Origin of the sequence: Primorskyibacter flagellatus (genome assembly GCF_900176485.1) — a bacterium.
GTDB lineage: Bacteria > Pseudomonadota > Alphaproteobacteria > Rhodobacterales > Rhodobacteraceae > Primorskyibacter > Primorskyibacter flagellatus.
Genome location: NZ_FWYD01000001.1, coordinates 227,924 through 343,266, shown reverse-complemented (window position 1 = coordinate 343,266; position 115,343 = coordinate 227,924). Strand labels below are relative to the sequence as shown.

Sequence of the window (115,343 nt, the reverse complement as noted above, 5' to 3'; positions counted from 1 at the left end):
AAACCCTGCATGGATGTGGTCGTCATGGCCAACACCGTGCATGGCTATCTCAGCCAGTCCGACAAGGGCGAGATGGTCATCGGCGGCGGCACCGACGGGTTCAACAGTTACACCCAGCGCGGCAGCTTCCACCATATCGAGGAAACCGTCCGCGCCCTGATCGAGACCTTCCCGATGATCTCCCGCCTGAAAATGCTGCGCCAATGGGGCGGTATCGTGGATATCACCGGCGACCGCTCGCCGATCCTGTCGAAAACGCCCCTTGGCGGCTGCTTCATCAATTGCGGCTGGGGCACGGGCGGCTTCAAGGCGATCCCCGGATCCGGCTGGGCCATGGCAGAGCTGATGGCACGCGGCCGCTCGCCGCTGACGGACGCCTTCGGCCTCAACCGCTTCCGCGAAGGCCGCTTCGTGGATGAGAGTGTGGCGGCAGGGGTGGCGCACTGATGAACGATCTAGTCAACGTCACGTTTTCCAAAGGGAAAGAGCTCATCCTCAATCTCACGAATTTCCATCGCGTTGGCGCTCAGGTCCGAATGGATGTCGCGAAATTCTTCTTGGCGATCCATCGCAATACGACGGGCGGTAGAAGTCAATTCCTCGGCCCTTCGCAAATTTTCTTTGGCTCGGTGGTGCGAGAGCTTTTTAGCCGCCCACTCAGGGAGGATGGCATGGTGAGCCCTCTTCAGCGACTCGAGTTCGAATTCCAAATGTCGAAAGTAGTTGGTGTTAGTCATGGGAGTTTTGTCCCTCGTTGTTCATCGAAGGTTCAACCATCCATTCGTTTTTCTGGAAACACAAATTGTATAAACTGTAGATAAGCTATGGATATCGGTTTTACATCAATCTCAGACACTTGGAGATAGAAGCTTGACTAGAATCGATAGTTCGCAGCGCAACGCCGTCCTCGCCGGGGTATCCAGAATGCCTTTCGCCTTAGAGACTCATGCTGTGGATAAGAAAAAATGCTAACCCTAAAATGCCCCTATTGCGGCATCACCGCCGAGGAAACCGAACTCCACGCCGGTGGAGAGGCGCATCTGACGCGCTATGGTCCGGACTCCTCGGATGACAATTTCGAAACCTACCTCTTCACCCGCGAAAACCCCAAGGGGGTGCATTTTGAACGCTGGCGGCACAGCCATGGCTGCGGCAAGTGGTTCCACGCCGCGCGCTGCACCCTGACGATGGAGGTGTTCGGCACATACTCCGCCCAGACCACAAAGCCGCCGCAAACCATCCTCGATGCGATCACTGCCAAACGACCCGGCTGGTCATGGAGAGATCTCTCCTGATGCTTCTTCTTGGCAAAAATACTCCCGCGCGGAGCGCTCCGACATCGCCACCAAAGACAGGGCCAGAGACATGAGCACACGCCTTCCCACCGGCGGACGCCTGACCGACCGCACCTACCGCGTCAAGTTCACCTTCAACGGCAAGAGCCTGACGGGCTATGCCGGGGATACGCTGGCCTCGGCACTTCTGGCCAATGATCAGTTGCTGATGGGCCGGTCGTTCAAATACCACCGCCCGCGCGGTCCCGTGGCCTCTGGCGCGGAAGAACCCAACGCGCTGGTCAATCTGGGCAAGGGCGACCGGTTCGAGCCCAATCAGCGTGCCACCACGACAGAGCTTTTCGACGGGCTGACAGCGACCAGTCAGAACCACTGGCCCAGTCTTGAAATGGATATCGGCGCGATCAACACGCATCTGGCGCGGGTGCTGCCCGCCGGTTTCTACTACAAGATGTTCATGTATCCGCGTGCCTTCTGGAAACATGTCTACGAACCGTTCATCCGCCAATCCGCCGGTCTGGGCAAAGCACCGGATGCCGAGGCGCGCGATGCCGACAGCTACGAACATTTCTACCACTACACCGATGTGCTGGTGGTGGGCGGCGGCATAGCGGGCCTTATGGCGGCCAAGGCGGCGGGTCAGACCGGTGCCAAGGTCCTTGTGCTGGAACAAACAGCCCATTGGGGCGGTCGCGCCCCGGTCGATGGCGGCACGATTGACGGTCAAACACCCGATGCATGGGTCAATTCGGTGCTGCACGAGCTGCGCGCCATGCCGAATGTCACGCTGCGCAACCGGACCATGGGAGCGGGCGTCTACGATCATGGCTATGCGCTCGGCTATGAACGCCTGACCGACCATGCGCCCGAGTTGGACGGTCCGCGCCATCGCCTGTGGCGCATCCGTGCCGCGCGGATTGTCACCGCAACGGGTGCCATCGAACGCCCGATCTCGTTCGCGGGCAACGATATTCCGGGTGTGATGCTCGCATCGGCGGTGCGCGATTACCTTGTGAACTGGGGAGTCAGCATCGGCGACCGGACCGTGGTCGTCACGAATAACGATGACGCCTATCGCACTGCGATTGAATTGAAAAAGGCCGGGCTGGACGTGCCCGCGATCATCGACGCACGCAATTATGGCGGTGGCGCGCTGATGGCCGAGGCACAGACGCTTGGCATCCGCGTCGAGCAGGGGCGCGCCATCGCCAAGGTGCTGGGCGGCAAGCGCGTGACGGGTGTGGCAATCTGCAACCAGCAGGGCGAGGGTGCCATTCTGGACGAGATCGAGTGCGACGCGGTTGCCATGTCCGGCGGTTGGTCCCCGGTCGTTCACCTGTGGTCGCATTGCGGCGGCAAACTGGACTGGGACGAGGCGGGGGCTTTCTTCCGTCCGCGCGCAGATGCTGGTCCGACCGGGGCTGACGGCAAGTCCTTCGTCAGCGTCGCCGGTGCCGCAGATGGTCATATGGCGCTTGCCCCGCTGTTGAAAGACGCCGCACAAACCGGGGTTGTCGCTGCAAACAATGCCGGCTTTCCCGGGCAAACATCCGCGCCGGATGCCGAAGACGTGCCGGAAAAACCGCTGGAGCCGGTCTGGCTGATGCCGCAGGGCGCGCGCTATGATCTGCGGATGAAGGCGTGGCTGGATTACCAGAACGACGTCAAAGTCTCGGATGTGCAACTGGCGGCGCGCGAAGGCTATGAAAGTGTTGAGCATACCAAGCGTTACACCACGTTGGGCATGGCAACGGATCAGGGAAAACTCAGTAACATCAACGGCCTCTCGACGTTGTCCAATGCATTGGGTGAGGCCATTCCACAGGTTGGCACCACCACCTTCCGCCCGCCTTATACGCCGATCTCGATGGGCGTCATTGCAGGCGAGGCACGCGGCGCGCTGTTTCAACCTGTCCGCCAGACCCCGATCCACGCGTGGCACGAAAGGCATGACGTGCATTGGGAACCTGTCGGCCACTGGCGGCGCCCCTATTGCTACCCGCGCGGCGAGGAAGATCACGCGCAGGCCGTCATCCGGGAGGTGAACGCCGTCCGCCAAAGCCTTGGTTTGCTTGACGCATCCACGCTGGGCAAGATCATCGTGAAGGGGCCGGATGCGGGGCGTTTCCTCGACATGCTCTACACCAATATGATGTCGACACTGAAACCCGGCAAATGCCGCTACGGGCTGATGTGCAGCGAAAACGGCTTTCTGATCGAAGATGGTGTCGTGGCGCGGCTGGATGAGGACACGTTCCTGTGCCACACCACCACGGGCGGCGCGGATCATATCCATGCCCATATGGAAGAATGGCTGCAAACTGAATGGTGGGACTGGCAGGTCTACACCGCCAACGTGACCGAACAATACGCCCAAATCGCCGTGGTCGGCCCCAATGCCCGGAAACTGCTGGAGAAACTCGGCGGCATGACTGTCTCGAAAGAGGCGCTGCCCTTCATGGCCTGGGCTGATGGCACACTTGGTGGCTTCCCTGTGCGGATCTTCCGGATCAGCTTTTCGGGCGAGTTGTCCTATGAGATCGCCACGCCGGCCGGATATGGCCGCGCGCTTTGGGATCTGCTTTATGCCAAAGGCGCTGAATGGAACATCACACCTTATGGCACCGAAGCGCTGCATGTTCTGCGCGCCGAAAAAGGGTTCATCATGATCGGGGATGAGACTGACGGCACGGTAATCCCGCAGGATCTGGGGCTGAACTGGGCCATCTCTAAGAAGAAGGACGATTATCTGGGCAAGCGCGCGCAGGCCCGATCGCATATGACCGATCCCGCGCGCTGGAAGCTGGTGGGCTTGATGACGGAGGATGGATCGGTCCTGCCCGAGGGCGCTTATGCGGTGGCAGGGGGCACCAATGCCAATGACCAGCGCAATACGCAGGGCCGCGTCACCTCGACCTATTTCTCACCGACGCTGGGCCGCGGCATCGCCATGGGGCTGGTGCTGAACGGGCCTGAGCGGATGGATGAGGTGATCGATTTCACCCATGTCGAAGGCTTCACCGTGCCTGCCCGGATCGTCGATCCGGTGTTCTACGATCCTGAAGGGGAGAAGCAGAATGTCTGAACCGATCAGCGCATTGCGCCGCGCGCGCTATGAAGGATTTGTCACCGTCGAAGAGGCGGGCCTGCAAGGCATGGTCCAGATCCGGGGCGATTTCGATTCCGACATCTTCACGCGGGCCGTGTCCGACGCTGCCGGTGTCCCGATGCCTGGACAGCGCAAGGCGCTTTGGGAAGGTCGCCAGGGCCTGTTGTGGATGTCCCCGGACGAGGTAATGCTGCTGTGTCCATACCCCGAGGCTGACCGTGCGCTCGCCCGGTTGGACAGCGCTTTGGCTGGCACCCATCATCTTGCGCTGAACGTGTCGGACGCGCGCACCTTGTTCACGCTGGAAGGCACAGGCCTGCGCGAAGTGCTGGCAAAGCTTGCGCCTGTTGACATGTCGCCTGACGTGTTTCGGCCCGGTATGCTGCGCCGTACGCGGCTGGCACAGGTCGCGGCAGCCTTCTGGTTGCGATCCGACACGCGCGCAGAGGTGATCTGCTTCCGGTCCGTCGCCCCATATATGATGGATTTGCTGTCTACCGCCGCAGCAACCGGCAGTGAGGTTGGGCTTCACGGCGACTGACAGATATGACAATCGCTGTAAGTCAGCGCGCCCCGGTCCCTTTTTAAAGATTTGGCGTGAATCGGATGGAACCCGAAAGCGCCACCAAGGGTTGACCTTACTGAACGGAATGCGCAGTTATCATATAGCAGCCACAACACTTAGGGGGACCCCAAAATGGCTTTCGAACTTCCCGATCTTCCATATGCCCACGACGCCCTTGCCAGCAAAGGCATGTCGCAGGAGACTCTGGAATATCACCACGACATTCACCACAAGGCCTATGTCGACAACGGCAACAAGCTGATCGACGGGACCGAGTGGGCGGACAAATCTCTCGAAGAGATCATCAAGGGCACATATGATGCCAACGCCGTCGCCCAGTCCGGTATCTTCAACAACGCTTCGCAGCACTGGAACCACACCCAGTTCTGGGAAATGATGGGGCCAGGCTCGGGTGACATGCCCGGAGAGCTTGAATCGCGCCTCAAGGATGCTTTCGGCTCGGTCGAGAAGTTCAAAGAGGATTTCTCGGCTGCGGGTGCAGGTCAGTTCGGCTCTGGCTGGGCTTGGCTGGTCGTCGATGGTGACGGCAGCCTGAAAGTTACCAAGACAGAGAATGGCGTGAATCCGGTCTGCTTCGGCCAGACAGCACTTCTGGGCTGTGACGTGTGGGAGCATTCCTACTACATCGACTTCCGCAACAAGCGTCCGGCTTACCTGTCCAACTTCCTGGAGAACCTTGTGAACTGGGATAACGTGGCAGAGCGGCTGTCCAAAGCCTGAACTGCCCCGACCTAATCGATTTGAACGCCCCGTGGCCCTGCGCTGCGGGGCGTTTTGCATGGCGGCCAGCGTCAGCAAATCTGCGCAATGGTTGACGGATTTCAATATTGCAGACGTCGCGGTGCCGAAACCCCGACAACTGTCACGGTGACATGGAACAGGAGTGCCGCTGCGGGGGTTGGTTCAGTGATGCAGCCAAAGGAGGACGTCATGGCAGACAGAAAGCGATCAACCGACGGCACACGCGAGACAGAGCAGGTCTTGGGCGAGAAGCCTGAGAATCTGGAAGACCAACCCTCGGTGGCAGGGCGGTCGGGCGGCGAGATCGCCCGAAAGGTCGGCACCCGCGACGAAGAAAAACGGTATGATGAAACTTCGGCGGGTAAGACGCGCCCGTTGGGACAGGATCAGAATCGTAGTGGTGACAAGGAGAAAGTGTAATGGTCGCACTTTCAAAAGGCACTTGGATCCTTGTTGCGGATGGCGAGAAGGCCTTGTTTCTTCGTAACGATCTGGATGCGCAAGATCCCGACCTTAACGTGATGCAGCACGAAGAGCAGGACAATCCGTCCGACCGCGAGCAATCCGCCAATCGGCCGGGTCGCATGCACGACACGGGCGTGGGGCAACGCTCTGCGATGGATGACACGGATTGGCACGAGCTTGCGAAAGAGCGTTTTGCCGACGAACTTTCCGACATTCTGTATCAGAAAGCGTACAAGAATGAGTTCGAGAAGCTGGTCATCGCCGCGCCACCGAATATCCTTGGCGAATTGCGGGACAAGCTGCACATGGAAGTGTCGTCGCGCGTGATTGCCGAGATACCCAAGACATACACCAACCATCCGATCGACAAGATCGAGGCTTTGATCAAGGCCGAACTGGCAGAGCGCTAATATTCTGGATGGAACAGGTATCTGTTTCGCATCCGGTTTTGAGAACATCTACCGGCTGATTGGGCTTTGAATATTGACTGGCGCTGTCAGGATCGATTCCTGACAGCGCCTTTCTTTTGACCCGTCAGGGTCAGCCGATGATCCCGTTCAGCGTGGTGCTGGGGCGCATGACCGTGGACGTCTTGTCAGGATCGCCGTGATAGTAGCCACCCAGATCGACGGGTTTGCCTTCGGCTGCATTGATCTCGGTCGAGATGGCCTCTTCACCGTCAACCAGCGCCTTGGAGATGGGCGCGAAATGCGCGGCAAGGTCGGCATCTTTCGACTGCGCGGCAAGTGCTTCGGCCCAGTAGCGGGCGAACCAGTAGTGGCTGTCCCGGTTGTCGAGCAGACCGACCTTGCGCTCTGGCGATTTGTTGGTCTCCAGAAGCTTCTGGGTCGCGTCCTCTACGGCCTCGCCCATGATCTCGGCACGGGCGTTGCCCCGGCTTTCGGCTAGGAACTTCAGCGACTCGCCAAGCGCACAGAACTCGCCAAGGCTGTCCCAACGCAGGTGGTTCTCTTCCATCAACTGCTGGACGTGCTTGGGTGCAGAGCCGCCGGCCCCGGTTTCAAACAAGCCACCGCCATTCATCAGTTTGACGATCGACAGCATCTTGGCCGAGGTGCCCAGTTCGAGGATCGGGAACAGGTCTGTCAGGTAGTCGCGCAGCACGTTGCCGGTGATGGTGACGCAATCATCGCCCTTGGTCATCGTCTCCAGCGTGAAGCGGGTCGCGTCGCGCGGTGCCATGATCGGAATGTCCAAACCGGCACCCGCCAGCGCGGGCTTCACATATTTGATCAGTTCCGCATCATGGGCACGGTTCGCGTCCAGCCAGAAGGCCGCGGCACCCGTGGCTTTGGTGCGCGCGATACCAAGCTGGATCCAATCCTCGATCGGGGCTTTCTTTGCCGTAGCGGAACGCCAGATGTCGCCTTTGTTCACGGCGTGTTCGTGCAGCACGTCCCCATTGCCCAGAACGATGCGGACCGTGCCTTTGCCGTCCATTTCGAACGTGGTTGGGTGAGAGCCGTATTCCTCGGCCTTCTGGGCCATCAGCCCGACATTGGACACCGCACCGCAAGTGGTCGGGTCAAGCGCGCCGTTCTCTTTGAAATACTTGATCGTTTCGTCATAGACCGGCGCATAGGAACTGTCGGGAATGCAGCATTTGGTTTCCGCCGCCTTGCCGTCCGGCCCCCAACCAATACCACCCGCGCGGATCACGGCGGGCATGGATGCGTCGATGATCACATCGGACGATACATGCAGGTTGGTGATGCCTCGGTCGGAATTGACCATGTAAAGCGGCGGTTTGCCGTCAAGCGCCGCTTTCAGGTCGGCCTCCAGCTCTGCATTGCCGGCGATCTTTGCATCCAGATCGCCGATCCCGGCATTCGGAGTCCAACCCAGCGCCGCGACGGTGTCGCCGTGCTTGGAAAGGAAATCTTCCAGGTAGACGCTGACGAAATGGCCAAAAATGATTGGATCTGAGACCTTCATCATCGTGGCTTTCAAGTGAACCGAGAATAGCACGCCCGGCTCCATGCTGGCCACTTCGGCGCGGATGAACTCGCGCAGCGCGGCAGCGGACATGAAGGTGGCATCGACGACGGTGCCTTCGTCATAGCTCAGCCCGTCTTTCAGCACTGTTTCGGTGCCGTCTTCGGCGGTGAAGGTGATCTTGGCAGGCCCGGCCTGAGCGGCACTGATCGTGGCGGATTTCTCGTTCGAGAAGAAGTCATTGCCCTCCATCTGCGCGACATGGGTCCGGCTGTCGGCGGACCATTTGCCCATCGAATGCGGGTTTTGCATCGCATAGGCCTTGACCGCCTTGGCCGCGCGCCGGTCAGAGTTGCCTTCGCGCAGCACAGGGTTCACGGCAGAGCCCTTGATCGCGTCATAGCGGCGCTGAATGTCCTTTTCGGCATCGCTTTGCGGATCGGACGGATAGTCGGGCAGGGCGTATCCCTGACCCTGAAGTTCCTTGATCGCGGCGTTCAATTGCGGCTGCGAGGCCGAGATATTGGGCAGCTTGATGACATTTGCGGTCGGTTGCTTGACCAGTTTGCCCAGCTCGGCAAGGTCATCGGTAATGCGCTGCTCTTCGGTCAGGAAATCGGGGAATGCCGAAAGGATGCGCCCGGCAACGGAAATGTTGCGCGTCTCGATCCCGATGTCTGCTGCCTTGGCAAAAGACCGGATGATCGGCAGCAGCGACGCGCTGGCCAGTTCCGGGGCCTCGTCGACGATGGTATAGATGATATCGGGTGTTTCTGAATTCGCCATGATGTCAGCCGTCTCCGCATTCAGGACGGGCGGCCAGGCAGGATGCGTGGCGGCGCCCGAGGCACGCGGCGGGAAGGCACGCAGGGCATCCACGACCCCCGGTTCCGCGCAGTTGCCTGTCGCCTAGATCAGCGGGTGCAGCGTGTCAATGCGCTCTGCATACAATGGCGTACAATGGGCGCAAACAGTGGCGATCTGCCGCGTTATCGGACAGACTCCGCTGGCATTTTCAGCCGGAGTTCGGCAGGCACGCGCGCCGGGGTAAGCGGGTCACGCGCCGCCCGTCATCATTCCGCTCAGGCCGTCATAGATCAGCTTGCAGGCCACTATGGCGACCATCCCATACATCAGCGGATAGAAAACCTCGGCCCGCATGCGTTTGACAATCGCCGCCCCCACGAAGGTTGACACCAAGGCGACGGGCAGCAGCACAAGCGCGGACCAGAGCGACTGCGCGGTGAATTCCCCCAGCGCGGCGTAGGGGATGACCTTGATCGCGTTGACGACCGCGAAAAAGATCACCGATGTGCCTGTGAAGATCTTCGGGTCCAGCCGCAACGGCATGGCGTAGACCTGAAAGGGCGGGCCGCCTGCATGGGCCACAAAGCTGGTGAAGCCCGCCAGCGTGCCGAATATCGTGGCGAGCAGCCCGTTCCGGCGCGCCGGAACGCCGCCCGTCTTGCCGCGCGCGCCGATGGCGACACGCAGAACGAACAGCAGCGCCACAAGCCCGACCAGCAGCCGCACGAAATCATCCGAGGTGATCGACACCGCCGACGCCCCGATCACGATACCCAGCACAGCGGCGGGCAGCATTTGCAGCAACAGTTGCTTGTCGTAATAGCCGCGCCATGCCCAAAGGCTCATGGCGTCCATGGCCAGAAGGACCGGCAGCAGCAGGGCCGCCGCCTGCATCGGCGGCATTACAAAGGCCAAGAGCGGCACAGCAATCAGCGCCATCGCGCCGCCCAGACCGCCCTTGGACAGGCCCACCAGAAACACCGCCAGAACGCCGAGCATCAATGTCGGAAGGTCATTGAAATAGGTCAGCGCAGCGAGGTCCATGGATCATCCTGTCAGCCCCGCCGCAAAACGGGCAGGCGGGCACAGCGCCTGAATTTCTTGTGGTCAGTGCAAGGACGGACGGGTCTTCTGGACCTCTGTCCCTGTCTTGCGCCGCAACTTGACCGCGAAATCGGGGCATTGCAAGGGGTTAGAGGGCGATAAGATGGTTATCCCAGCTAAGCCCTTCAAAGCGTGCTATCGGTTCGGGCCGGGTACCAAGACGCATCATACCGCCCAGCCCATCCGTTGCCACCATCCCGTCAGGCCCGGCAGCGATGCCACAAACATCTGCGCGGGCAAGGCTTTGCACGGCACCCGTGGCGACATCGAACCGGTGGATGCGCCCGCCACGCGGTGACGTGATCGCGACATCGGTGCCGTCGCGGCTGAACGCGACACTGCCGGCATAGCCCTGCATCACCAACTGTTCGCCAAGATCGGCAGAAAGCAGACGCGGTTCTTTGCCGCGTTCATGCAATCCAAGCAGCGGCACGGGGTCCGAGGACTCTCCCTGCCATTGCATCGCAAAACCGACGGTGCGATCAGGCGCTTGCGCCAGATGACGGATCGAGTTCATGTGGAGCCCTGGATCAAGCACGACCTCTTCGAGCAGCGCGCCGTCCGGGGCGATATAGGCAAGGCTTGGCCGCATCTGGGGGATGTTCAGCTTGTCGCGGCCCCGGTCGGGATGCGTGCGGATGCCGCCATTGGCGACCACCAGAACATCATCCACTGTGCTGAGGATCTCATGCGGGCCAATCCCGTGGCTGACGATCTCTCCAATCCGCGCATAGCCCCGTTTGCGGGACCAGAGCCCGATCCGGCCAGCACCCGTGTCGATCTGATTTTCGGTGGTGCACAGGATGTCACCGCCCGCAATAAACGCGCCGTGCCCGTAGAAATGCCGCCCCGCGGGGCTTTGCAGCCGGTGCTCAACCTCACCGGTCAGGCAGTTGATGACCAGCGCGAACGTGCCCGGACGCCGCGCAAAGGCCACCGCCTCGGGCGCTGTGGGGTGGGCTGCGGCGGCATGACCACGCGTGGGTAGGGCAATGCGAAACCGCTCCGTCCCGTCCCGCGCCAGCCCCAGCAGCACATAGGCCCCGTCCGCATCCCGCGCCGCGCCAAGCCATGCCGGGCTGCCAACATCCGCCCAGCTAAGCCGTGGCGCGCTTGCCGCCGCGAGAAGGCTTCCGAGAAAAGCGCGCCGTGCGATCATCCTCAATCTCCATCCGTCGCGTTGAACCCCGCCGACACGCCAAGTGGTACGCCGACCTCATTGGCGATCGCGGGCAGGAGCGCCTTGATTTTCTGTTGCAGGATCTCAACTTGCAGGCGGCCTTGCGGATCTGCCACACCCGCGAAGATTGGATCATCCAGATCGCGCGCGGTTTGCAGTGCAATGTCGAAACCGGCATCAATCTGCGGGGTCGGACCGTCGGCAAGCGCTTGTGCGAAACCATGCAAAGATTCGAGTGATAGTATAACATTGCGCAGCGATCGTCCCGAACGATACGCCTCGGCCCGTGTGGGGCGCGGGCGGTCGAACGTGCCCAAAGGCCGACCAAGGCGTTGATCCGCGTTGAGTTCGATCCCCGTCGTCAGCGTGGTGTAAAGCGCCTGTGCTGCCTCGGATTTTGTCAAGAAAGTGGTGTTCCCGGCATCCCCGGCGGTCGTGACTGTCTGGGCATATTCGTCGCGCCATTCTTTAGCTATGGCATCCGCCATCTGCGCCAGATCGGCACTCATCGCCTGCGCGAGCGTACAGGTGTAACTGTCTGGTGCGTAACCGGAAAATTTCGGCTCGAACAGCACCCGTTCCAGCGCGGCGAAGCCTCTGCCTGCGATGGAAACGTCGGCAAACTGCTTCGCGGTCTGGGCGGCAGCATCCTTATCCGCGATCAACCTTGCGACGGTGCGCGGCACCAAACCCCGCGTATCTGGCCAGAACTGGATCGCCAAGGCGCGCCCGTCTTGTTCGACAGGCCCGATCCGAAGGTAGGAGATCCCCATCCATGCATCGAAAGCAGCTTGAAAGTCGTCCTGCAAGGCATTGGCTGTACAGTCATTCTTTGCAGAGGTAGACAGATTTTCAGCGGCATTTGAAAAACGTGCCGTCATCGGCAGGATATGGTCGTTCACGGCCTCCGGGACGCCTGCAAAGGCAGGACCGGCGGCGAAGGCAAGGGCAAGGATCAGGCGCATGTCACAGGCTTTCCAAATAGCGGATCAGGGCTTCGCGGTCGGGTTTGTCCAACCCGATCACGGACTCGCGGGCAGTTTCGGCCTCGCCGCCATGCCAGAGGATTGCCTCCAGCAGGGTGCGGGCGCGACCATCATGCAGATACGCTTCGTGGCCGCTGACCTGCCGTGTCAAACCGATACCCCAAAGCGGTGCGGTGCGCCACTCCCGGCCCGTCGCGCGCAGCTCTGGCCGGTTGTCGGCAAGACCTTCGCCCATGTCATGCAGAAGCATGTCGGTATGCGGCCAGATCAGTTGAAAGCTCTGTTCCGGTTGATCCTTCAGCCGCGCGGTGACGAATTTCGGCTGGTGGCAGCTTGCGCATCCGGAGGTGTGAAAGACCTCCTTGCCGCGCAACACTTGGTGATCGTCGATGTCACGTCGGGCAGGGACGCCAAGGTTGCGGCTGTAGAAGGTAACAAGGTCCAAGCCTTCGGCGTCGATCTCTGTTCCGCGCGCATCGTCATCGCCATGCGGACCCGCCACGCAGGCGTCCTGCCGGGCGGTGCAGTCGCCTGCCGCGTTTGGAAACAATGGGTTGGAGATACCAATATCGCCCGCAAAGGCGCTGGCTGCCTGTTCCAGAACGGAAGGATTGCCGGCTTTCCACCCGAAACGCCCCAGCATCGGGCGATCGAACTCGACAGACCAGACCACCTGCGCCTTGCCGGAAATGCCGTCACCGTCGCTATCCTCGGGGTCGGCAAGCGCCAGAATATCCTCTGCCGGAATCGCCTCCAGCAGGCCAAGCCCGATCATCTGCGGGGACAGTCGGGCAGAGAGCTGGATGTCCGGCGAAGGCGCGCCATAGGCTGCGTCGGCGATGCTGTAGCTTGGCGACCGCAGCATCACGACTTCGCCATCGTTTAACGTCACCGGGTATTCCGTGTAGGTCACGCGCATTTGCCCTTCGGCCGCGTGGCCAGGAACTGCGAAATCCTGCAATTGTCCGCCATAGACGGGATCCGGACGGGTGCGCGGCGTGGTGTCACCGATGCTGGTCAGGTAGGTTTCGATCTTCGAGGGATTTGCATCGCTGGGCACCGACAGGCGCAGAAACATCGACACATTGCTGTCGTCCGGCCCTTCGGGCGTGTGTCCGCGCCCGTCCTTCAGGTGGCATCGCTGACACGAACGCGCGTTATAGACCGGCCCCAGACCGTCCGACGCGCGGGTCGAGGAGGGCGACGAGACCCACAACTTGCGGAACAACCCGTTGCCCAGCTTGAAGTCCAACTCGTCCTCAAAGCTGACATTGCCAGATGGTAGCGAAAACGCGTCTGCTGTGTCGCGCGCCCGCACGGTGGCCGCCCCGCCGGGATTGGCCTCAAACGGTTCCGGCACCGAGAAATCGGTGGGCGGCGCGACGGCGCGGGCGATCCGGGCGATCTCGGCATCGGTGCGGGGCAGGGTGGCCAGCGGGTGATCCGTCGGCAGTTCTGCCAGCCCCGCGAAAGGCACCAAGGCAAAAGCCAGTGATGTAAGAGCCAGACGAGACGTCATGTGGTGATCCTGTCGGGGCGGCCCAGTCGCCGCCCCGTTTGAGCCGTTTACTGAAAGACTGCGTCCGGATCGTCAAGGCTGTCGGAGCCTTCGATGCCGACGCCGTCCAGACCGAGCGCGGTCACTGCGCGCTCAATCCCGCGGGTCTGGTTCACCAGTGCGTCAACCGCGCTCATGATCAGGGCTTCGCCGGCGTCATTGCCGCGCGCCAACATCTGATCATAGCTGGTGCCAGCCTCGGCCGTGGATTTGATCGCCGCCAGACGCGCCATGGTTGCATCAAGCTGCGTGCGCAAGCCTGCGTCAACATCCGCATCGGCCTCGGCGACCAGATCGGACAGGCTTTCGCCGCTCACGATGCTGCCATCGACGCGCGTGTAATGCCCGGTATAGACGTTGCGAATGCCCAGACCGTCATAGAAATGGCTGTTATGGGTATTGTCGGAAAAGCAGTCATGCTCTTCTTCGGGATCGTTCAGCATGACGCCCAGCTTCATCCGCTCGCCCGCCTGTTCGCCGTAGGACAGACTGCCCATCCCGGTCAGCATCGCCACCAGCCCGGCATCTTCATCCGCGGTCAACGTGCTGCGCGCTTCGCCCTCTGCGCCCCATTGCGCCGCCATCCATTCCAGATCGGAGAGCAACAGATCGGTCGCTGCGCGCAGATATTCGCCGCGCCGGTCACAATTGCCATTGGTGCACTCATCGCCCGTGGCGTAATCCGTCCACGGCCGGTCACCCGCGCCATGATCCGTGCCGTTCAGATCCTGACCCCAAAGCAGAAATTCCACGGCATGATAACCGGTTGCGACATTTGCTTCGACCTGATCGGCCTCGTGCAGCGTGGTTTCCAGAAGCTCTGGCGTGATCGCGGTCGCGTCAATTTCCTGACCTGACAGGGTAAAGGTCGGCTGCGCAATTACGTTCAGTACGGCATAGGGGTTTTCATCGGTCGGGCCGGCATCATCGGCGACATAGTCGATCAGGCCTTCATCCAGCGGCCAAGCGTTGACCTTGCCTTCCCAGTCATCAACGATGGCATTCCCGAAACGGAACACCTCTGTCTGCTGGTAGGGCACACGCGCGGCAATCCAGGCTTCGCGGGCACGGGTTAATGTTTGGGCAGACGGCTTTTCCAAAAGCGCATCGATGGCATCCGACAGACGCTGTGCGGTGGTCACGCTGTCCTCGTACCCGGCCTGTGCGATGTCGGCATATGTGTTCAGAACGTCAGCCTTGCCGGCCATCAGCGGCGTGGAAAACGCGGCCAGGGCGCAGGCGGCGGTCATCGTGCGTATCATCATAGTCTTTCCTGTCGGTTCGCGGTGGGCTTGATTGGATTTCTGGCCAAGTTACTGACAAAAAGACTAGGATAAGTCAATCCGACAAGAACAATCAGGATTGTGGCTGTTCAGGTCAGCCCCTTGTCAGCCGGTATTACCGCGGCTAACCATTTACCTCGAAACGCGGGGGCGACATGAAAATATGCGCACTGACAATGGTTTACAAAGATTATTGGGCTTTGGATGTCTGGTATCGGCACTACGCGCAGCTACTGGGGGCCGACGCGCTGTACATCGTGGCGCATGGTGCCGATCCAGAGGTACAGCGGATCTGTCCGGGCGCCAGTATCTGGACGATTCCGCGAGATGACCTCAGCTATTTCGACCGGAAGCGTTCGGAATTGCTGAACGCGTTTCAGGCAGGACTACTTTCCAGCTATGACTGGGTGATCCGCACGGATGCGGACGAATTGATCTGCGCCGATCCCGCTATCGGCTCGCTTCAGCAGATCTTTGCCGCAGCGGGCAGGGTGCCCGTCCTTACCGCGCTTGGCCTTGATCTGGTCGAACAGCCCGAAGACGGACCTTTGCGGGACGGGCTTTGGAGAACGCGGAAAAATGTTTCCTTTACAGGTCATTACAGCAAGGCTTTCGCGCAGTCCAAGCCGGTCAATCTGACATTGCACGGCACCAAAGTGCCGCCACGCAGACTGGCGGATTTTCCCTTTGTGATGCCGGAGGGGCTGTATCTGGTGCATCTGAAATATGCCAATCTGGACGCGTTGGAAACGGTCAATGCCGACCGCGTTGCAATGTCAAACGCAGGACAAAAAGGATTGCCCGGCGCGGGTTGGCGGGAAGCCTATGCAGATGCGGCGCAGTTTCTGGCCAGTTTCCGGGCAAAGCCCGTGCTGCCGTGGCACAAGGCGCGCGCAAAGGCCTTTCGTGCGCTTTCCAACGATCCCGCACGCAGCGAGCGTCTGGGCCTCGTCAAGGCGCGCGCGTTGAAATTTCCGTTTCGCACTGTGCTGCCCGATTGGTTCGAAACCTTTGAGCAATAGCGGATGAAGGTGTAAAACCGGCCAGCACAAACACTGGACAATATCGGCATTCCGGGGCATTCAGACGCGCCAAGTCAAGGAACGGAGAACAGCATGGCCGACGGAACTTTTGCAGTATTGACCCTTGCGCTCGGGCTTTGGGACATGTCGCAAAACCACTGTCCGAATGAGGGCTGTCTCGCTTACAATCAGGTGCCGTCATATACTGCCATCTCTGGCGGCGGCGTGTATTTCCAGGACGAGCATGTGGACGAAGAAATCTACATTCGCCGCGATACGCGCAAGGCGCATGGTCCGTTTCAGATGATCTATGGTCTATCGGTCACCGGGCGCGGCGATGCCTGGGCCGGTTTGGGACATGCCTATACGATGAGCAACCGCAGCCAGAGCGCCTATATGCAGCTTCACGCGATGACCGGTCTGTATCTGCAAGGTGGCGGCCCGGATCTTGGTGGCCCGATCGAATTCCGGTCCGGTATCGAGTTTGGCCTTCAAGGACGCAGCGGCGCGCGGTTCGGTCTGGCCTACGATCACCGCTCGAATGCCGGGTTGTACGGCGACAACCTTGGGCTTGAGACGATCCAGTTGCGTGTCAGCATTCCAACGAACTGAACGATACAGAGCGAGGCATGGCTCTTACGGCGGCTTATGGACGAAATGTCCATTCAGGCTGCAATTCTATGCCATGCGCATCACCAATATTTACATAATACTGATTATGCGAATGATATATGAGCGAAAGGCCCATTCCATTCTGGATCATCTGCCATACCAAATGAATGTCGAACGAGATCTCTAACCCAGCGCGTAGCCCGCACCCCGAACCGTACGCAGAGGATCTTTGCCGCCATATTGACACAACGCCTTGCGCAGACGTCCGATATGAACGTCAACGGTGCGCGTATCGACATAGATGTCCCGGCCCCAGACCCGATCGAGAAGTTGTTCACGCGACCAGACCCGGCCCGGCTTTTCCAGAAAGGTCGCCAGCAGCCGAAACTCTGTCGGACCCAGTTTCAGCGGTGCTTCCGCGCGTGTGACCTTGTGGGTTTCGGCATCCAGAAGGATATCGAGATATTCCAGACGCGCGCCCATTGTCGCGGGCCGTGTCCGGCGCAGCTGCGCGCGCACCCGCGCCATAAGTTCTACGACCGAAAACGGCTTTACGACATAGTCGTCAGCGCCGGTTTCCAACCCGCGGACCCGGTCCACCTCTTCGGTGCGGGCCGACAGCATGATGACCGGAATACTACGGGTATCAGAGCGGCTTTTTATGCGGCGGCAAACCTCGATCCCCGAGACGTTCGGCAACATCCAGTCCAGCACCACGAGGTCCGGCGCCTCTTCCGCAACAAGCAGCATCGCCTCTTCGCCGTTCTCGGCGACGGCGACGCGAAACCCTTCAGCCTCCAGATTGTAGGACAGGATTTCACGTTGTGAGGCTTCGTCCTCGACCACGAGTACTGTTGGTTGTGACGCGCTCATCCTAGTCTGGCTCCGCTTCGGGGTTATATTTCATATCCGAGGATGTGACATCCGCTTTTGGTCGCGATCCTTCCGGCGTTTCCCCGGTGACGTAGAACAGCACCTGCTCGGCGATCGCGGTGACATGGTCGCCCATGCGCTCGACGTTCTTGGCGATGAAATGCAAATGCATGCAGGCGGTGATATTACGCGGATCCTCCAGCATGAAGGTCAGGAATTCACGGAACAGCGTGTTGTACATCTCGTCAACCTCGCGGTCGCGCTCGATCACGTCGCGTGCAAAATCGGGATCGCGCTGGATGAACGCATCCAAAGCATCCTTCAGCATCGCCTCGACCTCGCGCGTCATGCGCCGGATCGACCCGGTTGCGCCGGAAATCTGCGTTAGCTGTCCCAGCACGTCAGAGCGTTTGGCAAGGTTCTTCGATAGATCACCTATCCGTTCCAGGTTCGAGGTCATCCGCATGATCGCCAGCACTGTCCGCAAATCGACGGCTGTTGGCGCGCGAAGTGCTATGAGGTTGGCAACCTCGTCGTTGATCTGCTCGTCCAGCGCATCAATGGCAGCATCGCCGCGACGCACCTTTTCGGCCAGTTCCTGATCGCGGCTTTCCAGCGCTTTGGAAGAGTCGACGATGGACGCCTCGACCAGCCCCCCCATCTTCAGGATTTTCGCATGGATCGAGTCTAGATCCCGGTCAAAAGCCGATGCGATATGTCTGCTGTCGTTCATGGTTCTATCCGATCCGGCCAGTGATATAGCTTTCGGTGCGGCTGTCTTCGGGGTTTGTGAAGATCTTGACCGTGTCACCGAACTCGACAAGATTGCCGAGATGAAAGAATGCGGTCCGCTGGCTGACCCTTGCGGCCTGCTGCATGGAATGTGTGACGATCACCACCGAATACTGCTGGCGCAATTCGTCGATCAGCTCTTCGACCTGAGCCGTGGCGATGGGATCCAGCGCCGAACAAGGCTCGTCCATCAGCAAAACCTCGGGCTCCGTGGCAATGGCGCGTGCAATGCACAGGCGCTGCTGTTGCCCGCCTGACAGCCCGGTGCCAGAGGCATGCAACCGGTCCTTGACCTCTTCCCAGATGGCGCCGCGACGCAGGGATTTCTCAACGATTTCGTCAAGATCAGCCTTGTTCTTTGCCAGCCCGTGAATGCGCGGACCGTATGCGATATTGTCGTAAATCGACTTCGGGAACGGGTTGGGTTTCTGGAAGACCATGCCGACCTTGGCGCGCAGTTGCACCGGGTCGACACGCTTGTCGTTTATATCCTCACCGTCGAGCAGGATTTTCCCCTGCACACGGCAGATGTCGATCGTGTCATTCATCCGGTTGATACAGCGCAAAAACGTCGATTTTCCGCAGCCCGAAGGTCCGATGAATGCGGTGACGGTATTGGCTTCGATGTTCACGTTCACGTCCTTGATGGCGTGATTGTCGCCGTAATGAACTTGAACGTCACGGGCTGTAATCTTGGCGGTTTTCTGGTCCAAGGTCGTCTCCAGAGATTTAGGCGCATCGTACATGTTTGGTCTCCGTTTACCAGCGACGCTCAAAGCGGCGGCGCAGGATAATCGCGATAAGGTTCATCGAAAGCAGGACAACCAGCAGGATGATGATGCCCCCCCAGGCGCGTTCGTAATAGGCCGGGTCGGCGCGTTTTGCCCATTCGTAAATCTGTGCGGGCATGGCAGAGTTCGGATCCAGAAAGCCCGACGCGATCCCGTCGGGATAGTTCGACGCAATGTAGCCTACCATCCCGATCAGCAAGAGCGGCGCGGTTTCCCCGAGCGCCTGCGCCAGCCCGATGATTGTCCCGGTCAGAATGCCGGGCGCGGCCAGCGGCAAGACATGGTGAACCACGGACTGCATCTTCGAGGCCCCAATGCCAAGCGCTGCATCCCGGATCGAAGGCGGCACGGCCTTCAGCGACGCTCGGGTCGAAATGATGATCGTCGGCAACGTCATCAGCGTCAGCACCAGCCCGCCGACCAGCGGCGCGGATTGCGGCAGATGCGCAAACTGGATGAACACGGCAAGGCCCAGGATACCAAACACGATGGACGGCACCGCCGCGAGGTTCGAGATATTCACCTCGATCAGATCCGTCCAACGGTTCTGTTTTGCAAACTCCTCCAGATAGATAGAGGCCGCGACACCGATGGGCAGCGACAGAACAAGCACCACCATCATCATAAACAGCGAGCCCAGGATCGAAACCCCCATACCGGCTTGTTCCGCTCTGCTTTCGGATGCATCCGCGCCAGTGATGAAGCTGAGGTTGAAACGTTTCTCGATGACACCTGCGTCTACCAGAGCATCAGTAAGGTCCAGATGTTCGGCATCTATGCTTTTGTCACGGATAACGCTTTCGCGGGATACACGCCCTTTGAGATAGCCATCGACACGCGACGACGCGAGGATGCGAAACTCGACCGTATCGCCGATCATGTCTGGGTTCTCGATCACCACATCACGCACCTGCGCCGCAGCAGACGCCGATGTCAGCGCCTTCATCTCGCTGGCTTTGCTCAGAGGTGTCTCGATACCGCGATCTGTTACTTCGGCAAAAATCGCGTTTTGCAGAAGCGGTGTGTAACCAAAGGTCGAGACCTTCTTGATGTCGTCAATGTCCCGGTTGCCGTTCTTGTCCAGCTTGGCCGGATCCAGAAAGACCTGCGTGGTGATGAACGTCTGTTGAAAAGCCCCTTTACCGTTGGAGATAATAGCGGTCAGCAACACCATCAGGAAGATAAGCCCAGTGGCAATGGCAGCGATGCCATACATGCGAAACCGCTTTTCGGCGGCGTTACGCTTTTTTGTACGGGCATCAAGTGTGATGAGCGAGCCGTGGCGTGGCGGAGGTACACGTCCGGGCGGGGTAAAGCTTGCGTCGGTCATTCGTACTGCTCCCGGTATTTGCGCACGATGTAAAGTGCCAGCACGTTCAGCGCCAAGGTCAGGATGAAAAGGTTCATGCCAAGGGCGAAGGCCACCAGCGCCTCGGGCGAGGCGAAGTCACTGTCGCCGGTCAATTGGCTGACAATCTTGGCGGTTACGGTCGTCATCGCCTCAAACGGATTGAGCGACAGCCGGGCCGCGGCCCCTGCCCCAAGCACCACGATCATCGTCTCGCCGATCGCGCGCGAGGCGGCCAGAAGAACAGCACCGATAATGCCCGGCAAAGCGGCGGGCAGAACAACCTGCTTGATGGTTTCGGATTTGGTCGCACCCAGCCCGTAAGACCCGTCGCGCATCGACTGAGGGACAGAGTTGATGATGTCATCCGACAAGGAACTGACAAAAGGTATCAGCATGATGCCCATCGTGATGCCTGCTGTCATTACCGCGCGTCCGCCTTGCATCCAGCCAAGACCGTCATCGCCGAACACAGTCAGCAACATCGGGCCAACGGTCAGCAAGGCAAACAGGCCGTAGACAATTGTTGGAATGCCCGCCAACAGCTCAAGCATTGGCTTGGCAAAGCCCCGTACGGTCGGGCTGGCATATTCGGACAGGTAGATGGCGGCAAACAGACCAACCGGGACCGCGACGATCAAGGCCACAAGCGAGATATAGAACGTACCCCAGAGCAGCGGCAGAATGCCAAGGCTGGACGCGCCACCACGGCCCGAAAAGCTGGGTGCCCATTCGAACAGCGTGTAGAAATCCGCCGCCGGGTACAGTCGGAAGAATTCCCAGGTGTTGAAGATCAGCGAAAAGACGATGCCTACGGTGGTCAGGACAGCGATCGACGCGGCTGCAATCAGCAGCGCCTTAACGACCTGTTCCACCACGTTGCGTGCGCGGAAATCGAAATGGCTTTCTCTGACACCCCACAGCAATCCGGCCAAGGCAAACGCCACAACGGCAATCGACATGATAAGATCGCCGGACGCTTTCATGATCCGGTAATGCTGAGCCGCGGCAAGCACCGGCTGGGTGATGCCCGATGTCACCACCTGACCCGCATCCTTGAGAAGCTTGGTGACGTCGGTGGTGTCTACCCGCAAATTGCGCGTCGCATCATCGTCGATCAGGCCGGCGGCAGCGATGCTGTCAAGGCCGTTGGCCGTACGACGAACCTCGGCCATCACCAGACCGCGGCTTGACCCTTCGGAAATCTCGGCTTGCGGGATCATCTTTGACACAACGCTGTTGACGTAGAATGGCTGTGCCAGCAGCCAGACCACCAGCAAAAGCAACGCCGGTATGATTACCTTCAGCGCCGCGTTCCAACCGTAGTAGGACGGCAGTGAATGCAACCGGCGAATGTCCCCTCCGGCGCTGTTCAGCGCCCGGGACCGGCCCAGGATATACCCGACCGCCGCAAGTGCGAGCACCACAATCACGAGCCAGAAAACAGGCATAAGCCCCCCAGTGTGTTTGTCAGTTCAATAGGTCAAACGAAGAAATGGGGGCGGCCACGTGTTCCGCCCCCCGGCAGTCAGGCAGACGCCTGATTACATCTCTGCGCTCATGGTCTGTTCGTCGGCGACCGCGTTCTGGGTGTCGGCCAGTTCCGGATCGGAAACCAGACCATATTCGGCCAGCGGGCCATCCGGGCCTGCGATCTCGTCAGCGACGAAGAATTCGGCAAACTCTTTCAGGCCAGGGATCACACCGATATGAGCTTTCTTCACATAGAAGAACAGCGGACGCGAGACCGGATATTCGCCGCTTGCGATGCTTTCGGTGGTCGGTTCGACACCGCCCATTGTCGCGACTTTCAGCACGTCGGTATTGTTCTCGTAGAACGCCAGGCCGAACACGCCGATGGCGTTTGAGTTGGCGTCGATCGAGGCCAGCGTTTCGGTGTAGTCGCCGTCAATATCAACGGAGCGGCCGTCGCTGCGCACTTGAAGGCAGGCATCTTCGGCCGCATCTTCATCCATGCCGCCCGCGATCATCGCTTCCATTGCGCCGGTTTCTTCACAGCCAACCGCGATCACCTTTTCCTCGAACACTTCACGCGTCCCGTGCTTGGTGCCGGGGATGAAAGCAAGGATTTCCTCGGCCGGCAGATCAGCGTTGAAATCGGACCACTTTGTATAGGGGTTGTCGACCAGCGCGCCGTCAACCATGACCTTCGGTGCCAAGGCGTTGAAGATGTCGGACTGGGTGAACTCGGTATACGCCGGGCCGTCCAACTGGCTGGCAAAGACGATCCCATCATAGCCGATGCGGACTTCGACGATGTCGGTCACACCGTTTTCGGCACAGGCCTGAATTTCCTTTTCGCGGATCTTGCGCGAAGAGTTGGCAATATCTGTGTGCTCTTCGCCAACACCCTGGCAGAAACGCTTGAGCCCGGCCGACGATCCGCCCGATTCCACGACAGGTGTCGGGAAGTCGAAGTTTTCGCCAAAGGCTTCGGCCACGATCGAGGCATATGGCAGCACGGTCGAGGAACCTGCAACTTGTACCTGGTCACGCGCCGCAGCGGCTGTGGCGGAAACGGCAGCAATCGCCAGTGCAGAGGCGGTTAGTTTTACGGAAGACATAGGTGGCTCCTGTTTGACAAAATTCGCAGTCATCCTCGTGATGACCCTGAGCGAGGACATAAGACGGGCACGCTATGGTTTTGTGACAAGTACGTAACGGTTTTATGACATTGACGCCGCTGGGGGTGATGCGTGGAAGATTCAAAACTAAGCGATTGATAATACGTAGTTAAAAATGACTTCATTCACATTTCGAAAACCGAAAATATGATCTTCTCAAGGGAATACACCGCAAGAATCTCGGCAATTCCGTCTGATATGTCTATCCAATGGGCAACAAAACGGTGACGGTCGTCCCCTGCCCTTTTTCACTGGTAATGCGCATCCGGCCACGATGGCGATTGATGATGTGCTTGACGATTGCCAATCCCAGTCCGGTGCCGCCCATCTCTCGCGACCGGTGGCTGTCGGCGCGGTAGAACCGTTCCGTCAGGCGGGGAATATGGATCGCGTCGATGCCCAGTCCGGTGTCCCGCACCGTCAGCTGGGTGCCATCGCTCCGCAAACGCGGTTGGTAGACTGGGCTCGTGACCGACATCATAACCGTCGATCCGCGCCCGCTATATTTGATCGCATTTTCTGTGAGGTTAATCAGAACCTGACGCAGTTGATCGGAATCGCCCGCAATATCAAACCCGTTCTCGGGCAGATCCAACATCAGGGTCACCCCGGCATCCTCGGCCAAAGGCGCAAGCGAATGCGATGTGGAGCGGACCAATCCGCACAGATCGACCCGCGCGGTCGGACGGACCCGCTCTTCCGATTCGACATGGCTGAGTGACAACAGGTCTCCGACAAGCCGATTCATCCGGTTGGCCTCACGCTGCATGATCCCAAGAAAGCGCTCGCGTGCCGCGGCATCCTCGCGCGCGGGGCCACGCAGCGTTTCCACGAAGCCCATCAGCGCAGTCAGCGGCGTGCGCAACTCGTGGCTGACATTTGCCACGAAGTCACGGCGCATCTGTACGGCTTGCTCCATATGCGTGACATCCTCGAAACAGATCAACGCGCCTGCATCCGGAACGTGCCGCGCGCTGACCTTGTAGGTGACGTCCTGCGCCCCGACCGATGTCAGATAGCGCGCTGTCGCCGCCGATCCGTCACGCAGGCATCCTTCGATGACATCAAGAACGGCAGGCTGGCGCAGCACGGCTATAAAATGCCGCCCCCTGGTGCCCGGACCAAGCAGCTTGTCGGCCTCGGCATTGGCAGCTTGCACGCGTTCATCTGCGCCGACCAGGATCGTCGCCAGCGGGATCGCGTCGATCAGCGCTTTTGCCAGATCAGAACTCATGCCTGCCTTGCCGCCTCCAGCCCTTTGTCGAACACGGCAAGCAGGGCCGCAGGATCTTCGAGACCAACCGAGACGCGGAAGAACCCTTCGGTCAAGCCGAGCGAGGCGCGCAGTGCGGGGGTCAGGCTGCGATGCGAGGAACTGGCGGGGTGTGACAGCGTGGTACCCACATCGCCCAGCGTCGGCGCAAAGGCCACGCCATCGGCACCTTTGACAAAGGCATTGGCCGCGTCGCGCCCGCGGTCCAGCTCAAAGCTGACCATGTTGCAGCCGTGCCCTTGCAACAGCCCCTGCGCGCGGGCGTGATCGGGGTGATCGACGCGCGTGGGATAGAGCACCCGTTTCACGCCCGCCTGCCCGGCCAGATGATCGGCCAGGCGCTGCGCTGTCGCCTCTGCCCGGTCGAAACGCAGGTCAAAGGACATCAAACCGCGCTCGGCCAGCCAGCAATCAAAGGGACTGGCGGTCAGCCCTGTGGTCACGGCAAAATCGTACAGCTTGCGGCGCAGGGCTTCGTCCTTTGCAGCCACATATCCCAGCGTCACGTCGGAATGCCCCGCCATCAGCTTGGTGACCGAATGGATCAGAATATCGGCGCCCATCTCCAGCGGCCGGATGGCACGAGGGGTCGTGAAGGTATTGTCCACGGCCAGCAGGATGTTCTTTTCACGGGCAAGCTCGATCAGCCCGTTCATGTCGGCCACGCGCAGCGTCGGGTTCGAGACAACCTCGATCAGGATCAGCGTGGTCTCTGGACGCAGAGCGGCGCGCATCGCGTCAATATCTGTGGGATCGGCTTGCGACGTGGCGATGCCCAGGCGCGGCAGGTCCTCTTTCAGCATCCGCAGCGACCGCCCATAAAGCTGATCACCCCCCAGCACATGATCGCCCGATTCCAGCAAACCCAACAGAACCGCGGTCACCGCCGCCATGCCGGACCCGACGACCAGCCCGCCGGTCGCCCCTTCCATCGCATCAATGCGGCGCGCCAGCACGTCCGCGTTGGGATGCCCCTCACGCGCATAGGTATACCCCTCGACAACGCCGCCATATTGAGCGTCCAGCGCATCCGGGCTGTCGGCGGCATAAACCACCGATGGCATCAGCGGCGTGACAACCGCGTGTTGTGCGCCCGGTGGCAGCCCACCGGGGCGGATGAGCGTAGGCTTCATGGAGTGTCCTTTCGGATGTATGACTGTCTTTTGGAGTCCAGATCTGTTGTGAATAACTTGTCCAATTTGGCACGATCACGGTTAACGGCGGCGCTTTTACGCAGTGGCCGCGCCTGCATGTGAACGGATGACGGCCACATCTTCGACATAATCAGGGTTAATGCAAAACATGCCGCAGGACGTGGTGTGCCGTTTCAGACCGGCTTCAGCCCGGCGCGGAACCGCCGCATGTTGTCCTGATAATGGCGCGCACTTTGGCGCAACCCTTCGATGGCGGCATCGTCCAACTGACGCACAACTTTGCCGGGCGCACCCATGACCAGCGCGCCGTCGGGAATTTCCTTGTCTTCGGTGATCAGCGCACCGGCACCAATCAGGCAATTGTCACCGATCTTCGCGCCATTCAACACGGTTGCCCCCATGCCGATCAGCGAGTTTTGCCCGATGGTACACCCGTGCAGCATGACCTTATGGCCAATGGTACACCCAGCGCCGATTGTCAGCGGATAGCCGATATCGGTATGAAACACGCAGTTCTCCTGCACGTTCGAGCCTTCGCCGATCAGAATTTCCTCATTATCGCCGCGCAAAGTACTGCCGAACCAGACCGATGCGCCCGTTTGCAGAACAATACGCCCGATCAGGTTCGCATCTGGCGCAACCCAGCTATCTTCAGCAATATCAGGCGCTTGTTCGTCGATGCTATACAGTGTCATGCGGAGATCTCCTCGAATTCCTTTTGCAGATTGCGAACATGATCCAGCAGGCCGGGTTGCTGCGCGCGGCGCAGCCGTTCTGCTGTCACGATGGTGCGCAGCTTTTCAAAGCTCTGATCCAGATCGTCATTGACCAGCACATAGTCGTAACCGTCCCAGTGGCTAATCTCGTCCCAGCTTTTCTGCATTCGCTTGGCGATCACCTCGGCGCTGTCTTGCCCACGGCTTTCCAGACGGCGGCGCAATTCGGCAATCGAGGGCGGCAGAACGAAAACTGACAGCACGAAATCACGCAGGACAGAGTTGGAAATCTGCTGTGCGCCCTGCCAGTCAATGTCGAACAAAACGTCGCGCCCGGCTTCGATTGCCGCTTGAACCGGTGCCATGGGAGAGCCGTAGAAGTTGCCGAAAACATGGGCATGTTCCAGCATCTGGCCTTCGATGACGTCATGCTTGAACTGCTCTTCGGCCATGAAATGATAGTCCTTGCCGTCAACTTCGCCGGGACGGGGCGCGCGTGTCGTTGCGGAAACGGAAAAGCGCAGGCTGGGATCCCATTCCAGCAACCGCTTGGACAGGGTTGATTTGCCCGCACCCGAAGGCGAGGACAGGATAATCAAAAGGCCGCGCCGGTCGGTCATTGCCTACTCCACGTTCTGAACTTGTTCGCGCATCTGGTCGATCACCGTCTTCAGGTCCAGCCCGACGCGCGTCAAGGGCTGGAATTGTGCCTTCGAACTCAATGTGTTGGCTTCGCGATTGAATTCCTGAGTCAGAAAATCCAACCTGCGTCCCACGGGACCATCGCTGGCCAGAAGATCACGGGCGGCGGCGACATGCGCGTGCAGGCGGTCCAGCTCTTCTGTCACATCCGCCTTGACCGCGATCAGTGCCAATTCCTGCGCCACCCGGTCCGGATCGGCACCGTCGGTATTATCCAGCGCGCGCGAAAGCGCGGTTTTCATCCGCGCAGCCATGTCTTTGCGACGCACCTCGCCAAGCGTTTCGGCTTCGCCCGTCAGCAGCTTGATCTGGTCGATCTGGGCGGTCAGAATGGATTGCAATGCCTCACCCTCTGCTTCCCGCATGGCGCAGAAGCTTTTGAGAACAGGGATAAAATCCGCTTCCAATGTATCGCGCAACCCAGCGGTGTCCGTATCGGTTGTGCTGTTGTCGAGGATGCCGCGCAACGCCAAAATTCCGGTCGCGGTGGCGGGTGCCAGCGTGATGCCACGATCCATCGCGCGGGTCTCTACCTCTGCCAACGCCGTCAGGGTTGCGTCCAGTTGGTCCGCGTTCAGCTGTTGAGGTGCCGCGCCTTCATCAGCCTGTAAGCGCAAGTTCAGCGTTATATTTCCGCGCTTTACGGCCTTGCCTAAACAGGCGCGCAACGCAGTCTCCAACCCCTCGATCCAATCGGGAACACGCAGACGCAGATCCAGCCCGCGTGCATTGACGCTGCGGATCTCCCATGTCCAACGGTAGCGCCCCGCACTGCCCTGCCCCGAGGCAAAACCGGTCATCGACTGCCGCATGAATGTTCCTTTCAGGTCGGTTGCCTATCGGTTACGCAATCCGGGCCGCGCTGGCAAGCGAACCCGGTCAGAGGATGCGTTAACCTTTTGGAAAGAAATGTGGCGAAACGGTGATCGCCATGCGCTATTAAGGTATTCGTAACCTTTGTGAAGCCAAATTAACCTCAACTTCGGTCGGCGAACAAAGAAGGATATTAGTGAGTGGAGTTTTCGCCGTGTTTTCCCGGAAAAAGACCGCCAAGAACGTGATTTCAATTCAGCCATATCAAGAAAAAAACCACACATCGGCACTGCGCCTTGTCGATGCCTATTGGCATGGGCTGCGGCATGATCATCCGATCCCGGCGCGCAGCGAGGTTGATCCGCGCGGATTGCAGGGCGCGCTGGACGTGTCTTTCATCGTCGAGCGTATCGGAAAAGGACTTGCGCGTCTGCGGGTTGCCGGAGCGCATCTGTCCGACCTGATGGGCATGGAGGTTGCGGGCATGCCGTTAAGCGCGCTCTTCGTCCCTGAAAGCCGCGAGTCGCTTGCCAGCGCGTTGGAAAAGGCGTTTGCCGAACCCGCGATCCTGCGTCTTGAACTGCGCGCTGAAGCGGGTATCGGTCGGCCTGCATTGACCGGCAAGCTGGTGCTTTATCCACTGCGATCCCACACCGGTGAGGTCGACCGGGCAATGGGCGCTCTCGTGACAGAGGGTAAAATCGGTCGCCTGCCCTGCCGGATGGAGATCGTCGGCGTTCGGGTCGAAACACTGAACCTGGTCGGCGTGTGCCGCGTGGACCTGCGCCCCGATCGCCAGGCGGATACGCCGTCGCTTGTGCCGCGCAAACGGTATATGGCCCCTGTGCAGCCACAGCCGATCCGGAACAATGTGAATGCCACCGGTCCCGGCTTTGCTGAAAGAGCCGCGCCTTTCGGGGACAAACCAGCATTACGGTTGGTGCCTACCGACGAATACTGAAGGCCTTTTGTAGCATTCGACTATTGAAACGGTGCGCAATCTGCGCCGGGTGTTTTATTGATGAGTGGGAGGGCAAGGCTATTCGCTTTGCTCTCCTTTTTTCGTAATGCGCCCTGCTTTGTCGCCAAGAAAAAGGCGCCCGGTTGTTGAGCGCCTTTCTTACGGTATTTTGGAACCGGTTTAGCTCGCTGCGGCAGCCAGCGCATCGCGCCGCCCGGTCAGTTCTTCTGCAACCAGGAAGGCCAATTCCAGCGATTGCGACGCATTGAGGCGCGGGTCGCAGGCGGTGTGGTAACGGTCCGACAGATCCTCGTCGCTGACATCGCGGACGCCGCCTGTGCATTCGGTCACGTCCTGGCCGGTCATCTCGAAATGCACGCCGCCCGGGATTGTGCCCTCGGCCTTGTGAACGCCAAAGAACTCGCGCACTTCACGCAGCACCGACTCAAATGGCCGGGTCTTGTAGCCGGTCGAGGATTTGATCGTGTTGCCATGCATCGGGTCGCAAACCCAGGTGACATTGGCCCCTTCTTCCTGAACGGCCTTAACAAGGCGCGGCAGGTGTTCCGCGACCTTGCCGGCACCGAAGCGGGCGATCAGTGTCAGCTTGCCCTCGTCATTGTCGGGATTCAGGCGCGACATCAGAACCTTGAGATCCTCTGCCGTGGTGGTCGGGCCGCATTTCATGCCAACCGGGTTCAGCACGCCGCGCGCGAATTCGACATGCGCGCCGTCGGGCTGGCGCGTGCGATCGCCGATCCAGATCATGTGCCCGGACCCGGCCAGCCATTTGCCGGAGGTCGAATCCTGACGGCACAGCGCCTCTTCATATTCCAGAAGCAGCGATTCATGGCTGGTGTAGAAATCCACAGTCTGCAACGTGTGCGAGGCTTTGGAATCCACGCCTGCGGCCTTCATGAAATCCAGCGTGTCACTGATACGGTTGGCCATGTCGCGATATTTTGCGGCCTTCTCGCCTTCGGTAAAGCCAAGCGTCCACTGATGCACCTGATGCACGTCGGCATAGCCGCCGGTCGAAAAGGCGCGCAGCAGGTTCAGCGTGGCCGCAGCCTGGGTATAGGCCTGCAACATCTTCTGCGGGTCGGGCGTGCGCGCCTTTTCCGAGAAGTCCAGCTCGTTGATGATGTCGCCACGGTAGCTGGGCAGTTCCATCCCGTCCTTGACTTCGGTCGGCGCGGAACGCGGCTTGGCGAACTGCCCGGCCATGCGCCCGACCTTTACCACCGGAACCTTGGCACCGTAAGTCAGCACCATCGCCATCTGCAACATCACCTTGAAGGTGTCGCGGATGGAATTTGCGCTGAACTGGTCGAAGGACTCGGCACAATCACCGCCCTGCAACAGGAACGCCTCGCCGCGTGCAGCGGCACCCAGTTGCGATTTCAGCGTGCGCGCCTCGCCGGCAAAGACCAGCGGCGGATATTTGGCAAGCTGTGCTTCAACGGCATTCAGCGCGGCCTCATCCGTATAATCAGGCATCTGAACCCGCGGCATGTTGCGCCAGCTCGATTTCTGCCACTCGGTCATTTGTTCTCTCCGGTCGTTAGCGATAGCGGGGCCTCTATACAAAACCGCGCGGCAAGTGACCACAAGCAAATGCAGCCCTGCCCCTTGACGGGTTATCGTGCTTCTGGCCAATTGAAACAAGACATCCACGGGGCTTGCGCAACGCGACACCCGGCAGACGCAGGGAGACCGGAAGGATGGCGTCACAACGTCAGGTCATCGAGATCGTTGAAACGCCGACCAAACCCCGGCATTTCGTGTTCGTCTTGCTGGAACAATTCACGCTGCTGTCTTTCGCTGCGGCGATGGATTGCCTGCGCCTTGCCAATCGCATGTCCGGCAAAGAGCTTTACAGCTGGCGGGTGATCGCTGAAGGCGGCGGCCATGCCGTCAGCTCTACCGGTACCACGTTTGCGCTGGATGGCGATCTGGACGAGCTGCATCGCGACGATACCATCATGCTGTGCGGCGGCACAGATGTGCAGGAAGCCACCTCCAAACGGCTGTTGAACTGGCTGCGGCGCGAATCCCGGCGTGGGCTGACAGTTGGAGGATTGTGTACGGCATCCTTCACTTTGGCGCGGGCCGGGCTGTTGAACGGAAAGCGGGCGACGATCCATTGGGAAAACCACGACAGCTTTGCCGAAGAGTTCGAGGACGTGAAGCTGACAAAATCCGTTTTCGTGGTAGACGGCACCCGGCTCACTACCGCAGGCGGGACGTCTTCGATTGATCTGTTTCTACAGCTAATCGCCGACGATCACGGCGAGGAGCTGGCAAATGCGGTCGCCGACCAGCAGATCTATTCGGCCATCCGCACGGATCAGGACACACAACGCCTGTCCGTCCCGACACGGATCGGTGTGCGCCATCCCAAGTTGAGCCAGGTCATTCACAAGATGGAAGCCAATATCGAGGAACCGATCAGCCCATCGGTCCTGGCGCAAGAGGTCAGTATGTCCACACGGCAGCTGGAGCGTCTGTTTCGCCGCTATCTTAATCGTTCGCCCAAGCGATATTACATGGAATTGCGGCTGCAAAAGGCGCGGAACCTGCTGATGCAGACGGATATGAGCGTCATCAACGTCGCACTCGCCTGCGGTTTTGCATCGCCCTCACATTTTTCGAAATGCTACCGCGCCCATTATCAAACCACCCCCTACCGCGAGCGCGGCAGCCATGCGGCGCGCCTGCCGGTATGAGGTTCAATGACTGCGTGATCTGGCGCCACCCGCCCCGGACTTGATCCGGGGCCTCAACGTCATGAGCAGAAAGGCCCCGGATCAAGTCCGGGGCGGGTGCACTTGGACGCGCATGCGGCACCATACAAACCAGGGTGCGCTGCCAGATCCGGTGCCGAAGCTCACCTTTCAGGCATCCGGTTCAGTCAATGTTCAAACCGCGCAAAACAAACCCGTCCGACCATCGCGCAACGGCAACATCACACGGCTCTTTTCATTTAGCATGACGCCGCTTAGGCTTTGGTCAGGACAAATGTTCCAACTCGGGAGAAGACAATGAAAAGACTTTTGATGGCCACCGCTGCGAGCGCCCTCACTGCGAGTGGCGTTTATGCTGAAAGCCACGCAAGTACCGTGAATATCGGCGTCATACTGGGCTTCACAGGCCCGATCGAATCGCTGACGCCGATGATGGCTGGCTCTGCCGAACTGGCGCTGAGCGAAGTCAATGACAGCGGCAAGTTCCTGGACGGCGTGACGCTTGCACCGGTGCGCGCGGATTCGACCTGCGTTGACAGCGCTGCCGCCACGGCCGCTGCGGAACGTCTGGTCACGACCGATGGTGCCGTGGCGATCATGGGCGCTGACTGCTCTGGCGTGACCGGGGCGGTCCTGTCGAACGTGGCCGTCCCCAATGGCGTGCCGATGATCTCGCCCTCGGCAACGTCGCCGGGCCTGTCGAATGCCGAAGATAACGGGCTGTTTTTCCGCACCGCACCGTCTGACGCGCGTCAGGGTGAAGTGCTGGCCAATCTGCTGGCCGACAAGGACATCACCTCTGTCGCGGTGACCTATACCAACAATGACTACGGCAAGGGCCTATCCGACAGCTTCATCTCGTCTTTCGAGGCGAATGGCGGCACCGTCACGCTGAACGCCCCGCATGAGGACGGCAAAGCCGACTATTCCGCAGAAATCGGCGCTTTGGCCTCGGCGGGTGGCGATCTTCTGGTCGTTCTGGGCTATTCCGATCAGGGTGGAAAGGGCATCATTCAGGCCTCGCTCGACACCGGCGCGTTTGACACGTTCATGATGGGCGACGGCATGTATAGCGACGCCCTGCTGGCTGATCTTGGCGGCGATATGGAAGGGTCCTTCGGTGCCGTGCCATGGTCCGAAGGCGAAGGCACCGAGAAATTCGCGGCCCTTGCCGAAACGGCAGGCGTAAACAGCGAATCGTCCTTCACCCGTGAAAGCTATGATGCGGCGGCGCTGATCGCGCTGGCGATGATGGCGGGTGGCGAGGCGACCTCGAAGGCCGTCGCGGACAACGTCATGGATGTGGCAAATGCCCCCGGTGAACAGATTCTGCCGGGCGAATTGGCCAAAGCGCTGGAAATCCTCGCCAATGGCGGTGAGGTCGATTACGTCGGTGCCACCAATGTGGAGCTGATCGGACCGGGCGAAGCCGCAGGCACCTACCGCGAATACACCATCACCGATGGTGGTTATGAAACGGTGTCGTTCCGCTGAACGTCAATGCGCAAATGCAAGCAGCCCGGTTTTCCGGGCTGTTTCAATAAGATGAGAGGCGTCATCAAGGCGCGGAAAGGGGTGCTGTGATACGGGTTGAGAACCTGCACAAGCATTTTGGCGGATTTCATGCCGTTGATGGGGCGTCGCTTGAGATCGCCACCGGATCAATCACCGGACTTGTTGGGCCAAACGGCGCTGGAAAAACAACGCTTTTCAATGTGATAGCAGGCGTTCTTGAGCCAACCTCCGGGCGCGTCAGTATGGATGGCGAAGATATTTCCGGCCTGCCGCCACATGTCCTGTTTCATAAGGGCATGTTACGCACCTTCCAGATCGCGCATGAATTCGGCTCGATGACCTGCCGTGAAAACCTGATGATGGTTCCGGGCGGCCAGTCGGGTGAAACGCTGTGGAACGCGTGGTTCAGCCGCGGACGGATTGCGCAGGAAGAGTCTGCTTTGCTGAAGAAGGCAGATGAAGTCCTTGATTTTCTGACAATTTCGCATCTCAAGGATGAACGCGCGGGCAACCTGTCCGGTGGGCAGAAAAAATTGCTGGAGCTGGGCCGCACGATGATGGTGGATGCCAAGGTCGTCTTTCTTGACGAGGTCGGCGCGGGCGTGAACCGCACCTTGCTCAACACCATCGGGGACGCGATCTTGCGGCTGAATCAAGAGCGCGGCTATACGTTCTGCATGATCGAACACGACATGGATTTCATCGGCCGTCTTTGCGATCCGGTGATTGTCATGGCCGAAGGCAAAGTTCTCGCACAAGGCACGATTGACGAGATCAAGGACAATGATGCGGTGATCGAGGCTTATCTCGGTACGGGCCTGAAGAACAAGGAGATGGTGTGATGGAGGGGTCGTCAGAACAACATACCACCAAAACCCGTTGTCAACGGTGCCTCACACCCGGATTCATGACTGAAAAGACCGGTTTCGCACCACGTCGGGCGGACTGCGCATGAGCGGCAACCCATGGCAGGATGATCTCGGCAATCGCGACCGGTCAATCACCAACCCGCACGGAATGGGATCGGTCATGCGTGCGGCGGGCGGTGGCAAGGCCACTGATGCGCAAGGCAATCCTTTCCTGATCGGCAAGGAAATGTCCGGTGGGTACGGGCGGGGCGCGGACATTCTGCACGGCTGTACAATCGCAGTGGAGCGCGGAGAAATCGCGGTGATCGTCGGCCCTAACGGTGCGGGCAAATCCACCGCGATGAAGGCCGTTTTCGGCATGCTGGATCTGCGCGAGGGCCATGTGGTGCTGGACGGCGAGGACATCACCAAACTCAGCCCGCAGGACCGTGTGGTCAAGGGCATGGGCTTTGTGCCGCAGACGCATAACATCTTCACGACGATGACGGTCGAAGAGAACCTGGAGATGGGGGCTTTCGTGCGGCGCGACGATTTTCGCGACACGATGGAGCAGGTCTATGACCTGTTTCCGATCCTGCGCGACAAGCGGCGTCAGGCGGCGGGAGAACTGTCCGGCGGCCAACGCCAGCAGGTTGCTGTCGGCCGCGCGCTGATGACCAAGCCCAAGGTGCTTATGCTGGACGAACCCACCGCAGGCGTCAGCCCCATCGTCATGGACGAGCTGTTCGACCGCATCATCGAGGTCGCCCGTACCGGTATCCCGATCCTGATGGTCGAGCAGAATGCCCGACAGGCGCTGGCGATCGCCGACAAGGGCTATGTGCTGGTGCAAGGCGCAAATGCCTTCACCGGAACCGGCAAGGAATTGCTGAACGACCCCGAAGTACGCAAATCGTTTCTGGGGGGATGAGAATGCGAAAAGCTATTCTTGCGGCGATCGCGGTCGGGTTGCCAGTTCCCGTGATAGCGGAACTGGTCAGCTTTGATTGCATTTATTTCACCGCATGTACAAAAGGTGTTGAGTGCGGTTCCGCCAACTTCGATCTCATTTTTCGCCTGGATACGACGGCAAATAAGGCCTTTGTGGTTGGAAATAATGGACTGTCTGAGGTGGGAGCATATCGGGGCGCATCTGGGATTACTTTTCTTGAAATGCTTGGAAGTGGCGCAGTTCAAAGCACGACGGTAGCGTCTGATGGAAGTTCTTCTCACAGTCGAAACACCATTATTGCCGGCACCCTAACCGCAAGTCAGTATGTAGGAAATTGCGATGTGGGAGAGACTCGCTGATGGATTTTCTTAACGCCATTGTCGCGCTTTCCAACTTTGTTGTGATCCCGGCACTAGCCTATGGCAGCCAGTTGGCGCTTGGTGCGTTGGGTGTCACGCTGATCTACGGCATCCTGCGGTTTTCGAACTTTGCGCATGGCGACACGATGGCATTCGGCACGATGGTCGTCGTGCTGGTGACATGGGCCATGCAGGCGGCGGGGATCAGCTTTGGTCCGCTGCCGACGGCGCTCTTGGCGCTGCCCTTCGGCATTGCTGGCGCTGCCGCGATGGTCTTGCTGACCGACCGTGCGGTCTATCGTTTTTACCGCGCGCAAAAGGCCAAGCCGGTGATCCTTGTCATCGTCTCCATGGGGGTGATGTTCATCTATAACGGCGTCACGCGCTTCATCATCGGGCCGGAAGATCAGCGCTTTGCCGATGGTGAACGGTTCATCATCAGCGCGCGCGACTTCAAGGCAATGACCGGCCTTGACGAAGGGCTGGCGATCAAGAGCACACAGGCCATCACGCTGGTAACGGCCGTGGTTGTGGTCGCATTGCTGTTCTGGTTTCTCAACCGCACCCGCACCGGCAAATCCATGCGGGCCTATTCGGATAACGAGGATCTGGCGCTGCTGTCGGGTATCAACCCCGAACGGGTGGTGCTGGTCACATGGCTGCTTGTCGCGGCATTGGCGACGGTGGCGGGCACGCTGTATGGGCTGGACAAAAGCTTCAAGCCGTTCACCTATTTCCAACTGCTGCTGCCGATCTTTGCCAGCGCCATTGTCGGGGGTTTGGGCAGCCCGGTGGGCGCAATCGCAGGCGGTTTTGTCATTGCGTTTTCCGAGGTGGGCATCACCTATGCCTGGAAAAAAGTGCTGGTCTATATGATGCCCGGACCGCTGGAGCCGGACGGTTTGGTACAGCTTCTGAGTACGGAATATAAATTCGCCGTCAGCTTCATGATCTTGCTGATCGTCCTGTTGTTCCGGCCGACCGGCCTGTTCCGGGGAAAATCAGTTTGATTTACCGGCCACGCGCTGAAACAACGCCTCAGATAGAAAAACAAACGCCAGCCCTAGAGTATAGCTTGTGAAACCGAAGCTCCTGATCCACACCGGACTGCCCAAGACCGGAACAACCACAATCCAATTGCATTGTTCGCTGAATCGCCAGGTGCTGGCGCAGAATGGCTGGCTTTATCCCGAAACCGGGCGGCAATGGAATGCGCATCACACATTCGGCAATTTTTTTCGCACCGATGACAAGCAACTGGCGTGGATCCGGCAGGCCGATGCTGCCAAGGTGCACCGAGTATTGGCCCGCGAACGCGAAAAAAGCGGCGCAGAAAATATCGTCATCAGTTCAGAGTCGTTGTTCCATATCAATGATCTGAAACGGCTGACGCAATATTTTTCAGACTATGACATCAACATGCTGGTCTATCTGCGCAGACAGGATGAATGGCTGGAATCAGTTTACCGACAGCAATTGCGCGGCGGTGCCGTCTTCAATGATCGCCACAGCTATTTGCGGCAGATCAAAGCGAGCCTGAACTACGATCATGTCCTGCGCGACTGGGAGAATGCCATCGGCATCGACCGGATCTGCGTGCGGAGTTTTGAGCCGAAATTCTTTGAAACCTCGCTGGTCGAACAGTTCATGGACGTGCTCGGGCTGACGCTGACCTCTGACTACAGGCAAGCACCGCGCCGCAATGACAAGCTGAACCGCGCGGCGATGGATTTCCTGATGAAATTTCCCAAGGAGCGACGGATCAGCCACGAGTATCGATTGCTTCAGAAAGCGCTTGAGGCATGGTCCCAGGATCGTCCTGACAAGCCAGAGCATCAGGCGCTTTATCCGCCAGCTGAACGACTGGAAATTGCTCGGGAATTTGCCAAAAGCAATGCGCTGATCGCAGCTCGTTATCTGGCGGCCGGGGACGATCTGTTCCGTTCGCCCCTGCCCGATTTGAATGACCCCTGGCAGGAGTATCCAGGCCTGACGGTGGATGAGGCCGTGAGTATTGCCCACACGGTCTGGAAGGCACAGGGCGCGCAGGAAACGAGGTTGCGTGAAGCCTTGAAACAGAACAAGCACAACGCTGCCGATAAGGTCAAAAAACCGTAAAGGCTATTGACAATAACCTGGGTGTACCCCAAATGTTCTGCAAGCGCTGGAACACCGGCACCATCATCAGATAATTCCGGGAGCATATTGTCATGAGCAAGAGCACAACCACAGATTTCGCCCGCATCATCGTGAATGCATTTTCGCTGCAATCCGCGATTACCAGTAACAAGATGCTGGCCGACAAAGGCCTGACCACCGCCGGCTGGCTGGTTCTGCGTCGTCTGGCCAACAAGGAGGACCTGTCAGTCGCAGCCCTCGGTCGCGCCTTCTCGTTGACCCGTCAGCGGATGTTCCAGATCGTCAACCGTCTGGCCGAAAAAGGTTATGTCGAACTGAAGATAAACGAAGACGAAAAGCGCGCCCGAAAGGTTCTGCTGACAGCTGCAGGCCGCACCGTGCTGCAAGGTGTCGAAAAGGAGCTGACCGTCCTGCTTGGCGACACGCTTTCCGAACTGCCTGAAAAGTCGATGGAGAAATCCGCGCGCGTGTTGCGCAAGCTGACCGACACTGTGGCCGGAAACAAGACTGAAAAGGCCGAAAGCTGAGCTTCACGCCCCCTTTCAGGGCCAACAGACAACCGGTACCGTATCTGCGGTGCCGGTTTTTCTTTGTCTATGGGCAAAGTTGACGCCAATTCCTGCTTTGCCTCCCTGCCCCTGACGTGCAAACTGCGCCACAGTCCGGCACCCGGACCAGCGCGCAAGTTTGTTCAGCAAGACGGAGACCATCCCGATGACCTCACGCGAGATTATCCTGTTTGCAGTCGTGGGGCTGTTGATCCTTGGATCCGGGTTTCTGCAAAGCTGGAACACCGCCCTGCTGATCCTGAATATGGGGCTGATTTCGGCAATAATGAGCCTGGGCGTGAACCTGCAATGGGGTTTTGCGGGGCTATTCAACGTCGGCATCATGGGCTTCGTGGCCTTGGGCGGGCTGGCGACTGTTCTTGTTTCCGCGCCGCCGGTGGCAGAGGCTTGGGCAGCAGGCGGCTTGCGGGTGCTTGGCGGGCTGTTGGTCGGCGCAGGGGTCATCGCTGCTGCGGTTATCGCTTGGGGACGGCTTGCCGGACGGTTGCGCGGACTGGTGGTCTTTGTCCTGATCGTGGCGGGTTTTTTCATCTTCCGCGCGGTGTTTGATGCAGGCGTTGACGCGGTCGAGGCGATCAGCCCCGCCACCACCGGGTATCTTGGCGGGCTGGGGCTGCCGGTATTGATCGCCTGGCCGGTGGGCGGCCTTCTGGCGGCTGGTGCGGCGTGGCTGATCGGCAAGACCGCACTGGGGTTGCGGTCAGATTACCTTGCCATTGCCACGCTTGGCATTGCCGAGATCGTCATCGCTATAATGAAGAACGAGGATTGGCTGACGCGCGGCGTCAAGAATGTCATCGGCCTGCCGCGTCCCCTGCCCTACGAGATTGATTTGCAGAACGATCCCGGTTTTGTCGAACGCGCTGCGGACTTCGGGCTTGATCCAACCACCGCATCCACGCTGTTTGTCAAACTGGGCTACGGAGCGCTTTTTGCGGCCGTTCTGGTGGTGCTTCTGACCCTGTCGCAACTGGCGCTGAGAAGTCCTTGGGGTCGGATGATGCGCGCGATCCGGGACAACGAAACCGCTGCTCGGGCGATGGGCAAGGATGTCACCGGTCGGCATCTTCAGATATTCATCCTCGGCTCTGCGATTTGCGGTATTGCCGGGGCCATGATGACCACGCTGGACGGCCAGTTGACGCCGAGCAGCTACCAACCGCTGCGCTACACGTTCCTTGTCTGGGTGATGGTGATTGTCGGCGGCTCCGGCAACAATCTGGGCGCGGTCCTTGGCGGGTTCCTGATCTGGTTCCTATGGGTCGAGGTGGAGCCGATCGGAAGTGCCCTGATGGGGCTGATCACCGCCGGGATGAGCGACGGATCCTGGCTGAAAAGCCACCTGCTGGACAGCGTGGCGCATATGCGGCTGCTCACCATGGGTTTGATCCTGCTTTTGGTGCTGCGTTTCAGTCCGCGGGGACTGTTGCCGGAGCGATGACATTTCTGCGTCAACGATCCTGCGGCGGTGCAGCTTGAGAAGGTCGACGCCTCCGGCGGGAGTATTTGTGCCAAGAAGAAAGGGTGGTGCCCTTGTTAAGGGCGTCGCGGCGTTATCGAGCCTTGAAGAGACCGCCCAGAATGCCGCGAACAATGCGGCGACCGGTGGTGCCTTTGAGTTCTTTGACAAGGACATTGGCGATGGCACCGCCGAGGCTGCTATCGTCGAAATCGAGCGTGCCTTTCCGCGACTTTGAGGAAGAGCGCGACACCCGTGTGCCGGAATAGCGCCGTCCGGCGCTGAACTCACGTTCTGCTGCGGATTGCTCTTCCTCGCGATGCTCTGCGTCCTCTGCGGCGCGGGCGGCGGCCTCGGCACGCCGTTGCAGCATTTCGCTGGCGGAGTCGCGATCCACGGCATCAGCGTATTTTGTGCCCAGATCGGATGCGGCGATGATCTGTGACCGGGCGGTATCCGTGATCGGCCCCAGCTTTGACGATGGCGGGCGGATCAACGTGCGTTGCACAATCCCCGGCACGCCTTTTTTCATCAGCATGGAGGTCACCGCCTCGCCCACGCCCACCTCGCGGATCGTCGCTTCGGTGTCAAAATCCGGGTTGGGACGATAGGTTTCAGCCGCCATCCGCAAGGCTTTCTTGTCCCGCGCAGTGAAGGCGCGTAAGGCATGCTGGACGCGGTTGCCAAGCTGGCCGAGGATATCCTCGGGAATGTCATCGGGGTTCTGGCTGATGAAATAGACACCGACGCCCTTTGACCGGATCAGCCGCGCGACCTGTTCGACCTTGTCGACCAGCGCCTTCGGAGCGTCCTCGAACAGCAAATGCGCCTCGTCGAAAAAGAAGACGAGTTTGGGCTTGTCGGGGTCACCGATTTCGGGAAGTTCCTCGAACAGCTCTGACAGCAGCCACAGCAGGAAGGTCGCATAAAGCCGTGGCGCGCCCATCAGCGTGTCGGCAGCAAGGATATTGATCTGGCCACGCCCGTTTGCACCCACGCGCATCATATCTGCCAGATCCAGCGCCGGTTCACCGAATATCTGCGCCCCACCCTGATTTTCCAGCACCAACAGGCGGCGTTGAATTGCCCCGATCGACGCCACCGAGATATTGCCATAGCGGAGGCTGAGCTCTGCACGGTTTTCGCCCGTCCAGACCAGAAGCGCCTGCAAATCCTTGAGGTCGAGAATGGGCAGACCCTGTTCATCGGCCAGACGAAAGGCGATGTTGAGGATGCCTTCCTGCGCCTCGGTCAGATCCAGCAGCCGCGAAATCAGCAATGGACCCATCTCGGCCACGGTGGTGCGCACGGGATGTCCCTGCTTGCCGAACAGATCCCAGAAAACCGCCGGGAATGCATCATAGCTGAAGTCAGTAAATCCGATCCGGGCCGCGCGTTCGGTGAAGGCATCATGCAAATTGACATCCACACTGCCGGGTTCCGCCAGCCCGGACAAATCGCCTTTTACATCCGACAGGAAAACCGGAACGCCAGCGGCAGAAAAACCCTCGGCCAGGATCTGCAGTGTGACGGTTTTCCCGGTGCCGGTCGCCCCTGCGATCAGACCGTGCCGATTGGCGTATTTGAGATCAAGAAACTGCTTCTCGACATAGTCCGCTCCGCCACCTCCGATGAAGATTCCGTTATCCATTGATCGCTGCCCCTGCTGCTGGCCCGTAACGCCCTGAACATCTAACCTTAACCATTTCCGTTGAAAGTCAAATACGTCCGGTGCCACATGTCCTCTTTGGTCTCGGACAGACTTCCTCCCTGTTAGACTGGCCGCACCTTCGGGTGCGGCATTTTTTTGGCCGAACGGCTTTGAGCACGACGTTCAAACCGATTCGGGTTGAGAATTCCGTCAAGAAAAATTTCATGCAACCCATCTTAGATGCCGATATTTTTTCTGTTGACCGTGACATTCAAGTCTCGTACCGTTTCAGCAATGATGAAGTCGGCCAGTCCGACGGGGAGTGAAGAATACAGAAAGGAGCCTTAGGGCTCCTTTCGAACTTTCAGACAACCCCTTGTTTCCATGTTGCTATTTTACACTCATTCCGGGCAGGTTCTTGCTGGATTTGCCGGAACACGGCCAATTTTGGCCTGACATCCGCCGGTGTGCATGGTAAGCGCCTGCCAGAGACCACTAGCTCTGGGAGAGCAATTTATGAATACCTACCTCAGTGCTCTGACACTTGCCGCCCTGATGGCTTCGTCATCGGCGGTCTTCGCGCAAGACGCGACGGACGCGGCACCTGCCGAGTCCACAACAGAGCAAGCCGAAACCGCAGCGCCCGCAGCAGATGCGCCCGCAGCAGATGCTCCCGCGACAGAGGCTCCGGCCACAGGCGCGTTGGCCGATCAGCTTGACACTGGCGAAGAAGCCGATGCCGCGCAGTCGCAGACATATGTGCGCGAAAAGATCGGTGACTGGGATATGCAGTGCCTGCGTGTCGAGGAAGGCGAAGAGCCGTGCCAGATGTATCAGTTGCTGACAGACGGACAGGGCAACAGCGTTGCCGAAGTCAGCCTTTTCCGCGTCAAGGACGGGGGACAGGTCGAGGCTGGCGGCACCTTCGTGGTGCCTCTTGAAACGCTTCTGACGCAAAAGATGTCGATCTCGGTAGATGGTGGACAGCCCAAGCGTTACGACTTTACGCTGTGCAATCCGATTGGATGCTATGCCCGCGTCGGCTTTACCGCCGATGACGTGAACCGCTTCAAGCGCGGCAAAGTGGCAAAGATCACCATCGTTCCGGCGCTGGCACCAGATCAGAAAGTGACGGTCGATATGTCCTTGACCGGGTTCACCGACGGATATTCCAAGACCAGCGAACTGGCGAACTGATCCATCCCTTTTGGGGATGATGCGCCGCGTCCGGAAACACCGGGCGCGGCGTTTTTCGTTGGCGATGAGAGAGGGGTCTGCCGTTTCGGACGCTATTGCCCGGAGTTTGCGGATTCTGCGATCCCGTCCAGAACGGCTTGGGCGGCGCGAAGGCCCGGCGCGCCCCCCCCCTTGCCCAGCTTTTGCATCGTTTCAGACATTGCCGCCTGCTGCGCCTCGGGATGGGCGAGCACTTCCAGCACGGCCTCTGCAACCATGGCGGGCTGACAGGCTTTGCCGATAAATTCCGGCACGTTGCGCGAATTTGTCACCAGGTTGACCAGGGTCACTGAATCAACGCGCAACATCCGCGAGATGACCTGCCGCGACAACCAGTTCATGTCATAGGCGACCACCATCGGTGTGCCCGCTGCGGCCAGTTCAAGGCTGACCGTGCCGGATGCCGCAAGCGCCGCCCGTGCCCCGGCGAATGCACCGCGCTTCAACGCCGGGTCAGGATGGCTGCGCGGATCAAGCACGACCGGATTTCCCGGCCATGAGACGGCTGCTTGCATGACCGCATCGGCAACCGGGGCGGCCGCCGGAATCACCGGGCGCAAACCGGGCCGTTCATCCAGAACGCGGGCGAGGACCTGGCCAAAGATCGGCGCGAGACGACCGACCTCGGACCGTCGTGATCCGGGCAGGATCAGCAGGTAATCACCCTGAATGTCAAAGCTGTCGCGGAAAGCGATGATCTCGTCCGGGGTTGCGACAGGATCGGTCACGACGGGATGGCCGACAAAATCGCAGCGCATGCCCGCGGCTTCCATATAGGGCGGCTCGAACGGGAACAGCGCCAGTACCTGATCAATATGGCGCGCCATCTTGGCGGCCCTGCCGGGACGCCATGCCCAGACGGTGGGTGCCACATAATGCACGGTGCGGATGTCGCTGGCCGCCTTGACCAGTCGCGCGACGCGTAGCGAAAATTCCGGCAGGTCGATGCTGATCAACACATCCGGGCGCGCCGCAATCACTGCGTCGGCGGTTTCACGGATGCGCGCCTTGAGATGGGAGTATTGCGACAGGATCTCGGTGATCCCCATGATCGAGATCTCGTCCATCGGGAACAGGCTGTCCAGCCCTTGCGCTTCCATCCGGGGGCCGCCGACGCCCTGAAAGTGGACCTGTCCGGAGGTCAGTTCGGTCAGCCCCTGCATCATGGCTGCGCCCAGTTTGTCGCCTGACAGCTCGCCTGCAATGACGAAGACACGCAGCGGCTCAGACATCGCGGGCCTGTAGGAATATTCCTGCCTCTTTGGCTGCGCTCAGCGTGGCGTCACGCTCTAGGATCAATACGCCGCCTGCCGCGATGACGATGCCGCCAAGACCTGCGCATTTTGCACCTTCAATCGTGCGCGGTCCGATGCTGGGCATGTCCACGCGTAAATCCTGACCGTGCTTTGGCAGTTTGACCAACACGCCGGGTGCCTTGGGACGCCGTTCTGCTTGGGTCGCCGCAGCCATGTCAAGCAATGCATCCGTGCCTTGAAGTGTCTCGATGCCGAGGCAAAGCCCGCCGGCAACAATCGCCGCCTGCCCCAGATCGAACGGGGACAGGGCGGACAGAACTGCGGCGGCCCTCTCCGTATCGGCTTTCGCGATGTCGTCTGGTTCCGGCCCGCAAAGCATGCCGGCCGAGGCGGTCAAGCCAGCGACAAGCTCATGTGCGCCGATAACGTCAAAACCGCGCTCTTCGAACAGGGCTACGATATGGCGCAAGAGACCGTCATCGCCGTGATGCAGAGCCGTCTCGAAGGCGGTCGCAAGGGCGGCCGTTTCAGCGTCAAAAATTGCCGGGTCAAGCGCTGGCCGCGCCATCGCGCCTGCCATGACGACGCGAGTCACACCTTGGGCACGCAGATCATCGAACAGAGCACCAAGTTGCTCTATCCGGTGTTCACGCGCGGCACCGTTGGGAAGATCATGGGCCATGCCGTTCAGGGTGACGCAATAGGCGTCTGGATGCGCCTGAAGGATGCGCGGCGGCAATTGGCCACTACCCGCCAAAAGGCCAAGCCGTCCCGCCATGATCAGCCCGGCGTCAGGAAGGAACGGTCGGTCGCGCCGAGGATGAAATCGACGATATGGCGTACATAGTCGCTTTCAGTTTCTGCCCCCAGACGTTTGGCACGGTCCTGAAAGGCGCCCTCGCCCTGCGCCAGCATCTGGAACGCGGCCCGCAGCGCCGTGATATCCGAGCGTGCGACGCCTTTGCGCTTCAGTCCCACAAGGTTCAGCCCATCCAGTTTGCCGCGCGGTGCCTGGACAAGACCGTAAGGTATGACGTCATTTGTTACCATGGTCACGGCACCGATGATGGCACCACGCCCGATACGGACCCATTGATGCACGCCAGACAGTCCGCCGACGATGACATCGTCCTCCAGCACGCAATGGCCGGCAAGGGCCGAGTTGTTCACCAGAATGACCCGATCGCCGACCTGAGCGTCATGGGCGACGTGACAGCCGGCCATGAACAGCCCGTCATTGCCCACACGCGTGACGCCGCCGCCGCCCGCAGTGCCGGCGTTCATGGTGACATGTTCGCGGATACGATTGCGGGTGCCGATCTCCAGCCGCGTTTCCTCGCCCTTGAATTTCAGATCCTGTGGCACTTCGCCGATCACCGCGAAGGGGAATATCTCGGTCGCTTCGCCGATGGACGTGACGCCCGTAACAACCACATGGCTTTTCAGAACCACGCCTGGGCCAAGCGTTACCTTCGGCCCGACATGACAGAACGGCCCGATCTGGCAGCCATCGCCGATCGTGGCCCCGTCTTCGATTACTGCGGAAGAATGGATGTCTGACGTCACGCGGGCAAATCCATCATCGCGGTGAATTCCGCCTCGGCGGCCATCTCGCCCTCTACCTCGGCAACACCCTGAAATTTCCAGACCTTGCCGCCCGGCTTGCCACGAAGTGTTTTCAGCGACATGCGCAGCACGTCGCCGGGAATGACCTTGCGGCGAAATTTGCATTTATCGATCGCCATGAAATAGATCAGCATGTCCTTATCGGCCAGATCCAGCGCCACGCCGACCATCACCGCAGAGGTCTGCGCCATCGCTTCGACAATCGTGACGCCGGGCATGATCGGGGTGCCGGGGAAATGACCCTGGAAATGCGGTTCGTTCATGGAGACGTTCTTGATGCCGACGGCAGAGGATGTGCCGTCGATATCAATGACGCGGTCGACCAGAAGGAACGGATAGCGATGCGGCAGGATGCGCTGGATCAGCTGGATATCCGCAGTTTTCAAAGCCTCGGTCATATGGGATCCTTGACAAGTGGCATGGGTCATTGTGACCTAGCAACTGACGCGCCTCGGGGCAAGCTCTAGGGATCTGAAGGAACCGTCTCACCTTCGGCAGGAGGCACCGGATCGGGCACGGGCCCGTCCGGTGCAGGCTGTACTTTGTCGGTGCCGTTTCCTAGAAGCTGATCGATTTGGGTGATCGCCTCGTCAGTGATGTCTATCGCGTCTGCACTGAGAAAGACACTGCGGCGTTCAACAAGGACGGCAGCACCGGCCTCTCGCATCAGTTCACCCAAAACGGGCTGTGCGGCCGCGAGAAACACCCGTCGCACTTCGTCGGTGCGGCCCGCAAAAGCCCGCCCCTTCGCATCCTGTTCTTCCCGGATTCTTTGCACCTTTTCATCGAATGCATCTGCAAGCGCCCGAAATTCAGCCGGAGTCAATTTGGAACGCCGTTCCGTCAGCCTTTTTTCTTCGGCAGTCAGTTCTGCCTCGATCTGCCGATTTTGGCTGGACAGTTCGAGGCCTTCCGCCTCGACCTTGTCGGCGAGCCTCTGGCCATACAGGCTCTCGTTGAACAACCTGTCGGCCTCGACCGTCAGGATCGGGCTTTTGACCATATCCTGGGCGGATGCTGAGTAGCCAAAGAAAAGGGCGGCAGCCAATGCCGCCGCCCCGAATATCTTGCGAAGCATCATGTCAGAACTGCGTCGAGATGGTCAGGTCGAAGTTCTGTTCATTGTCGTACTTCTCTTTCTGCAAAGCTTCGGTGAAGTTGAAACGCAGCGGGCCAATCGGCGTATCCCAGAAGATTGACACACCGACAACGTGACGCGCGCTGAAATCTTCGTAGATCGTGTTGGCATTTGTATTTTCCAACGACCAGAGCGAGCCGACATCATAGAACACACCGCCGGAAATGCCATATTCCTCTGGCAGACCAAGCGGGAACTCCGCCTCGAACCGGGCGACGGCATAAAGGTTGCCGCCAAGCGCGTCATCGACCGAGTTGCCCTGTCTGTTCTCGCCGCGTTCACGCGGACCGATACCGCCATATTCAAAGCCGCGCATCACTGACGGCCCCATGAAGAAACGGTCTGTAACGCGGCCGGACCCCCCCGAATAGTTAAGCGCGCCCCCTTGGAGCGTTGCCCGCAGGGTCACGTCTTCGTTCAGAACTTTGGTTTGGGCAATGGCGCGAACATTGGTTTTGATAAAGCTGGCACCACCGGTTGCCTTGCCGAAATCCTGACCGAATTCCAGCAACACTCCCGCATTGGGGTTCAGTCCGGTGCGACGCGTATCATAGGAATACGTGTACCCGATGGAGTTATTCCAGATTTGGCCACGTTCGGCTTCGGCTTGAATAAGATCGCCCACTTTAGTGTCGTCAGCATCGCTGATATCCGACACCTCGGCCGTATAGCGCAGCGTCAGACGCCCATTTTCGGAGATCGGGAAGCTGAACGATGGCGAAATACGGCCGGAATCCGTGTCATATTCGGCATTGTCATTGTCGGTCTCGCGGTAAGACGCATCAAAGTTGAACGCCAGATCGCGGCCAAGAAAAGCCGGTTCGCCAAAGTTGAAGTTGTATTGACGGTTGTCGACACCGGTCGTGGCACCCAGCGACAAGGATTGTCCCCGGCCCAGAAAGTTACGCTCGCGGAATTGAATGGCGACACCGAAACCGTTGCTTGTGGAATAGCTGCCGCCAAAGCTGAGCGAGCCTGTGGGCTGCTCCTCGACATTGACATCCACAACCACCTGATTGGGGCTGGATCCTTCACGCGCATCGACATCGGCCTTGGTAAAGAACCCAAGCGCGCGGATGCGTTCGGCACTTTCACGCACTTCCCGAGGATTGAACGGGTCGCCTTCGACGACGCGGAACTGGCGACGCACGACGCGGTCCAGCGTGGTGGTGTTGCCTTCAATATCAATCCGCTCGACAAAAATGCGCGGTCCGCGGCTGAGAACAAATTCCACATCCAGAGTCAGGTCACGATCATTGCGGCTGATCCGCGGTTCGACCCGAACGAAGTTCAACCCTTCACGGATTGCCAGACGTTCCAACCGCGCGATGGAGTTTTCCACCAGCATCGGTGAATAGACAACACCGGGGCGCACTTTCAACGCGGCCTGGAACAGGTCCACGTCAACTTCGGCGAGATCGGATGTTGTTGTCACTTCGCCAAAGCGGAACTGCTGCCCTTCTTGCACATTGAACGTCAGGAAGTACCCATCGCGCTTGCGGGTCAGTTCGGCGTTCACACCTGTGGTGCGGAAGTCAACATAGCCGCGCGACATGTAGAAATCGTTCAGCACCTGCTTGTCGAATTCGATCCGGTCTTCGATCAGCGTGTCACGCTTGACCAGAAGGCGGAAAATGCCTGCCTGCTTGGTTTCCAGAACGCGGCGCAGACGATAATCGGAATAAACCTTGTTGCCGACAAAACCGATACGCTCAATTTCGACAACGCCGCCTTCGAAGACCTCGAAAACAAGATCGACACGGTTGTCGCTACGGCGAATGACTTTCGGTGTCACCCGTGCGGCAATCCGGCCCTGTTGGGCATAGGCGGTCACGATATTCGCGGCGTCGCGTTCGGCCTGGGACGGGCTGAAGACGCGGCGGGATTGCGACTGCACGATGGTCGTCAGCACATCATCCTTGATCCGCGAGTTGCCCTCGAAGTTGATGACGTTGATCGTGGGGTATTCAGCGACCCGGATCACCAGGGTGCCACCCTGCGGCACCAGTTCCACGGTCTCGAACAGACCTGACCCTGCAATCCGCTGATAAGCCTCATTGAGGTCCCCACCGCTGACGCTTTGACCCCGCGCGATCCCTGCATAGCTGAGGATCGTGCCCGCCTCGACCCGTTGGTTGCCCTCGATCGAGACCGAGTTGAACCTGTAGTCCTGCGCCATTGTGGCCTGCGGCAACACCGCAAACGCAATCGCTATCATCGCTAAAAACGTTGTGATCAGCGTGCGGGGCTTACCCGACTTAGTGGCTGGTCCGAACGCCCTGCCCTCAGCATTGTTGATCATGCTTCCATTCCGTACAGACATCGTTTGAAACGTGAGTATCGGCTAAACACCGGGTTGTCAAAAGCGGTGAGTCCGGTTTTTCTAAGATGTTGCCCTGAGGGCAGTTAAATCGCCCCTGTCCACGCTTTCCGCACGAAATTATGGCTATAAAGCTACGGGCAGAAAAGATCGTTCGTCAGGCCGAAAACCATGATTGACAGGATAAAGGCCAACCCCATTGTCATCAGGATCCGCAGCGCCTTGTCGTTGGGCTGGCGTCCCGTGATCGCCTCATAGGCATAAAACACCAGATGTCCGCCATCCAGCACGGGGATCGGAAACAGGTTCATCAGGCCGACAGCCGTGCTGAGAACGGCAATGAACCAGATGAAGCTGGTTGTCCCCTGACTGGCCATCGCACCAGAAGCCTGCGCGATTCCCAGCGGCCCGCTGAGGTTGCAACTGCTGATCGCGCCGGTAACCATATGATACAGGCCGGACAAAGATCCGGTGATGATGCCCCAGGTTTGCGCGACACTGGCATTCAACGCGTCAATCGGACCGGGTGTCGAAACGGCTGGCTCGAAGAACAAGCCGCCGGCGATTCCGATGCGCCAGTTGGTCTTGAAGCTGTTGTCCGGTTGCGGTTCGTCCACGCGGCGCGGCACCAGCACAAAGTCCAGATCTTCGCCGTCGCGCCACACATCAAGCTGCAAAGGCCGCCCGTTGGAGCCTTCGACAATCTGCTTGAGCTGTTCAAATGCGTAGATCGGCGCGTCATCGACGCGGCGAATGACATCGCCCGCTTTCATCTCGATATCGTAGGCAGCCGATCGCGGAACGACCTGCGTGGCAATCGCCGGATAGGGATATGGCCCCTGTGCCTGCACGACCTCGCCCTCGCGGCGCACAGTATAGTCGATCTGCGGCTGCGCGGGCAGCGATTTCATGAAGGTCTCGAATGCCGCAGGATCATCGAAAGACGGGGCTGTTTCGCTCCCGACCTCAAGGATCACGTCACCGGGCAGCAGTTGCTGTTCGACGGGCAGGTTGCGCAACTCTCCCACCGTCAGGGGTTCGGTCACCACGCCGCGCGCCATGAACACGCCCATGAATACCACAATCGACAGGATGAAATTGAATATCGGACCGGCCGCAACGGTTGCGGTGCGCGCCCATAGCGGTGCGCCGTTCATCGTCTGACGCCGATCCTCGGCGCTCAGCACCTCCATCGCGTCCGTATCAATGCCACCCGAAGGATTCGCATCACCGCGAAACTTCACATATCCGCCAAGCGGCAATGCCGCGATTTGCCAAAGCGTGCCGCGCTTGTCCACACGGCTCCAGATCACCGGGCCAAAACCGAGCGAGAACACATCCGCAGAGATGCCCGACCAGCGGCCGACGATGTAATGGCCGTATTCGTGGATCGCCACGATGATCGACAGAGCCACGACAAACGCCGCCAAGGTCAGGAAAACGCTTCCGAATTGCGGGATCAGCCCTGCCATGTCTTGTCCATTCGCCCTAGTGTTTCCGAGCCTTAAGGCGCTTTATCGCGCCGCGTGCCGTGTCCCGTGCCAGATGATCCAGTCTGTTCACATTATCAAGGGTGAACTCTGCGTGAATATGTCCGGGTCTTGCCGAAATCTCGGTCAGGACATCCTCGACGACCCCGGCCATGTCCATAAACCCGATCTGACGCGCAAGAAAACCGTCAAGCGCCTGTTCCTTGGCCGCATTGAATACGGCCCCCGAAAGGCCCCCTTCCTGCATGACCTCTCGTGCCAGTCGCAGGGCCGGGTAGCGTTGATCGCAGGCGGCGCGAAAACTAAGCGCGCCGATTGCCGTCAGGTCAAGCCGCTCTACCGGCAAGGCGCGGCGTTCAGGCCAATGCAGCGCAAATCCGATGGCATGGCGCATATCCGGCGGGCCGACATGGGCCATCAACGCCCCGTCGCTGAAACCGACCAGCGCGTGTATCAGCGATTCCGGATGCACGACGGTCTCGATCTTCTCGGGAGAAATTCCGAAAAACTCCCGTGTTTCAATCAGTTCCAGAGCTTTGTTGAACATGGATGCGGAATCGATCGTGATCCGCTGACCCATGTCCCAATTGGGATGGGTGGCGGCCTGTTCCGGTGTCGCGTCGGCCAGCTGTTCCAGCGGCCAGTCACGGAATGCCCCACCTGAAGCAGTGATGATAACCCGTTCTACCGACGCGATATTTTCGCCGATCAGCGCCTGAAAAACTGCGGAATGTTCGCTATCCACCGGCAGGATACGCCCGCCATGCATCTCGGCGGTTTGCAGCATGAGCCTGCCAGCAGCGACCATGCTTTCCTTATTGGCCAGCGCCAGCGTCGCGCCCTGTTCCAGCGCGCGCAGACCGGGCGCAAGGCCGGCCGCACCGACGATTGCGGACATCACCCAATCGGCGGGACGGGTGGCCGCCTCGACCAGCGCGCCCTCTCCGGCGGCGGCCTTTATGCCGCTTCCAGCAAGCGCATCACGCAGATCGGTCAGCCGGTCAGGATCAGCAGTGACGGCGATCTCCGGCCTGTGCTGCCGCGCCTGTTCGGCCAGCAGCGCGATATTGCGTCCGCCGGTCAGCGCCACGAGGTGATACTCCTCCGGCGCGCGCCCGATCAGGTCCAATGTGCTTTGTCCGATGGATCCGGTCGCCCCGAAAACCGAAATGCGCCTCATTGCACCCCCGGCGGGAAGTTGACGATCTGGCCAACCACAAGCAGGAACAAGGCGGCACCCAGCATCCCGTCAAATCGATCCAGCAAGCCGCCGTGACCGGGGATCAACCAGGAGCTGTCCTTGACACCGCAGCGCCGTTTGATGGCGCTTTCCGCAATATCCCCCATTTGCGAGGCCATGGCGGCGGCGATGCTGATGCCGATCAGCTCCGACCCTGCTTCGGTAAAGCCTGCGAAGATCGCACCGATGAAACCTGCGCAAATCCAGCCCGCCACAGTGCCGGACCATGTTTTCTTGGGGCTGACACGCGGCCAGAATTTAGGCCCGCCAATCATCCGCCCCGCGAAATAGCCTCCGACATCGGTGACAATCACGACCAGAACCAGCCAGAGCATCCAGACCAATCCAAAATCGTCGCGCAAGGCCATCATGCCGTAACCGGCCAGCAGAATGACGGCTGTATAAATCATGTAAGTTGGCGCGCGACGTCCGAGCAATGTGACGCCGACAAGAGCGGGTGCAAGCAGTAGCGGCAACGCAAACCCAGCAGGCAGTTCAATCGAGAGCATCGCCGCTGCGGCCGCAATCCCCCCAAGCATCAGCATCCGGTCAGAGTTTGCGCCGTGCAGCATCACGGCCAGTTCCCAGACCATGACACCGGTGATGGCGGCAATCAGCAAATGCCACCAGATACCACCCAGCCAAACGCCCAGAAGTCCGATCACGACCATCACCGCACCCGACGCAACGCGCGGTGCCAAGTCGTCCCATTTAGGCGAGGCACTCATACGTTAACGGCACCGAAACGGCGGTCGCGGGTCGAATAGGACTGGGTCAACCGGGCAAATTCGGCAGCCGAGAAATCCGGCCACAGCGTGTCGATGAATTCATATTCGGCATAGGCCGATTGCCACAGCAGAAAGTTGGAAATACGCGCCTCGCCGCTGGTGCGGATCACCAGATCTGGGTCAGGCAGAACATAGGTGTCCAGATAGCGCGGTAATGTCTCTTCATTGACTTCCTTGGGCGCAAGCCTGCCCGCGGCCACGTCATGCGCCAGACGTTGAGCAGCACGCGCGACCTCGTCACGGCCACCGTAATTGATGGCGATGGTCAGATTTACGCCCGTGCAATGCGACGTCAAAAGCTCCAGCTCATCCATCAGGGTGACCAGTTTGTCATCAAGCTTCATCCGGTCGCCGATGAACCGGACCTGCACGTTTTCCTTCAGCAAAGCCTGCGCTTCGCGGCTGATATAGCGCCGGAACAGGCTCATCAGACCGGCAACTTCGTTTTGCGTACGCTTCCAGTTTTCGGTGGAGAAAGCAAAGATCGTCAGATATTTGACACCGGCATCCGGGCAGGCCTCAACAATTTCGCGGACACGTTTTGCGCCTGCGTGATGTCCAAACAAGCGCGGTTTGCCCTTTTGAGTGGCCCATCGGCCATTGCCATCCATAATGATAGCAACATGGCGCGGGCCTTTGCCCTCGCGGATCGGTTTCACCATTGTGATCTCCTTACCGGCGGGTCCGCTCAGACCTGCATGATCTCTTCCTGCTTATGTTCCAGCGCTTTGTCGATCAATGCGATGTATTTGTCGGTCAGCTCTTGAATCTCGGTCTCCCAGAATTTCTGGTCATCCTCGGAAAGATTGCTGTCATTCTTGGCCCGTTTGGTCTGATCCATACCGTCCCGGCGCACGTTGCGCACGGCGACACGGCAATGTTCAGCATATTGACCGGCGACCTTGGTCAAATCCCGGCGACGTTCTTCGTTCAGTTCCGGGATCGGCAACATGATGATCGTACCATTCAGCTGCGGGTTGATGCCAAGACCGCTTTCGCGGATCGCCTTTTCCACCTTGCCGACAAGGCCTTTGTCCCAGACGTTTATCGTGACCATGCGGCTTTCAGGAACGTTGACCGTGCCCACCTGGTTGATCGGGGTCATTTGCCCGTAGGCGTCGACCTGCACAGGTTCCAGCATCGACGCCGAAGCCCGCCCGGTCCGCAGCGAAGCAAACTCGGTGCGCAAATTCGCCATAGCGCCATCCATCCGGCGTTTCAGGTCGTCAGTATCAAGTTCGAAAGTATCATCAGCCATCTTTGGTCTCTTTGGTCTTGGAGCCTGTATTCTTCCGCCATCTATAACGCCAACAGCATTACAATGTATAGGTGGTGTTGCACTCAAGCGCGGGGAACTGCCGCGCAACAGGTCCAGTCCCCCCGTTTGCACACTGTCGGACGGTCAGATTCGCCGCGCAACATCGGTATCGCGGCGGAAAGTTAATATTTACACAGCCCTCAGAAAGACGCGGCTCCGGGCTTAGGAATGTACCGTTGTGTAGGTACCTTGCCCCGCAAGAATGCCACGGAAACCGCCGGGTTCATCCAGGCTGAAAACAATGATCGGCAGGCTGTTGTCGCGCGCCAGGGCAATCGCAGAGGCGTCCATCACGCCAAGATGCTGCGCCAGAACCTCGTCATAGGTCACACGGTCATAACGCTTGGCATCCGCGTGCTTGACCGGGTCCTTGTCATAGACGCCATCCACTTTCGTGCCCTTGAAGATCGCCTCGCAAGCCATTTCATTTGCACGCAAAGTTGCGGCCGTGTCCGTGGTGAAATAAGGGTTTCCGGTGCCCGCCGCAAAAATGCAGACGCGCTTTTTCTCAAGGTGGCGGACAGCGCGGCGGCGAATATACGGCTCGCACACCTGATCCATCGGGATCGCGCTGATGACGCGGGTAAAGACGCCCAGCTCTTCCAGCGCCGCCTGCATGGCCAGCGCGTTCATCACCGTGGCAAGCATGCCCATATAATCGGCAGTTGTCCGCTCCATCCCCTGCGCGGCCCCTGACAGACCGCGAAAGATGTTGCCGCCGCCGATCACCATGCAGATCTCGACGCCCATGTCGTGAACCGATTTCACCTCTTCAGCGATGCGCTGTACGGTGGGTGGGTGCAGGCCGTAGCCTTGGTCGCCCATCAGCGCCTCTCCTGAGATTTTCAACAAAACGCGTCTGAAAGCGGTCTGCGGGGCGGAGGCGGTATCGGGCATGTTGCGTCTCTTCCGGGCAAGGGTCTAGATTGCGCGCAAAATGTCGGAAAACACGAGCAGACACAATGCATGGCACAGCCGATAAGCGGATAAACCTGGAATTTCTTTCACCGCAGGAGGCTCGGTTTGGGTAAGCCGTCATGGCTGGCAGCGCTGGCGGCAGACATGCCGGTCCTGATTGCAGGGCCGACAGCGTCGGGAAAATCTGCGCTGGCGTTGAGGATAGCGGAAACACAAGGCGGCGTGATCGTCAATGCCGATGCCATTCAGGTCTATCGGAACTGGCGGGTTCTGACCGCGCGGCCTTCGCCTGCGGAGGAAGCACGCGCACCACATTTTCTCTACGGTCATGTGCCGGGCGATCAGGCCTATTCGGTCGGTCACTGGCTACGCGATCTCGAACCGCTCCTCGCAGGGCCGGAACGACCGATCATCGTGGGCGGCACGGGCCTGTATTTCTCGGCCCTCACCGAAGGGCTGGCAGAAATCCCGCCAACCCCTGCCCCGATCCGTGCCGAGGCCGATGCGCGTCTGGCAGCCGAGGGGCACGCGGCGCTGCTGACAGAGCTTGATAGCGTCACGGCAGCGAGGATCGACAGGCAGAACCCGATGCGGGTGCAACGTGCCTGGGAAGTGCAGCGCACCACGGGGCGCGGGCTCGCCTCGTGGCAGGATGCGACGCCACCGCCGCGTTTGGCATTGGAGAAGGTTCAGCCCATTCTGTTCGATGCGCCGAAGGATTGGCTGAATGCCCGTATTGCCCGCCGCTTTGATGCGATGCTGACCCAAGGTGCGCTGAAAGAGGCCCGCGACAACCTCGATGGATTTTCCACCAACCTGCCCTCGGCCAAGGCAATCGGTGCGGCAGAACTGATCGCCCATCTGCGCGGCGAGATGACGCTGGACGCTGCACGCGAGGCGGCCACCATCGCGACCCGGCAATTCGCCAAACGGCAGCGGACCTGGTTCCGCGCCCGGATGAAATCATGGACGCGGCACCACCCTGAAACCACCGATTGAGCACGTCTGTCGGCCTGCCGGGATCATCGCGTCATGCTCTGCTGGTCGAAACATCGAAAGACGGTGATTTGCGACCGGGATAACAAGCGCGCGCTCTGGCTTTCGGCGCGGCTTGTCCATGACGGTGAAGCAGCGATCGCTCTGTCGGACCATTCCACAATCCTCAAAATGTCGTTTTTGGCTGGAACTGATGTCGCTTTCGGGCCATCAATGACCGAAGCCACGCGAAAAGAGGCATGGTGGAAAACCTGCCGAAATCATGCCGCGGGAAGTCTATAAGAAGTTGATGATGAGGGAAAACGCCCTAGTTGAGACCATTCAGCAAGACCGTACGGATCAGAAAAATCGTCACAATAAGACTGTTCACTGGGAGATCACGATGACAAGCATGAAAAAGACGCGGAAAAGGCTACACCCTGCGGCGCGGATGTATGCGGAAGAGTTCAAACAGGGCAAGCTGAGCCGACGTGAATTCCTGACCCGCACCACCGCGCTGGGGCTGACCGCGACCGCCGCCTACACGCTAGGCGGCCTGACACAGCCCGTGCAGGCGCAAGAGACACCAAAACAGGGCGGCACGCTGCGGATCGAAAGCTTCGTCAAGGCGATGAAAGACCCCCGCGCCTATGACTGGTCCGAGATCGGCAACCAGTCCCGCGGCATCTACGAATACCTCGTGCAATACGAAAAAGACGGCAGCTTTACGCCCATGCTTCTGGAAAGCTGGGAGGTCAATGACGACGCAACGCAATATACGCTCAACGTGCGTCAGGGTGTGACGTGGAATAACGGCGACGCTTTCACAGCCGAAGATGTCGCGCGCAATATTCGCGGCTGGTGCGACAGTTCCGTCGATGAAAATTCCATGGCGTCGCGCATGGGCGGGCTGATGGACGAGGCCGCAGGACAGGCGCGTGACGGCGCAATCGAGATTATAGACGATCACACCGTCCGGCTGAACCTGTCGGCGCCCGACATCGCTGTGATCGCCAATATGTCGGATTATCCGGCGGCCATCATGCATGCCGATTACGACGGCGGAAATCCGTTTGATTTCGGCATCGGCACCGGACCGTACAAGCCGGTCACACTGGAAGTCGGCGTGCGCTGCGTGATGGAGCGCAATACCGATCATACATGGTGGGGAACCGAAGTGTTCGGCGGGCCTTACCTCGACCGGATCGAGTTGATTGATTATGGCACCGACCCTGCATCCTGGGTGGCGGCGGCAGAATCCGAAGAGGTCGACCTGCTTTACGAATCCGTTGGGGATTTCATCGACATTTTGACGGCGATCGGCTGGACCCAGACGGAGACTGTCACCGCCTCCACCGCCGTGTTCCGCACCAACCATGCGGCCGATGTGGACGGGCGCAAACCCTATGCCAACCGGGATGTGCGCAAGGCGCTGGCGCTGGCGGTCGACAACAGTCTGTGTCTGCAACTGGGCTATTCGGATCGCGGCGAAGTCGCACGCAACGATCATGTCTGCCCGATTCACCCGGCCTATGCTGATCTCGGCCCGTCAGAGCATGACCCTGTCAAAGCCAAAGAGATGATGGACGCCACCGAATTTGCTGCTTTCGAGCATGAACTGATTACCATCGATGACGACTGGCAGCGTAACACCGGCGACGTGATTGCGGCACAACTGCGCGATGCTGGAATCGCTGTCCGACGCTCTATCCTTCCGGGGGCAACTTTCTGGAACGACTGGACGAAATATCCCTTCAGCTCAACAAGTTGGAACCACCGTCCTTTGGAAGTGCAAGTTATGTCTCTGGCATATCGCAGTGGTCAGGCCTGGAACGAGACGGCCTATGCCAACCCGGAATTCGACGCTCTGATGACAGAGGCACTGTCGATCGCCGATGCCGATAAACGTCGTGAGGTGATGGCCAAGATCCAGCAGTTGATGCGTGACGACGCGATCATCATCCAGCCTTACTGGCGCAACCTCTACAATCACCACAACGGCACACTGGTGAATGTCGACAAGCATCCGGCGCACGAATTCCACTATCACAAATACGGCTTCAAGGCCTGATTTTTGCACCGGGGCCATTTGTAGCCCCGGTGCGTTCTGCCCCCGTCAGAAGGCAATCCATGGGAATTTTTTTGTTGCGCCGTCTCGGTGTGATGCTGCTCACCACACTCTGCCTGACCTTCGTCGTGTTCTGGCTGACCAATCTTCAGCCCAACCTTGAAAAGCTGGCAAAGACCCAAGGCAACATGCGCATGACCGACACGCAGGTTGCCTCTTGGCTGGAGGAGCGAGGTTACGCCCGACCGATTTTAATCAAATATGGCGAATGGCTGGGCGTCCTGCCGGGCTATGTGAACGTCTCCACAGATGGATCGGTTCAGGCACGCTGTCTGGATGATGGCATGACGATAGAGACAGCCCCCCGATACTGCGGCGTCTTACAGGGCGAGTGGGGCTATTCCACCGTGTTTCGCGAGGATGTCAGCGACATTATCAGCATTCGGCTGGGGCTTACGGCCAAGTTGATGTTGTGGGTGATGATCCTGATGGTGCCCTCGGCGCTGCTGCTGGGCGTGCTTGCGGGAATGCGCGAAGGCTCGCGCACCGACCGGGCGCTCTCGACGATCTCGATTACCACCACGGCAACGCCGGAATATGTATCCGGCGTAATCCTGATCGCGGTGTTCGCGTCCTCTGCCGTGGGCCTGAAATGGTTCAAGGGCACGGCGACCTCTGCGATGGAGGATGCAAATTTCGAGAATTTCTTTCTGCCGATCCTGACCATCGCACTCTTCGGGATGGGCTATATCGCGCGGATGACCCGCGCCTCGATGGCCGAGGTGATGACCGCGCAATATATCCGCACCGCGCGCCTGAAGGGTGTGAGCTTTCCCAATATCGTGATGAAACACGCGCTGCGGAACGCACTGATTGCGCCCTTCACGGTCATCATGCTGCAATTTCCGTGGCTGTTGAACGGCGTGGTGATCGTAGAGACCCTGTTCAACTACAAAGGCTTCGGCTGGACCTTGGTGCAGGCCGCCGGGAATAACGATATCGAGCTTTTGCTGGGGGTTTCGGTCGTCTCCGTCATCGTCGTGCTGGTGACACAGCTGATTTCCGATATCGGCTATGTCTATCTTAATCCCCGCATCAGCGTGTCCTGAGGAGTGCTGTCTAATGGAACCGCTGACCTCGGCAGAGATCATCCCGCGCATTCTTTGGCAATTCCTGCCGGTCTGGATTGCGCTTTTGGGGCTGTTCGCGCTGTCGATCACCTTCAAGAGGCGGTCGGGGCTTTACGGAAAATTGTTCGATTCAACCATCGGCATGATCGGTTTTGCTCTGGTGATGTTCTGGGTTTTCACCGGCATCTTCGGGGCGATGGACCTGATCGTGACGCATGACGCGCTGGCGCAAGCCTCTGGCATGAAGAACAAGGTTCCGGGCACGCCTCTGCGCGGTGCAGAGGCCGGTGATTATCCATATTACCTGCTGGGCGGTGACAATCTGGCCCGTGATGTGTTCAGCCGCACCATAAAGGGGGCGTGGATCGTTGTGCAGATTGCGCCGTTCGCGACACTGTTTGCCTTCATGGTGGGCATCACACTGGGTCTGCCTGCGGGATACTACGGCGGCAAGCTTGATACGCTGCTGACCTTCGTGGCCAACCTTGTGCTCGCCTTCCCGGTGATCCTGCTGTTTTACCTGCTGGTGACTCCAGAGATCGTGGCAACGGGCATTCCAAGCTACATGGCGGCGGTGCTGTTCGTGTTCCCGCTGATCTTTGCGGGCGTGCTGCTGAATTCAAGGTATCACACACGCCCCTCCGTGCGGACGCCCTTGCTGATCGGGGTGCTGGCGTTAATGGGCTGGCTTTACCTGTCGCTAGTGTCAGATGCGGGCACGCCGCTAAAGGTGCTGCCGGGCTGGCTGGACCTGTTCGATGTGCCCGGCGGGATCCTGGTGGTGTTTGTCGCGGTGGTTTTTGTGAACGCGCCCACCGTTTTCCGGATCGTGCGCGGGCTGACACTGGACATCAAGACCCGAGACTATGTCGCCGCCGCCCAGACGCGCGGCGAGGGCGGCTGGTATATCATGTTGTGGGAGATCCTGCCCAATGCGCGCGGGCCGCTGATCGTCGATTTTTGTCTGCGAATTGGCTATACGACGATCCTGCTGGGAACGCTGGGTTTTTTCGGACTGGGCATGCCGCCGGAAAGCCCCGACTGGGGATCGACGATCAACGAAGGGCGCAAGTTGCTGACGATCTACCTGCACCCTGCCCTGCCCCCGGCCCTTGCGCTTTTGTCGCTGGTTCTCGGGTTGAACCTGCTGGCGGACGGGTTGCGGGAGGAATCCTTGCGCGATTGATCTGGGCCAAGGCCGGGGGCCAGCCCCCGGACCCCCGGAGTATTTTCGCCAAGAAGAAGATGAAACTCAGGTTTCGGCGCCAAGTGAAGGAGTTGAGTGATGAAAGAGCCATATGACGGGCCCATCCTGGAAATTGACGATCTGTCGATTTCCTTCTTTACGCGGTTGCGCGAGATCCCGGCGGTGATGGACTTTTCGGTCAAGGTGCAGCCGGGAGAGGCCGTCGGGCTGGTTGGCGAGTCCGGTTGCGGAAAATCCACGGTGGCGCTGGGCGTGATGCGGGATCTGGGGCGCAATGGCAGGATTGTGGGGGGGGCTATCCGGTTCAAGGGCCGCGACATGGCGGACCTGAGCAACAGCGAGCTGCGGCAGATCCGCGGCAACGAGATCGCGATGATCTATCAGGAGCCGATGGCCAGCCTGAACCCGGCGATGAAAATCGGCCGGCAGTTGATGGAAGTGCCGATGCTGCATGAGGGCCTTTCAGAGGCGCAGGCACGAAGCCGTGCGCTGGAGGTTGTCGCGGATGTGAAGCTGCCGGATCCGGAGCGCATTCTGAAAGCCTACCCCCATCAGCTGTCAGGTGGGCAGCAGCAACGCATCGTGATTGCCATGGCGCTGATGTCAAAGCCTGCCTTGCTGATCCTCGACGAGCCGACAACCGCGCTGGACGTGACGGTTGAGGCTTCGATTGTCGAACTGGTCAAGAATCTGGGGCGCAAATACGGCACGTCCATGCTGTTCATCAGCCACAATCTGGGTCTGGTTCTGGAAACCTGCGACCGGATCTGCGTGATGTATTCCGGCGAGGCGGTCGAGCGCGGCTCTATCGAGGATGTGTTCGACGAGATGCAGCACCCTTATACGCAGGCGCTGTTCCGCTCGATCCCGCTGCCCGGCGCGGATAAGAATGCGCATCCTCTGGTGGCCATTCCGGGCAACTTTCCACTACCCCATGAGCGCCCCCTAGGCTGCAATTTCGGTCCGCGCTGCGACTACTTCGAGGCCGGGCGTTGTGACGCCGGGCATATTCCGATGTTCGACGTTCCTGATAGCGAGCGCCATGCCACGCGTTGCCTGAGGTTCCGCGAGATCGACTGGAACGCCCCGCCAATTGTCGGCGCGACTCATGACAAAGGCGAGACCGGCAAAGTCGTGCTGCGCATGGATGCGCTGAAGAAATATTACGAGGTCGCGGCAAATGCACTGTTTGGCGGTGAGAAAAAGGTGGTGAAGGCCAACGAGACGCTGAGCTTTGAGGCGCGCGAAAGCGAGACGCTGGCAATTGTTGGCGAAAGCGGTTGCGGGAAGTCTACCTTCGCCAAGGTGCTGATGGGATTGGAGACGGCGACCGAAGGGCAGATCTTGCTGGACGGAAAAAACATCGAAAAGATTCCGATCGAGAAGCGCGACACAAAGGCAATCGCCGACGTGCAGATGGTGTTTCAGAACCCGTTCGACACGCTCAACCCGTCGATGACCGTGGGCCGTCAGATCATCCGGGCGCTGGAAATTTTCGGCATCGGCAACTCTGAGGGCGAGCGGCGCAACCGGATGCTGGACCTGCTTGATCTGGTGAAATTGCCGCGAGAATTTGCCAACCGGATGCCGCGGCAATTGTCGGGCGGACAAAAGCAGCGCGTCGGAATTGCGCGCGCCTTTGCAGGCGATGCGCGGATCGTGGTCGCGGATGAGCCTGTCTCTGCCCTTGATGTCAGTGTGCAGGCCGCGGTTACCGATCTTCTGATGGAAATCCAGCGCGAGCATAAAACCACCCTGCTGTTCATCAGCCATGACCTGTCCATCGTGCGCTATCTTAGCGACCGCGTGATGGTCATGTATCTTGGCCATGTCGTCGAATTGGGCGACACTGCGCAGGTCTTCTCGCCGCCCTTTCATCCTTATACCGAGGCGCTGCTGTCCGCCGTGCCGATTGCCGATACGTCGGTGAAGAAGAAACATATCGTGCTTGAAGGCGACGTGCCCTCGGCGATGAACCCGCCGCCCGGCTGTCCGTTCCAGACCCGGTGCCGCTGGAAGGTGCGCGTACCCGGCGATCTGTGCGAGACCGAAGTGCCCCCGATGCGCCGCATGGCAGAGGGACATCAGGTCAAATGCCACCTTTCTGAAGCCGAGTTTGCGACGATGGAACCGGTGATCGAGGTCCGGACAGAGGATGTCTGAACGACCCCGCGCCGGTCCTTGAACCGGTGCCTCGCGGCAGATGGCCGAAACCGGACGGGTGTGCGCCCTTCCTGACAGTAGATGTCAGGAGGCCATGACATGACTGGACCGTCAAATAAAGGAGACTGACATGCTGACATTGTACCACGCGCCGAATTCCCGCTCGACGCGGATCGTCCAGTTGATCCACGAGATGGGCGTGTCCGATCAGGTGAGCATCCAGGAGGTGACGATCCCGCGACAGGATGGATCCGGCGCGGTGGATACCGCAAATCCACATCCCGAAGGCAAGGTACCATGCCTGGTGCATGACGGTGCGATGATCCGCGAAAGCGACGCGATCATGCTGTACCTGACGGATCATTTTGGCGACAACCCGTTGGGGCGAAGCATCGGCGCGCCGGGCCGAGGGGCTTATCTGTCGTGGCTGTCCTGGTATGGCAATGTACTTGAACCGCTGATCGTGATGCAGTTTTGCGAGTTGTCGCATCCGGGGTTGCAGGCGACCTATCGCGACCTTGCGACGGCGAACACCCGGCTGGAAGAGGCACTGACCACCCATGCCTACCTAGTGGACGATCAAATCAGCGCAGCCGACATATTGATCTCATCCACCTATGGCTGGGCACCGCAGCTAATGCCTGACATCCCGGCCATCCGTGACTGGGCGACACGCTGCCTTGACAGGCCGGCGACCAAAGCCATTGCCGAGCAGGAAAAATCCGTAGCCTAACCGCCCCAGATCACCTTCACGTAGTTGCGTGTCTCCTTGTAAGGAGGCACGCCGCCATATTTCTGCACCGCGCCCGGACCGGCATTATAGGCGGCAAGCGCCAGCCGCCACGATCCGAATGTGGCATATTGCTGTTTGAGATAGCGCGCACCGCCTTCGAGGTTTTGCGCCGGATCATGCGGATCAACGCGCAGTTTGCGCGCCGTGAACGGCATCAACTGCGCCAGACCGATCGCCCCTTTGTGTGACAAGGCTTTGGCATTCCAGCCGCTTTCCTGCTGAACCAGCCTCAGGAACAGATCTTCCGGCACGCCATGTCGGCGGGCCGCATCACGCGCCATGGTCGAATAGATGCCCTTGTATTTGCCTCTGTAGGATTTGACAGCGCCATCCGCCGTGCCCCATTTGGTCGGCGTTACCACACGCGCGGGCTGCAATCTGACGGAGTTCTTGTATTGCTGCGAGGCGCGCGTATCCAGAATGCGGGTCTGAGAACTGAACAGCTTCGCCCGGTTCTTCGTTGATAGCGTTTCCGCACTTACCGAAACCGCGCCGGTTCCCAGCGTCATCGCGCCAAGCGCTACCACACAAACAAGTTTGCGCATCGTCAAAACACCCTACTGTCCCTCATTTTGACCTGACTATAGCCGAATTTGAAAAATACGCCACCCCGTTGACCTTCCCCCTCGCGGCCTGTCGTGTAATGTCGGCAACAATCCGACGGGCAGATTCGGGTCCGAAAAAACAGTTCGAACATACAGAGACAAGCGGGAGCGCAAATGGCGGGATCAGTCAACAAGGTCATTCTGATAGGCAATCTGGGACGCGACCCCGAGGTGCGCACCTTCCAGAATGGCGGCAAAGTGTGCAACCTGCGCATCGCCACGTCCGAAACCTGGAAGGACCGCAATACCGGCGAGCGCAAAGAGCGCACGGAATGGCATTCCGTGGCGATCTTCTCCGAGCCGTTGGCCCGCATAGCAGAACAGTATCTGCGCAAGGGGTCAAAGGTCTATCTTGAAGGGCAATTGGAGACGCGCAAATGGCAGGATCAATCCGGTCAGGATCGCTACTCCACCGAAGTCGTGCTGCGTCCCTATACATCGACACTGACAATGCTCGACGGCCGGAACGACGGCAGTGGCGGTGGCCAGAGCGGCGGCGGATATGGTGGCGGCGGCTATGACAGCGGCCCGCAGGATGACCGAGGATATGGCGGCGACAGTGGCGGCAGTTCCGGAGGCGGGCGCGGCGGACAACCCAGCCCCTCTCGTGATCTGGACGACGAAATCCCGTTCTGAAGCCAATTTGGCGTCGTCGGCTTCTGCCGACCGCGCCATTGCTACCATAAAATCCGCAAGTTCCGAGATGCCCGCTTTTGTTTAACCACGGCGGGCTTCTCTTTGTTTTTAAACGTATTTCTGATTATATCACGATGTTTATCTCATCTGCTTATGCCGGTCCGCCTTCAAGGCGTCGCCGGTCATTAAGTATGGAATTACTCATATATTTTCAAACGCTTACGCAACGTTGTTGCGCGCAAGAGTGCCAAGGTCGGTGATCAAAGCATGGGCCTTCCCCACATTTGCGCCGCTTTAATTTTATTTTTGTTGCAAACTCCAATCACGAATGATCCTCTCGATGTGAACTTACAAAAATTCAGGACGGGTTCCCGAGTGGTTATGCGATCCTGAACCCCTGAAAATACGAAGCCGGGTCAACCGGTGCCTGACAATCACTTGGGAGGAAAAACATGAAAAAGCTCACGGCCACATTTGCGGGGTCACTGATCGCGCTCAGCGCCTCTGTCTCGGCGTCCTATGCGGACAAGCTGACATTCTATTGCTCTGCGCAGGAAGAATGGTGCCAGTTGATGGCCCGCAGTTTCGAGGAAGCAACCGGCATCGACGTCAACATGACGCGCAAATCCTCGGGCGAGACTTTTGCACAACTTCGCGCCGAAGAAGCAAACCCCAAGGGCGATGTCTGGTGGGGCGGCACGGGTGATCCGCATCTTCAGGCTGCCGAGGAAGGCCTGACAGAGGAATATCTGTCACCAATGCGCGAGCAACTTCACGATTGGGCCATTTCGCAGGCCGAAAGTGCCGGGAACCGCACCATCGGCATCTATTCGGGCGCTTTGGGCTACGGTTACAACACCGATTTGCTGGCGGCAAACGATCTGCCGGAACCGGCTTGCTGGAAGGATCTGCTGAAGCCGGAATACAAGGGCCATGTCCAGATGGCGAACCCCAACTCCTCTGGCACGGCCTACACAACGCTTGCGTCCATGGTGCAGATCTTCGGCGAGGATGAAGGCTTTGAGTACATGAAGGGCCTGCACAAGAATATCAACCAGTACACCAAATCCGGCTCAGCCCCGATCAAGGCGGCGGGCCGAGGCGAGACCACCATCGGCATCGTCTTCATGCATGACGCGGTGGCACAGGCGGTCGCGGGCTTCCCGGTCAAGGTCGTGGCACCTTGCGAGGGCACCGGTTATGAGATCGGCTCGATGTCGATCGTCAAAGGCGCGCGCAACATGGAAGAGGCCAAGAAATTCTACGACTGGGCGTTGAGCGCCGAGGCGCAGAACCTCGCACTTGAGGTCAACGCCTTTCAGGTTCCCTCCAACACGGGTGCCAAAACGTCGGACAAGGCACCAGACATGTCCACGATCAAGCTGATCGACTATGATTTCAAGACATACGGATCGTCAGACGAGCGGAAACGGCTGTTGCAGAAGTGGGACGAAGAAGTATCGACCCTGCCCCAGTAAGTGCGTACCGACGCTGCTAAAAAGACCACTCACCCGGTTCTGATCTTCTGGATCATTGCCGGGTGGGTAGGGTTCTGCCTGCTGCCATGGTATATGGTCGAGGATGGGCTATGGTCGTTTGAATGGCTGCTGGACGGCTATCCGTTCGACACGGATTACGCGCCGGCCGCGTTCCTGATCGCGCAGGGCGAAAAGCTGTGGCTTGCTCCTCTGGTCATTGCCCTTGCGCTGCCCTTTCTGGCCTTGGGACGCAGGAAATCCGATCCGGTCTATGCCCACGTGCTTATCCTTGCCGGCGCGCTTGGGTTCGGCTGGCTGATCGCGCAGGGCTTTGGCATCGGGTTGCGCGGTTTCGCCTATGACTGGCTGACTGCGCTGTTCGGAGAGTTGGGGGATCGCCAGTTCGGCATGGGTTACGGTGCCATGATCTGCGCCTCGGCCTTTCTGTTTCTTCTGACGCAAGGCATTGCCGCGCGTGGCGCGATCAACGGCGATGTTTTCGTCGTCGGCGCTATCGGCGGCATCATCGCCATTGTCACCGCCTTTGTCTTCTTCCCGATTGCCAAGATGCTGTTTGCTGCCTTCGTGACCGAAGACGGTGCCTATTCCATTGCAGTCTTCTTCGCGAAATTCTTCGACAATCGGCTTTGGGGCCTTGGGTGCCTGTGGGGTGCGCGCTGTGGTGCGGCGTGGAATTCGCTGTTCCTCGCCATCGCCGTGGCGTTCCTGACCACCGTTCTCGGACTTGCCTTCGCGCTGGTCGTGACCCGCTCGGGGTTTCGCTACAAGCGCGTGTTGCGGGCGCTGACGGTTCTGCCGATCATCACGCCGCCATTCGTGATTGGTCTTGCCCTGATCCTGCTGTTCGGTCTGTCCGGATCGGTCACGCAATTCGTCTCCGAACTGTTCGGCATTCAGCCGACGCGCTGGCTGTATGGGATGCCCGGCGTGCTGATCGCGCAGACGCTTGCCTTCACCCCCATCGCTTTTCTCGTCTTGATCGGTGTGGTCGAAGGCGTCTCACCCTCGATGGAGGAAGCCGCGCAGACGCTGCGCGCCAACAAGTGGCAGGTGTTTCGCACAGTCTCGCTTCCCTTGATGCGGCCCGGTCTGGCCAATGCGTTCCTGCTGGGGTTCATCGAATCCATGGCCGATTTCGGCAATCCGCTGGTTCTGGGCGGCAATTTCGACGTGCTGTCGACCGAGATTTTCTTTGCCATCGTCGGCGCGCAATACGATCAGGGCCGCGCCGCCGTGCTGGCCATGGTGCTGCTGTTCTTCACGCTGTCGGCGTTTTATGCGCAGCGCGCCTGGCTGGGCAAGAAAAGCTACACCACCGTCACCGGCAAGGGCGATGCGGGTGTCCACCCGTTGATGCCGAACGGCCTTGCGTTCCCGGTGATGGGCGTCGCGTTCGGCTGGGCGCTGTTCACGATCATCGTCTACGCCATGATCCTGTATGGCAGCGTGGTAGAGCTTTGGGGCGTCGACAATTCGCTGACGCTGAAACACTACGTCACCGCCTTCGCAATCGGCATGAACGAGCACGGGATACACTGGGCCGGATCGGCATGGGACAGTTTCTGGACAACGATCATGATCGCGGCGATTGCGGCACCGCTGACGGCGGCGGTCGGCCTGATTGCCGCCTATCTGCTGACCCGACAAAACTTCGCTGGAAAGGACGCCTTCGAGTTCGGCACCATGCTCAGCTTCGCCATCCCCGGCACCGTGATCGGCGTCAGCTATATCCTGGCCTTCAACGTGCCCCCGATAGAGATCACCGGCACCGGCGTCATTCTTGTCATCAGCTTTGTCTTTCGCAACATGCCCGTCGGTGTCCGCGCGGGCATCGCCAGCATGTCGCAACTTGACCGGAGCCTTGACGAATCCTCGCTCACCCTTGGGGCCAACAGTTGGCAGACCTTCCGCCGCGTGATCCTGCCGCTATTGCGCCCGGCCATTCTGGCCGCGCTGGTCTACAGTTTCGTGCGCGCGATGACGGCGATTTCGGCGGTGATCTTCCTTGTATCCGCCGAATATGACATGGCCACCAGCTACATCATCGGCCGGGTGGAGAACAACGACTACGGCCTTGCGATCGCCTATTCCACGACACTGATCTTCGTGATGCTGGCAGCGGTGGGGCTGCTGCAACTTCTTGTGGGCCGGGTGAAAATCGGCCGACGCACGCAGCATGGAACGGAGAAAGCCCTATGACGAACGAGATCCTCAGCTCCAAGGCCGCGCCGGTGCAATTCCACGGCGTGTCCAAATTGTTCGGCAAGGATGTGGTGGCCGTCGACAATATCGACCTGCATGTGGAGGCGGGCAAACTCGTCACGCTGCTTGGCCCCTCGGGCTGCGGCAAGACCACCACGCTGCGGATGATCGCGGGACTGGAAATGGCCAGTTCGGGCAGGATCACCATCGGCGATCAGGACGTGACCAAACTGCCCGCCACCGACCGCGATGTGTCGATGGTGTTTCAATCCTACGCCCTTTTTCCGCATATGACTGTGCTGGAGAACGTGATGTACGGGCTGACCTTTTCGGGCTTCGGCAAAGAGGAATCCCGCAGCCGCGCGTTGCACGGCCTCGATCTTGTCGGGCTCAAGGGTTTTGACGGTCGCCTTCCGTCAGAGCTTTCGGGCGGTCAGCAGCAACGCGTGGCCGTCGCACGCGCGCTTGTGCTAGAACCGCAGGTTCTGCTGTTCGACGAACCGCTGTCCAACCTGGATGCAAAGCTACGCCGACAGGTCCGCGAGGACATCCGTGCGATCCAGAAGGATCTCGGTCTCACCGTTGTCTATGTCACCCACGATCAGGAAGAGGCGCTGGCCGTCTCGGACGAGATCGTGGTGATGCGCAACGCCGCCATCGCGCAGATCGGCACGCCGCGGCAGCTTTACGATGCGCCCAATGACCGCTTCGTTGCGGATTTCATTGGCGAGGCGAACCTGCTGCCCTGCCAAATCATCTCTGTGACAGGCGACATGGCCACCATCGACATTGAAGGCTACCGGCACACGCTCGCGGCGCGCGGGTTGCCGCCCGGTCCTGCCACCCTCGCCGTGCGGCCTTCCCGGCTTGTGATCGGCGCGCCGGACGGGATACCAGCCACTGTGGCAAAGGCGACCTATGTTGGCGTGCGCATGGAATACACGCTGACCGGCGCTTTCGGCCAGGTCTTCGCCGTGCAAGACGACGTCGACGCCCCACTTGAGATTGGCACCCAAACCACGATGGCCTGCGCCGACAAGGGCCCGGTACTTCTCGCTCAATAAACCCAAAGCGCCGATCCGCCTTATCGCAAACAACGGGTGCAAGATGCTCAACCCACCCCGGGCGCTCTTGCGACCCGGGGTCTTGCATCTCGCGCTGGCCTCGCCGAGGCTGTGCGCATGTCGCAAATCCTATGCCGCCGCTGTGCATAATCGCAGAGGCGTTGCGCGGGTATATGCGTATCCAAACTGATGGTGTCGGACTAGGTCACGCTCAGACAAACACATCGACATTTACGGAGACCCAGATGATCCAGACCTTGTCCAACCACGCACCCAAGATGTTTGCGATCCTGCGCATCATGACCGCCCTGCTGTTCATCCAGCACGGCACCCAGAAACTCTTTGGCATCCCGGCAGCAGAGTTTTCGCCCGAATTGTTCACATTGATGTGGTGGGCGGGTGCGATTGAACTGGTGGGCGGCGCGCTGATCCTTGTGGGGCTGTTCACCCGCGCGGCCGCCTTCGTGACGTCAGGCATGATGGCGGTGGCCTACTTCATGGTCCATGCCGGCAACAGCTTTTTTCCCGCCAACAATAGTGGCGATGCGGCCGTCCTGTTCTGCTTCGTGTTCCTGCTTTTCGTCTTTACCGGCCCCGGCGCATGGAGCCTCGACCGCGCCCAATCCCGCGAGACCGGGATGGTCAGCGTCTGACTTTTCAGAAATTCATGAAAACCAAAGGCGTCGGGTTCCTGCCCGGTGCCTTTTGCATGGATCAGCCCGCGCTGTCGCGCAGGACGGATAAAACGGCATCCGGCGGCACATCCGACGTCACGAAAGACTGCCCGATTCCGCGCGCCAGAACGAAGCGCAGTTTCCCGTCCAGCACTTTCTTGTCCTGCCCCATCAGCTCCAACAAAACCTCCGGCCCAGGCAACTCGCCGGGAATGTCGGTCAGGTCGACCTTCATGCCCATCTCCTTGAGATGCGCCCGCACCCGGCTGGGAACTTCCTGCGCACACAGTCCCAGACGCGCCGAAAGCTCGAATGCCAGCGCACAACCGATCGCCACACCCTCGCCGTGCAGCAATCGGTCGGAATAGCCAGTCGTGGCCTCCAGCGCATGACAGAACGTGTGGCCAAGGTTCAACAATGCGCGGTCGCCCTGCTCTGTCTCGTCGCGCACGACAATCTCGGCCTTCATTTCGCAAGACCGCCGAACAGCATTGGCGCGGGCCTCCATGTCGCCGGTCGATAGAAGCGGACCGTTCACTTCAAGCCAGGCAAAGAAATTCGCGTCCCCAAGAAGTCCGTATTTGACCACCTCGCCGTAACCCGCCAGCAGGTCGCGGCGTGGCAGCGTGGCCAGCACGCCGATATCCGCCAGAACCAGCGCCGGCTGATGGAACGCGCCCACCAGATTCTTGCCCGCGACCGAGTTGATCCCGGTCTTGCCACCCACGGAACTATCGACCTGCGCCAGAAGCGAGGTCGGGATTTGCACGAAACGCACACCGCGCCGCAGAATGGCTGCGGCAAAGCCCGCAAGATCGCCGATCACGCCACCGCCCAGGGCAATCACCACATCACGCCGCTCGATCTTCTGGGCCAGCAGCCATTCGACCACATTCTGCAATTCGGTCCAGCATTTCGTCGCCTCGCCGGGCGGCAGTTCCAGCGCAACGCTTTCGATTCCTTCCGCCGTCAGCGCATCGCGCAGCGTGCTCAAATGCAGGGCGGCGACATTGCGGTCTGTGACAATCGCCACACGCGGGCGGTGCAGGAATGGCGCAATCTCAACGCCGGCACGGGCAAGCAGCCCGTCACCGATGCGGATGTCATAGGCCCGTTCCCCCAGATCGACATGCACAGTCTCGCTCATTGCTCATCCTCCAGGACATCGGGACGCGCGCGCAGCGCGCACCGGACCTTCGCGGCCATGGTTTCAATCGAATAGGCAGGGTCCGCCTTCACGGAAAGGTCGGCCTGTGCATAGATCGGCACACGCGCCTCGTAAATCGCGGCCAGAGTGCCGCGCGGATCGGGGGATCGCAGCAACGGACGACTGTCCTTGTGCCGCACGCGCTGCCACAGCAGCGAAAGCTCGGCATCCAGCCAGACCGACACACCCCGGTCAGAGATCATCTTGCGATTGGCCTGGTCCAGAAAAGCCCCGCCCCCCGTTGACAGAATGCCGGTCTGGTTTCCCAGAAGACGTTCGATAACCTGGCTTTCCTTGCGCCTGAAAAAAGGCTCGCCGTCACGCGCGAAAATCTCGGCAATAGTCATATTGGCCGCTTTTTCGATTTCCTCGTCCGAATCGATGAACGGCACACCCAACGATGCGGCAAGCGCCTTGCCCACCGCGGATTTGCCCGCGCCCATCATGCCCACCAGGACAACTGTTTTCTTCAACTTGGCTGTCATTCGTTGCCGTTTTCGGCCATCCGCCGCCATTTTTCAATTTGCAGGTCTGAATGACGTGATCTTGGGCAAAAGGCCAGTTATAAGTTCCGCAAAACAAGCAGGCAGGCAGGCTAAAGGGATATTTCATGGGGCGCATTCTGAAATGGGTATTTTATTTATTGGTTCTGGGTGCCATCGCATTGGTGGCATACGCCTATGTCGGGCCGTTTTTCGGCGCTGATTTCTCAGCTCCGGCAAGCGAGATCAGGGAACCGGTGACGTTGAATGCGAAATAGCACGGCGGCGGCCATCCTTTCGGCGCTAACCGCCACCACGGCCACGGCACAAGAACCCTTGTCGGCGATCGACTGGCTGGAACTGAACGTGCCGTCACCGGTGGCGCAGCAGGCACCGCGTGCGCAACGGCGACCGCAACCGCAGATCGAGCCCCCAACCAGCCAGTCTGCCCGGTCGCCCGAAGTGTCGGTGATGCCCTTGGACCAGACCAGCCTCGCCGCGGTCGGCCTGTTGCCGCCCAGCGTGACAGGACTTCCGGCCGATATGTGGGTCGCGTCAAGCAGCGACACGCTGGAGCAGTTGATTGCAGCGCAGCCGGAAGATGGGTTGCCGGCGATAAACGCGCTGCTGTTCACGCTTTTGCTGGCCGAGGCCGATCCACCAGCCGATGCCGGAAGCGGGGAGCAGCTTTTGGCGGCGCGTACAGCGAAGTTGATGGATATGGGGGCGGTGGAACCTGCAATGTCGCTGATCGAGCGGGCGGGAAGCGATACGCCGGTGTTGTTCAGACTGTGGTTTGATCTGTCATTGCTGACCGGCCAAACCGGCCCGGCCTGTGCCCAACTGGCAGCAAAGCCGCATCTGGCACCCGGCTACGGCGCACGCATCTTTTGTTCGGCGCGTGACAGCGACTGGAGCACGGCGATGACGACGCTGGGCACCGCCCGCGCGATTGACGCCCTGACACAGCGCGAGGCGTCGCTGCTTGAACGGTTCCTTGATCCCGAACTGGCCGAGGAACTGGCCCCCCTGACCCCACCAGTACGCCCGACGCCGTTGGAGTTTCGTCTGTTCGAGGCCTTGGGCGAACCTCTGCCCACGGCCACGCTGCCCCGGCCATTCGCGACGGTGAACCTGAATGGCGATGCGGGCTGGAAGGCCCAGCTTGCTGCCGCCGAGAGATTGGCGCGCGTCGGCGCAATTTCGGAAAACCGGATGCTGGGCATCTATACTGACCGGCTTCGCGCCGCGTCGGGTGGCATCTGGGACCGCGTCGAAGGCTTGCAACGCTTTGACACGGCGCTGGCGTCACGCGATCCGCAAGCCATTTCCGCCGCGCTGGAACGGGTCTGGCCGCTGATGCTCGCCGCTGATCTGGTTGTGCCCTTTTCCCGGCTCTATGGTGCATCCCTGATGAAATATCCGCTCAGTGGCCGTGCCGCGGATCTTGCGACGCAAGCCGCATTGCTTTCGCCCGACTACGAAATGATGGCGGCGAAGCTGACCGCGGACAGCCCCTTTGCCTTTGCTGCCGCGATTGCGCGCGGCGACTCCGCAGAGCCACCCGAGCAGGACGCCACGGCCCATGCCATTGCAGCGGCGTTCGCGCCGGACGCCGCATTGCCCGATGCACTGGCAGAGCAGCTTGCCGATGACCGTCTGGGCGAAGTCCTGCTGCGCACCACCGCGTTGATGCGTCAGGGAATGCGCGGCGACCCCGGAGATTTGACGGATGCGCTGATCGTGCTGCGCAGCGTCGGGTTGGAAGACGCCGCCCGACGCGCCGCGTTGCAACTTTTGCTCGCGGGACCGGGCCAGTTATGAACGATCGCAACTGGATATCCGCTTTTCTTGAGGCACAGGCCGCCGAACGCGGGGCCGCGCATAACACCCTTCTGGCCTACGCGCGCGATCTAGGCGATTTTCACGATTGGCTGACCGATGCGGGCGGCTCACTTGCCACGGCCATGCGCGCAGAAGTCGAGGCCTACCTGACCCATTGCGACGCGCAGGGATTGGCGAAATCCACCCGTGCCCGGCGGCTTTCAGCGATCAAGCAGCTTTACCGGTTCACCTACGAGGAAAGCTGGCGAACGGACAATCCAACGCTTCAGATCACCGGACCGGGACGCGATGCGCGCTTGCCCAAAACGCTCAGCCATGAAGAGGTCGACCGCCTGCTGGAGGCCGCACAAACGCATGGCCGCACCCCCGGTGATCAGTTGCGGAATACATGTCTGATGCAGTTGCTCTATGCGACCGGAATGCGTGTGACAGAACTGGTATCGCTGCCGGTTGCCGCCGCGCGCGGACGCCCGCAGATGTTGTTGATTCGTGGCAAGGGCGGCAAGGAACGCATGGTGCCCCTGTCACCCCCTGCCCGCGTGGCGCTGACCGACTGGCTGAACGCGCTTGATGTGCTGCAAGACGCCGCCAGAGCCGAGCGCAAACCGGTATCGCCCTTTCTTTTCCCGTCGCATAGCAAGGCGGGCCACCTGACCCGCCATGCGTTTTACGTCATGCTCAAGGAAATTGCGGTTGCGGGCGGCGTTTCCCCCGCGAAAGTCACGCCGCACACGCTGCGCCACGCCTTTGCCACGCATCTGCTCGCCGGAGGTGCCGATCTGCGTGTGATCCAGACCTTGTTGGGTCATGCCGATGTCTCCACCACCGAGATCTACACACATGTGCTGGAAGACCGGCTGCGCGAACTGGTTCTTGAGCACCATCCGCTGACGCAGTCAGCCGGGCCGCACGCCGACGCCGATGATACCGTCACCGAGGATCCGTAGCTGACCATGACCACCGCACTGACTGCTCTGCGACCGGGCCGCTTGCTCTTGAATGACGGCCAACGCAGCCTCATAAGCGGAATGACACCAACCAAGGGCCCCTGAATGGACTCCGCGACATTATCGACCTTCGACTCGGCATTCTGGATGACCTCCGGGGCCATTATATTTCTGCTGATCCTGTCAGCCTTCTTTTCAGGCAGCGAAACCGCCCTGACCGCAGCGTCGCGCGGCAAACTGCGCGCGCAGGCTGACAAAGGGTCAAGCGGGGCCGTCAGCGCGCTGACCATCACCGAAGACAATGAGCGGCTGATCGGCTCTGTCCTGCTGGGCAACAACCTTGTGAACATCCTCGCCACGTCTTTGGCGACGGCCTTGTTCACGCGGGCGTTTGGTGAATCCGGTGTGGCCCTCGCGACCCTGGTGATGACCCTGCTGGTTCTGATCTTTGCTGAAGTTCTGCCAAAAACCTACGCCATCACCAATGCCGAAACCGCGGCCGCAAAGGTGGCCCCCATTATCCGGCTGGTGATCCTCGTCTTTTCGCCCGTAGTAGCCGCTGTACGCTGGCTGGTGCGTGGCGTGTTGCGTGTTTTTGGCGTGAAGACCGATCCCGACAGCCACATTCTGGCCGTGCGGGAAGAGATCGCAGGTGCCCTGAACCTTGGTCATTCCGAGGGCGTGGTCGAAAAAGAAGATCGTGACCGCATTCTTGGCGCGTTGGATCTGGGCGACCGTACCGTTGAGGAGATCATGTTGCACCGCTCGGGAATCGAGATGATTGACGCCGACGCCGAACCGCACCTGATCCTTGAGCAATGTCTTGAAAGCAGCCACACGCGCCTGCCGGTCTACCGCAACGAGCCGGAAAACATCATCGGTGTGGTCCATGCCAAGGACCTGCTGCGCGTCATGTATATGCTGATCGCGGGCCGAGAAACGGATGCCGCCATGAAACTGGAGGCGTTCAAGATCACCGATGTGGCGATGAAGCCCTATTTCGTGCCCGACACCACAAGCCTTGACGAACAGATGCGCCAGTTCCTGCGGCGGCGCACACATTTTGCGCTGGTGGTTGACGAATACGGCTCGCTTAAAGGGCTTATCACGCTGGAGGACATCCTAGAAGAAATCGTGGGCGAGATCACAGACGAATTTGATCCCGATGCCGACCACCCTGTCCGTCACGCCGATGACGGGCATTTCTGGGTGGATGGGGCGATGACGATCCGTGACCTGAACCGCGCCACCGATTGGGCCCTGCCCGATGACGAGGCCAACACCGTTGCCGGGCTCGTCATTCACGAGGCGCAGATGATCCCCAGCACCGGCCAGGTCTTCAGCTTTCACGGCTTCCGCTTTGAAGTCACCGGGCGCGAGGGCAACCGGGTGACACGGCTTAAGATCCGGCCCCTGTAACGGATCGTCCGATCGGGGGGAAGCACAGTCGATCCGACAGCCGCAAGCCGTGCAGCGGCCTAATCGGTGTCCGCCTGCCGCGTCACGGCGACCTCGCGCAGCCGCGCAATATCCGCAGGAAAGCTGATCATCGTTTCGGCGCGCGCGCGACAGATATCCGCCATCTTCCAGGCCTCTTTTGACAATTCAGGGGCCGCGTGGGTTATCACACCGCTTAGCGCGTTCTGAAGGGCCAGGTGCACCTCGACCGCGTCCCCGGCGCATCGACAGATCGGATCGAAACTGGTGTTAAACAACTCTGCCAAATCCAGAGGCGGCACCCACAACCGATCATACTTCACCTCCGGCACGTCGACACCTTGTGGCGCTGCAAGCGACACCAGATGGCCAAGACGGTAGACCACGTCAATGGCGGTGCCCGGATCGTTTATCCCTGGCGACAAAGCTCTGGTCGCGATTTCCGCCATGACCGCGACGCCGAATACGGGGTCCTGCTCGAAACTGCGCAGGTCTGAAATCTGGACACATTCGGTGATGTCGTCTTTCAGGCCGTCGTCCAATGCGCCGCTCGGCGTGGAAACGAACGCCAGCGGATCACCCTTGTGAAGGTATCGCCCGACGGATGTCACCAGATATATACGAAGGTCGTTATCGCTGGCGAGTTTCTGCAACGCTTCCTCGAACAGTTGCGGAATATAGCCATGTTGCGGGGCGGTGATCATCAACGCGTCCTGCGGGATTTGCGTGTTGGGGTCGGTCAGGGGATTGGCCCCCTTGCAAGGATGGCTGGCAATCCTTTGCAGGGAATCGGTTGCCTTGTCTTCGATCTGTTCCGCGGTCTCCGGCAGGCTGCCAAGCCCCTCGAGATGCAAAATCCAGCGGATGAAAGATACGACAATCAGCGCCACCACAACCAGCGTCATTCCAAACAGCACCACGATGTCACGATGGTCGAACACGTCCGCGGCGCGCAGGATGATTGCGACCAGCGCAAACAGATACGCCCCCAGAAAATTCGACAATACCGATTGCGTGACCGTATCTTCGCGCAGGATCAGATGGCTGCGCGGGGTCCATTGGCTTGAAGCCCGATGCAATCCCGCCATCATGATCGTCAGCGAAAACGTCGTGACGGCCAGCATGGACGAGGCAATAATGCTGAGGATCGGGTCCACGGCCTCGGCACCGATGCGGTCGCCCAACCAGTCCGGCACGATCGGCGAGATGAGTTTGGCCAATGCCAGCGCCACAAGGTTGAGCACCGCAAACAGGATGACCCGCACATGCAGGCGCCGTGAAATCTGTCGCGCGCGCCGCAAGATCGTACTCAGCATTAATCTACCTTCCCGACGCGCCCGCCGTACCGATTGTCGTGTTTCGATCTGCCACCCCGAGCATATGCCGCCGACACGCATTCCGGAATACCTAGTGGGGATCAAAATGAAAACCACAGCTCGTGCGACCGGTGCGTCAATGCGGGAACCACCGATGTCAGAACTATAACTTGACCGGATCGCGGAGAACGTCCTTGGTTTTTACGCTTCAGGCAGCTACTGAACCCATATGCGCTGGTTGGTCGCATTCGTGCTATCCCACTGTAGTCCTTGCGCGGATAGGCCGACAGTAGCGATCCAAACCGGCGGTCAGCGCTCGTTTGATGCAGCAGTTCCCTTTAACCCTGAAGGTAGGCGAACGCATATGAAAGTAGCTGTAATTATTCCCGCAGCCGGTGCCAGTCGTCGCATGCGCGGGGCCGACAAGCTGTTGCAGGATGTTGATGGCAAACCGTTGCTGCGTATCATGGCAGAACGCGCCTGTGCTGTGTCGGATACGGTATTTGTAACGCTGCCCAATCTAGATCATCCGCGTGCGAATGCGCTGGACGATCTGTCGTTACGGGTCATCCCGGTGCCGGATGCCGCAGAGGGAATGGCCGCGTCCTTGCGCGCAGCGGCCAGGGCTTTGCCCGACGGAATTGACGGCGCGCTGATCTTGCCCGCCGATATGCCGGACATAAAGAGTTCTAATTTAGATAGTATTATCAAATACTACGGTAACAATCCTCACGCGATCATTCAGGGCTCCTCTCTGAACGAACCCGGCCATCCTGTTCTGTTTCCTGCCGATTGCCTGTCGCTGTTCAAAACCCTCAGCGGTGACCGTGGCGCGCGTCCGATCTTGCAGCAAATGCGTGATCGGATAATGCTTGTGCCATTGCCGGGCCGCGCAGCGCTGACAGATCTGGATACACCGGAAGCATGGACGAAATGGCGCGCATCAAGATAATGTAAAACATCATCTATTCATGATAAAGCACTGACAATAAATGACCTTTATTGCAGACAAACTTCGGACACGTCAGTCATGACGCAAAGCCGATAGTTGCCTCCACCGCGCGCTTCCACGCGGCATATTTTTCCTCACGCTTGTCATCGGGCATGCTGGGGTCAAACCGTGCTTCGGCTGCCCAGCTTTCGGCAAAGGCCTGCATATCCGGCAAAAGCCCCGCCTGATGGCCAGCCAGCCACGCCGCCCCCATCGCGGTGGTTTCCAGCACATGCGGGCGTTCTACCGGGGCGTCGATGATGTCCGACAGGAATTGCATGGCGAAATCCGACGCGCTCATCCCGCCATCGACGCGCAGGGCGGGTGTTGATGCGTCGGTCTTCGCGCCGGCGTCGGACCAGTCGGCCTTCATCGCATCCAGCAGGTCGCGGGTCTGAAACCCGACGCTTTCAAGGGCGGCCCGTGCCAGTTCCTCGGGTCCGGAATTGCGGGTCAGGCCAAAGATCGCGCCGCGACATTCGGCGTTCCAGTAAGGCGCGCCCAGACCGGTGAAGGCGGGAACCAGCACAACCTGTTGCGAAGCATCGGATTTTTCGGCCATGGGCTGCGTTTCACCCGCGTCGCGGATCATTTTCAGCCCGTCGCGCAGCCATTGCACCACGGCACCCGCAATAAAGATCGACCCTTCAAGCGCATAGGTCGGCTTGCCATCCAGCTGATAGGCGATCGTCGTCAGCAGCCGGTTCTGCGACCGCACCGGCGTGTCACCCGTGTTCAGCAGCGCGAAACACCCCGTGCCATAGGTGGATTTCAGCATGCCCGGCTCAAAACACGCCTGCCCGACCGTCGCGGCCTGTTGATCGCCGGCAATGCCCCGGATCGGGATCGCGCGACCGAAAAGATCGGGCCGGGTTTCGCCAAATTCGGCGGCGCAATCGCGCACCTCTGGCAGCATGGACATCGGTATCCCCAACCGTTCGCAGATCGAGCTGGACCAACGCCCTTTGCGGATGTCGTACAGCATCGTCCGGGCCGCGTTGGTGGCATCGGTCAGATGCTCTTTGCCCCCCGTCAGGTTCCAGACCAGCCAGCTGTCAACCGTGCCGAAAGCCAGGTCGCCAGCCTCGGCGCGCGCCCGCGCACCGTCGACATTCTCAAGGATCCAGGCCAGTTTCGTGCCCGAAAAATAGGGATCGAGCAGCAACCCGGTGCGGTCCGTCACCGTCTCTTCAAACCCGTCGGCCTTCAGCGCCTTGCACATATCCGAGGTGCGGCGGTCCTGCCAGACGATGGCGTTGTAAAGCGGCTTGCCGGTCTTGCGATCCCAGACCAGCGTGGTTTCGCGCTGGTTGGTGATGCCGATGGCGGCAATCCGGTCGGTGCCCTGCCCGGCCTTTTCGATCACGGAACGGCAGGTCGCGGCCGTGGTCGACCAAAGGTCCGAGGCGTCATGTTCGACCCAGCCGCTATGCGGAAAATGTTGTTCAAATTCTTCCTGCGCCGAGGCGACAACCGAAAGCGATGTGTCGAACAGGATCGCGCGTGTCGAAGTCGTGCCCTGATCAATTGCAAGAATATGGGTCATGGCCAGCCTCACCTTCCGCCGGGACGTATCAGACAGGCGCCCGCCATGCGGTTCTTGAAATGTTTCGGTTCTTGTCCGGATGTGGCCGAGGCCCCGCAAAAGGGCCCCGGCCGATATGCAAGACTTACTGCCAGGACTTGATCAGCTCGTCATAAGCGATGGTCTTTGGCTCTTCGTCCTCGTTTTCCAGCTTCGCCTTGGGCGAGCCTTCCATCGCAAGCCATTCCTGAGGATCCTTTTCCTCGTTCAGCTTGGGACCGATGTCGCCCTGAACGCCTGCGCGCTCCAGACGTTCCATGACACGCTCCTGATCGGCGCAGAGTGCATCAAGCGCTTCCTGAGCCGTCTTGGCACCCGACATCGCGTCACCGATATTCTGCCACCACAGCTGTGCCAGCTTGGGGTAGTCAGGCACGTTGGTGCCGGTGGGCGACCACTGAACCCGTGCAGGCGAGCGGTAGAATTCCACCAGACCGCCCAGCTTGTCGGCACGTTCGGTGAACGAGTCGTGCTGGATGGTGGATTCGCGGATGAAGGTCAGGCCGACATGGGCTTTCTTCACATCCACGGTCTTGGAGGTCACGAACTGGGCATAGAGCCAGGCCGCCTTGGCACGATCCACGGGCGTGGATTTCATCAGCGTCCAGGACCCCACATCCTGATAGCCGATCTTGGTGCCCTCTTCCCAATAGACGCCGTGTGGCGATGGGGCCATGCGCCATTTGGGTGTGCCGTCCTCGTTCATCACCGGCAGGCCGGGCTTGACCGTGTCGGCGGTGAAGGCGGTGTACCAGAACATCTGCTGGGCGATATTGCCCTGTGCGGGGATCGGGCCGGCCTCGCCAAAGGTCATGCCTGCGGCTGCGGGCGGCGTGTACTTTTCAAGCCACTCGATCGCCTTGGACACGGCATAAACGGCTGCGGGACCGTTGGTGGCACCGCCACGCGCGACACAGGAACCGACGGGCTGCGAGTTCTCGTTGACGCGGATACCCCATTCGTCGACCGGCAGACCGTTCGGTTCGCCCTTGGAGCCGGCACCGGCCATCGACAGCCACGCATCGGTGTAGCGCCAGCCCAGCGACGGGTCTTTCTTGCCGTAGTCCATGTTGCCAAAGACTTCGCCCTCGACACCCAGACGCGACAGGTCCCGCCCGGTGAAGAATTCCGCGATGTCCTCATAGGCCGCCCAGTTGACCGGAACGCCCAGCTCGTAGCCGTATTTCTCCTGGAAATCGGCCTTGTTCTGTTCGTCGTTGAACCAGTCATAGCGGAACCAGTAAAGGTTCGCGAATTGCTGGTCGGGCAGTTGATACAGGTTGCCATCCGGCGCGGTCGTGAAGGACGTGCCGATATAGTCGTCCAGATCGAGACCGGGGTTGGTCACGTCCGCGCCCTCGCCCGCCATCCACTCGGTCAGGTTGCGGGCCTGCTGATAGCGCCAGTGGGTGCCGATCAGGTCCGAATCGTTGATATAGCCGTCATAGATATTCTCGCCGGACTGCATCTGGGTCTGAAGCTTTTCGACAACATCGCCTTCGCCGATCAGGTCATGCGTGACATTGATGCCGGTGATCGCGGTGAAGGCAGGTGCCAGCACCTGGGATTCGTATTCATGCGTGGTGATGGTTTCCGACACCACCTTGATGTCCATGCCCGCCATCGGGGCTGCGGCGTCGATGAACCACTGCATCTCGGCTTCCTGACCTTCGCGGTCAAGAACCGACATATCGCCGATCTCTTCATCCAGAAACGCGCGTGCCGCGTCCATGTCGGCAAAGGCCGGACCCGCAAGGATCAGCAGCGCGGCCGTGGTTGATTTCAGTTTCGAGTTCATGGGTTTCCTCCCAATTAAAACCAGTTTCGAGGATATGTTGTCTCATGTCCGGGTCTCCTCAATCCCCGGTCACAAGCCGTGTGCCTAAACCCAGCGAAACACCGCCGCAGCATAGACAAGACACGCGATCAGGGCGAACGGCTGATGCGCCCCGATGACCCCGAGCCAGGCCAGATTGATGAAGGCCGAGCCCAGAAGCGTTATGAAAAGCCGGTCCCCGCGCGTCGTTTCGATCCGCAGAATGCCCGTCCGGGGCGTTTCGGGGAATTTGATCGCGAGAACCGTGAAGATGATCAGCAGCGAGGCGATGACCATGAAGAAGATCGCCGTCGGCCATGTCCATGCCATCCATGCCATTAGTTATCCTCCCTATGGATAGAATTCACACCAAGCGGTATAGAACCAGCCGCGAATGTTGGATTGAGTATTCTCGATCGACCCGCCCTCGGCAAAACACCATTTGCCTTGGCATTGGCGGTTGTCGAAAAACAACGCATCGCCATTATGTACGCGAGCAATCTCTTGATGCTGCGATCCCGGACCCCGGCGGACGGACAGGAAGCCGTCGCCATTCGGGTCGAGCCCCGTGACCAGACATCCGGTTTCCCAAGGTTCGGCCGCCTGCGCAAGTACCGGACCTGTCGCGGAAACGCTTGCCGCAGATAGGCAGGCGCTGATCAACGCAACCCGCATCGAAACAGGCACGTTCGGTTTTTGATCGGTTTTCATCAAACCCTCCCCAGGGCAAAGCCCTTCGCAATGTAGTTGCGGACGAAGTAGATCACCAAGGCACCCGGCACGATGGTCAGGATGCCCGCAGCGGCCAGCACGCCCCAGTCGACGCCGGAGGCGCCTTGCGTCCGGGTCATGATGGCAGCAATCGGCTTTGCGTCAACGGTTGTCAGGGTGCGCGACAGCAACAGTTCCACCCATGAAAACATGAAGCAGAAGAACGCGGCCACGCCGATGCCTGATGCGATCAGCGGCATGAAGATCTTCACGAAGAAGCGCCCGAAACCGTAGCCGTCCAGATAGGCCGTCTCGTCAATCTCCTTGGGTACGCCGCGCATGAAGCCTTCGAGGATCCACACCGCGAGCGGCACGTTGAACAGGCAATGCGCCAGCGCCACGGCGATATGCGTGTCGAACAGGCCGACGCTGGAATAAAGCTGAAAGAACGGCAGCGCGAAAACGGCTGGCGGCGCCATCCGGTTGGTCAGCAGCCAGAAGAACAGATGCTTGTCGCCCATGAAGTGATAGCGCGAAAACGCATAGGCCGCGGGCAGCGCCACCGCCAGGCTGATCACCGTGTTCATCGTCACATAGATCAGCGAGTTGACGTAGCCCAGATACCACGCCGGATCCGTCAGGATCGTGGCGTAATTGGCGAATGTCAGGTCGCGCGGGAAAAGCGTGAAGGAGTTCAGGATCTCGGTGTTGGTCTTCAGGCTCATGTTCAGCAGCCAATAGATCGGCAGCAGCAGGAACAGCAGGTAGAGCGTCATGACCACGGCGCTGGAATTGATCCGCGTCTTGCGCCTTTTAGTCGTGAACGTCACAGGCGCGTCGGTTGTTGCATCACTCATGGCTCAGCTCTCCCGCTTGTCAAGAGTTGTCATCACGGTGTAGAACACCCAGCTGATCAGCAGGATCACGAGGAAATACATCAACGAGAAGGCCGCCGCAGGTCCAAGGTCAAACTGGCCAAGCGCCATTTTCACAAGATCAATCGACAAAAGCGTCGTGGCATTGCCCGGCCCGCCCCCGGTGACGACGAAAGGTTCGGTATAGATCATGAAACTGTCCATGAAACGCAGCAGGATGGCGATCATCAACACGCCCGTCATCTTGGGCAGCTCGATGTAGCGGAAGACCTTCCAGCGTGAGGCCTGGTCGATCTTGGCCGCCTGGTAATAGGCGTCGGGGATGGATTTGAGGCCCGCAAAGGCCAGCAGCGCAACCAGCGAGGTCCAGTGCCAGACATCCATCACGATGATGGTGATCCATGCGGCCAGCGTGTCCTGCGTGTAGTTATAGTCGATGCCCAACGCATCCAGCGTATAGCCCAGCAGGCCGATATCGACGCGGCCGAAGATCTGCCAGATCGTGCCGACCACGTTCCACGGAATGAGCAGCGGCAGCGACATCAGGACGAGGCAGAGCGACGACCAGACGCCCGATTTCGGCATGTTGAGCGCCACGAAAATGCCCAAGGGCACCTCGATGGCTAGGATGATGCCAGAGAACATCAACTGACGGCCGAGCGCGTTCCACATCCGGTCCGATTCCAGCATCTCGCTGAACCATTCCAGCCCCGCCCAGAAAAACTGGTTGTTCCCGAACGTGTCCTGAACCGAATAGTTGACGACCGTCATCAACGGGATCACCGCCGAGAAGGCCACCAGCAAAAGCACCGGCAGAACAAGGAACCACGCCTTTTGATTGACTGTCTTTTCCATCAGGCGAACCCTCCCCCGGTTCGTGCTTTGGTTTGGCTGCTAGGTGACCGGGCAGGATACGGGTCAGGTGACGCCGCCCGGTGCGCGGCAAGAGTTCTCGGGTCAGGCCCGAGAAGGGTGTCGCGTTGTTTCATCGGCATCACGCGGCCTCCCCTTTGGGCGCGACACGCCAGTCGTTTGCGTAGACATTCACACGGCTTGCGTCGAACGTCACCCGGTTCATATCCGTGCTGACGTGTTCGTCCTCATCCGCCAGAATATTGATATCATGTCCCAACACCTCGGCGCGGATGATCTTGTGCCGACCGATATCCTCAACGCGGTGGACCCGCACCGGCAATCCTTCGGTTTGGCTGAGCCGTGCAAATTCCGGGCGCACCCCGATCTCGACCTTGCCATCAAGGGGCGCGTAGCCCCCCGCCAGCTTCACACCGGATCCGTCGATATAGGCCGTATCGCCATCGACGCGGGCCGGGATCACGTTCATGCCCGGCGACCCGATGAAGTAGCCCACGAATGTATGCTCGGGCCTTTCGAACAGTTCTTCGGGTGTGCCGATCTGCACGACGCGGCCGTCATACATCACCACGACCTTGTCGGCGAAGGTCAGCGCCTCTGTCTGGTCATGCGTGACGTAGATCATCGTATGGCCGAAATCGTGATGCAGCTTTTTAAGCTGCGTGCGCAGTTCCCATTTCATATGCGGGTCAATCACCGTCAGCGGCTCGTCGAACAGCAGCGCATTCACATCCTTGCGCACCATGCCACGGCCAAGACTGATCTTCTGCTTGGCGTCGGCCGTCAGCCCGCGCGCCTTGCGGCTGAGCATGTCCTCCATCCCGATCATCCGGGCAATTTCCTGAACGCGTTCCGCGACATAGGCCTCGTCCCTGCCGCGATTTCGCAAGGGGAAAGCCAGGTTATCGCGCACCGTCATCGTGTCGTAGACCACCGGAAACTGAAACACCTGCGCGATGTTACGCTCTGCCGTCGGCGCGTGCGTGACGTCCTGTCCATCAAACAGGATGCGCCCCTGACTAGGGTGCAAAAGACCCGAGATGATGTTCAGCAACGTGGACTTGCCGCAGCCAGAAGAGCCCAGCAACGCATAGGCTGCGCCATCCTCCCAATCGTGGTTCAGTTCTTTGAGTGCAAAGTCATCTTCAGATGCAGGGTTGGGAAGGTAGGAATGCGCGAGATTGTCGAGCGTGATCTTTGCCATCTGTTGTCCCCTCAGGCTGCAAGCGCATAGGCGGCCGGGGCGATCAGCTTGCCGTCTTCGCCAAAGATGTAGACATGCCGCGGATCAAGCCAGACCGTCAGGTCTGCCCCAAGCGACAAATCATGCACGCCATGCACCAAGCCGACCCAGCGTTCGCCGTGATGATCCAGATGCACGAATGTTTCCGATCCTGTCAGCTCCGTCACCGACAATGTGGTCTTGAACGGCACGGCATCCACGACGTGCTGGGCGATCTCCAGGTGGTTGGGACGAAACCCGGCGCTGTAGCGGCCGTCCGGCAACTCGGACAGCTTGCCACTGGCGGGCACCGTCTGCCCGTCGCCAAAGCTCAGCGACGATCCGGTTTTGTTGATTTGCACGAAGTTCATCGGCGGATCTGAAAACACCCGCGCGGTGGTGGCATCGGCCGGCTGGCGGTAAACCTGCGGCGTCAGACCGAACTGCGTCACCCGGCCCTCCCACAAGGTCGCGGTGTTGCCACCCAGCAGCAATGCCTCTTCCGGCTCGGTCGTGGCGTACACGAAGATCGCGCCCGAAGCCTCGAATATCTTTGGGATTTCCACCCGCAACTCTTCGCGCAGCTTGTAGTCGAGATTGGCAAGAGGTTCGTCCAGCAGGACCAGCCCTGCATTCTTGACCAAGGCCCGCGCCAAGGCGCAACGCTGCTGCTGCCCGCCCGACAATTCCAGAGGTTTGCGGTCCAGCATCGGCGTCAGCTTCATCAGCTCGGCGTTCTCGCGAACGCGCCGGTCAATCTCGGCCTTGTCGATGCCAAGAAGCCGCATGGGCGAGGCGATGTTGTCATAGACCGTCATGGACGGGTAGTTGATGAATTGCTGGTAGACCATCGCAACCTTGCGATCCTGCACGCGCATACCGGTGACGTCTTCGCCCTGCCAGAAAATCTGCCCGGTCGCGGGCGCATCCAGCCCCGCCATCAGCCGCATCAAAGAGGTCTTGCCCGACAGCGTCGGCCCCAGCAGCACGTTCATCGTGCCCTTTTCAAGTGTCAGATCTGTCGGGTAGATATGGGTTTGCCCCTCCACGACCTTCGACACATTTCTGAGTTCAAGCGTCATCAGATCCTCCCCCTATTCTGCTGCATCGCGCGCGGATGCGCGGCGCGCCGCCATCCAGTCATCCAATGTGCCGATCTGTTCGGCGCTCAGTCTCAGGCCCAGCTTGTTGCGGCGCCAGACCACATCTTCGGCTGTGCGGGCATATTCCTTGTCCATCAGCCAGATCACCTCGGCCTCTGTCAGCGTCGCGCCGAAATCATAGCCCAGATCATCGACATTTGTCGCGTCGTTCAGCACGGCTTGCGCCTCGGTGCCATAGGCCCGGACCAACCGCCGCGCCCAGATATCGGACAGGAACGGAAACCTGTCCTTGAGATCCGACACAAGATCATCCACGCCATCCACCGGAAAATCGCCGCCGGGCAGTGGCACACCGGCCGTCCAGGGCGCTTTTACATCGGCCAAGTTTTGCGAGACTTTTTCCAGCGCGCTTTCGGCAAGGCGCCGGTAGGTGGTGATCTTGCCGCCAAAGACGTTCAGCATCGGCGCGCCACCATCCCTGTCAACCTTCAGCGTGTAGTCCCGTGTCGCCGCCGTGGCGCTGCTGGCCCCGTCATCATATAGAGGGCGCACGCCGGAATAGGTCCAGACGACGTCATCCTCGCTGATATTTCTGGCAAAATACTGATTGGCAAAGTCTATCAGATAGCGCTGCTCTTGCGGGGTGCATACAGGCTTTTCCAAAGGCGAGTCGTGTTCCGCGTCGGTGGTGCCGATCAGCGTGAAATCCCTCTCATACGGGATCGCAAAGATGATCCGCCCGTCAGTGCCCTGAAAGAAATAGCACTTGTCGTGATCGTAAAGCCTGCGCGTCACGATATGGCTGCCGCGCACCAGACGCACGCCCTCGGTCGAGTTAACCCGGACCTTGGACCGGATGATGTCGCCCACCCAGGGGCCACCCGCATTGATCAGCATCCGTGCCAGATGGGTCTTCTGCCCGCCATCTTCGTTATTGTGCGTTTCTATTCGCCACAGATCACCTTCGCGCTCTGCTGACAGAACCTTTGTGCGTGTCATTATATTTGCGCCACGCGCCTCGGCGTCGCGTGCATTCAGCACGACGAGGCGCGAATCCTCGATCCAGCAATCGGAATATTCATAGGCCTTGGCAAAACGCTCTTGCAGCGGCACACCTTCGGCAGTGCCCGTCAAATCCAACGTCTTCGTACCGGGAAGGATCTTTCGGCCACCCAGATTGTCATACATGAACAGACCAAGTCGGATCAGCCATGCGGGGCGCCGCCCCTTCATCCAGGGCATGACGACACTTAATAGACGCGATGTCGGCGTTTCCGATTCGAACCGCATATCCTTATGATAAGGAAGAATAAACCGCATCGGCCAACTGATATGCGGCATCGCGCGCAACAGCACTTCGCGTTCTATCAGCGCCTCACGCACCAAGCGGAATTCGAAATATTCGAGATAGCGCAACCCGCCATGAAACAGCTTGGTCGAGGAAGAGGACGTGGCAGAGGCAAGATCATCCATCTCTGCCAGGGTCACTGACAAGCCGCGCCCCGCAGCGTCACGCGTAATGCCGCATCCGTTGATGCCGCCACCAATCACGAACAGGTCTGTCACGTCTGTGTCAGTAGTGTTCGCCACGCGATTCCCCCCTTGCGTAACCTCTTCGACGTTATGCATGCAAAAGACTAAAACCGCAACATTGAAGTTTTCGCTTTTGTTCGTTTTCAGCGACGTTCTATAATTCCTGCGGGCAGACCGACGAAACGCTTGAAGATGACAACTTACGCGTGCCCTTCTTCGCTACGCGTTGCGCCGGCAAGAAAAACGGTACTATAGTTTGATCCGAGCATACCCCCTATGGGCGACGAAACAACAGGAATGCAGCCATGTCCCAAACCTTTCGTCACCCAGAGATCCTTGAAATTGCGCGCAGGGAAGGCAAGGTCACGGTCGACGGTCTGGCAGACCGTTTCGGCGTGACATTACAGACCATTCGCCGTGATCTGACCGACCTTGCCGATGCCGGCAGGTTGGAACGTGTGCATGGCGGCGCGATCCTGCCCTCCGGCACAACGAATATCGGCTATGAAGAGCGGCGCACCATCAACCCGTCCGGCAAAACGGCAATTGCACGCGCCTGTGCTCAGATGATCCCGAATGACATTTCGCTGTTTCTCAATATCGGCACCAGTACCGAGGCCGTGGCGCGCGAGTTGCTGCATCACACCAACCTGATGGTCGTGACCAACAATATGAACGTGGCAAATATCCTTGTCGCCAACAGAGATTGCGAAATCATCGTGACGGGGGGCCAATTACGCCGCGCGGATGGCGGGTTGGTCGGTAATCTTGCAGCGGACACGATCCGCCAGTTCAAATTCGATATGGCCGTGATTGGATGCTCGGCGCTGGATCCGGATGGCGACCTGTTGGATTACGATATTCAGGAGGTCAGCGTCAGCCGCGCCATTCTCAGCCAGTCCCGCAAGTCGTATCTTGTGGCCGACCACACCAAATTTGCCCGAAGCGCCCCCGCCAAGATCGCCTCACTTTCCGAGGTTGATACGTTCTTCACCGACCTGCCCCTGACAAAGCAGCTTGAAAACGCCTGTCGCGACTGGGGCACTGATCTTGTTATATGTGACGACTGATCCTCAGACCCGTTGCATTGGCAGCTAACATATTTCGGCAGCGCCACCTGCCACCGCCGGGAATTGCCGACGTCAAACGCTGCGGGATGATTGGATAGAACTGTCGAGCAACTGCCGCGTATATGGATCCGCGGCCTCAAGACGGCGCATGGTTTCCACGTCCAGGACTTCGACGATACGGCCCTGCTTCATCACGGCGATCCGTTCGCAAAGATGCCCGACCACACCAAGATCGTGCGAGACCATGATATAGGTCAGGCCGTGGTCACGCCGCAGGTCGGTCAGCAGGTTCAGGATTTCTGCCTGAACCGACACATCCAAGGCCGAGGTCGGCTCGTCCAGCAGCAGGATCTGCGGCGAACAGGCCAAAGCGCGCGCAATGGCGACGCGCTGCCGCTGACCACCCGATAGCTGATGCGGGAAACGAAACCGGAAGGACGGCCCAAGCCCGACATTCTCCATCAGGCGCGGGATGCGGCTGTCAATATCGGTGAGGCCGTGTAGCCCCATCGCTTCGGACAGGACGCGATCCACCGTCTGGCGCGGATGCAACGAGGCATAGGGATCCTGAAACACCATCTGAACCTTGCGGTAAAACGCCTTGCTGCGTCGAGGTCCCAACGCCTCTCCGGCCACGATCATGTCGCCCGACCATGTTGGCACCAAGCCGGCGATGGCGCGCAGGATTGTGGACTTTCCCGATCCGCTCTCTCCGACGATGCCAAAGCTCTCGCCCTGCTCCACGGCAAAGCGCGCCTGGCTGACCGCCACGCTTCGGTCGCGCCCGGAGCCAAACCAGACGTCAAGATTTTGGATGTCGATCGCCGTGTCTGTCATGAGCGGGCACTTACCGAAAGGGCTTCTCGCCAAGCGGGGTCGCGTTGCAGCACCTCCAGCCTCGGGCGTGGATGTTCAAGGTCCGGCACCGCGTTCAGCAGGCCAAGCGTGTAGGGATGCTGCGCCTTGTGCAGTTCAGAGGCTTTGCAGCATTCGACAATCCGGCCCGCATACATGACCGCGATCCGGTCACAGAATTTGGCCACTAGGTTCAGGTCGTGGCTGATGAAGATCAGCCCCATGCCGCGGTTTTTCACAAGCTGGTCCATGATGTCGAGCACCTGCAATTGCACCGACACATCCAGCGCCGAGGTCGGCTCGTCCGCGATCAGGATTTCCGGCCCCGGCAACAGCATCATGGCGATCATGATGCGTTGGCCCATACCGCCAGAAACTTCATGCGGATACAATCCCATGACGCGTTCGGGGTCGCGTATGGCAACCTCGTCGAGCATGGCTATGGCCCGTTGGCGGCACTCGGATCTTGCGAGTTTTTCATGCGCCCGCAGCGAATCGATCAGTTGCTGGCCCACGGTCATCACCGGGTTCAGTGAAAACTTCGGATCTTGCATGATCATCGACACGCGCCCGCCGCGAAGTTGCCGCATTCGGGCTTCCGACGCGGCAAGAATATCCTCGCCATGCATCGTAATGTGGTCCGCCTCGACACGTCCCGGCGGGCGAATCAGACGCAGGATTGCGCGCCCGGTCATGGATTTCCCCGACCCGCTTTCGCCAACAATCCCCAGCCTTTCGCGCCCGAGGGTGAAAGAGATCCCGCGCACGGCCTCGATAATGCCTGTGCGCGTCGCGAAGCTGACGCGCAGGTTTTCGACGTCGAGAAGCGGGTCACTCATGCGGTGTCCTCCTTGGGGTCAAGCATATCGCGCAGCCCGTCACCCAACAGGTTGAACGCAAGACTGATGGCAAAGATCGCAAGGCCGGGAAATGTGGCAACCCACCAGTAATCAAGGATGTATTTGCGCCCCTCCGAGATCATCGCGCCCCATTCCGGGCTGGGCGGTTGCGCGCCGAGACCCAGAAAACCCAAAGCGGCCGCCGTCAGGATGATCCCCGCCATATCCAGCGTGACTCGGATCACCAGCGAGGAAATACACAGCGGCCAGATATGTCTGGTCACGATGCGAAACGGCCCCGCGCCCTGAAGGCGGATGGCATGGATGTAATCGGAATTGCGGATCGTCAGCGTCTCTGCCCGTGCGATCCGCGCATAGGGCGGCCAGGCCGTGAGCGAAATCGCCAGCACGGCGTTTTCGATCCCGGCCCCCAAAGCGGCGACAAATGCCAGCGCCAGGATCAGCCGCGGGAAGGCCAGGAAGATATCCGTGATCCGCATCAGCACGACATCGCCCCAACCGCCGGCATAGCCCGACACCGTGCCGACGATCAGCCCGACCAGCGGTGCCACCATCGCCACCAGCAACACGATGTAGATCGAAATGCGCGCGCCATAGAGAAGCCGGGAATAGATGTCGCGGCCAAGACTGTCCGTCCCCAGAAGATGGCCACTATGCCCCGCACCCAGCAGGCGCTGACCCAGATCCTGAGCATATGGGTCATGCGTGGCCAGGACGGGTGCAAAAATCGCGGCGAGGATGATCAGGGCCAGCACGATCAATCCGACCATGGCCAGCGTGTTGGACCGAAGCGTCAGCCATCCTTTGTACCAAGATGCAAAGCGGGCTTGACGCCGCGATGTGGGGGCGTCCGACAGAAGCCAATCGCGCAGATTTGCTGTGGTCATTTGGCCCTCGGATCGAAAAAGCGGTAAAGCAGGTCGGACAGGATGTTGATGCCCACGAAAATGCTGCCGATCACGATGGTTCCGCCAAGCACGGAGTTCATGTCATTGGCCAGAAGCGACGTGGTGATGTAGCTGCCGATGCCGGGCCAGGCAAAGATGATCTCGGTCAGGACCGAGCCTTCCAGCAGGTTGGCATAGGCCAGCGCAATCACGGTGATCAACTGTATCCGGATATTGCGGAAGGCATGTCCCCAGATCACCTGCCATTCCGACAGGCCCTTCACGCGGGCCGTTATGACATATTCCGCGCTCAACTGTTCCAGCATAAAGCTGCGGGTCATTCGGCTGATATAGGCCAGCGAGTAATATCCCAGCAACGCGGCAGGCAGGATGATGTGTGAAAACGCATCCCGAAAGACCGTCCATTCGCCGCGCAGTGCCGCATCGACCAGCAGCATGCCGGTGATCGGCTCGACAATCCCCTGATAGAAAATGCCCAACCGCCCCGGTCCAGCCACCCAGCCCAGAATGCCGTAAAACAGCAGCAGCCCCACCAATCCCAGCCAGAAGATCGGCATGGAATATCCGACCAGCCCGACAAGACGGGCCACCTGGTCGATCCAGCTGCCACGTTTTACGGCGGCCAGAACCCCTAAAGGCACCCCGATCGCAACGCCGATCAGCGTGCCCAGCGTGGCAAGTTCAAGCGTCGCGGGAAAGACCCGCGCGATGTCGGTTGTCACCTGTTGGCCGGTGCGGATCGATTTGCCCAGATCGCCCTGTAGCACGTCGCTGACATATATGCCGAATTGCACCAGCAGCGGCTTGTCGAGACCCAGTTCCAGATAGGTCGCATCGTATTGCGCCTGCGTGGCGCGTTCCCCGATCACCGCCAGAACCGGGTCGATGGGCATCACACGCCCGATCATGAAGGTCACAAAAAGAAGGCCAAGCAGAGTGACCGCCACGGTCACCAATGTTGTCAAGGTTTTGCTCAGCCACGGAGCGAAGGACGGCCCGCGCCGCCCTTCGCCATTGGTCATATCCGTCATTTACTTGGTAATGACCCAGTAAGACACTTCGGTCGTTGCCCCGCCGGCCACGAAATTCTCGACGCTGGCACCCATGCCGTTCTGTTCGATCTGCTGGAACATGATGCCAAAGGGGCTGGTTTTCTGATGTTCACGTTGCAGGTCCAGATACATCTGCTTGCGCTTTTCAGTGTCGTTCTCGACCACTGCCGCCAGCGTTTTTTCGGACATTTCCGGAATACCCCAGGCATTGCGCCACGCCAGCAGACCCGTTGCGCCCGCTTCGTCGGAATTGTCAGGGTTCACCGCGAAGGTGCCCGCGTTGGTGTTGGGGTCGGGATAGTCCGGCCCCCATGCGCCCAGATAGATGTCATGTTCGCGCGCGCGGTAGCGATCCAGCGTTTGCGCACCGGTTCCGACGATCAGCTCGACATCACAGCCCAGCTGGCCCCAGGTGTTCTGCAAGGACTGCGCGATATCCATGCGTTCCTGCGCGTCGCGCACGGAGATCTTGATCGGGCCGCAGTCGGGAAAGCCGGATTCCGCCAACGCGGCTTTCGCAGCATCCATATCATAGCTGTACGGCTTTTCTTCCAGCGCGCCAAGGAAGGTCAGCGGTAGGAACGCCTGATGGACGGTATACTGGCCCTTCAGGAAGGAATCCGACATGCCCGCGTAATCGGTCGCATATTTCAGCGCCTCGATCACTTTCGGATCGGCCATCAACTCCTTTTTCTGATTGGCCGAGAAATACATCAAGCGACCGCGCAGTTCGTCGACGACTTTCACGCCCTCTACATCCGCAAGTCCCGCGACATCCTCAGGCGACAGATTGCGCGCCACGTCGATGTCACCGCGTTCCAGTTGCAGACGCTGGGTTGCGCTTTCCTGAATATGCTGGACGATCACCCGCTCCATCGCCGGCTTGTCGCCGTGGAAATTGGGGTTCAGATCCATCAGGACGCTTTCATTCGGCTTCCATTCGACCACTTTGTAAGGGCCGGATCCCACAGTGTTGGTGCGCAACCAGTCGTTGCCCATATCACCGTCAACTTCGTTCTCCATGGCCGAGGCCATGTCTACGATGCCGCCGATGGTCGATGTCAGACAGTTCAGCACGAAGGACAGCGCGTAGGGTTTGTCCAGTGTCAGCACCAATGTCCGGTCATCGGTCGCCTTGATCGTCTCTTCGACATTGTCGGCGGTCAATCCGAACTGAGTCAGGATGAACGAAGGCGTCTTGTCGAGAAGAACGGCGCGCCGCAACGAAAATTCCGCATCCTTGGCCGTTACCGGATTGCCCGACGAGAAAACATGACCCTCGGCAATGGTGAAGGTAATCGTCTTGCCGTCCTCGGAGATTTCCCAGCTTTCGGCCAGTTCCGGTTGATAGCCTGCGTCAAGATCCAGCGGATCAAAGTTCACCAGCTTTTCATAGACGTTGCGCGACACGTCAGAGCCCGCAAACTCAAAGCTCTCGCCTGGGTCAAGCGTTTTGATGTCGTCGATCCGGTTGGCAATCACCAGCATGTTGGGCGGCGTTTCGGCAAAGACCGGTGCGGCCACGCCGACCGACATAATGGCGGCCACCGCGGCGGCTACGAAATTCTTCTTCATGGCAAACTCCCTGTTTATATTATACGCCCCACGTTTGTCGCAGGACCCGCACCCAGTTTTCATGCGTGAGCTTGGCCAGAAGCGCGTCGCCCACCCCGGAATCCCGGAATGCTGTCATTAGATTGGGCAGACCCGCACAATCACCGATCAAGGCCGGGACAAGCGCCCCGTCAAAGTCGGAACCAAAGCCGACGCGGTCTTCCCCCATTCTCTCGACCAAATGGTCAAAATGTCGGAGCAAGATGTCAAGGCCGAACTTGTCATCCCACTTGCCGTCTGGGCGCAGAAAGGCGCTGGCAAAGTTGACCCCCACGATCCCGTCGCTGTCACGGATCATGTCAAGCTGCCGATCGGTCAGGTTGCGCGAGTGAGGACAAACAGCGCAAGCATTTGAATGGCTTGCGACCAGCGGCGCATCACTGATCCGGGCGACATCCTCGACCCCTTTCGCGTTCAGATGCGACAGGTCTATCATGATCCTGAGCGAATTGCATTCACGGATCAGCGCTTTGCCCGCATCGGTCAGTCCAGGGCCTATATCCCCATCGGACGGGAAGCGAAACGGCACGCCGTGCCCCCACACCGTGTCGCGGCTCCAGACCGGGCCCAGCGATCGCAGCCCGCGCGCGTGCCAATCATGCAGCCGCGCAAAGTCGCGATCAACCGCCTCTGCCCCTTCGATATGAATGCTCGCCGCCATTTTGGGCGATGGCAGAGCCCCGGAGATCTCGGCGGCGCTGCGACAGATCGTGATTGCATCCGCCGCCTCCAAAGCCTCCAGCGCAGTAAAGCCGTTTTCCGTCCACTCGACTGCGCGTTGCTCGGTGATCGGAGGTGGCAGCGGCAGCGCATAAGGCGGGGTTTTCATCGCCTCGTGATCCACCGAAATATTGTCCGGGTTGGGCACGAATATCGCGAAGATCCCGCCGCCAAATCCACCCTTGATGGCCCGAGGCGTGTCGATATGCCCGTCCGGCACCCCCTGTGTGACTTGCTCGGCGGTGACATCGCCTTTCAGAAGGCGCAACACCAGATCATTGTGGCCGTCGAAAACGGGAAAGTTGGTCATGGTGTCTCCTGGATCAATTACAAACGGCAAGCATATCCAAAGACACACATCTGTACGCTTTCGGTCAACGATAAGCCGCCCAAGCAGACTAGCCGCGCATTGTCGCCTGTACCACCGCGCAGTCGCGCGTCCGACGCAGAAAAACGCCGAATTCTGACAACCCCATGCCTGCCCGTTCACGCCGCTGGCCGCCAGCCTGACTCTGATGACGCACGAAATTCAAGGTGTGGCACGGCAAGTTAAGGGTCATATCTCGGCTTAAGATGTGAATATTTTAATTTTTATTTCCAATGCATTAACGCCCTTTCACGCTGGCTTGACGGCGAGGGTGTTTTTTCTCCCTGTCCGCTCAAACTGATCGGAACGAAATAATGGAGATGAATTATGCCGAACTATATTTATGGAACCCCGGGCAACGACGTGCGCTATGGCACCAGCCTGGATGACTGGATGTTTCTTTATGCCGGCAATGACCGCGCCTATGGGAACGGCGGCAATGATCGTTTGTACGGGTATGATGGGAACGACACCTTGTACGGCGGCAGCGGCAACGACTACCTGAGCGGGATGGATGACAACGACTCGCTTGACGGTGGCACCGGCAACGACACCATCTACGGAGGCAACGGCCATGACAGGATCAGCGACCTGTCGGGCACCAATTACGTCAATGGTGACGCTGGCAATGACAACATTTCGTCCTCCGGCTATGGCAGCTACTATGGTGGCTCCGGCGATGACTACATCTACGCCGGCAATGGCGGGACAGAACTGTTGGACGGCGGGTCCGGAACGGACTGGCTGAACACCACGAAATGGTCGGGCAACTATACCGTGAACCTGACCACCGGCGATACCAACTACTCCTACGAGACCTTTGTGAACTTCGAGAACCTGTATTCAGGGTCCGGAAGTGACAAGCTGACCGGGACGTCCGGTGCCAACCGTATCTACGGCAACAATGGCAATGACACGATCGACGGTCTGGCCGGAAACGACTATCTTTCCGGCGGTGCCGGTAATGACCGTATTGATGCGGGCACCGGTACAGACACCGTGTCCGGTGGGTCGGGCAACGACAACATCACGTCCTCCGGCTATGGGTATTACTATGGCGACTCCGGCGACGACTACATCTACGCCGGCAACGGTGGAACCGAATACCTGAACGGCGGATCCGGCACGGACTGGCTGAACACCACCAAATGGTCTGGCAACTATACGGTGAACCTGACCACAGGCGATACCAACTACGCCACCGAGACGTTCCTGAACTTCGAGAACCTCTATTCCGGCTCCGGTAATGACAACCTGACCGGAACCACGGGCGCCAACCGGATCTACGGCAACAATGGCAATGACACCATCAACGGCCTTGCCGGCAACGACTACCTGTCCGGCGGCGCTGGCAATGACCGGATTGACGCGGGCACCGGGACAGACACCGTGTCCGGCGGATCGGGCAACGATACGATCTGGTCCTCGGGTTACGGTAGTTACTATGGCGACTCCGGTAACGACTATATGTATGCCGGAAATGGCAGCACCGAGTATATGAACGGCGGTTCGGGCAATGACTGGCTCAACACCACCGATTATTCGGGCAATTACACCGTCAACCTTGGAACCGGCGAGACGAACTTCTCGTTCGAGACATTCCTGAACTTCGAAAACATCTATTCGGGGTCCGGAAATGACAAGCTGACCGGCACCAACGATGCCAACCGCATGTATGGCAATAACGGCAATGACACGATCGACGGGCTGGGCGGCAACGACCTGCTTTCCGGCGGCGCTGGCAATGACCGGATTGATGCAGGCACCGGGACCGATACCGTCTATGGCGGATCGGGCAATGACAATATCACGTCATCAGGCTACGGTCGCTATTACGGAGATTCTGGCAACGACTACATCTATGCCGGGAATGGCGGAACGGAGTATCTGAACGGCGGGACCGGCAATGACTGGCTCAACACCACCGACTATTCGGGCAACTACACCGTTAACCTCGGAACCGGCGCGACGAACTTCTCGTTCGAGACTTTCCTGAACTTCGAAAACATCTATTCGGGGTCCGGAAGCGACTATCTGATCGGGACAAACGATGCCAACCGCATGTATGGCAACGACGGCAATGACCGACTGGTCGGCCTTGGCGGCAATGATGTCATCTCGGGCGGTTCCGGCAATGACACGATCTATGGCGGTTCCGGCAGAGACTACATCTTCGCAGGCAGCGGCAATGACTACGTCGCGGCCGGCAGTGGCAACGATGTGGTTGACGGCGGCAGCGGCAATGACCGGCTGATCGGCAATAGCGGCGACGACGTGCTGCGCGGACGGACCGGTGCCGACATTCTGAACGGTGGCGCTGGTGAAGATACCTTCGTCTACTATTCCACAGCCGAATCCGTGGGGGCCAGCCGCGACATCATTCAAGGGTTCGATGGTGCCGGTATCAACTTCACCTGGGTCACCGAAGACAAGATTGACCTTGCAGCGATTGATGCCAACGTCCTGGCCGCCGGAAACAACGCCTTTACATGGGGCGGTGTGGGTGCCGGACTGGCCACAGGCGAGCTTGGCGTCATCAACGTGGGTACCGAAACCTGGGTTGTTGGCAACACCGACGCCGATGCGTCATGGGAGTTGACGATCCGCATTCAGGACGGCGCGACAACCGCTTCTGACTACTGGGCCGGTGATTTCGTCCTGTGACCATGGCATCTGCCTTACCTCCTCTGCTCGAGGAGCTGATACTGGGAAGCGGCGAGGTATCGCCGCTTCCTTTCTCGCGTGAGATGCCCACGGGACAGCAGGCAAGCTTTGCGACAATCCGATCCGGATCGCGCATCAGTGACGCAGCACCGTATTCGACAATCGGGACGTGGAAACAGGTCACAACACAAGGAGACATTTACGAAGATGCTTGGCACCCTGCCCGGCCGCGACTGGTATCAGAGCAATCCGCTTTGTGTCACGGCAAGCAATTCGGTGCCGCGCATGGACGCCACCGGATAGGTTGCATCGGCCATGCGTTGCAGGCAAAAATCCGGCTCCAGCGATTTCAGCGTTCCAAGCGCCTCGGCCGCGCCTGCCTCATCGCCGGCATGGAACCGCAAAGCGCTGAGAAAGCGCAGCGGCGGGCGGAATGTCGGGGCCAGAAAATGCGCCAGTTCGGCATGTTTGCGTGCTTCGGCATAGCTGTTTTGCTTGATCGCCGTCGCCGCACAGATCGCATGCCACCAGCTTTGATTGGGCTGCCCGGCCGCGAGCCGAAGCGCCCGTTGCGCAACGGCATAGCCTTCGCTCGGGCGTCCCGCACGGGCAAGCGCCTGCGCAAGGATCGCATGAATGAATGGGTTTCGGGGGCATTTTACAGCACTTGTCCGCGCCAGTTCGCACGCCAGTTCGACCCGGCCTTCAACATGCAGCGCCACGTCCGCCGCAATCGCCGTGACCATCGGATCGCCGGTATTCATGCACATGGCGGCGCGGCTGAACTCGACCGCTTCGCCGTAAGCGTGCCGGTCACCGCTGCTGCGTTCAAGCAACGTCACCAGCCGCAGCCTTGCGCGCCAGGCAAGTTGCGTGGCGCTGATCTCGGGGCTGGCGCTATGCTGATCGAACCAGGCGTCGAACCGCCGCAAGCGGTTTCCGTCCTGAAACGGGAAATGGGCAAACATCTGAAACGCCAGATGCGAGGCATCCGGTGTGCCTTCGGGGCTAAGCCGTCCGAAATGCGCGCTTGCCGCCGCAGCCGTATCGACCAGAAGCTGATCAAAATTGGCGTCCTGATGAATCGCTGGCGCATTGGCACAGTTGACGTCCCCGATCCAGACGATGCGGGGCACGGCCGTTTCCGCAAGCTGGACCTGGAAGCGCAGACCGGGACCGCTGCGCATGGCACGCACCTGCACGGCAAGCTTTTCACCATGTGCGACCGCATGGGGTTCCAGCAGGATTTCGGCCTCGCCAAGCTGAGCAATATGTGTCGCGACATCGGCCGTCAAAATCTCGGCATGGGCGCGTACCGACGAGTGATCGCAAACCGGCGGCAGCACGACAATCGCCGGTCGCGTCCGACCCGTCGGCATCGCAGCCTTGACCCGCGCAGCAAGTGCATGGTGGGTCGGCACTGCATCGCGAAGCTTGTCGCAGGCATCGGCAAATTCCGACCGCCTGTCGCGCACCCAGTCTTCGAATTCCGGGTCGGCCACATCAAGCCCTTCGGCAAATTCCGGCATTTCGATACAGTCGCGCGGCAGGGACAGATCAACCTTGACCCGCGCCGGGTTCAGCGCCACGGCCTCGTTATTGATGATCAACAGATCCTCGGCCCCACCCCGCATTCTGCGCGCCGCACTCAACGCCTGACGCAGACTGGCACCGCCCTTTTCGGGATCAGAACAGCTCCACAGCATATCTTGCAGAAACGCGCGGGGCCGTCGCATCCCGTTGCCGGTGCCGATCAGCACCAGCAGGGCTTTCAGCTTTGCCGCACTGGGCGTGATTTCAAGTCCATCAGACCGTATCAGACGCACCGGACCTGCCAGTTTCAGAACGAAATTCTGTGTGGTCGACATTGTTATGACAACGCTCTTCCTGTTGGATTTCTTACCCATGGTAGACCCAAAGGGCGTTTCACGGAAGTCAGGTATTCCTTGCCAGTCGGCATGGCCGTGATCATTGACGTAGCGGCAATTCAGCCCAAGAATGATGCAGAGCTTTTAAACTCACCTTCAGAAGGCAGTTAATTCTCATGTCCGTTCAATCAGTCCAGACCCTCGTTTCCACGCAATCAACCCAATCCACCCAGTCGACGCAATCCACACAATCGACCCAGGGCAGAGGCGTCGTGACCGGCGACAGCAATCCGCTTTTGTCCGCTGCCCTCGCAACCAGCCATGACGGTGTGGTTGCGACAGAGGCGCTCGATTTCGACGATATTGGCCTGCGCAGCGACCGGTTGAAACAGGCGGAAGACAGGCTGACCGGTCTGTTGGGATCAGATGATGCGCAACTGCCGCGCCTGCCGGACACGCCCTATTTTCTTCAGGCGGTTGTTGCGGGTCTGATCCAGAGTACGCGTATTGAACTTGGCGAGAAACAGGCCAGCCTGCACGCGCGGGTCATCAGCAAGGGCGGGCCGCTTTCGGACGGCTTTGCGGGCGATCCGTTCGTAAAAATGACCTGTCCCAGCATAGACGATTTTGCCGAGCAGGTTCCTTATATCCAAAGCTACGCCGATCTGCGGGATGAACGCCTGCCCGAGATCATCGTGCAGATGGGCGATATCCTGTCGTTCTTCGCCGTGGGCGATCTTCTGGATACCGAACGCACGCCCTACACATTGAAAGTGCTGGACGCTGCCGCCGGCTATGCGGGCGGTATCATCCAGCGGATCAAGCTGAGTTTCGACGGCCCGCGCCCTGTGCAATTTTCGCCGCGCGTCGAGCCGATCATCGCAACCCCGACCCACGGCACCCTTCCCAGCGGTCACGCGACCGAGGCGTTTCTGATCGCATCCTTGCTGACGTTGTTGCGCGGCGGTGACCCCGCCAGAGCCGCCGCCGATGTGCAGCAACGGTTCCGGCTGGCCGCACGGATCGCGGTGAACCGGACGGTTTCCGGGGTGCATTACCCGGTCGATAGTGCGGCGGGCGCGGTACTTGGTATCGGGTTGGCGGAACATCTGGCTGCGACAGCAGGCGCGCGCGCTGCCCCGGCCGGGAATTGGGCATTCGACGGGACGGCGTGGAATAACAGCGATTTTCACCACGGCATCGTTGCCGACCTGATTGACGCCGCCGATACCGAGGGCGCAACCTCTGTGGTCCGGTCAAAGGACACGTCCACGCGTGCGACCGACGATCTCTGGAGCAGGCTCTGGAAAAAAGCCGCGTCGGAACATCTGCCGGAAGGCGGGTAAGTCATGGCCAGGCAACACGAATGGACCCATGTTGAATCGCTGCCGCCGGGGGGGCGCATCTCGCCCTATATCCATTGGACCTCTGCCTGGTCGCATAGCGATCAGGCCTTTGCCGCGCAGGATCTTCTGGACACGGATATTCCGTGGCTGGCGCACGCGATCCAGACGGCAATCGGCGACGCCTCGGACCCTTGGGGGCGGCTTTTGCATCATGTTCTGCCGCGCCACGCCGTCCCCTCAGGCGCGCCCGAAAGCGATCCGGAACCCGCGAAAAGCACCTCTGCCAAAGTGCTCAATCTGCCGCCCGCAAACGATCGGGTGATCCTCGGAATTATCGACGATGCAACAGCCTTCGCGCATGAGCGCTTCAGGCTTCCAAACGGTCGCAGCCGTATCGACTATCTTTGGCTTCAAAGCGCACGGCACGAGGCCGCGGCCCCGTTTGGCAGGGAATATGACCGAACCGGGATCGAACGGTTGATCGACCAGTTTCGGCGCGGTCCTATGGGCGAGATGATTGACGAGGACGGTCTGTACCGCCACGCCAGCGCATTGGATATGAGCCTCGGCACGCCGCAATCCCTGGCGCGCACAGCCGGTCACGGAACAGCCGTGGCCGATCTGGCGGCGAGTTTCGGCGCGGCCGGCACTGCGCGGGGGCGTGATCGTTTTACCCCACCGGGCGAGATGAATATCGCGCCGGAAGACTTTGATCTGGCTATCGTTTCCCTGCCCGAGCGGCTGATCATGGACACGTCAGGCACCTTTGCCGAGATATTTATGATCCTGGGCATGGTACGTCTGATCAGCCATGTGGAAAACCGCAGCCAGCGTGAAGGCAAGGATTATCCGCTGGTGATCAATATCAGCCTTGGCCTGACGGCCGGCCCGCGGGATGGCACCAGCCTGCTGGATCGGTTCATCGCTGCCGTGAATGCGCAGCGACCCAGTGACCGGGTTCCGATCCGCATCGTCGTGCCGGCCGGAAACTTCCGGCAAGCCAAGGTCCATGCCGTGCTTGACGCGCCGGTGGATGAAAAGGCATCGCCGCTGTTCTGGACAATCGCACCCGACGATTCAACGCCCAGCTTTCTGGAGATCTGGTCAACGCCCCTGCCCCGAAAGCCAGAGGTCTTGCCGATTTCCCTGACCCTTCGGCCCGCGCAGAGCAAAGAGGCCGCGCCCCTTGGCCCGGTGCCACTGGACGGCGTGTTCGATCTGTCAAGCGGTCCGCAACTCGCGGCAAGGTGCTACACGCAATGGGTGCCGAAGCGGATCGACAAACCATCCGCCGGGGGCCGTGTCCGGCTGACCCTGGCCGTCCCGCCAACGCTGCCCGGAAATCCGGCAAGGGCCTATACCGTGCCGGGACCATGGCAGTTGTTGCTGGAGCCTGCCAATGCATCACCGTCCCAATCCGGTTGGCCGCTGGATCTGGTGGTTCAGCGCGATGACATGATCCCCGGCTACAGGGGTGGCGGGCGGCAGTCATATCTTCAGGACCGGCAATATATGCAGGTGGATGCGCGCGGCTTTACCGTGACCAAGGACCGGCCCGGACCGGACGGCACGCTGCCCTATGTCCGGCGCGCCGGAACGATCAACGCCTTCGCAACCGCGCCAGAGATTGTCGTGGTCGGTGGTTGCTATGCGGACACGCTGGAACCGGTCGATTATTCCGGCGAAGGCGGCAGCGGCGGGCAAGGTTTGCGCGGCATTGACGCCAGTGCGTCGGCCTCCATGCAGCGGATGCGCGGGGTCATTCGGGCAGCGGGGTCGCGCAGCGGCAGCCGCATCGGTGTCGGCGGCACGTCGATCGCGGCACCGGTCATGTCGCGGGAACTCGCCAAGGCGATGCGCCCCCTCAGCGAGCGGCCAAAGCTAAGCGGGGTGTCCCTGCTACGGCGATCCTCACATGACACCGATCCGCCGCCGGTTCTGCCGATCACCGAAAACCTGTCTGACCGCTACCAGAACAGTTCCGGCGCGCATAAGGCGATATCCTTTTCCAAGCTGCCGTAGCGAAATGCGAGGTCTCCGATGTCCGGCAAACGGGGTGCATGCTGTCATTCGACGGCATCCCCCACACCACCGGACGGGGTTACTTTCGTTGAAACGCGATCATCACCAGTGCCAGCAGCGATGATCCCAGCATCAGCAACAAGGACACCGCGTTCAGCAAGGGGGTTGAGCCTTCTTTCAAACGGTCGAACATTGCGATGGTCAGCGGCGCGTCCGAGCCCACCAGCATCAGCGTCGTGTTGAAATTCTCGAAGCTCATCAGGAAGGCCACGACGAAGGCACCGATCAGCGCGGGCGTCAGGTATGGCAAGGTCACGGTCCGCACCGCCACCAGCCGCCCTGCCCCAAGGTTCATCGCGGCCTCTTCCAAAGAACGGTCGAACTTTTGCAGACGCGCGGCAATCACCAGCGTCGCGATGGTCGCGATGAAGGAAAACTGCCCGAGGATGACCAGCGTCAGTCCGGGACGCAGCGCCTCGACATCCCACTGGGCCATGTCCCACAACCCGTTCGCCACGCGGCTGGAGAACACAAGGATCGAGATCCCCAGCACGATCCCCGGCACCACCAGAGGCAGCAGCATGAAGATATACAGGATGCCCTGCCCGCGAAACCTGTAGCGGTTGAACAGGAAGGCGTTGGACAGCCCCACCGCCACCGCAAGCACCGATACGCCCACCGCCACAAAGGCAGAGGTGCCGATGGCGCGCAGGATGCCGCGTTCGTGGAAGGCACCGATCATCGGGCGTTCAGAGCCAAAGAACCAGCCCCAGGTGAAGCCTTCCCATGGCAGCGACGGGAACTGGCTGTCATTGAAGGCAAATGCCGCGACAACAACCAGGGGCAGCGCGAGTAAGATGAAGAACACCGCGACATAGGCCACATAAGCGGCGCGCAGGGCGCGGGGTTGCGGGATGGAGGGGATCATGGCGTCACCCCATTGTCCGTTCAAGCGTCTGCCCGGTCAGCCGCAGCATTCCCCAGACGATCAGCGATGACAGCAAGAGCAGCATGAAACCGAAGGCCGCGCCCAGTTCCCAGTTGAAACGGACGATGAACTGCGAATAGATCAGCTCTGTGAACCACAGGCTGTCCTTGCCGCCCAGCATCGTGGGCGTCAGGTAGTTGCCAAGGCTCAGCATGAAGACGACGATACTGCCCGATACGATGCCGGGCGCGGCATGAGGGATCACGATTTCCCGCATCACGCTGGTATTGGTGCCGCCCAGATCGTAACCCGCCTCGATCACCTCATCCGGCAGGCTTTCCAGCGTCGTGACCAGTGGTACCACCATGAACAGCATCGACGTATAGACCAGCCCCACCATGATGGCGGCATCGTTATACAGCATCTCGACCGGGCCGCTGACCAGCCCTGCCCATTGCAGAAGGTTGGAGATGATGCCGGTCTCGCGCAGCAGGATCATCCAGCCGAAGGTGCGCACCAGTTCCGACACCCAGAACGGCACAAGGCACAGCAAAAACAGCGCCGAACGGCTGCGCCCGCGCGCGATCTTGGCAATGAAATAGCTGACCGGAAAGGCGATCAGAAGCGTGATGAGCGTCGCAAGAATGGACATCACCGCCGTGCGCAGAAACGTCCAGAGGTAAAGCGGTTCCTGAAAAAACGTCAGATAATTGGCAAGCGAGATCCGGTATTCGCCCACGCCCACACGTTCACGCAAGGACACAAGGAACATGTCCACATGCGGGATCAGGATCAGCAGGATCAGCCATAACAGCAAAGGGGCCAGCAGCAGCATCAGACCAAGGCGCGCGCCGCTTTTCATGGCGCGGACCCCGCGGCAAAACAATTGCCCTGATCGCCGGCCCAGCCGATATGCACTGCGTCGCCTTCGGACAGCGCGGCAAATTCGCCCGATTGCGGCAGGTTCACCTCAATCTCTTCGGCATCTGCGGCCACGACGATGCGGCTGGCAGCGCCGTTGAACAACAGGTTCGTCACCCTGCCCGACAGGTGATTGTCGAAATGCGCCAGATCATCGGCTGCGGTGCTGATCCGGATCGCCTCTGGCCGGACAAATATCTGCGCGGCGTCACCGACGCCCATCGCGCGGTCATGCGCGGAGGCACGCATCGACAGCCCGCTTTCCGTGCGGACCTGCATGACATTGCCCTCTGCGCGTTCCACCCGGCCTGCCCAGCGATTGCTGTCGCCGACGAAGCCCGCGACAAAGGCGCTTGCGGGGCGGTAATACAGATCCCGTCCACTGCCCATCTGTTCGAACCGGCCTTCGTTCATCACGGCAATCGTGTCGGACATCACCAGCGCTTCGGACTGGTCATGCGTGATATAGACAAAGGTAGTGTCAAACGCGGCCTGAAGCGCCTTCAGTTCTACCTTCATGCGTTCGCGCAGCTTCAGATCCAGCGCGCCCAGCGGTTCGTCCAGCAACAGCACGTCCGGCTCCAGCACCATGCAGCGGGCGATGGCGACGCGCTGCTTCTGCCCGCCCGACAACTCGTCTATCTTGCGCGTGCCGATGCCCGGCAGGCCGATCCGGTCCAGCGCCTCGTCGACCTTCACGGCGATCTGCGCCTTCGCCATGCCCTGCCGACGCAGCCCGTAGCCGATATTCTCGGCAATATTCATCATCGGGAACAGTGCCAGATGCTGAAAAACCATATTCACGGGCCGCTTGTTCGGCGACACATCCAGAACGGATTTTCCCCGGATCAGAATGTCGCCGGAACTTGGTTCCAGAAACCCCGCGATCATCCGCATGATCGTGGTCTTGCCACAGCCCGACGGACCGAGGATCGAGAAAAACGACCCGCTCGGCACGTCGAAGGACACGTCATCGACAGCCGTCGTGCCCCCGAAACGCTTGGTCAGGTTGCGGCATTCAAGGTCAAAGCTCATGCGGAATCCATTCATCGGGGCGGCACCCGAACGTCAGCCCGGATGCCGCCAAAGTCAGATCAGTTGGCAGCCTTGACGCGGTCCAGAACGCCGCCTTCGATGACTTCAAGACCGGCAGGAACGGGCGGGTACCACTTGATATTGTCAATCGCTTCCGGCGGGAAGCTGGCCTGATAGCGGGCTTTCAAGTCGTCCGACGCGAATTCGTCCGCGCCTTTGGAGGCAGTGAAATTGCCCGCAGCAGCGGTAATCATCGCGGCAACCTCTGGCTGCATGACAAAATTGATCCACTCATAGGCCAGATCATCGGCCTTGCCCTTGGCGGGCAGCGCAAACGTATCAACCCAGCCAAGCGCACCGGATGCGGGCGCCACGAAGGTCACATCCGGGTTGTCCTCGTTCAGCTTCCAGCCGCCCGTGTCCCACGCCATCGACGCCACGACCTCGCCAGAGCGGACCAGGTTCATCAGCTCGTCACCACCACCCCAATAGGTTTTGACATTGGCTTTGCAGGCGATCAGCGCCTCTTCGACCTTTGCCATGACCTCTTCGTATTTCGCGGGGTCGCCATAGGCCGCAAACGGATCTTCGCCCATCGCGAAGGCAAAGCCGATCAGGGTCGGGCGTTTCAGGCGGTAGGATACCTTGCCCGCCACATCGTCATTGCACAGATCGGTATAATCCTTGACCGACGCGGCCTCAGCGGTGTTCACGACAAGACCGGAGGTGCCCCAGATATGCGGCACGCCATAGACGTCACCGCCCACGGTGGTGTTGCCCTTGGTCGCCTCAAGCATCGACGGGATAAAAAGATCCGCGTCGATCTTGGACAGGTCCATCGGCTTGTAGATGCCGAATTCGGCCTGCGGTCCCGCAATCCGGTCTTGGCTGGGCTGGGCAAGGTCGAACCCGCCGCCACCTGTCGCGCGCAGCTTGGCGATCATTTCCTCGTTGTTGGACTTGGTCACCTCTACCGTGTGGCCGGTCTGTTCCTCGAACTTGGCCACCACGTCCTCGGGCGCGTAGCCGCCCCATGTCAGCAGGCGCAGCGTATCCGCCTGCGCCGCTGCGCCAAACGTCACGACAAGCGCCGTTGTCGCCATAAGCATCTGAGTTTTCATTTCAATTCTCCCGATTGTGTATTTCGTGAAAGACTTGGGTAGCCTTTCCTGCGTCCTTAGATCCGATATATCACAGATTGATGACACATCAGATGACCGCCTCATATAGCGACCGCACATTCCCTTCGGTCAGCTTGACGGGATTGCCTCCGCAGGACGGATCGGACAGCGCCATTGGCACCAACTCGTCGATCCGGTCAGCGCTTGCCCCCATCTCGGACAGTTTTCGTGGAATGGCAAAACTGTCGTTGAAATCCTGCACGAATTTGCAGAACCCGTCAAAGCCGCCCTCGACCCCGATGTAACTGGCGGCGCGATCAAAACGGTCCGCAATCTTTGCTGCGTTCAGCTGCAAGACCGCAGGCATGCAGACCGCATTCGTCGTGCCGTGATGCGTGTTGAACACCGCGCCGATAGGATGGCTGAGCGCGTGGATCGCGCCCAGCCCTTTCTGAAACGCCGTCGCCCCCATCGCGGCTGCACTCATCATTTGTGCACGGGCTTCGATGTCCGTGCCATCGGCATAGGCGCGCGGCAGGTATTCGACGACCAAACGCATGCCTTCCAGCGCGATGCCATGGCTCATCGGATGATAGAACGGGCTGCTGAACGCCTCGACACAATGGGCAAAGGCATCAAGCCCCGTGCCTGCGGTGATGAATTTCGGCATGCCCACTGTCAGTTCCGGATCGCAGATCACCACCGACGGCAGCACTTTGGGGTGAAAGATGATCTTCTTCACATGGGTCCGGGAATTGGTGATCACGCTGGCGCGCCCCACCTCTGATCCTGTCCCGGCGGTGGTTGGCACGGCGATTATGGGCGCAATCGTATCCGCATCGGCGCGTGTCCACCAATCCCCGACATCCTCGAAATCCCAGACCGGCCGGGTTTGCCCGGCCATGAAGGCCACCATCTTGCCCAAGTCCAGACCAGAGCCGCCGCCAAAGGCAATCACCCCGTCATGCCCGCCATCGCGGTAAGCCTGCACACCGGCGGCAAGGTTCGTCTCATTCGGGTTGGGATCAACCTGCGCAAACACCGCACGGCCCAGCCCTGCGGCGTCGAGTATATCCAGCACCTGCGCAGTGATCGGCAGATCCGCCAACCCCTTGTCAGTGACCAGCAAGGGCCGCGCGATCCCGGCCTGCGCGCAGGCACCGGGCAGCTCTGCAATCCGGCCTGCGCCGAACTTGATTGCGGTCGGATAGGACCAGTTTCCAGTCAGTCTCATGTCGTTACCTTCTTGAGATGGTAGGATTTCGGGCGCGTCAGATTATGATAACCGATCACCGACAGGCCGCCGCCGCGCCCGGTATTCTTGCAGCCGGTCCAGCACAGGCCGGGATCCAGATAATCGGCGCGGTTCAGGAACACCGTGCCGGTTTCGATCCGGTCGCCCACACGCTGCGCGCGCTCAACATCGCCTGTCCACAGGCTGGCGGTCAGACCAAATTCGCTGTCATTCATCAGCGCAATCGCTTCGTCGTCATCCTTGACGGGCATGATCCCCACGACGGGGCCGAAACTCTCGTCCCGCATCACCCGCATATCATGTGTCACGCCGGTCAGGATCTGCGGCGTCAGATAGGCACCCCCGTCATCCTCGGCAAATCTGTCGATATGTGCCGTCGCCCCTGCCGCCACAGCCTCGGCGATCTGCGCGCGCACCTCATTGGCGAAACGCACATGCGCCATCGGGCCAAGCGTCGTTGCCTTATCCAGCGGATTGCCCAGCTTGTAGCCGCGCACAATCTTCAACGCTTTTTCCAGAAACGCATCGAACAGGCTCTCATGCACATAGATCCGCTCGATCCCGCAGCAGCACTGGCCGGAATTGAACATCGCCCCGTCGATCAACGTCTCGACCGCCGCATCCAGATCGGCGTCCTCCATGACATAGCCCGGATCCTTGCCACCCAATTCGGTTGCAACCCCGGTGAACGTGCCCGCTGCGGCACGCTCCATCTGCTGGCCGCCACCGACCGAGCCGGTAAAATTGACAAAGTCGAACGTGCGGGCCGCGATCAGTTGGAAGGTCGTGTCGTGGTCCAGAAAGATATTGTCGAACACCTCGGCAGGCACGCCCGCCGCCTGAAACGCCTGTGCCATCCGCTCGCCCACGACAAGCGTTTGCGTCGCATGTTTCAGCAACACGGCATTGCCCGCGATCAACGCAGGCGCGACTGTATTGATCGCCGTCATGTAAGGATAATTCCACGGTGCCACGACCAGCACCACCCCATGCGGAACCCGCTTGATATAGCGCCGGAACGTCGCATCTTCGCCCACCATGACATCGGCAAGGGCATCCTTCGCAATCGCAGCCATATGGCGCGCGCGCTCGTCGAACCCGCCAAATTCGCCGCCGTAACTTACCGGGCGGCCCATCATCCGCGCCAGTTCCGGCACGATGAGATCATTCATCTCGCCCACGGCGGCAACCCCCGCCATCACGAGGTCGATCCGCTCCTGCAAGGGCCGTGCCGCCCATTCCGCCTGCGCGGCACGCATGCCCGCGACCTTGTCACGCGCCTGTGCGAACACCGCCACATCCCGCTCCGCAAAGACGGACCCGTCGATCGGAGAGATGCATTTCAATGTCTGACCCACGTCAAACCTCCTTGTCCTGCAAGGCCCGCGCCCTGCCCTTCTTCTTGGCCCAAATACTCCGGGGAGCGCGAGGGGCAGGCCCCTCGCTCCCGCCCTCTCAGGCCCGCTCAAACCCTCGGGCAATCTCCCAATCCGTCACCACACGGGCGAACTCCTCGATTTCGACCTCGGCCGCCCGGCAATAGTGATCGACGACCGCATCGCCGAAAACACGCCGCATCAGGACAGACCCGCCAAGCGCGGCACGCGCCGCCGGCAGAGTGTCCGGAATCATCGCCGTTTCACCCTGATAGACATCGCCTCGCGCGGGCGGCTGCAAGTCCAGCCCTTCCTCGATCCCGGCAATGCCTGCGGCCAGCATCCCCGCCATGGCAAGATAGGGGTTCAGATCCGACCCCCCGATCCGGCATTCGATGCGAATGGCCTTGCTGCCGTCCCCGCACAGTCGGAACCCGGCAGTGCGATTATCCACGGACCAGATGATCCGTGTGGGCGCAAACGTCCCTTTCATGAACCGCTTGTAGCTGTTGATATAGGGCGCCAGAAAATAGGTGTAATCAGGCGCATATTTCAGCAGACCCGCCACATAGCTTTTCATCAGCGCGCTCATGCCCAAACTGTCGTCGGCATCATAAAACGCGGGCGTGCCGTCCGTCCAAAGCGACTGATGCACATGGCTTGAACTTCCGACCCGGTCCTTGTGCCATTTCGGCAGAAAACTCGCCGCATGCCCGTTTTGCCAGGCAATCTCCTTGACCGCATGTTTGGCAATGCTGTGATAATCCGCCGTATCCAGCGCAGCCGCGTATTTGATGTTCAGCTCTTCCTGACCGGCCTCTGCTTCGCCTTTGGAATTCTCGACGGGAATACCGGCTTCCCACAGGTGGTTGCGCACGGGGCGCATCACATGCTCTTCCTTGGTGGTCTGGAAGATGTGGTAATCCTCGTTATAGCCGCTGATCGGCGTGAGATCCTGAAAGCCCCCTTTGCGGATCTCGTCAAAGCTCTTCTCGAACAGAAAGAACTCCAACTCCGTGGCCATCATGGCGTCAAACCCCATCGCCTCCAGCCGGGCGATCTGGCTTTTCAGCATGGCGCGCGGCGAATGTGGAACCGGCTGATGGGTATGGTGATTCAGCACATCGCACAGCACCAGAACGGTGCCCTCCAACCACGGCACCGGCCGCAAAGTCGTCAGGTCCGGCTTCATCACATAGTCGCCATAGCCGGTTTCCCAGCTTGTCGCGGCATAGCCTTCGGGTGTGGCCATCTCCAGATCGGTGGCCAGCAGGTAGTTGCAGCAATGCGTTTCTTCCCAGGCGCTGGCGACAAAGTGGCCCGCATGAAACCGCTTGCCCATCAGGCGGCCCTGCATGTCCACGATGCACACCAGTACCGTATCAATCCGGCCTTCTGCGACCTGCGCCTTGAGGTCATCAAAGGGCAATATGCCAGACATGGGCAATCTCCGATCCTTGCAATCCAGAAGCGGGGCGCGCCGCAAAGCGCGCCCCCGGTGGTCTTAGCCGAACGTGTAGGGAGGACCAGCCTTGCTGATCACTTCGTTATAGTCGCGGAAAATCTGCACGATCTTGGCGTGCACCTCGCCTTCCTCGGCGATCTCGTCCCAGAACTTGACGGCTGCATCCTCGACAACCTTCCATTCCTCCTGCGGGATGGAGCGCAGTTGAAGCTGGTCGCCCTGCGCGCGAAGACGTGCCTCGCCGCCCCAATACCACTGGTTGCGATAGGTGTGGCCTGCCTCGATGCCCGCCATGACGATGGCCTTGAGGTGTTCGGGCAGGTCCGCCCATTGCCCCTGATTGACAAAGAACGACCCGATCCACGCGCCCGAGATGTTGTTGGTCAGGAAATAGTCGGTCACATTCGCCCAGCCGACGGTGTAATCCTCGGTGATGCCAGACCACGCCATGCCGTCCAGCTCGCCCGTCTGCACCGCCACTTCGGCGTCCTCATAGGGGATGGACACCGGCACAACGCCGAATTGCGACAGAAAGCGCCCCGCCGTCGGGAAGGTATACAGCTTCAGCCCGTCCAGATCGGCCAGCGAGGTGATCTCTTTCTTGGTGTTGAAGTTGCACGGATCCTGCCCGGCCGCCGACAGCCACGCAACGCCGACCTTTTCATATTCGGACCGCCAGATATCGGCCAGCCCGTATTGGTCGAACAGCACCGGCACATCCAACGAATGTTTTGTGGCCAGCGGGAAGTATCCGCCGAACACTTGCAGGGGCGTGGGCGAGGCCATGGAATCGTCGTCCGAATGCACACCGTCGATGGTGCCGCGCTGGAGCGCCTGAAACAGCTCGCCCGTCGGCACGATCTGGTCGGCATAGAACAGCTCGATCTCCATTTCGCCATTCGCGGCCTCGTTGATGTAGTCGATTACCGGTTTGGTGACGAATTCGCCAAGGGCGGCGCCCGCATAGGTTTGGAACCGCCACTTGATCGGGGCCTGTGCCTTGACGATGGCAGGGGCCGCCAGCGATGCAGCGCCGCCAAGCGCCGCCGTGCTCAGAAACTTGCGTCGTGAAGTCATCGAACTCTCCTTGTTGGATTTGAAATTGACGCTCCGTTGGCGGAGTTCTTGGGGTTAATTTCCATAAACATATCCGGGTAGCCAAAGGGCGATCTGCGGAAAGGCCATGACAACGGCCAGTGCGAACACCATGACCAGAACAAAAGGCAGGATGGATCCGTAGATATCCTTCAGCGTGATTTCCGGCGGGGCCATCGCCCGCATCAGGAACAGATTATACCCGAAAGGCGGCGTCATATAGGCGATCTGGCAGGTGATCGTATACAGCACGCCATACCAGACCAGATCGAACCCCAGCGCCTTGACCAGTGGCACATAAAGCGGCGCGACGATAACCAGCATGGCCGTGTCGTCCAGAAACGTGCCCATCAGGATAAAGCTGAGCTGCATCAGGATCAGGATGATCCACGGGTCCAGCCCCAACCGTTCGGTGAACAGCGTATCGATGGCCTTGACCGCGCCCAACCCGTCGAACACCGCGCCAAAGGCCATGGCGGCGAGGATGATCCACATGAACATGCACGAGATCCCCAGCGTCTGACGCACCGAGGTTTCGAACACTTCGCGCGTCATCCGGCCCTTCAGGACTGCGGCAACAAAAGCCGTCATCGCCCCGATAGCAGAGCTTTCGACCAGCGAGGTCCAGCCGTTGACAAAGGGCACCATCATCGCGGCGAAGATGCCAAGCGGCAGCAGACCCGCGCGCAGCAGTTTCAGCTTTTCGCCCAGGGGCATGGCACGTTCTTCCGGCGGCAAGGCAGGCCCCAAAGATGGGTTCCACCAGCAGCGGATCACGATGTAGATGATGAACATCGCGGCCATCATCAGACCGGGGATCACCCCCGCCAGCCATAGCTGGCCCACCGGTTGCCGGGCGATCATCGCATACAGCACCAGCACGACCGAGGGCGGCACGAGGATGCCCAGAGACGATCCGGCCTGAATGACCCCCGTCACCATCCGCTTGTCATAGTTGCGTTTCAGCAATTCCGGCAGCGCAATCGTGGCGCCAATGGCCATGCCCGCAACCGACAGCCCGTTCATCGCCGAGATCAGCACCATTAGCCCGATCGTGCCAATCGCCAACCCGCCACGCAAGCCGCCCATCCAGACATGAAACATCTTGTAAAGGTCATCGGCGATCTTCGATTCCGATAAGACATAGCCCATGAAGATGAACATCGGCAGGGTCAGCAGAGGATACCATTTCATCAGCTTCATCGCGCTGGAAAACGCGATGTCATAGCCGCCCCGGTCGCCCCAAAGAACCAGTGCCGCGATCACCGCGACGAAGCCGATGGCACCGAACACCCGCTGCCCGGTCAGCAACATCGCCATCATCGTGGCAAACATGAAGATCGCGATCATCTCATACGACATCGGCGACCTCTTCTCCGCGCAGGCGCAGGATGTCCTTGAAAAGCTCGGACACCGCCTGAAGCAGCATCAACACGATGCCCACGCACATGACGATCTTGATGGGCCACAGATAAGGCCGCCACGCCGTCGGGCTGCGCTCGCCGCCGTATTTGAAGCTGTAGGCCGTGCTGTCGATCCCGCCCCAGAGCAGGACGACAAGATAGAAGATCAGGAAACAGACGGTCACAGAGTCCACCGCCGCCTTCCGCCGCGTGGACCATTCGCCGTAGAGCAAATCCATGCGCACATTCGATCCCATCTGTATCGAATACGGCCCGCCAAGGATGTAATACCCCACCATCATGAACTGCGCCATTTCCAGCGTCCACAGCGACGGGTTGAAAAAGGTCTTGGAGATCGACGACCACAGCAAAACGCCCATCAGCGCAAAAATGCCGTACATCGTCACGCGTCCGATGGCGCGGTTCATGGCGTCGACCAGCGCGATATACCGTTTGAAAAACGTCATGCGGCACCCCGCTGCGTGACCTGCGCCATGGCCGCGGCAAGGGTCTGCGCAAGGTGATCAGCCATGCTTTGTGCCTTTGGATATGTGTCGATCAGATCATTTCGGACCTCGACCATGACAGACTGCAAACCCCGCGCCTCGCCATGCTTGTGCAAGCTGTACGTCACGCCGTCACTGGCTGAATAGGGTGCATTCACCGCCGCTTTCATCAGGCCTCGCTCCGCTTCGATTGCCGTCGCCGCCTGTGCAAGGTCGCCGCTTTCGTGATAGAGAAAGCCAAGCTCCAACGCGCGCTTGTTGCCGTGATAGATCGGGGTAAAGCTGTGCAAGGTGATAACAGCCACCTGCCCGCCCGTCAGAGCGGACTGCCGGTCGATCACCGCGCTGACCGCGTTGTGAAACGGCGTATGGATCGAATCAAAACGCGCCTTCCGATCCGCCGCACTCAGCCCCCGATTGCCCGGAACTGCGTAAACCTCGCTTTGTTCGGGAATGCTGTCTGATGCTTCGAACGGCCGGTTACAATCATAGACAAGACGCGAAATCTGGCCGGAAATCAGCGGCGCGCCCATCCGCGCGCTTAATCGCGTGGCCATGTCCAGCGCGCCGATATCCCAGGCGATATGCGATCTCTGCGCCTCACCGCTTAGCCCCAGACCATCCAGTTCAGGCGGAATATACGCAGAGGCGTGTTCGCAAATCAGGACAACCGGCGCAGTCCCGCCCTCGCCCGATATCACAAACGGAGCCCGACCCTGCGCATCCATTTCTTGTTCCCCTGAATTCAATGTGTAAAGATCACTACAGAGTCGCACATGATGTCAAGATCGTTTCTATTTCTGTGCAGACCGGAGGTGTGGAAATGACGGAACCGACAGCATCGCCCGATGGCAAGGCGCTGATCTGGGACATGTTGAAGACCCAGCAACCCGACCTGACCGCGGCTGAACGCAGACTGGCCGCGACGCTGCTGGACGATTCACTGGTTGCCGGGTTGCAATCCATCACCAAGCTTGCCGAGCTTGCGCAAGTGTCGACCGCGACGGTGGTGCGGCTGGCCCGCAAACTTGGCTTCGACGGGTTCTCCGACTTCCAGAACACCATACGCGAAGAGGTTGCGGCCCGCGTGAAGCAGCCCTTGGCAAAGCTGGAAACCTCGGCAATGGAGGCCCACAGCGATCACATCATCAGCCGCTTTGCGCTGGCCGTGTCGCGCAACATCAACGCCACGATAGACCGTCTGGATGTTCAGGAATTCGAAGAGGCGACCAATCTCCTGTCCGACCCGAAACGCCACATCTATCTGATGGGTGGGCGAATCACCCGGTCCAATGCGATCTATTTCTACAACCATTTGCAGATCATCCGGCCGGGCGTGTCGCTGCTTGACGCCTCGCCCAGTGTCTGGCCACAATCGCTGCTGGATATTGACGCCTCCGCGACACTCGTGGTGTTCGACATCCGCCGCTACGAGAAACAGTTGGAGCGGCTGGCAAAACTGGTCGTTGAACAGGGCGGCAATATCGTTCTGTTCACCGATCAATGGGGCTCACCCATCGAGGCGCATGCCAGCCATTGTTTTCGCAGCATGGTCGAAGCGCCCTCGAGCTGGGATTCGACCCTTGCGATCA

104 protein-coding genes (2 of these 104 running past the window's edge) are annotated in these 115,343 nt (G+C 59.8%); 41 read left to right on the top strand and 63 right to left on the bottom strand.

Translation table 11 applies throughout. From position 1 onward, the window contains the following. Positions 1-447, top strand: the 3' end of a protein-coding gene (locus B8991_RS01590; RefSeq protein WP_084350045.1) for a sarcosine oxidase subunit beta family protein. Its footprint begins 798 nt before the window's first position; 447 of the gene's 1,245 nt are visible here — the last part of the coding sequence; the start codon falls outside the window, past its left edge; it ends in the stop codon at positions 445-447. Positions 448-455: 8 nt separating this feature from the next. Here B8991_RS01590 and B8991_RS01585 read toward each other — a convergent pair whose 3' ends face one another. Continuing rightward, positions 456-737 carry a hypothetical protein gene (locus B8991_RS01585; protein WP_084350044.1) on the bottom strand — a complete coding sequence of 94 codons (282 nt, stop codon included), beginning with the start codon at positions 735-737 and terminating at the stop codon, positions 456-458. 228 nt (positions 738-965) lie between these two features. On the opposite strand from B8991_RS01585, the gene B8991_RS01580 reads away from it, so the two are divergent. From B8991_RS01580 to B8991_RS01555, 6 genes are all read left to right on the top strand, one after another. Next, positions 966-1,295, top strand: coding sequence for a sarcosine oxidase subunit delta (locus tag B8991_RS01580; protein ID WP_084350043.1), 330 nt, complete (start codon positions 966-968; stop codon positions 1,293-1,295). A 70-nt stretch (positions 1,296-1,365) separates the two neighbouring features. Further along, on the top strand, positions 1,366-4,380 hold the full coding sequence (locus B8991_RS01575; protein ID WP_084350042.1) for a sarcosine oxidase subunit alpha family protein: 3,015 nt from the start codon (positions 1,366-1,368) through the stop codon (positions 4,378-4,380). Further along, entirely contained in the window at positions 4,373-4,945 is a 573-nt protein-coding gene (locus B8991_RS01570) for a sarcosine oxidase subunit gamma (RefSeq protein ID WP_084350041.1), read from the top strand. Before B8991_RS01575 ends, B8991_RS01570 begins: the two co-directional genes overlap by 8 nt. 156 nt (positions 4,946-5,101) lie before the next feature. Continuing rightward, a complete protein-coding gene (locus B8991_RS01565) occupies positions 5,102-5,710 on the top strand; it encodes a superoxide dismutase (RefSeq protein ID WP_084350040.1) in 609 nt (202 codons plus the stop codon). A 210-nt stretch (positions 5,711-5,920) separates the two neighbouring features. After that, positions 5,921-6,151, top strand: coding sequence for a hypothetical protein (locus B8991_RS01560; RefSeq protein WP_084350303.1), 231 nt, complete (start codon positions 5,921-5,923; stop codon positions 6,149-6,151). Then, positions 6,151-6,606 carry a host attachment family protein gene (locus B8991_RS01555; RefSeq protein WP_084350039.1) on the top strand — a complete coding sequence of 152 codons (456 nt, stop codon included), beginning with the start codon at positions 6,151-6,153 and terminating at the stop codon, positions 6,604-6,606. Before B8991_RS01560 ends, B8991_RS01555 begins: the two co-directional genes overlap by 1 nt. Before the next feature lie 130 nt (positions 6,607-6,736). On the opposite strand, the gene B8991_RS01550 is transcribed toward B8991_RS01555, so the two are convergent. From B8991_RS01550 to B8991_RS01525, 6 genes are all read right to left on the bottom strand, one after another. Then, positions 6,737-8,938 (bottom strand): NADP-dependent isocitrate dehydrogenase, encoded by a 2,202-nt coding sequence (locus B8991_RS01550; protein ID WP_084350302.1) that lies wholly within the window; start codon positions 8,936-8,938, stop codon positions 6,737-6,739. A gap of 270 nt (positions 8,939-9,208) precedes the next feature. After that, positions 9,209-10,003: a sulfite exporter TauE/SafE family protein gene (locus B8991_RS01545; RefSeq protein ID WP_084350038.1), complete on the bottom strand. Its 795-nt coding sequence runs from the start codon at positions 10,001-10,003 to the stop codon at positions 9,209-9,211. A gap of 148 nt (positions 10,004-10,151) precedes the next feature. After that, positions 10,152-11,222: a DUF1513 domain-containing protein gene (locus tag B8991_RS01540; RefSeq protein WP_084350037.1), complete on the bottom strand. Its 1,071-nt coding sequence runs from the start codon at positions 11,220-11,222 to the stop codon at positions 10,152-10,154. Between the two features lie 2 nt (positions 11,223-11,224). Next, on the bottom strand, positions 11,225-12,208 hold the full coding sequence (locus B8991_RS01535; protein ID WP_084350036.1) for an imelysin family protein: 984 nt from the start codon (positions 12,206-12,208) through the stop codon (positions 11,225-11,227). Between the two features lies 1 nt (position 12,209). Then, positions 12,210-13,748 (bottom strand): di-heme oxidoreductase family protein, encoded by a 1,539-nt coding sequence (locus B8991_RS01530; protein WP_084350035.1) that lies wholly within the window; start codon positions 13,746-13,748, stop codon positions 12,210-12,212. A gap of 47 nt (positions 13,749-13,795) precedes the next feature. Beyond that, a complete protein-coding gene (locus tag B8991_RS01525) occupies positions 13,796-15,049 on the bottom strand; it encodes an imelysin family protein (RefSeq protein WP_084350301.1) in 1,254 nt (417 codons plus the stop codon). Between the two features lie 197 nt (positions 15,050-15,246). Between B8991_RS01525 and B8991_RS01520 the strand changes: the two genes are divergently transcribed. Beyond that, positions 15,247-16,092 (top strand): glycosyltransferase family 2 protein, encoded by an 846-nt coding sequence (locus B8991_RS01520; protein ID WP_235866502.1) that lies wholly within the window; start codon positions 15,247-15,249, stop codon positions 16,090-16,092. Positions 16,093-16,185: 93 nt separating this feature from the next. Beyond that, positions 16,186-16,704 carry an acyloxyacyl hydrolase gene (locus B8991_RS01515; protein WP_084350033.1) on the top strand — a complete coding sequence of 173 codons (519 nt, stop codon included), beginning with the start codon at positions 16,186-16,188 and terminating at the stop codon, positions 16,702-16,704. Between the two features lie 183 nt (positions 16,705-16,887). Here the strand turns inward: B8991_RS01515 and phoB are convergent, their stop codons facing one another. From phoB to B8991_RS01460, 11 genes are all read right to left on the bottom strand, one after another. Continuing rightward, positions 16,888-17,577: a phosphate regulon transcriptional regulator PhoB gene (gene phoB / locus B8991_RS01510; protein ID WP_084350032.1), complete on the bottom strand. Its 690-nt coding sequence runs from the start codon at positions 17,575-17,577 to the stop codon at positions 16,888-16,890. 1 nt (position 17,578) lies between these two features. Then, positions 17,579-18,310 (bottom strand): phosphate signaling complex protein PhoU, encoded by a 732-nt coding sequence (gene phoU, locus B8991_RS01505; protein ID WP_084350031.1) that lies wholly within the window; start codon positions 18,308-18,310, stop codon positions 17,579-17,581. Positions 18,311-18,314: 4 nt separating this feature from the next. Next, positions 18,315-19,115, bottom strand: coding sequence for a phosphate ABC transporter ATP-binding protein PstB (gene pstB, locus B8991_RS01500; RefSeq protein ID WP_084350030.1), 801 nt, complete (start codon positions 19,113-19,115; stop codon positions 18,315-18,317). 13 nt (positions 19,116-19,128) lie between these two features. Beyond that, positions 19,129-20,490 carry a phosphate ABC transporter permease PstA gene (pstA, locus tag B8991_RS01495; protein ID WP_084350029.1) on the bottom strand — a complete coding sequence of 454 codons (1,362 nt, stop codon included), beginning with the start codon at positions 20,488-20,490 and terminating at the stop codon, positions 19,129-19,131. Continuing rightward, a complete protein-coding gene (pstC, locus tag B8991_RS01490; RefSeq protein WP_084350028.1) occupies positions 20,487-21,959 on the bottom strand; it encodes a phosphate ABC transporter permease subunit PstC in 1,473 nt (490 codons plus the stop codon). Before pstC ends, pstA begins: the two co-directional genes overlap by 4 nt. A 93-nt stretch (positions 21,960-22,052) precedes the next feature. After that, complete coding sequence (locus B8991_RS01485) at positions 22,053-23,093, bottom strand: substrate-binding domain-containing protein (RefSeq protein WP_084350027.1); 1,041 nt, start codon at positions 23,091-23,093, stop codon at positions 22,053-22,055. 262 nt (positions 23,094-23,355) lie between these two features. Continuing rightward, the gene (locus tag B8991_RS01480; protein ID WP_084350026.1) at positions 23,356-24,387 is read right to left on the bottom strand and encodes a sensor histidine kinase; all 1,032 of its coding nucleotides are present in this window, start codon (positions 24,385-24,387) and stop codon (positions 23,356-23,358) included. After that, complete coding sequence (locus B8991_RS01475) at positions 24,384-25,559, bottom strand: trans-sulfuration enzyme family protein (protein WP_084350025.1); 1,176 nt, start codon at positions 25,557-25,559, stop codon at positions 24,384-24,386. The genes B8991_RS01480 and B8991_RS01475 overlap by 4 nt, the downstream gene beginning before the upstream one ends. A gap of 194 nt (positions 25,560-25,753) precedes the next feature. After that, a complete protein-coding gene (locus tag B8991_RS01470) occupies positions 25,754-26,275 on the bottom strand; it encodes a gamma carbonic anhydrase family protein (protein ID WP_084350024.1) in 522 nt (173 codons plus the stop codon). Then, positions 26,272-26,916: a guanylate kinase gene (gene gmk, locus B8991_RS01465; protein ID WP_084350023.1), complete on the bottom strand. Its 645-nt coding sequence runs from the start codon at positions 26,914-26,916 to the stop codon at positions 26,272-26,274. Before gmk ends, B8991_RS01470 begins: the two co-directional genes overlap by 4 nt. A gap of 3 nt (positions 26,917-26,919) precedes the next feature. Further along, positions 26,920-27,810: a YicC/YloC family endoribonuclease gene (locus B8991_RS01460; RefSeq protein WP_084350022.1), complete on the bottom strand. Its 891-nt coding sequence runs from the start codon at positions 27,808-27,810 to the stop codon at positions 26,920-26,922. Positions 27,811-28,007: 197 nt separating this feature from the next. Between B8991_RS01460 and B8991_RS01455 the strand changes: the two genes are divergently transcribed. Beyond that, the gene (locus B8991_RS01455; protein WP_179141403.1) at positions 28,008-28,772 is read left to right on the top strand and encodes a PAS domain-containing protein; all 765 of its coding nucleotides are present in this window, start codon (positions 28,008-28,010) and stop codon (positions 28,770-28,772) included. A gap of 180 nt (positions 28,773-28,952) precedes the next feature. On the opposite strand, the gene B8991_RS01450 is transcribed toward B8991_RS01455, so the two are convergent. After that, on the bottom strand, positions 28,953-30,320 hold the full coding sequence (locus B8991_RS01450; RefSeq protein ID WP_084350020.1) for a class II 3-deoxy-7-phosphoheptulonate synthase: 1,368 nt from the start codon (positions 30,318-30,320) through the stop codon (positions 28,953-28,955). Between the two features lie 176 nt (positions 30,321-30,496). On the opposite strand from B8991_RS01450, the gene B8991_RS01445 reads away from it, so the two are divergent. The 9 genes from B8991_RS01445 (at position 30,497) to B8991_RS01410 (ending at position 39,342) form a co-directional block, all read left to right on the top strand. Continuing rightward, complete coding sequence (locus B8991_RS01445; RefSeq protein WP_084350019.1) at positions 30,497-31,501, top strand: GlxA family transcriptional regulator; 1,005 nt, start codon at positions 30,497-30,499, stop codon at positions 31,499-31,501. Between the two features lie 315 nt (positions 31,502-31,816). Then, positions 31,817-33,013: an ABC transporter substrate-binding protein gene (locus B8991_RS01440; RefSeq protein WP_084350018.1), complete on the top strand. Its 1,197-nt coding sequence runs from the start codon at positions 31,817-31,819 to the stop codon at positions 33,011-33,013. Positions 33,014-33,099: 86 nt separating this feature from the next. Beyond that, on the top strand, positions 33,100-33,876 hold the full coding sequence (locus B8991_RS01435) for an ABC transporter ATP-binding protein (protein WP_084350017.1): 777 nt from the start codon (positions 33,100-33,102) through the stop codon (positions 33,874-33,876). 109 nt (positions 33,877-33,985) lie between these two features. Continuing rightward, on the top strand, positions 33,986-34,813 hold the full coding sequence (locus B8991_RS01430) for an ABC transporter ATP-binding protein (protein ID WP_084350016.1): 828 nt from the start codon (positions 33,986-33,988) through the stop codon (positions 34,811-34,813). Positions 34,814-34,815: 2 nt separating this feature from the next. Next, positions 34,816-35,193: a hypothetical protein gene (locus B8991_RS21010; RefSeq protein WP_143514460.1), complete on the top strand. Its 378-nt coding sequence runs from the start codon at positions 34,816-34,818 to the stop codon at positions 35,191-35,193. Then, positions 35,193-36,203 (top strand): branched-chain amino acid ABC transporter permease, encoded by a 1,011-nt coding sequence (locus B8991_RS01425; protein WP_084350015.1) that lies wholly within the window; start codon positions 35,193-35,195, stop codon positions 36,201-36,203. The genes B8991_RS21010 and B8991_RS01425 overlap by 1 nt, the downstream gene beginning before the upstream one ends. A 67-nt stretch (positions 36,204-36,270) precedes the next feature. Next, positions 36,271-37,311, top strand: a complete 1,041-nt coding sequence (locus tag B8991_RS21375; protein WP_084350014.1) for a hypothetical protein — start codon at positions 36,271-36,273, stop codon at positions 37,309-37,311. Positions 37,312-37,403: 92 nt separating this feature from the next. Next, positions 37,404-37,859, top strand: coding sequence for a MarR family winged helix-turn-helix transcriptional regulator (locus B8991_RS01415; RefSeq protein ID WP_084350013.1), 456 nt, complete (start codon positions 37,404-37,406; stop codon positions 37,857-37,859). A 187-nt stretch (positions 37,860-38,046) separates the two neighbouring features. Next, entirely contained in the window at positions 38,047-39,342 is a 1,296-nt protein-coding gene (locus B8991_RS01410; protein WP_084350012.1) for a branched-chain amino acid ABC transporter permease, read from the top strand. Between the two features lie 112 nt (positions 39,343-39,454). Here the strand turns inward: B8991_RS01410 and B8991_RS01405 are convergent, their stop codons facing one another. Then, complete coding sequence (locus B8991_RS01405; RefSeq protein WP_084350011.1) at positions 39,455-41,011, bottom strand: helicase HerA-like domain-containing protein; 1,557 nt, start codon at positions 41,009-41,011, stop codon at positions 39,455-39,457. 516 nt (positions 41,012-41,527) lie between these two features. Here B8991_RS01405 and B8991_RS01395 point away from each other — a divergent pair. After that, the gene (locus tag B8991_RS01395) at positions 41,528-42,208 is read left to right on the top strand and encodes an invasion associated locus B family protein (protein WP_084350009.1); all 681 of its coding nucleotides are present in this window, start codon (positions 41,528-41,530) and stop codon (positions 42,206-42,208) included. A 92-nt stretch (positions 42,209-42,300) separates the two neighbouring features. Here the strand turns inward: B8991_RS01395 and lpxB are convergent, their stop codons facing one another. From lpxB to pyrH, 12 genes are all read right to left on the bottom strand, one after another. Beyond that, positions 42,301-43,467, bottom strand: coding sequence for a lipid-A-disaccharide synthase (lpxB, locus tag B8991_RS01390; protein WP_084350300.1), 1,167 nt, complete (start codon positions 43,465-43,467; stop codon positions 42,301-42,303). A gap of 4 nt (positions 43,468-43,471) precedes the next feature. After that, positions 43,472-44,281, bottom strand: a complete 810-nt coding sequence (locus B8991_RS01385; RefSeq protein ID WP_084350008.1) for an LpxI family protein — start codon at positions 44,279-44,281, stop codon at positions 43,472-43,474. Positions 44,282-44,283: 2 nt separating this feature from the next. Beyond that, entirely contained in the window at positions 44,284-45,069 is a 786-nt protein-coding gene (gene lpxA / locus B8991_RS01380) for an acyl-ACP--UDP-N-acetylglucosamine O-acyltransferase (RefSeq protein WP_084350007.1), read from the bottom strand. After that, complete coding sequence (gene fabZ, locus B8991_RS01375; protein ID WP_084350006.1) at positions 45,066-45,527, bottom strand: 3-hydroxyacyl-ACP dehydratase FabZ; 462 nt, start codon at positions 45,525-45,527, stop codon at positions 45,066-45,068. The genes lpxA and fabZ overlap by 4 nt, the downstream gene beginning before the upstream one ends. A 65-nt stretch (positions 45,528-45,592) precedes the next feature. Beyond that, complete coding sequence (locus tag B8991_RS01370) at positions 45,593-46,210, bottom strand: OmpH/Skp family outer membrane protein (RefSeq protein WP_143514458.1); 618 nt, start codon at positions 46,208-46,210, stop codon at positions 45,593-45,595. A gap of 1 nt (position 46,211) precedes the next feature. Next, entirely contained in the window at positions 46,212-48,569 is a 2,358-nt protein-coding gene (gene bamA, locus B8991_RS01365; protein WP_084350005.1) for an outer membrane protein assembly factor BamA, read from the bottom strand. Positions 48,570-48,721: 152 nt separating this feature from the next. Further along, positions 48,722-50,059, bottom strand: a complete 1,338-nt coding sequence (gene rseP, locus B8991_RS01360; RefSeq protein ID WP_084350004.1) for an RIP metalloprotease RseP — start codon at positions 50,057-50,059, stop codon at positions 48,722-48,724. A 16-nt stretch (positions 50,060-50,075) separates the two neighbouring features. Next, on the bottom strand, positions 50,076-51,257 hold the full coding sequence (gene dxr / locus B8991_RS01355; RefSeq protein ID WP_084350003.1) for a 1-deoxy-D-xylulose-5-phosphate reductoisomerase: 1,182 nt from the start codon (positions 51,255-51,257) through the stop codon (positions 50,076-50,078). After that, a complete protein-coding gene (locus B8991_RS01350) occupies positions 51,254-52,045 on the bottom strand; it encodes a phosphatidate cytidylyltransferase (protein WP_084350002.1) in 792 nt (263 codons plus the stop codon). The genes dxr and B8991_RS01350 overlap by 4 nt, the downstream gene beginning before the upstream one ends. Beyond that, positions 52,042-52,767 (bottom strand): isoprenyl transferase, encoded by a 726-nt coding sequence (locus B8991_RS01345; protein ID WP_084350001.1) that lies wholly within the window; start codon positions 52,765-52,767, stop codon positions 52,042-52,044. The genes B8991_RS01350 and B8991_RS01345 overlap by 4 nt, the downstream gene beginning before the upstream one ends. Positions 52,768-52,793: 26 nt before the next feature. After that, positions 52,794-53,363 carry a ribosome recycling factor gene (gene frr, locus B8991_RS01340; RefSeq protein ID WP_084350000.1) on the bottom strand — a complete coding sequence of 190 codons (570 nt, stop codon included), beginning with the start codon at positions 53,361-53,363 and terminating at the stop codon, positions 52,794-52,796. Positions 53,364-53,585: 222 nt separating this feature from the next. After that, a complete protein-coding gene (pyrH, locus tag B8991_RS01335; protein ID WP_084349999.1) occupies positions 53,586-54,320 on the bottom strand; it encodes a UMP kinase in 735 nt (244 codons plus the stop codon). Positions 54,321-54,485: 165 nt separating this feature from the next. Here pyrH and miaA point away from each other — a divergent pair, with 165 nt between their 5' ends. The 6 genes from miaA (at position 54,486) to B8991_RS01305 (ending at position 62,617) form a co-directional block, all read left to right on the top strand. Next, positions 54,486-55,340: a tRNA (adenosine(37)-N6)-dimethylallyltransferase MiaA gene (gene miaA, locus B8991_RS01330; RefSeq protein ID WP_084350298.1), complete on the top strand. Its 855-nt coding sequence runs from the start codon at positions 54,486-54,488 to the stop codon at positions 55,338-55,340. Positions 55,341-55,719: 379 nt separating this feature from the next. Further along, the gene (locus tag B8991_RS01325) at positions 55,720-57,387 is read left to right on the top strand and encodes an ABC transporter substrate-binding protein (RefSeq protein WP_084350297.1); all 1,668 of its coding nucleotides are present in this window, start codon (positions 55,720-55,722) and stop codon (positions 57,385-57,387) included. A gap of 59 nt (positions 57,388-57,446) precedes the next feature. Next, a complete protein-coding gene (locus B8991_RS01320; protein WP_084349998.1) occupies positions 57,447-58,493 on the top strand; it encodes an ABC transporter permease in 1,047 nt (348 codons plus the stop codon). Positions 58,494-58,506: 13 nt separating this feature from the next. Continuing rightward, positions 58,507-59,700 carry an ABC transporter permease gene (locus B8991_RS01315; protein WP_084349997.1) on the top strand — a complete coding sequence of 398 codons (1,194 nt, stop codon included), beginning with the start codon at positions 58,507-58,509 and terminating at the stop codon, positions 59,698-59,700. A 99-nt stretch (positions 59,701-59,799) separates the two neighbouring features. Further along, the gene (locus B8991_RS01310; RefSeq protein WP_084349996.1) at positions 59,800-61,884 is read left to right on the top strand and encodes a dipeptide ABC transporter ATP-binding protein; all 2,085 of its coding nucleotides are present in this window, start codon (positions 59,800-59,802) and stop codon (positions 61,882-61,884) included. A 130-nt stretch (positions 61,885-62,014) separates the two neighbouring features. Then, on the top strand, positions 62,015-62,617 hold the full coding sequence (locus tag B8991_RS01305) for a glutathione S-transferase family protein (RefSeq protein ID WP_084349995.1): 603 nt from the start codon (positions 62,015-62,017) through the stop codon (positions 62,615-62,617). On the opposite strand, the gene B8991_RS01300 is transcribed toward B8991_RS01305, so the two are convergent. Next, the gene (locus B8991_RS01300; protein ID WP_235866524.1) at positions 62,614-63,186 is read right to left on the bottom strand and encodes a lytic transglycosylase domain-containing protein; all 573 of its coding nucleotides are present in this window, start codon (positions 63,184-63,186) and stop codon (positions 62,614-62,616) included. The two genes, B8991_RS01305 and B8991_RS01300, sit on opposite strands and share 4 nt — an antisense overlap. A gap of 210 nt (positions 63,187-63,396) precedes the next feature. Here B8991_RS01300 and ssb point away from each other — a divergent pair, with 210 nt between their 5' ends. The 5 genes from ssb (at position 63,397) to B8991_RS01275 (ending at position 69,336) form a co-directional block, all read left to right on the top strand. Further along, complete coding sequence (ssb, locus tag B8991_RS01295; protein WP_084349993.1) at positions 63,397-63,918, top strand: single-stranded DNA-binding protein; 522 nt, start codon at positions 63,397-63,399, stop codon at positions 63,916-63,918. A gap of 452 nt (positions 63,919-64,370) precedes the next feature. Beyond that, positions 64,371-65,396, top strand: a complete 1,026-nt coding sequence (locus B8991_RS01290) for an ABC transporter substrate-binding protein (RefSeq protein WP_084349992.1) — start codon at positions 64,371-64,373, stop codon at positions 65,394-65,396. Then, positions 65,397-67,616 carry an ABC transporter permease gene (locus B8991_RS01285; RefSeq protein WP_084349991.1) on the top strand — a complete coding sequence of 740 codons (2,220 nt, stop codon included), beginning with the start codon at positions 65,397-65,399 and terminating at the stop codon, positions 67,614-67,616. Continuing rightward, entirely contained in the window at positions 67,613-68,683 is a 1,071-nt protein-coding gene (locus tag B8991_RS01280) for an ABC transporter ATP-binding protein (RefSeq protein ID WP_084349990.1), read from the top strand. Before B8991_RS01285 ends, B8991_RS01280 begins: the two co-directional genes overlap by 4 nt. A gap of 245 nt (positions 68,684-68,928) precedes the next feature. Further along, positions 68,929-69,336, top strand: a complete 408-nt coding sequence (locus B8991_RS01275; RefSeq protein ID WP_084349989.1) for a DoxX family protein — start codon at positions 68,929-68,931, stop codon at positions 69,334-69,336. A gap of 61 nt (positions 69,337-69,397) precedes the next feature. Here the strand turns inward: B8991_RS01275 and aroB are convergent, their stop codons facing one another. After that, positions 69,398-70,504, bottom strand: coding sequence for a 3-dehydroquinate synthase (gene aroB, locus B8991_RS01270; RefSeq protein ID WP_084349988.1), 1,107 nt, complete (start codon positions 70,502-70,504; stop codon positions 69,398-69,400). Continuing rightward, the gene (locus B8991_RS01265) at positions 70,501-71,079 is read right to left on the bottom strand and encodes a shikimate kinase (RefSeq protein ID WP_084349987.1); all 579 of its coding nucleotides are present in this window, start codon (positions 71,077-71,079) and stop codon (positions 70,501-70,503) included. Before B8991_RS01265 ends, aroB begins: the two co-directional genes overlap by 4 nt. 95 nt (positions 71,080-71,174) lie before the next feature. Here B8991_RS01265 and B8991_RS21370 point away from each other — a divergent pair, with 95 nt between their 5' ends. The 4 genes from B8991_RS21370 to B8991_RS01250 all read left to right on the top strand — a co-directional run bounded on the left by B8991_RS21370 (position 71,175) and on the right by B8991_RS01250 (position 75,257). After that, complete coding sequence (locus tag B8991_RS21370) at positions 71,175-71,324, top strand: hypothetical protein (protein ID WP_179141402.1); 150 nt, start codon at positions 71,175-71,177, stop codon at positions 71,322-71,324. Further along, entirely contained in the window at positions 71,314-72,870 is a 1,557-nt protein-coding gene (locus tag B8991_RS21365; protein ID WP_084349986.1) for a hypothetical protein, read from the top strand. Before B8991_RS21370 ends, B8991_RS21365 begins: the two co-directional genes overlap by 11 nt. After that, the gene (locus tag B8991_RS01255) at positions 72,867-73,838 is read left to right on the top strand and encodes a site-specific tyrosine recombinase XerD (protein ID WP_084349985.1); all 972 of its coding nucleotides are present in this window, start codon (positions 72,867-72,869) and stop codon (positions 73,836-73,838) included. Before B8991_RS21365 ends, B8991_RS01255 begins: the two co-directional genes overlap by 4 nt. Positions 73,839-73,943: 105 nt before the next feature. After that, a complete protein-coding gene (locus B8991_RS01250; protein WP_084349984.1) occupies positions 73,944-75,257 on the top strand; it encodes an HlyC/CorC family transporter in 1,314 nt (437 codons plus the stop codon). Between the two features lie 59 nt (positions 75,258-75,316). Here B8991_RS01250 and B8991_RS01245 read toward each other — a convergent pair whose 3' ends face one another. After that, on the bottom strand, positions 75,317-76,591 hold the full coding sequence (locus B8991_RS01245; protein ID WP_179141401.1) for a DUF2254 domain-containing protein: 1,275 nt from the start codon (positions 76,589-76,591) through the stop codon (positions 75,317-75,319). 364 nt (positions 76,592-76,955) lie between these two features. Here B8991_RS01245 and B8991_RS01240 point away from each other — a divergent pair, with 364 nt between their 5' ends. Continuing rightward, positions 76,956-77,543, top strand: a complete 588-nt coding sequence (locus B8991_RS01240) for a nucleotidyltransferase family protein (RefSeq protein ID WP_084349982.1) — start codon at positions 76,956-76,958, stop codon at positions 77,541-77,543. Positions 77,544-77,619: 76 nt separating this feature from the next. Here B8991_RS01240 and glpK read toward each other — a convergent pair whose 3' ends face one another. From glpK to glpD, 9 genes are all read right to left on the bottom strand, one after another. After that, positions 77,620-79,128 (bottom strand): glycerol kinase GlpK, encoded by a 1,509-nt coding sequence (gene glpK / locus B8991_RS01235; protein ID WP_084349981.1) that lies wholly within the window; start codon positions 79,126-79,128, stop codon positions 77,620-77,622. 124 nt (positions 79,129-79,252) lie between these two features. Further along, positions 79,253-80,965, bottom strand: a complete 1,713-nt coding sequence (locus B8991_RS01230; protein ID WP_084349980.1) for an ABC transporter substrate-binding protein — start codon at positions 80,963-80,965, stop codon at positions 79,253-79,255. An 84-nt stretch (positions 80,966-81,049) separates the two neighbouring features. Beyond that, positions 81,050-81,322 (bottom strand): DUF2160 domain-containing protein, encoded by a 273-nt coding sequence (locus tag B8991_RS01225; protein WP_084349979.1) that lies wholly within the window; start codon positions 81,320-81,322, stop codon positions 81,050-81,052. Positions 81,323-81,334: 12 nt separating this feature from the next. Further along, the gene (locus tag B8991_RS01220) at positions 81,335-81,694 is read right to left on the bottom strand and encodes a hypothetical protein (protein ID WP_235866500.1); all 360 of its coding nucleotides are present in this window, start codon (positions 81,692-81,694) and stop codon (positions 81,335-81,337) included. Then, positions 81,694-82,551 carry a carbohydrate ABC transporter permease gene (locus B8991_RS01215; RefSeq protein ID WP_084349978.1) on the bottom strand — a complete coding sequence of 286 codons (858 nt, stop codon included), beginning with the start codon at positions 82,549-82,551 and terminating at the stop codon, positions 81,694-81,696. Before B8991_RS01215 ends, B8991_RS01220 begins: the two co-directional genes overlap by 1 nt. A gap of 3 nt (positions 82,552-82,554) precedes the next feature. Next, positions 82,555-83,424, bottom strand: coding sequence for a carbohydrate ABC transporter permease (locus tag B8991_RS01210; protein ID WP_084349977.1), 870 nt, complete (start codon positions 83,422-83,424; stop codon positions 82,555-82,557). A 139-nt stretch (positions 83,425-83,563) separates the two neighbouring features. Beyond that, positions 83,564-84,646, bottom strand: coding sequence for an ABC transporter ATP-binding protein (locus B8991_RS01205; RefSeq protein WP_084349976.1), 1,083 nt, complete (start codon positions 84,644-84,646; stop codon positions 83,564-83,566). Between the two features lie 11 nt (positions 84,647-84,657). Further along, positions 84,658-85,746 (bottom strand): ABC transporter ATP-binding protein, encoded by a 1,089-nt coding sequence (locus B8991_RS01200; protein WP_084349975.1) that lies wholly within the window; start codon positions 85,744-85,746, stop codon positions 84,658-84,660. Positions 85,747-85,758: 12 nt separating this feature from the next. Next, on the bottom strand, positions 85,759-87,396 hold the full coding sequence (gene glpD / locus B8991_RS01195; protein WP_084349974.1) for a glycerol-3-phosphate dehydrogenase: 1,638 nt from the start codon (positions 87,394-87,396) through the stop codon (positions 85,759-85,761). Positions 87,397-87,605: 209 nt separating this feature from the next. Between glpD and B8991_RS01190 the strand changes: the two genes are divergently transcribed. Beyond that, complete coding sequence (locus B8991_RS01190; RefSeq protein WP_084349973.1) at positions 87,606-88,370, top strand: DeoR/GlpR family DNA-binding transcription regulator; 765 nt, start codon at positions 87,606-87,608, stop codon at positions 88,368-88,370. 72 nt (positions 88,371-88,442) lie between these two features. Here B8991_RS01190 and B8991_RS01185 read toward each other — a convergent pair whose 3' ends face one another. From B8991_RS01185 to B8991_RS01160, 6 genes are read right to left on the bottom strand one after another with little or no spacing between them, the layout of a single operon-like run. Further along, positions 88,443-89,207, bottom strand: a complete 765-nt coding sequence (locus B8991_RS01185) for an ABC transporter ATP-binding protein (protein WP_084349972.1) — start codon at positions 89,205-89,207, stop codon at positions 88,443-88,445. After that, the gene (locus B8991_RS01180) at positions 89,204-90,064 is read right to left on the bottom strand and encodes an ABC transporter ATP-binding protein (RefSeq protein WP_084349971.1); all 861 of its coding nucleotides are present in this window, start codon (positions 90,062-90,064) and stop codon (positions 89,204-89,206) included. The genes B8991_RS01185 and B8991_RS01180 overlap by 4 nt, the downstream gene beginning before the upstream one ends. Then, entirely contained in the window at positions 90,061-90,972 is a 912-nt protein-coding gene (locus tag B8991_RS01175; RefSeq protein WP_084349970.1) for an ABC transporter permease, read from the bottom strand. Before B8991_RS01175 ends, B8991_RS01180 begins: the two co-directional genes overlap by 4 nt. Beyond that, a complete protein-coding gene (locus B8991_RS01170; RefSeq protein WP_084349969.1) occupies positions 90,969-92,024 on the bottom strand; it encodes an ABC transporter permease in 1,056 nt (351 codons plus the stop codon). Before B8991_RS01170 ends, B8991_RS01175 begins: the two co-directional genes overlap by 4 nt. Then, positions 92,025-93,620, bottom strand: coding sequence for an ABC transporter substrate-binding protein (locus B8991_RS01165; protein ID WP_084349968.1), 1,596 nt, complete (start codon positions 93,618-93,620; stop codon positions 92,025-92,027). A gap of 19 nt (positions 93,621-93,639) precedes the next feature. Beyond that, a complete protein-coding gene (locus B8991_RS01160; RefSeq protein WP_084349967.1) occupies positions 93,640-94,689 on the bottom strand; it encodes a dipeptidase in 1,050 nt (349 codons plus the stop codon). 384 nt (positions 94,690-95,073) lie between these two features. On the opposite strand from B8991_RS01160, the gene B8991_RS22125 reads away from it, so the two are divergent. Beyond that, positions 95,074-97,410 (top strand): calcium-binding protein, encoded by a 2,337-nt coding sequence (locus B8991_RS22125; RefSeq protein ID WP_084349966.1) that lies wholly within the window; start codon positions 95,074-95,076, stop codon positions 97,408-97,410. A gap of 239 nt (positions 97,411-97,649) precedes the next feature. On the opposite strand, the gene B8991_RS01150 is transcribed toward B8991_RS22125, so the two are convergent. Continuing rightward, the gene (locus B8991_RS01150) at positions 97,650-99,278 is read right to left on the bottom strand and encodes an AfsR/SARP family transcriptional regulator (protein WP_084349965.1); all 1,629 of its coding nucleotides are present in this window, start codon (positions 99,276-99,278) and stop codon (positions 97,650-97,652) included. Between the two features lie 176 nt (positions 99,279-99,454). Here B8991_RS01150 and B8991_RS01145 point away from each other — a divergent pair, with 176 nt between their 5' ends. Then, a complete protein-coding gene (locus B8991_RS01145; protein ID WP_084349964.1) occupies positions 99,455-100,624 on the top strand; it encodes a phosphatase PAP2 family protein in 1,170 nt (389 codons plus the stop codon). 3 nt (positions 100,625-100,627) lie between these two features. Continuing rightward, positions 100,628-102,646, top strand: coding sequence for a S8/S53 family peptidase (locus tag B8991_RS01140; protein ID WP_084349963.1), 2,019 nt, complete (start codon positions 100,628-100,630; stop codon positions 102,644-102,646). Between the two features lie 79 nt (positions 102,647-102,725). Here the strand turns inward: B8991_RS01140 and B8991_RS01135 are convergent, their stop codons facing one another. The 11 genes from B8991_RS01135 to B8991_RS01085 form a co-directional block, all read right to left on the bottom strand. Then, complete coding sequence (locus B8991_RS01135; RefSeq protein ID WP_084349962.1) at positions 102,726-103,574, bottom strand: ABC transporter permease; 849 nt, start codon at positions 103,572-103,574, stop codon at positions 102,726-102,728. Between the two features lie 4 nt (positions 103,575-103,578). Continuing rightward, positions 103,579-104,436: an ABC transporter permease gene (locus B8991_RS01130; RefSeq protein ID WP_084349961.1), complete on the bottom strand. Its 858-nt coding sequence runs from the start codon at positions 104,434-104,436 to the stop codon at positions 103,579-103,581. Further along, positions 104,433-105,530, bottom strand: coding sequence for an ABC transporter ATP-binding protein (locus B8991_RS01125; RefSeq protein ID WP_084350295.1), 1,098 nt, complete (start codon positions 105,528-105,530; stop codon positions 104,433-104,435). Before B8991_RS01125 ends, B8991_RS01130 begins: the two co-directional genes overlap by 4 nt. A gap of 59 nt (positions 105,531-105,589) precedes the next feature. Beyond that, the gene (locus tag B8991_RS01120; RefSeq protein ID WP_084349960.1) at positions 105,590-106,651 is read right to left on the bottom strand and encodes an extracellular solute-binding protein; all 1,062 of its coding nucleotides are present in this window, start codon (positions 106,649-106,651) and stop codon (positions 105,590-105,592) included. Between the two features lie 88 nt (positions 106,652-106,739). Further along, positions 106,740-107,885: an iron-containing alcohol dehydrogenase gene (locus B8991_RS01115; protein ID WP_084349959.1), complete on the bottom strand. Its 1,146-nt coding sequence runs from the start codon at positions 107,883-107,885 to the stop codon at positions 106,740-106,742. Next, positions 107,882-109,264 (bottom strand): aldehyde dehydrogenase family protein, encoded by a 1,383-nt coding sequence (locus B8991_RS01110; protein ID WP_084349958.1) that lies wholly within the window; start codon positions 109,262-109,264, stop codon positions 107,882-107,884. The genes B8991_RS01115 and B8991_RS01110 overlap by 4 nt, the downstream gene beginning before the upstream one ends. 97 nt (positions 109,265-109,361) lie before the next feature. Beyond that, entirely contained in the window at positions 109,362-110,723 is a 1,362-nt protein-coding gene (locus tag B8991_RS01105; protein ID WP_179141400.1) for a glutamine synthetase family protein, read from the bottom strand. Positions 110,724-110,786: 63 nt separating this feature from the next. Next, entirely contained in the window at positions 110,787-111,824 is a 1,038-nt protein-coding gene (locus B8991_RS01100; protein ID WP_084349957.1) for a TRAP transporter substrate-binding protein, read from the bottom strand. 54 nt (positions 111,825-111,878) lie between these two features. After that, positions 111,879-113,204: a TRAP transporter large permease gene (locus B8991_RS01095; protein ID WP_084349956.1), complete on the bottom strand. Its 1,326-nt coding sequence runs from the start codon at positions 113,202-113,204 to the stop codon at positions 111,879-111,881. Further along, positions 113,194-113,712, bottom strand: coding sequence for a TRAP transporter small permease subunit (locus tag B8991_RS01090; RefSeq protein WP_084349955.1), 519 nt, complete (start codon positions 113,710-113,712; stop codon positions 113,194-113,196). The genes B8991_RS01095 and B8991_RS01090 overlap by 11 nt, the downstream gene beginning before the upstream one ends. Further along, the gene (locus tag B8991_RS01085) at positions 113,709-114,479 is read right to left on the bottom strand and encodes an N-formylglutamate amidohydrolase (protein ID WP_084349954.1); all 771 of its coding nucleotides are present in this window, start codon (positions 114,477-114,479) and stop codon (positions 113,709-113,711) included. Before B8991_RS01085 ends, B8991_RS01090 begins: the two co-directional genes overlap by 4 nt. A 95-nt stretch (positions 114,480-114,574) precedes the next feature. Here B8991_RS01085 and B8991_RS01080 point away from each other — a divergent pair, with 95 nt between their 5' ends. Next, a protein-coding gene (locus B8991_RS01080; protein WP_084349953.1) for a MurR/RpiR family transcriptional regulator crosses the window boundary here: on the top strand, positions 114,575-115,343 show its 5' portion. The gene runs 113 nt beyond the window's last position; the window shows 769 of its 882 coding nt (coding positions 1-769); the start codon lies at positions 114,575-114,577; the stop codon falls past the right edge of the window.

What these genes read in the sequence shown, in the direction of transcription:
- B8991_RS01585 (WP_084350044.1), bottom strand. Translation starts at nt 737, where the DNA reads ATGACTAACACCAACTACTTTCGACATTTGGAATTCGAACTCGAGTCG.
- B8991_RS01580 (WP_084350043.1), top strand. Translation starts at nt 966, where the DNA reads ATGCTAACCCTAAAATGCCCCTATTGCGGCATCACCGCCGAGGAAACC.
- B8991_RS01575 (WP_084350042.1), top strand. Translation starts at nt 1,366, where the DNA reads ATGAGCACACGCCTTCCCACCGGCGGACGCCTGACCGACCGCACCTAC.
- B8991_RS01570 (WP_084350041.1), top strand. Translation starts at nt 4,373, where the DNA reads ATGTCTGAACCGATCAGCGCATTGCGCCGCGCGCGCTATGAAGGATTT.
- B8991_RS01565 (WP_084350040.1), top strand. Translation starts at nt 5,102, where the DNA reads ATGGCTTTCGAACTTCCCGATCTTCCATATGCCCACGACGCCCTTGCC.
- B8991_RS01560 (WP_084350303.1), top strand. Translation starts at nt 5,921, where the DNA reads ATGGCAGACAGAAAGCGATCAACCGACGGCACACGCGAGACAGAGCAG.
- B8991_RS01555 (WP_084350039.1), top strand. Translation starts at nt 6,151, where the DNA reads ATGGTCGCACTTTCAAAAGGCACTTGGATCCTTGTTGCGGATGGCGAG.
- B8991_RS01550 (WP_084350302.1), bottom strand. Translation starts at nt 8,938, where the DNA reads ATGGCGAATTCAGAAACACCCGATATCATCTATACCATCGTCGACGAG.
- B8991_RS01545 (WP_084350038.1), bottom strand. Translation starts at nt 10,003, where the DNA reads ATGGACCTCGCTGCGCTGACCTATTTCAATGACCTTCCGACATTGATG.
- B8991_RS01540 (WP_084350037.1), bottom strand. Translation starts at nt 11,222, where the DNA reads ATGATCGCACGGCGCGCTTTTCTCGGAAGCCTTCTCGCGGCGGCAAGC.
- B8991_RS01535 (WP_084350036.1), bottom strand. Translation starts at nt 12,208, where the DNA reads ATGCGCCTGATCCTTGCCCTTGCCTTCGCCGCCGGTCCTGCCTTTGCA.
- B8991_RS01530 (WP_084350035.1), bottom strand. Translation starts at nt 13,748, where the DNA reads ATGACGTCTCGTCTGGCTCTTACATCACTGGCTTTTGCCTTGGTGCCT.
- B8991_RS01525 (WP_084350301.1), bottom strand. Translation starts at nt 15,049, where the DNA reads ATGATACGCACGATGACCGCCGCCTGCGCCCTGGCCGCGTTTTCCACG.
- B8991_RS01520 (WP_235866502.1), top strand. Translation starts at nt 15,247, where the DNA reads ATGGTTTACAAAGATTATTGGGCTTTGGATGTCTGGTATCGGCACTAC.
- B8991_RS01515 (WP_084350033.1), top strand. Translation starts at nt 16,186, where the DNA reads ATGGCCGACGGAACTTTTGCAGTATTGACCCTTGCGCTCGGGCTTTGG.
- phoB (WP_084350032.1), bottom strand. Translation starts at nt 17,577, where the DNA reads ATGAGCGCGTCACAACCAACAGTACTCGTGGTCGAGGACGAAGCCTCA.
- phoU (WP_084350031.1), bottom strand. Translation starts at nt 18,310, where the DNA reads ATGAACGACAGCAGACATATCGCATCGGCTTTTGACCGGGATCTAGAC.
- pstB (WP_084350030.1), bottom strand. Translation starts at nt 19,115, where the DNA reads ATGTACGATGCGCCTAAATCTCTGGAGACGACCTTGGACCAGAAAACC.
- pstA (WP_084350029.1), bottom strand. Translation starts at nt 20,490, where the DNA reads ATGACCGACGCAAGCTTTACCCCGCCCGGACGTGTACCTCCGCCACGC.
- pstC (WP_084350028.1), bottom strand. Translation starts at nt 21,959, where the DNA reads ATGCCTGTTTTCTGGCTCGTGATTGTGGTGCTCGCACTTGCGGCGGTC.
- B8991_RS01485 (WP_084350027.1), bottom strand. Translation starts at nt 23,093, where the DNA reads ATGTCTTCCGTAAAACTAACCGCCTCTGCACTGGCGATTGCTGCCGTT.
- B8991_RS01480 (WP_084350026.1), bottom strand. Translation starts at nt 24,387, where the DNA reads ATGAGTTCTGATCTGGCAAAAGCGCTGATCGACGCGATCCCGCTGGCG.
- B8991_RS01475 (WP_084350025.1), bottom strand. Translation starts at nt 25,559, where the DNA reads ATGAAGCCTACGCTCATCCGCCCCGGTGGGCTGCCACCGGGCGCACAA.
- B8991_RS01470 (WP_084350024.1), bottom strand. Translation starts at nt 26,275, where the DNA reads ATGACACTGTATAGCATCGACGAACAAGCGCCTGATATTGCTGAAGAT.
- gmk (WP_084350023.1), bottom strand. Translation starts at nt 26,916, where the DNA reads ATGACCGACCGGCGCGGCCTTTTGATTATCCTGTCCTCGCCTTCGGGT.
- B8991_RS01460 (WP_084350022.1), bottom strand. Translation starts at nt 27,810, where the DNA reads ATGCGGCAGTCGATGACCGGTTTTGCCTCGGGGCAGGGCAGTGCGGGG.
- B8991_RS01450 (WP_084350020.1), bottom strand. Translation starts at nt 30,320, where the DNA reads ATGACCGAGTGGCAGAAATCGAGCTGGCGCAACATGCCGCGGGTTCAG.
- B8991_RS01445 (WP_084350019.1), top strand. Translation starts at nt 30,497, where the DNA reads ATGGCGTCACAACGTCAGGTCATCGAGATCGTTGAAACGCCGACCAAA.
- B8991_RS01440 (WP_084350018.1), top strand. Translation starts at nt 31,817, where the DNA reads ATGAAAAGACTTTTGATGGCCACCGCTGCGAGCGCCCTCACTGCGAGT.
- B8991_RS01430 (WP_084350016.1), top strand. Translation starts at nt 33,986, where the DNA reads ATGAGCGGCAACCCATGGCAGGATGATCTCGGCAATCGCGACCGGTCA.
- B8991_RS21010 (WP_143514460.1), top strand. Translation starts at nt 34,816, where the DNA reads ATGCGAAAAGCTATTCTTGCGGCGATCGCGGTCGGGTTGCCAGTTCCC.
- B8991_RS01425 (WP_084350015.1), top strand. Translation starts at nt 35,193, where the DNA reads ATGGATTTTCTTAACGCCATTGTCGCGCTTTCCAACTTTGTTGTGATC.
- B8991_RS01415 (WP_084350013.1), top strand. Translation starts at nt 37,404, where the DNA reads ATGAGCAAGAGCACAACCACAGATTTCGCCCGCATCATCGTGAATGCA.
- B8991_RS01410 (WP_084350012.1), top strand. Translation starts at nt 38,047, where the DNA reads ATGACCTCACGCGAGATTATCCTGTTTGCAGTCGTGGGGCTGTTGATC.
- B8991_RS01405 (WP_084350011.1), bottom strand. Translation starts at nt 41,011, where the DNA reads ATGGATAACGGAATCTTCATCGGAGGTGGCGGAGCGGACTATGTCGAG.
- B8991_RS01395 (WP_084350009.1), top strand. Translation starts at nt 41,528, where the DNA reads ATGAATACCTACCTCAGTGCTCTGACACTTGCCGCCCTGATGGCTTCG.
- B8991_RS01385 (WP_084350008.1), bottom strand. Translation starts at nt 44,281, where the DNA reads ATGGCGGGACGGCTTGGCCTTTTGGCGGGTAGTGGCCAATTGCCGCCG.
- fabZ (WP_084350006.1), bottom strand. Translation starts at nt 45,527, where the DNA reads ATGACCGAGGCTTTGAAAACTGCGGATATCCAGCTGATCCAGCGCATC.
- B8991_RS01370 (WP_143514458.1), bottom strand. Translation starts at nt 46,210, where the DNA reads ATGATGCTTCGCAAGATATTCGGGGCGGCGGCATTGGCTGCCGCCCTT.
- bamA (WP_084350005.1), bottom strand. Translation starts at nt 48,569, where the DNA reads ATGATCAACAATGCTGAGGGCAGGGCGTTCGGACCAGCCACTAAGTCG.
- rseP (WP_084350004.1), bottom strand. Translation starts at nt 50,059, where the DNA reads ATGGCAGGGCTGATCCCGCAATTCGGAAGCGTTTTCCTGACCTTGGCG.
- dxr (WP_084350003.1), bottom strand. Translation starts at nt 51,257, where the DNA reads ATGAGGCGCATTTCGGTTTTCGGGGCGACCGGATCCATCGGACAAAGC.
- B8991_RS01350 (WP_084350002.1), bottom strand. Translation starts at nt 52,045, where the DNA reads ATGAGTGCCTCGCCTAAATGGGACGACTTGGCACCGCGCGTTGCGTCG.
- B8991_RS01345 (WP_084350001.1), bottom strand. Translation starts at nt 52,767, where the DNA reads ATGGTGAAACCGATCCGCGAGGGCAAAGGCCCGCGCCATGTTGCTATC.
- frr (WP_084350000.1), bottom strand. Translation starts at nt 53,363, where the DNA reads ATGGCTGATGATACTTTCGAACTTGATACTGACGACCTGAAACGCCGG.
- pyrH (WP_084349999.1), bottom strand. Translation starts at nt 54,320, where the DNA reads ATGCCCGATACCGCCTCCGCCCCGCAGACCGCTTTCAGACGCGTTTTG.
- miaA (WP_084350298.1), top strand. Translation starts at nt 54,486, where the DNA reads ATGCCGGTCCTGATTGCAGGGCCGACAGCGTCGGGAAAATCTGCGCTG.
- B8991_RS01325 (WP_084350297.1), top strand. Translation starts at nt 55,720, where the DNA reads ATGACAAGCATGAAAAAGACGCGGAAAAGGCTACACCCTGCGGCGCGG.
- B8991_RS01320 (WP_084349998.1), top strand. Translation starts at nt 57,447, where the DNA reads ATGGGAATTTTTTTGTTGCGCCGTCTCGGTGTGATGCTGCTCACCACA.
- B8991_RS01315 (WP_084349997.1), top strand. Translation starts at nt 58,507, where the DNA reads ATGGAACCGCTGACCTCGGCAGAGATCATCCCGCGCATTCTTTGGCAA.
- B8991_RS01310 (WP_084349996.1), top strand. Translation starts at nt 59,800, where the DNA reads ATGAAAGAGCCATATGACGGGCCCATCCTGGAAATTGACGATCTGTCG.
- B8991_RS01305 (WP_084349995.1), top strand. Translation starts at nt 62,015, where the DNA reads ATGCTGACATTGTACCACGCGCCGAATTCCCGCTCGACGCGGATCGTC.
- B8991_RS01300 (WP_235866524.1), bottom strand. Translation starts at nt 63,186, where the DNA reads ATGACGCTGGGAACCGGCGCGGTTTCGGTAAGTGCGGAAACGCTATCA.
- ssb (WP_084349993.1), top strand. Translation starts at nt 63,397, where the DNA reads ATGGCGGGATCAGTCAACAAGGTCATTCTGATAGGCAATCTGGGACGC.
- B8991_RS01290 (WP_084349992.1), top strand. Translation starts at nt 64,371, where the DNA reads ATGAAAAAGCTCACGGCCACATTTGCGGGGTCACTGATCGCGCTCAGC.
- B8991_RS01280 (WP_084349990.1), top strand. Translation starts at nt 67,613, where the DNA reads ATGACGAACGAGATCCTCAGCTCCAAGGCCGCGCCGGTGCAATTCCAC.
- B8991_RS01275 (WP_084349989.1), top strand. Translation starts at nt 68,929, where the DNA reads ATGATCCAGACCTTGTCCAACCACGCACCCAAGATGTTTGCGATCCTG.
- aroB (WP_084349988.1), bottom strand. Translation starts at nt 70,504, where the DNA reads ATGAGCGAGACTGTGCATGTCGATCTGGGGGAACGGGCCTATGACATC.
- B8991_RS01265 (WP_084349987.1), bottom strand. Translation starts at nt 71,079, where the DNA reads ATGGCGGCGGATGGCCGAAAACGGCAACGAATGACAGCCAAGTTGAAG.
- B8991_RS21370 (WP_179141402.1), top strand. Translation starts at nt 71,175, where the DNA reads ATGGGGCGCATTCTGAAATGGGTATTTTATTTATTGGTTCTGGGTGCC.
- B8991_RS21365 (WP_084349986.1), top strand. Translation starts at nt 71,314, where the DNA reads ATGCGAAATAGCACGGCGGCGGCCATCCTTTCGGCGCTAACCGCCACC.
- B8991_RS01255 (WP_084349985.1), top strand. Translation starts at nt 72,867, where the DNA reads ATGAACGATCGCAACTGGATATCCGCTTTTCTTGAGGCACAGGCCGCC.
- B8991_RS01250 (WP_084349984.1), top strand. Translation starts at nt 73,944, where the DNA reads ATGGACTCCGCGACATTATCGACCTTCGACTCGGCATTCTGGATGACC.
- B8991_RS01245 (WP_179141401.1), bottom strand. Translation starts at nt 76,591, where the DNA reads ATGCTGAGTACGATCTTGCGGCGCGCGCGACAGATTTCACGGCGCCTG.
- B8991_RS01240 (WP_084349982.1), top strand. Translation starts at nt 76,956, where the DNA reads ATGAAAGTAGCTGTAATTATTCCCGCAGCCGGTGCCAGTCGTCGCATG.
- glpK (WP_084349981.1), bottom strand. Translation starts at nt 79,128, where the DNA reads ATGACCCATATTCTTGCAATTGATCAGGGCACGACTTCGACACGCGCG.
- B8991_RS01230 (WP_084349980.1), bottom strand. Translation starts at nt 80,965, where the DNA reads ATGAACTCGAAACTGAAATCAACCACGGCCGCGCTGCTGATCCTTGCG.
- B8991_RS01225 (WP_084349979.1), bottom strand. Translation starts at nt 81,322, where the DNA reads ATGGCATGGATGGCATGGACATGGCCGACGGCGATCTTCTTCATGGTC.
- B8991_RS01220 (WP_235866500.1), bottom strand. Translation starts at nt 81,694, where the DNA reads ATGAAAACCGATCAAAAACCGAACGTGCCTGTTTCGATGCGGGTTGCG.
- B8991_RS01215 (WP_084349978.1), bottom strand. Translation starts at nt 82,551, where the DNA reads ATGAGTGATGCAACAACCGACGCGCCTGTGACGTTCACGACTAAAAGG.
- B8991_RS01210 (WP_084349977.1), bottom strand. Translation starts at nt 83,424, where the DNA reads ATGGAAAAGACAGTCAATCAAAAGGCGTGGTTCCTTGTTCTGCCGGTG.
- B8991_RS01205 (WP_084349976.1), bottom strand. Translation starts at nt 84,646, where the DNA reads ATGGCAAAGATCACGCTCGACAATCTCGCGCATTCCTACCTTCCCAAC.
- B8991_RS01200 (WP_084349975.1), bottom strand. Translation starts at nt 85,746, where the DNA reads ATGACGCTTGAACTCAGAAATGTGTCGAAGGTCGTGGAGGGGCAAACC.
- glpD (WP_084349974.1), bottom strand. Translation starts at nt 87,396, where the DNA reads ATGCATAACGTCGAAGAGGTTACGCAAGGGGGGAATCGCGTGGCGAAC.
- B8991_RS01190 (WP_084349973.1), top strand. Translation starts at nt 87,606, where the DNA reads ATGTCCCAAACCTTTCGTCACCCAGAGATCCTTGAAATTGCGCGCAGG.
- B8991_RS01185 (WP_084349972.1), bottom strand. Translation starts at nt 89,207, where the DNA reads ATGACAGACACGGCGATCGACATCCAAAATCTTGACGTCTGGTTTGGC.
- B8991_RS01180 (WP_084349971.1), bottom strand. Translation starts at nt 90,064, where the DNA reads ATGAGTGACCCGCTTCTCGACGTCGAAAACCTGCGCGTCAGCTTCGCG.
- B8991_RS01175 (WP_084349970.1), bottom strand. Translation starts at nt 90,972, where the DNA reads ATGACCACAGCAAATCTGCGCGATTGGCTTCTGTCGGACGCCCCCACA.
- B8991_RS01170 (WP_084349969.1), bottom strand. Translation starts at nt 92,024, where the DNA reads ATGACGGATATGACCAATGGCGAAGGGCGGCGCGGGCCGTCCTTCGCT.
- B8991_RS01165 (WP_084349968.1), bottom strand. Translation starts at nt 93,620, where the DNA reads ATGAAGAAGAATTTCGTAGCCGCCGCGGTGGCCGCCATTATGTCGGTC.
- B8991_RS01160 (WP_084349967.1), bottom strand. Translation starts at nt 94,689, where the DNA reads ATGACCAACTTTCCCGTTTTCGACGGCCACAATGATCTGGTGTTGCGC.
- B8991_RS22125 (WP_084349966.1), top strand. Translation starts at nt 95,074, where the DNA reads ATGCCGAACTATATTTATGGAACCCCGGGCAACGACGTGCGCTATGGC.
- B8991_RS01150 (WP_084349965.1), bottom strand. Translation starts at nt 99,278, where the DNA reads ATGTCGACCACACAGAATTTCGTTCTGAAACTGGCAGGTCCGGTGCGT.
- B8991_RS01145 (WP_084349964.1), top strand. Translation starts at nt 99,455, where the DNA reads ATGTCCGTTCAATCAGTCCAGACCCTCGTTTCCACGCAATCAACCCAA.
- B8991_RS01140 (WP_084349963.1), top strand. Translation starts at nt 100,628, where the DNA reads ATGGCCAGGCAACACGAATGGACCCATGTTGAATCGCTGCCGCCGGGG.
- B8991_RS01135 (WP_084349962.1), bottom strand. Translation starts at nt 103,574, where the DNA reads ATGATCCCCTCCATCCCGCAACCCCGCGCCCTGCGCGCCGCTTATGTG.
- B8991_RS01130 (WP_084349961.1), bottom strand. Translation starts at nt 104,436, where the DNA reads ATGAAAAGCGGCGCGCGCCTTGGTCTGATGCTGCTGCTGGCCCCTTTG.
- B8991_RS01125 (WP_084350295.1), bottom strand. Translation starts at nt 105,530, where the DNA reads ATGAGCTTTGACCTTGAATGCCGCAACCTGACCAAGCGTTTCGGGGGC.
- B8991_RS01120 (WP_084349960.1), bottom strand. Translation starts at nt 106,651, where the DNA reads ATGAAAACTCAGATGCTTATGGCGACAACGGCGCTTGTCGTGACGTTT.
- B8991_RS01115 (WP_084349959.1), bottom strand. Translation starts at nt 107,885, where the DNA reads ATGAGACTGACTGGAAACTGGTCCTATCCGACCGCAATCAAGTTCGGC.
- B8991_RS01105 (WP_179141400.1), bottom strand. Translation starts at nt 110,723, where the DNA reads ATGTCTGGCATATTGCCCTTTGATGACCTCAAGGCGCAGGTCGCAGAA.
- B8991_RS01100 (WP_084349957.1), bottom strand. Translation starts at nt 111,824, where the DNA reads ATGACTTCACGACGCAAGTTTCTGAGCACGGCGGCGCTTGGCGGCGCT.
- B8991_RS01095 (WP_084349956.1), bottom strand. Translation starts at nt 113,204, where the DNA reads ATGTCGTATGAGATGATCGCGATCTTCATGTTTGCCACGATGATGGCG.
- B8991_RS01090 (WP_084349955.1), bottom strand. Translation starts at nt 113,712, where the DNA reads ATGACGTTTTTCAAACGGTATATCGCGCTGGTCGACGCCATGAACCGC.
- B8991_RS01085 (WP_084349954.1), bottom strand. Translation starts at nt 114,479, where the DNA reads ATGGATGCGCAGGGTCGGGCTCCGTTTGTGATATCGGGCGAGGGCGGG.